General features: G+C 44.1%; 100 protein-coding genes (1 of these 100 only partly in view). 56 read left to right on the top strand and 44 right to left on the bottom strand.

Going from position 1 to position 115,343, the window contains the following annotated elements; genetic code table 11:
* Window positions 1-134: 134 nt before the first annotated feature.
* From MSP8886_RS09605 to MSP8886_RS09595, 3 genes are all read left to right on the top strand, one after another.
* The gene (locus MSP8886_RS09605) at window positions 135-1,088 is read left to right on the top strand and encodes a diguanylate cyclase (RefSeq protein WP_067015597.1); all 954 of its coding nucleotides are present in this window, start codon (window positions 135-137) and stop codon (window positions 1,086-1,088) included.
* A gap of 127 nt (window positions 1,089-1,215) precedes the next feature.
* On the top strand, window positions 1,216-2,553 hold the full coding sequence (locus tag MSP8886_RS09600; RefSeq protein ID WP_245659070.1) for a DUF3422 family protein: 1,338 nt from the start codon (window positions 1,216-1,218) through the stop codon (window positions 2,551-2,553).
* A 71-nt stretch (window positions 2,554-2,624) separates the two neighbouring features.
* The gene (locus MSP8886_RS09595) at window positions 2,625-3,245 is read left to right on the top strand and encodes a MarC family protein (protein ID WP_067015590.1); all 621 of its coding nucleotides are present in this window, start codon (window positions 2,625-2,627) and stop codon (window positions 3,243-3,245) included.
* Window positions 3,246-3,325: 80 nt separating this feature from the next.
* Here the strand turns inward: MSP8886_RS09595 and MSP8886_RS22555 are convergent, their stop codons facing one another.
* Complete coding sequence (locus MSP8886_RS22555; RefSeq protein WP_245659069.1) at window positions 3,326-3,574, bottom strand: UTRA domain-containing protein; 249 nt, start codon at window positions 3,572-3,574, stop codon at window positions 3,326-3,328.
* A gap of 145 nt (window positions 3,575-3,719) precedes the next feature.
* Between MSP8886_RS22555 and MSP8886_RS22550 the strand changes: the two genes are divergently transcribed.
* From MSP8886_RS22550 to MSP8886_RS09565, 5 genes are all read left to right on the top strand, one after another.
* Complete coding sequence (locus MSP8886_RS22550; RefSeq protein ID WP_067015587.1) at window positions 3,720-3,953, top strand: hypothetical protein; 234 nt, start codon at window positions 3,720-3,722, stop codon at window positions 3,951-3,953.
* A 3-nt stretch (window positions 3,954-3,956) separates the two neighbouring features.
* A complete protein-coding gene (locus tag MSP8886_RS21900; RefSeq protein WP_245659068.1) occupies window positions 3,957-4,568 on the top strand; it encodes an N-acetylglucosamine-6-phosphate deacetylase in 612 nt (203 codons plus the stop codon).
* A 474-nt stretch (window positions 4,569-5,042) separates the two neighbouring features.
* Window positions 5,043-5,780 (top strand): glycosyltransferase family 2 protein, encoded by a 738-nt coding sequence (locus MSP8886_RS09575; RefSeq protein WP_067015581.1) that lies wholly within the window; start codon window positions 5,043-5,045, stop codon window positions 5,778-5,780.
* A gap of 3 nt (window positions 5,781-5,783) precedes the next feature.
* Complete coding sequence (locus MSP8886_RS09570; RefSeq protein WP_067015578.1) at window positions 5,784-6,452, top strand: TVP38/TMEM64 family protein; 669 nt, start codon at window positions 5,784-5,786, stop codon at window positions 6,450-6,452.
* Window positions 6,449-8,158 (top strand): ArnT family glycosyltransferase, encoded by a 1,710-nt coding sequence (locus MSP8886_RS09565; protein ID WP_139063123.1) that lies wholly within the window; start codon window positions 6,449-6,451, stop codon window positions 8,156-8,158. Before MSP8886_RS09570 ends, MSP8886_RS09565 begins: the two co-directional genes overlap by 4 nt.
* Window positions 8,159-8,273: 115 nt before the next feature.
* Here MSP8886_RS09565 and MSP8886_RS09560 read toward each other — a convergent pair whose 3' ends face one another.
* Complete coding sequence (locus tag MSP8886_RS09560; protein ID WP_067015575.1) at window positions 8,274-9,212, bottom strand: DMT family transporter; 939 nt, start codon at window positions 9,210-9,212, stop codon at window positions 8,274-8,276.
* Between the two features lie 97 nt (window positions 9,213-9,309).
* Between MSP8886_RS09560 and MSP8886_RS09555 the strand changes: the two genes are divergently transcribed.
* Window positions 9,310-10,236, top strand: a complete 927-nt coding sequence (locus tag MSP8886_RS09555; protein WP_067015572.1) for a LysR family transcriptional regulator — start codon at window positions 9,310-9,312, stop codon at window positions 10,234-10,236.
* Window positions 10,237-10,241: 5 nt separating this feature from the next.
* Here MSP8886_RS09555 and MSP8886_RS09550 read toward each other — a convergent pair whose 3' ends face one another.
* Window positions 10,242-11,153, bottom strand: coding sequence for a homocysteine S-methyltransferase family protein (locus MSP8886_RS09550; protein ID WP_217491131.1), 912 nt, complete (start codon window positions 11,151-11,153; stop codon window positions 10,242-10,244).
* Window positions 11,154-11,393: 240 nt separating this feature from the next.
* Here MSP8886_RS09550 and MSP8886_RS09545 point away from each other — a divergent pair, with 240 nt between their 5' ends.
* Together MSP8886_RS09545 and MSP8886_RS09540 are read left to right on the top strand one after the other, a co-directional pair.
* The gene (locus tag MSP8886_RS09545; RefSeq protein ID WP_067015569.1) at window positions 11,394-12,620 is read left to right on the top strand and encodes a cystathionine gamma-synthase family protein; all 1,227 of its coding nucleotides are present in this window, start codon (window positions 11,394-11,396) and stop codon (window positions 12,618-12,620) included.
* Window positions 12,621-12,845: 225 nt separating this feature from the next.
* Window positions 12,846-13,733 (top strand): LysR substrate-binding domain-containing protein, encoded by an 888-nt coding sequence (locus tag MSP8886_RS09540; protein WP_067015566.1) that lies wholly within the window; start codon window positions 12,846-12,848, stop codon window positions 13,731-13,733.
* A 93-nt stretch (window positions 13,734-13,826) separates the two neighbouring features.
* On the opposite strand, the gene MSP8886_RS09535 is transcribed toward MSP8886_RS09540, so the two are convergent.
* Both MSP8886_RS09535 and MSP8886_RS09530 read right to left on the bottom strand, forming a co-directional pair.
* Window positions 13,827-15,047: a M24 family metallopeptidase gene (locus tag MSP8886_RS09535; protein ID WP_067015563.1), complete on the bottom strand. Its 1,221-nt coding sequence runs from the start codon at window positions 15,045-15,047 to the stop codon at window positions 13,827-13,829.
* Between the two features lie 76 nt (window positions 15,048-15,123).
* On the bottom strand, window positions 15,124-16,008 hold the full coding sequence (locus MSP8886_RS09530) for a HalD/BesD family halogenase (protein ID WP_067015560.1): 885 nt from the start codon (window positions 16,006-16,008) through the stop codon (window positions 15,124-15,126).
* A gap of 714 nt (window positions 16,009-16,722) precedes the next feature.
* Here MSP8886_RS09530 and MSP8886_RS09525 point away from each other — a divergent pair.
* Window positions 16,723-17,601, top strand: a complete 879-nt coding sequence (locus tag MSP8886_RS09525; protein WP_067015557.1) for a LysR family transcriptional regulator — start codon at window positions 16,723-16,725, stop codon at window positions 17,599-17,601.
* A gap of 80 nt (window positions 17,602-17,681) precedes the next feature.
* On the opposite strand, the gene trpA is transcribed toward MSP8886_RS09525, so the two are convergent.
* Together trpA and trpB are read right to left on the bottom strand one after the other, a co-directional pair.
* Complete coding sequence (gene trpA / locus MSP8886_RS09520; RefSeq protein ID WP_067015553.1) at window positions 17,682-18,470, bottom strand: tryptophan synthase subunit alpha; 789 nt, start codon at window positions 18,468-18,470, stop codon at window positions 17,682-17,684.
* Between the two features lie 2 nt (window positions 18,471-18,472).
* Window positions 18,473-19,729 (bottom strand): tryptophan synthase subunit beta, encoded by a 1,257-nt coding sequence (gene trpB / locus MSP8886_RS09515; RefSeq protein WP_067015550.1) that lies wholly within the window; start codon window positions 19,727-19,729, stop codon window positions 18,473-18,475.
* Between the two features lie 175 nt (window positions 19,730-19,904).
* Here trpB and MSP8886_RS09510 point away from each other — a divergent pair, with 175 nt between their 5' ends.
* A complete protein-coding gene (locus MSP8886_RS09510) occupies window positions 19,905-20,456 on the top strand; it encodes a TetR/AcrR family transcriptional regulator (protein ID WP_067015548.1) in 552 nt (183 codons plus the stop codon).
* An 81-nt stretch (window positions 20,457-20,537) separates the two neighbouring features.
* Here the strand turns inward: MSP8886_RS09510 and MSP8886_RS09505 are convergent, their stop codons facing one another.
* Window positions 20,538-21,770, bottom strand: a complete 1,233-nt coding sequence (locus tag MSP8886_RS09505; protein ID WP_067015545.1) for a multidrug effflux MFS transporter — start codon at window positions 21,768-21,770, stop codon at window positions 20,538-20,540.
* A 385-nt stretch (window positions 21,771-22,155) separates the two neighbouring features.
* Here MSP8886_RS09505 and MSP8886_RS09500 point away from each other — a divergent pair, with 385 nt between their 5' ends.
* From MSP8886_RS09500 to MSP8886_RS09445, 12 genes are all read left to right on the top strand, one after another.
* Entirely contained in the window at window positions 22,156-22,677 is a 522-nt protein-coding gene (locus tag MSP8886_RS09500) for a GNAT family N-acetyltransferase (protein ID WP_067015542.1), read from the top strand.
* 85 nt (window positions 22,678-22,762) lie between these two features.
* Window positions 22,763-24,067: an SAM-dependent methyltransferase gene (locus MSP8886_RS09495; protein ID WP_217491338.1), complete on the top strand. Its 1,305-nt coding sequence runs from the start codon at window positions 22,763-22,765 to the stop codon at window positions 24,065-24,067.
* Window positions 24,060-25,007 (top strand): methionyl-tRNA formyltransferase, encoded by a 948-nt coding sequence (locus MSP8886_RS09490; RefSeq protein ID WP_067015539.1) that lies wholly within the window; start codon window positions 24,060-24,062, stop codon window positions 25,005-25,007. The genes MSP8886_RS09495 and MSP8886_RS09490 overlap by 8 nt, the downstream gene beginning before the upstream one ends.
* A gap of 43 nt (window positions 25,008-25,050) precedes the next feature.
* Window positions 25,051-25,632, top strand: coding sequence for a phage tail protein (locus MSP8886_RS09485; RefSeq protein ID WP_067015536.1), 582 nt, complete (start codon window positions 25,051-25,053; stop codon window positions 25,630-25,632).
* A gap of 74 nt (window positions 25,633-25,706) precedes the next feature.
* Window positions 25,707-26,315, top strand: coding sequence for a phage tail protein (locus MSP8886_RS09480; protein ID WP_067015532.1), 609 nt, complete (start codon window positions 25,707-25,709; stop codon window positions 26,313-26,315).
* A gap of 365 nt (window positions 26,316-26,680) precedes the next feature.
* Window positions 26,681-28,255: a TolC family protein gene (locus tag MSP8886_RS09475; protein ID WP_067015529.1), complete on the top strand. Its 1,575-nt coding sequence runs from the start codon at window positions 26,681-26,683 to the stop codon at window positions 28,253-28,255.
* A gap of 12 nt (window positions 28,256-28,267) precedes the next feature.
* Window positions 28,268-28,990: an efflux RND transporter periplasmic adaptor subunit gene (locus MSP8886_RS09470; RefSeq protein ID WP_067015526.1), complete on the top strand. Its 723-nt coding sequence runs from the start codon at window positions 28,268-28,270 to the stop codon at window positions 28,988-28,990.
* A gap of 113 nt (window positions 28,991-29,103) precedes the next feature.
* Complete coding sequence (locus MSP8886_RS09465) at window positions 29,104-37,353, top strand: DUF4347 domain-containing protein (RefSeq protein ID WP_067015523.1); 8,250 nt, start codon at window positions 29,104-29,106, stop codon at window positions 37,351-37,353.
* 7 nt (window positions 37,354-37,360) lie between these two features.
* Window positions 37,361-38,698, top strand: a complete 1,338-nt coding sequence (locus MSP8886_RS09460) for an efflux RND transporter periplasmic adaptor subunit (protein WP_067015520.1) — start codon at window positions 37,361-37,363, stop codon at window positions 38,696-38,698.
* Window positions 38,699-38,737: 39 nt separating this feature from the next.
* On the top strand, window positions 38,738-40,819 hold the full coding sequence (locus MSP8886_RS09455) for a site-2 protease family protein (RefSeq protein WP_175365294.1): 2,082 nt from the start codon (window positions 38,738-38,740) through the stop codon (window positions 40,817-40,819).
* Between the two features lie 15 nt (window positions 40,820-40,834).
* Entirely contained in the window at window positions 40,835-41,638 is an 804-nt protein-coding gene (locus MSP8886_RS09450) for a hypothetical protein (RefSeq protein ID WP_067015517.1), read from the top strand.
* Window positions 41,639-41,744: 106 nt separating this feature from the next.
* Window positions 41,745-42,248, top strand: coding sequence for a hypothetical protein (locus MSP8886_RS09445; RefSeq protein WP_067015514.1), 504 nt, complete (start codon window positions 41,745-41,747; stop codon window positions 42,246-42,248).
* Between the two features lie 76 nt (window positions 42,249-42,324).
* Here MSP8886_RS09445 and MSP8886_RS09440 read toward each other — a convergent pair whose 3' ends face one another.
* From MSP8886_RS09440 to dbpA, 8 genes are all read right to left on the bottom strand, one after another.
* The gene (locus tag MSP8886_RS09440) at window positions 42,325-42,861 is read right to left on the bottom strand and encodes an NADPH-dependent FMN reductase (protein ID WP_067015510.1); all 537 of its coding nucleotides are present in this window, start codon (window positions 42,859-42,861) and stop codon (window positions 42,325-42,327) included.
* Window positions 42,862-43,156: 295 nt separating this feature from the next.
* Window positions 43,157-43,684 (bottom strand): menaquinone-dependent protoporphyrinogen IX dehydrogenase, encoded by a 528-nt coding sequence (gene hemG / locus MSP8886_RS09435; RefSeq protein ID WP_067015838.1) that lies wholly within the window; start codon window positions 43,682-43,684, stop codon window positions 43,157-43,159.
* 109 nt (window positions 43,685-43,793) lie between these two features.
* Entirely contained in the window at window positions 43,794-45,095 is a 1,302-nt protein-coding gene (gene guaD / locus MSP8886_RS09430; protein WP_067015506.1) for a guanine deaminase, read from the bottom strand.
* 10 nt (window positions 45,096-45,105) lie between these two features.
* Window positions 45,106-47,472: a xanthine dehydrogenase molybdopterin binding subunit gene (gene xdhB / locus MSP8886_RS09425; protein WP_067015503.1), complete on the bottom strand. Its 2,367-nt coding sequence runs from the start codon at window positions 47,470-47,472 to the stop codon at window positions 45,106-45,108.
* The gene (xdhA, locus tag MSP8886_RS09420; RefSeq protein WP_067015500.1) at window positions 47,465-48,910 is read right to left on the bottom strand and encodes a xanthine dehydrogenase small subunit; all 1,446 of its coding nucleotides are present in this window, start codon (window positions 48,908-48,910) and stop codon (window positions 47,465-47,467) included. Before xdhA ends, xdhB begins: the two co-directional genes overlap by 8 nt.
* A 166-nt stretch (window positions 48,911-49,076) precedes the next feature.
* Window positions 49,077-50,366: a glycerate kinase type-2 family protein gene (locus tag MSP8886_RS09415; RefSeq protein WP_067015497.1), complete on the bottom strand. Its 1,290-nt coding sequence runs from the start codon at window positions 50,364-50,366 to the stop codon at window positions 49,077-49,079.
* 277 nt (window positions 50,367-50,643) lie between these two features.
* The gene (locus MSP8886_RS09410; protein WP_067015494.1) at window positions 50,644-51,003 is read right to left on the bottom strand and encodes a VanZ family protein; all 360 of its coding nucleotides are present in this window, start codon (window positions 51,001-51,003) and stop codon (window positions 50,644-50,646) included.
* A 45-nt stretch (window positions 51,004-51,048) separates the two neighbouring features.
* Entirely contained in the window at window positions 51,049-52,431 is a 1,383-nt protein-coding gene (dbpA, locus tag MSP8886_RS09405) for an ATP-dependent RNA helicase DbpA (protein ID WP_067015491.1), read from the bottom strand.
* A 443-nt stretch (window positions 52,432-52,874) separates the two neighbouring features.
* Here dbpA and MSP8886_RS09400 point away from each other — a divergent pair, with 443 nt between their 5' ends.
* Window positions 52,875-55,115, top strand: a complete 2,241-nt coding sequence (locus MSP8886_RS09400) for a bifunctional diguanylate cyclase/phosphodiesterase (RefSeq protein ID WP_175365293.1) — start codon at window positions 52,875-52,877, stop codon at window positions 55,113-55,115.
* A 44-nt stretch (window positions 55,116-55,159) separates the two neighbouring features.
* Here the strand turns inward: MSP8886_RS09400 and MSP8886_RS09395 are convergent, their stop codons facing one another.
* The 6 genes from MSP8886_RS09395 to MSP8886_RS09370 form a co-directional block, all read right to left on the bottom strand.
* Window positions 55,160-56,098, bottom strand: a complete 939-nt coding sequence (locus tag MSP8886_RS09395; RefSeq protein WP_067015485.1) for a LysR family transcriptional regulator — start codon at window positions 56,096-56,098, stop codon at window positions 55,160-55,162.
* A gap of 40 nt (window positions 56,099-56,138) precedes the next feature.
* Window positions 56,139-57,155 carry an ABC transporter ATP-binding protein gene (locus MSP8886_RS09390; protein WP_067015482.1) on the bottom strand — a complete coding sequence of 339 codons (1,017 nt, stop codon included), beginning with the start codon at window positions 57,153-57,155 and terminating at the stop codon, window positions 56,139-56,141.
* Window positions 57,152-58,186: an ABC transporter ATP-binding protein gene (locus MSP8886_RS09385; protein ID WP_067015478.1), complete on the bottom strand. Its 1,035-nt coding sequence runs from the start codon at window positions 58,184-58,186 to the stop codon at window positions 57,152-57,154. The genes MSP8886_RS09390 and MSP8886_RS09385 overlap by 4 nt, the downstream gene beginning before the upstream one ends.
* Before the next feature lie 2 nt (window positions 58,187-58,188).
* Window positions 58,189-59,127, bottom strand: a complete 939-nt coding sequence (locus MSP8886_RS09380) for an ABC transporter permease (protein ID WP_067015474.1) — start codon at window positions 59,125-59,127, stop codon at window positions 58,189-58,191.
* Window positions 59,124-60,104, bottom strand: coding sequence for an ABC transporter permease (locus tag MSP8886_RS09375; RefSeq protein WP_067015471.1), 981 nt, complete (start codon window positions 60,102-60,104; stop codon window positions 59,124-59,126). Before MSP8886_RS09375 ends, MSP8886_RS09380 begins: the two co-directional genes overlap by 4 nt.
* A 76-nt stretch (window positions 60,105-60,180) precedes the next feature.
* Window positions 60,181-61,722, bottom strand: a complete 1,542-nt coding sequence (locus MSP8886_RS09370) for an ABC transporter substrate-binding protein (RefSeq protein ID WP_067015468.1) — start codon at window positions 61,720-61,722, stop codon at window positions 60,181-60,183.
* 266 nt (window positions 61,723-61,988) lie between these two features.
* On the opposite strand from MSP8886_RS09370, the gene MSP8886_RS09365 reads away from it, so the two are divergent.
* The 6 genes from MSP8886_RS09365 to MSP8886_RS09335 all read left to right on the top strand — a co-directional run bounded on the left by MSP8886_RS09365 (window position 61,989) and on the right by MSP8886_RS09335 (window position 68,685).
* Window positions 61,989-62,558, top strand: coding sequence for an acyl carrier protein phosphodiesterase (locus MSP8886_RS09365; protein WP_067015465.1), 570 nt, complete (start codon window positions 61,989-61,991; stop codon window positions 62,556-62,558).
* 343 nt (window positions 62,559-62,901) lie between these two features.
* Entirely contained in the window at window positions 62,902-63,897 is a 996-nt protein-coding gene (ylqF, locus tag MSP8886_RS09360) for a ribosome biogenesis GTPase YlqF (protein WP_067015461.1), read from the top strand.
* 11 nt (window positions 63,898-63,908) lie between these two features.
* The gene (locus tag MSP8886_RS09355; protein WP_067015458.1) at window positions 63,909-64,289 is read left to right on the top strand and encodes a YacL family protein; all 381 of its coding nucleotides are present in this window, start codon (window positions 63,909-63,911) and stop codon (window positions 64,287-64,289) included.
* A 68-nt stretch (window positions 64,290-64,357) separates the two neighbouring features.
* Window positions 64,358-64,957, top strand: coding sequence for a hypothetical protein (locus MSP8886_RS09350; protein WP_067015455.1), 600 nt, complete (start codon window positions 64,358-64,360; stop codon window positions 64,955-64,957).
* A gap of 135 nt (window positions 64,958-65,092) precedes the next feature.
* Window positions 65,093-67,444: a fatty acid cis/trans isomerase gene (locus MSP8886_RS09345; protein ID WP_067015452.1), complete on the top strand. Its 2,352-nt coding sequence runs from the start codon at window positions 65,093-65,095 to the stop codon at window positions 67,442-67,444.
* Between the two features lie 236 nt (window positions 67,445-67,680).
* Window positions 67,681-68,685 carry an LLM class flavin-dependent oxidoreductase gene (locus tag MSP8886_RS09335; RefSeq protein WP_067015446.1) on the top strand — a complete coding sequence of 335 codons (1,005 nt, stop codon included), beginning with the start codon at window positions 67,681-67,683 and terminating at the stop codon, window positions 68,683-68,685.
* An 81-nt stretch (window positions 68,686-68,766) separates the two neighbouring features.
* Here MSP8886_RS09335 and MSP8886_RS09330 read toward each other — a convergent pair whose 3' ends face one another.
* A complete protein-coding gene (locus MSP8886_RS09330) occupies window positions 68,767-69,696 on the bottom strand; it encodes a lysophospholipid acyltransferase family protein (protein ID WP_067015443.1) in 930 nt (309 codons plus the stop codon).
* Window positions 69,689-70,399, bottom strand: a complete 711-nt coding sequence (locus MSP8886_RS09325) for a 3-deoxy-D-manno-octulosonic acid kinase (RefSeq protein WP_067015440.1) — start codon at window positions 70,397-70,399, stop codon at window positions 69,689-69,691. Before MSP8886_RS09325 ends, MSP8886_RS09330 begins: the two co-directional genes overlap by 8 nt.
* A 164-nt stretch (window positions 70,400-70,563) precedes the next feature.
* Here MSP8886_RS09325 and MSP8886_RS09320 point away from each other — a divergent pair, with 164 nt between their 5' ends.
* Window positions 70,564-71,589: a glycosyltransferase family 9 protein gene (locus tag MSP8886_RS09320; RefSeq protein ID WP_067015437.1), complete on the top strand. Its 1,026-nt coding sequence runs from the start codon at window positions 70,564-70,566 to the stop codon at window positions 71,587-71,589.
* A gap of 64 nt (window positions 71,590-71,653) precedes the next feature.
* On the opposite strand, the gene MSP8886_RS09315 is transcribed toward MSP8886_RS09320, so the two are convergent.
* Window positions 71,654-72,616, bottom strand: coding sequence for a methylenetetrahydrofolate reductase (locus MSP8886_RS09315; RefSeq protein WP_067015435.1), 963 nt, complete (start codon window positions 72,614-72,616; stop codon window positions 71,654-71,656).
* A 214-nt stretch (window positions 72,617-72,830) separates the two neighbouring features.
* Here MSP8886_RS09315 and MSP8886_RS09310 point away from each other — a divergent pair, with 214 nt between their 5' ends.
* The 4 genes from MSP8886_RS09310 to ppnP all read left to right on the top strand — a co-directional run bounded on the left by MSP8886_RS09310 (window position 72,831) and on the right by ppnP (window position 76,243).
* The gene (locus MSP8886_RS09310) at window positions 72,831-73,445 is read left to right on the top strand and encodes a DUF1285 domain-containing protein (protein WP_139063121.1); all 615 of its coding nucleotides are present in this window, start codon (window positions 72,831-72,833) and stop codon (window positions 73,443-73,445) included.
* Window positions 73,446-73,541: 96 nt separating this feature from the next.
* Complete coding sequence (locus MSP8886_RS09305) at window positions 73,542-74,891, top strand: DEAD/DEAH box helicase (protein WP_067015429.1); 1,350 nt, start codon at window positions 73,542-73,544, stop codon at window positions 74,889-74,891.
* A 128-nt stretch (window positions 74,892-75,019) separates the two neighbouring features.
* Window positions 75,020-75,907, top strand: a complete 888-nt coding sequence (gcvA, locus tag MSP8886_RS09300; protein WP_067015426.1) for a transcriptional regulator GcvA — start codon at window positions 75,020-75,022, stop codon at window positions 75,905-75,907.
* A gap of 45 nt (window positions 75,908-75,952) precedes the next feature.
* Window positions 75,953-76,243 carry a pyrimidine/purine nucleoside phosphorylase gene (gene ppnP / locus MSP8886_RS09295; protein ID WP_067015422.1) on the top strand — a complete coding sequence of 97 codons (291 nt, stop codon included), beginning with the start codon at window positions 75,953-75,955 and terminating at the stop codon, window positions 76,241-76,243.
* Window positions 76,244-76,310: 67 nt separating this feature from the next.
* Here the strand turns inward: ppnP and MSP8886_RS09290 are convergent, their stop codons facing one another.
* Together MSP8886_RS09290 and gloB are read right to left on the bottom strand one after the other, a co-directional pair.
* Window positions 76,311-77,960, bottom strand: coding sequence for a lytic transglycosylase (locus MSP8886_RS09290; protein ID WP_067015419.1), 1,650 nt, complete (start codon window positions 77,958-77,960; stop codon window positions 76,311-76,313).
* 54 nt (window positions 77,961-78,014) lie between these two features.
* On the bottom strand, window positions 78,015-78,788 hold the full coding sequence (gene gloB / locus MSP8886_RS09285) for a hydroxyacylglutathione hydrolase (RefSeq protein ID WP_067015416.1): 774 nt from the start codon (window positions 78,786-78,788) through the stop codon (window positions 78,015-78,017).
* 105 nt (window positions 78,789-78,893) lie between these two features.
* Here gloB and MSP8886_RS09280 point away from each other — a divergent pair, with 105 nt between their 5' ends.
* From MSP8886_RS09280 to dnaQ, 3 genes are read left to right on the top strand one after another with little or no spacing between them, the layout of a single operon-like run.
* Window positions 78,894-79,634: a class I SAM-dependent methyltransferase gene (locus tag MSP8886_RS09280; RefSeq protein ID WP_067015413.1), complete on the top strand. Its 741-nt coding sequence runs from the start codon at window positions 78,894-78,896 to the stop codon at window positions 79,632-79,634.
* Window positions 79,631-80,074: a ribonuclease HI gene (gene rnhA, locus MSP8886_RS09275; RefSeq protein ID WP_067015410.1), complete on the top strand. Its 444-nt coding sequence runs from the start codon at window positions 79,631-79,633 to the stop codon at window positions 80,072-80,074. The genes MSP8886_RS09280 and rnhA overlap by 4 nt, the downstream gene beginning before the upstream one ends.
* On the top strand, window positions 80,071-80,787 hold the full coding sequence (gene dnaQ / locus MSP8886_RS09270) for a DNA polymerase III subunit epsilon (RefSeq protein WP_067015407.1): 717 nt from the start codon (window positions 80,071-80,073) through the stop codon (window positions 80,785-80,787). Before rnhA ends, dnaQ begins: the two co-directional genes overlap by 4 nt.
* Before the next feature lie 84 nt (window positions 80,788-80,871).
* Here dnaQ and nhaB read toward each other — a convergent pair whose 3' ends face one another.
* Complete coding sequence (gene nhaB / locus MSP8886_RS09265; RefSeq protein ID WP_067015404.1) at window positions 80,872-82,371, bottom strand: sodium/proton antiporter NhaB; 1,500 nt, start codon at window positions 82,369-82,371, stop codon at window positions 80,872-80,874.
* Window positions 82,372-82,526: 155 nt separating this feature from the next.
* Here nhaB and sohB point away from each other — a divergent pair, with 155 nt between their 5' ends.
* Window positions 82,527-83,567 (top strand): protease SohB, encoded by a 1,041-nt coding sequence (gene sohB / locus MSP8886_RS09260; RefSeq protein WP_067015401.1) that lies wholly within the window; start codon window positions 82,527-82,529, stop codon window positions 83,565-83,567.
* A 208-nt stretch (window positions 83,568-83,775) separates the two neighbouring features.
* On the opposite strand, the gene MSP8886_RS09255 is transcribed toward sohB, so the two are convergent.
* The 3 genes from MSP8886_RS09255 to MSP8886_RS09245 form a co-directional block, all read right to left on the bottom strand.
* Complete coding sequence (locus tag MSP8886_RS09255; protein ID WP_067015398.1) at window positions 83,776-85,113, bottom strand: TRAP transporter large permease; 1,338 nt, start codon at window positions 85,111-85,113, stop codon at window positions 83,776-83,778.
* Window positions 85,106-85,663 (bottom strand): TRAP transporter small permease subunit, encoded by a 558-nt coding sequence (locus MSP8886_RS09250; protein WP_067015395.1) that lies wholly within the window; start codon window positions 85,661-85,663, stop codon window positions 85,106-85,108. The genes MSP8886_RS09255 and MSP8886_RS09250 overlap by 8 nt, the downstream gene beginning before the upstream one ends.
* 95 nt (window positions 85,664-85,758) lie before the next feature.
* Window positions 85,759-86,793 carry a TRAP transporter substrate-binding protein gene (locus MSP8886_RS09245; RefSeq protein WP_067015392.1) on the bottom strand — a complete coding sequence of 345 codons (1,035 nt, stop codon included), beginning with the start codon at window positions 86,791-86,793 and terminating at the stop codon, window positions 85,759-85,761.
* 821 nt (window positions 86,794-87,614) lie between these two features.
* On the opposite strand from MSP8886_RS09245, the gene MSP8886_RS09240 reads away from it, so the two are divergent.
* Window positions 87,615-87,836, top strand: a complete 222-nt coding sequence (locus MSP8886_RS09240; RefSeq protein WP_067015389.1) for a VF530 family protein — start codon at window positions 87,615-87,617, stop codon at window positions 87,834-87,836.
* Window positions 87,837-88,313: 477 nt separating this feature from the next.
* Here MSP8886_RS09240 and MSP8886_RS09235 read toward each other — a convergent pair whose 3' ends face one another.
* From MSP8886_RS09235 to MSP8886_RS09205, 7 genes are all read right to left on the bottom strand, one after another.
* Window positions 88,314-88,796, bottom strand: coding sequence for a MarR family winged helix-turn-helix transcriptional regulator (locus MSP8886_RS09235; protein ID WP_067015386.1), 483 nt, complete (start codon window positions 88,794-88,796; stop codon window positions 88,314-88,316).
* Between the two features lie 163 nt (window positions 88,797-88,959).
* The gene (locus tag MSP8886_RS09230) at window positions 88,960-89,721 is read right to left on the bottom strand and encodes a class II aldolase/adducin family protein (RefSeq protein ID WP_067015384.1); all 762 of its coding nucleotides are present in this window, start codon (window positions 89,719-89,721) and stop codon (window positions 88,960-88,962) included.
* A gap of 27 nt (window positions 89,722-89,748) precedes the next feature.
* The gene (locus MSP8886_RS09225) at window positions 89,749-90,726 is read right to left on the bottom strand and encodes a ketopantoate reductase family protein (protein WP_067015381.1); all 978 of its coding nucleotides are present in this window, start codon (window positions 90,724-90,726) and stop codon (window positions 89,749-89,751) included.
* Window positions 90,727-90,813: 87 nt separating this feature from the next.
* Entirely contained in the window at window positions 90,814-91,575 is a 762-nt protein-coding gene (locus tag MSP8886_RS09220) for an ABC transporter ATP-binding protein (protein ID WP_067015378.1), read from the bottom strand.
* Window positions 91,575-93,374, bottom strand: a complete 1,800-nt coding sequence (locus MSP8886_RS09215; protein ID WP_067015375.1) for a branched-chain amino acid ABC transporter ATP-binding protein/permease — start codon at window positions 93,372-93,374, stop codon at window positions 91,575-91,577. Before MSP8886_RS09215 ends, MSP8886_RS09220 begins: the two co-directional genes overlap by 1 nt.
* The gene (locus MSP8886_RS09210; RefSeq protein WP_067015372.1) at window positions 93,375-94,412 is read right to left on the bottom strand and encodes a branched-chain amino acid ABC transporter permease; all 1,038 of its coding nucleotides are present in this window, start codon (window positions 94,410-94,412) and stop codon (window positions 93,375-93,377) included.
* A 118-nt stretch (window positions 94,413-94,530) separates the two neighbouring features.
* Window positions 94,531-95,676 (bottom strand): ABC transporter substrate-binding protein, encoded by a 1,146-nt coding sequence (locus tag MSP8886_RS09205; protein ID WP_067015370.1) that lies wholly within the window; start codon window positions 95,674-95,676, stop codon window positions 94,531-94,533.
* 649 nt (window positions 95,677-96,325) lie between these two features.
* Here MSP8886_RS09205 and MSP8886_RS09200 point away from each other — a divergent pair.
* From MSP8886_RS09200 to MSP8886_RS09155, 11 genes are all read left to right on the top strand, one after another.
* Complete coding sequence (locus MSP8886_RS09200) at window positions 96,326-97,525, top strand: acyl-CoA dehydrogenase family protein (RefSeq protein WP_083200888.1); 1,200 nt, start codon at window positions 96,326-96,328, stop codon at window positions 97,523-97,525.
* A 60-nt stretch (window positions 97,526-97,585) separates the two neighbouring features.
* Window positions 97,586-97,948 carry an IacB protein gene (locus tag MSP8886_RS09195; RefSeq protein WP_067015367.1) on the top strand — a complete coding sequence of 121 codons (363 nt, stop codon included), beginning with the start codon at window positions 97,586-97,588 and terminating at the stop codon, window positions 97,946-97,948.
* A 30-nt stretch (window positions 97,949-97,978) separates the two neighbouring features.
* On the top strand, window positions 97,979-98,497 hold the full coding sequence (locus MSP8886_RS09190; RefSeq protein WP_067015364.1) for a nuclear transport factor 2 family protein: 519 nt from the start codon (window positions 97,979-97,981) through the stop codon (window positions 98,495-98,497).
* A 53-nt stretch (window positions 98,498-98,550) separates the two neighbouring features.
* Window positions 98,551-99,840: an aromatic ring-hydroxylating oxygenase subunit alpha gene (locus MSP8886_RS09185; RefSeq protein ID WP_067015361.1), complete on the top strand. Its 1,290-nt coding sequence runs from the start codon at window positions 98,551-98,553 to the stop codon at window positions 99,838-99,840.
* A 1-nt stretch (window position 99,841) separates the two neighbouring features.
* Window positions 99,842-100,324 (top strand): aromatic-ring-hydroxylating dioxygenase subunit beta, encoded by a 483-nt coding sequence (locus tag MSP8886_RS09180; protein WP_067015358.1) that lies wholly within the window; start codon window positions 99,842-99,844, stop codon window positions 100,322-100,324.
* A gap of 33 nt (window positions 100,325-100,357) precedes the next feature.
* Complete coding sequence (locus MSP8886_RS09175) at window positions 100,358-101,113, top strand: SDR family NAD(P)-dependent oxidoreductase (protein WP_067015355.1); 756 nt, start codon at window positions 100,358-100,360, stop codon at window positions 101,111-101,113.
* 86 nt (window positions 101,114-101,199) lie between these two features.
* Entirely contained in the window at window positions 101,200-102,153 is a 954-nt protein-coding gene (locus MSP8886_RS09170; protein ID WP_067015352.1) for a PDR/VanB family oxidoreductase, read from the top strand.
* 28 nt (window positions 102,154-102,181) lie between these two features.
* The gene (locus MSP8886_RS09165) at window positions 102,182-102,685 is read left to right on the top strand and encodes a flavin reductase (RefSeq protein WP_067015349.1); all 504 of its coding nucleotides are present in this window, start codon (window positions 102,182-102,184) and stop codon (window positions 102,683-102,685) included.
* A 45-nt stretch (window positions 102,686-102,730) separates the two neighbouring features.
* Window positions 102,731-102,892 carry an alpha-hydroxy-acid oxidizing protein gene (locus MSP8886_RS22335; RefSeq protein ID WP_175365292.1) on the top strand — a complete coding sequence of 54 codons (162 nt, stop codon included), beginning with the start codon at window positions 102,731-102,733 and terminating at the stop codon, window positions 102,890-102,892.
* Between the two features lie 73 nt (window positions 102,893-102,965).
* On the top strand, window positions 102,966-104,255 hold the full coding sequence (locus MSP8886_RS09160; protein ID WP_067015347.1) for an amidase: 1,290 nt from the start codon (window positions 102,966-102,968) through the stop codon (window positions 104,253-104,255).
* Between the two features lie 262 nt (window positions 104,256-104,517).
* Complete coding sequence (locus tag MSP8886_RS09155; RefSeq protein WP_067015344.1) at window positions 104,518-105,342, top strand: helix-turn-helix domain-containing protein; 825 nt, start codon at window positions 104,518-104,520, stop codon at window positions 105,340-105,342.
* Window positions 105,343-105,387: 45 nt separating this feature from the next.
* Here the strand turns inward: MSP8886_RS09155 and MSP8886_RS09150 are convergent, their stop codons facing one another.
* The 5 genes from MSP8886_RS09150 to MSP8886_RS09130 form a co-directional block, all read right to left on the bottom strand.
* Window positions 105,388-106,797 carry an aldehyde dehydrogenase family protein gene (locus tag MSP8886_RS09150; protein ID WP_067015341.1) on the bottom strand — a complete coding sequence of 470 codons (1,410 nt, stop codon included), beginning with the start codon at window positions 106,795-106,797 and terminating at the stop codon, window positions 105,388-105,390.
* 139 nt (window positions 106,798-106,936) lie between these two features.
* Window positions 106,937-107,770: a helix-turn-helix domain-containing protein gene (locus MSP8886_RS09145; RefSeq protein WP_067015338.1), complete on the bottom strand. Its 834-nt coding sequence runs from the start codon at window positions 107,768-107,770 to the stop codon at window positions 106,937-106,939.
* A 253-nt stretch (window positions 107,771-108,023) separates the two neighbouring features.
* A complete protein-coding gene (feaR, locus tag MSP8886_RS09140) occupies window positions 108,024-108,923 on the bottom strand; it encodes a transcriptional regulator FeaR (RefSeq protein ID WP_067015335.1) in 900 nt (299 codons plus the stop codon).
* Between the two features lie 163 nt (window positions 108,924-109,086).
* Window positions 109,087-110,568 (bottom strand): NAD-dependent phenylacetaldehyde dehydrogenase, encoded by a 1,482-nt coding sequence (locus MSP8886_RS09135; RefSeq protein ID WP_067015332.1) that lies wholly within the window; start codon window positions 110,566-110,568, stop codon window positions 109,087-109,089.
* A 14-nt stretch (window positions 110,569-110,582) separates the two neighbouring features.
* A complete protein-coding gene (locus MSP8886_RS09130; RefSeq protein ID WP_067015329.1) occupies window positions 110,583-112,187 on the bottom strand; it encodes a GMC family oxidoreductase in 1,605 nt (534 codons plus the stop codon).
* Window positions 112,188-113,079: 892 nt separating this feature from the next.
* On the opposite strand from MSP8886_RS09130, the gene MSP8886_RS09125 reads away from it, so the two are divergent.
* Window positions 113,080-113,658, top strand: a complete 579-nt coding sequence (locus tag MSP8886_RS09125; RefSeq protein ID WP_217491160.1) for a DUF4879 domain-containing protein — start codon at window positions 113,080-113,082, stop codon at window positions 113,656-113,658.
* Window positions 113,659-113,906: 248 nt separating this feature from the next.
* On the opposite strand, the gene MSP8886_RS09120 is transcribed toward MSP8886_RS09125, so the two are convergent.
* Window positions 113,907-114,614: an XRE family transcriptional regulator gene (locus tag MSP8886_RS09120; protein ID WP_067015326.1), complete on the bottom strand. Its 708-nt coding sequence runs from the start codon at window positions 114,612-114,614 to the stop codon at window positions 113,907-113,909.
* Window positions 114,615-114,807: 193 nt separating this feature from the next.
* On the opposite strand from MSP8886_RS09120, the gene MSP8886_RS09115 reads away from it, so the two are divergent.
* Window positions 114,808-115,092 (top strand): helix-turn-helix domain-containing protein, encoded by a 285-nt coding sequence (locus tag MSP8886_RS09115; protein WP_067015323.1) that lies wholly within the window; start codon window positions 114,808-114,810, stop codon window positions 115,090-115,092.
* Between the two features lie 250 nt (window positions 115,093-115,342).
* Window position 115,343 carries a 1-nt sliver of a Mu transposase C-terminal domain-containing protein gene (locus MSP8886_RS09110; protein WP_067015320.1) on the top strand. 2,198 nt of this gene lie beyond the right edge of the window, so a 1-nt sliver of its 2,199-nt coding sequence is all that appears in the window; the start codon is cut by the window's right edge — 1 of its three bases falls inside, at window position 115,343; the stop codon falls past the right edge of the window.

Raw genomic sequence — 115,343 nt, 5'->3', positions numbered from 1 at the left:
GCTGTTTTGACAATGATGAAATACGCTATGCTGATACAGTTGTAATGTTATGAAGTTATTGCAATGAAATACAATATGAAAAGGCCGCAGACAGGGCTCGTTAGCTGCTTCAAGAACTTTTAGGTGGCCCTTAAATGACTGAGCAACAACGAGTTTTAGTAATTGATGATGAGATTATTAATTTAAAAGTCATTAGCAGTATATTGCGTGATGACGTAGATGTGATATTGGCGAAAAGTGGCAAACAAGGTATTAGAAAAGCCATTGAGCTGACACCTGACTTAATTTTGCTCGATGTGATGATGCCTGGTATGGATGGCTTTGAGGTCATGATGCAGTTGCGTCATGATGTGCGAACATGTGCTATTCCTATTATTTTCATTACCGCGCTAAGTAATGAAATCCATGAAGAAAAGGGGTTATTGCTAGGTGCTAACGATTACATACAAAAGCCGCTTCATACAAATATTGTTCGGGCTCGTATTCAGTTACACCTGAAGCTCGTTAAGCAGCAAAGGATGCTGGAGCGTTTAGCCAATATTGATCCTTTAACATCGCTTGCCAATCGTCGTAAATACCAAGATGCTATTTCAATGGAATGGGATTTAGCAATTACTAATCAGCATCATATCTCTCTGGCCATTATAGATATTGATAATTTCAAGCAATACAATGATTGCCATGGTCACGCTGCTGGTGATTGTGTGCTCCAACAAGTGGCGAGTGTCTTTTCTAAGCAATTTAACCATGAAACATACCTAGTGGCGCGTTATGGTGGAGAAGAGTTTGTTGTCCTTTTACCTCGTTTGTCGAAAGAAGAGTCTTTGACTATTGTGCGTAATTGTCTTAAAGCAGTAGAACAATTAGATTTACCTTACCATGCTGATGATAAGCGTGTTGGCACTGTCACTATAAGTGTCGGAGGAGCGACTTGCAGTCCATCAAGCTCCCATGACATTGACGAGTTTTTCAGTTCAGCGGATAAAATGTTGTATCTTGCAAAAAAGGAAGGAAAAAATAGAGTGTATTGGGTTAGTGGCGATGACAGCCAGAACCTGTCAGGTCTCTTGGAAGAACAAAAAAGTTAATATCTTGGTTAAGGTAAGTTATTTACTCATTTTTAATCCTATTTTCCTGCTTAAGTAGCAATAACCGTTTATTCATTTAATAATCCTTTGTTACAGTAGGATGTCATTCTCTAACTTGGGGCGTTTTGTGAATTCTTCGAATAATGCTTACGGCTTAACCTTACATCCCTCTCGTGAAACGCTTTATGCTGAAATGCATTCACGACCCTTTCAAGTGTTACCAAGTCCAGCACAGGTAAGTTATCTGGCCATTTTGCTTACTCCTGAACAGAAGCAGAAAGAGTTTGATGTGTTTTGCGCTCTATACGAGGACTTTGGCCAAGTACCTCCTTTAGAGGATGGTGTCTGCTTCGATGTTGATTTCGGTGAATTCCGTATTAGACGTGATAAGCACTTAGAGTTTACCTCTTACATGGTCATCACCAAAAAAGAGGTTCCCGATGGGCATTTTGTTGACAACCCCTTGAGTTTGCTACCAAAAGACTGGCTGGCAGCCATTCCAGGTACGGTTATCGCTGCGTTCCATGTGGAGATTGCCGATGCTCGTACTCAACCTGAGCCAGACCTATTCGAGGTGAAGGGATATTTTGAAGAGATGAGATTAGTGGGAAGCCGTCCACAAAATGGTGACGCGCAAGTCTGGACCACTTTCCGGCTTCATAGTGATGGTTGTGGTCGTTTTTTGATATATAACAAAAATATGAGTGACAGCCAATTGGGCCGGATGGTACAGCGAGTGGTTGAAATAGAAACCTATCGCTTGTTTGCTTTATTGGCTCTACCTATTGCACGCAAATACAATCCCCAATTGGCGCAAATGGACCAACAGTTGGCGATGATGACCGCGCGGCTGGCAGACGCCAAAGAGGAATTAGATGAGCAGGCTTTGTTGACTGAACTCATTAATATGGCAGCTTGGGTGGAAGCAGCCCGAGCACAAACAACGTTTCGTTTCAGTGCGACCAATGCTTACCATGATTTGGTGATTAAAAATTTAAATGAGCTCAAAGAAGATGAAGTGTCGGGACATTTAACCATTACCGAGTTTATGACCCGCCGACTTACGCCCGCTGTGCGAACCTGTAAAGCCACGGGCGAACATTTAGAAAATCTGTCAAGGCGCATTGATCGGGTCTCTGACATGATGCGAACTCAAGTGGAAATGTCGATTCAATCACAAAACCAATCACTATTGGCGTCAATGGATCGTCGCTCAAAAATCCAATTGGCGATGCAGCACACAGTGGAAGGATTATCGGTTGCTGCGATCAGTTATTACAGCATTGGGTTGTTAAAGTTTCTTATGCAAGCGCTATACGATAGAGGCGTCCATTTTGATAAAAGTTTGGCTATGGGGATTGCCGTTCCCGTTGTTGTAGGTGGGGTGTGGTTGGCAACGCACCAAATTCATAAGCGCTTTTTAAAGTTGGCGAAAGAGAAGGTGAATGAAAGTGATGGCAGCTAAGCTTTATGTGATAAAAGGCTGACACATCATGCTGCTGGATAATATGGGTATTTAGTGGGACTTTTTTCTGGATGATAGATTTTATTGCGGTATTTATAACCTTTTTTGCTGTAATTGACCCGATTGGAACCATACCCGTTTTTATCGCTGTGACGGATCAATATGATCAAAAAACGAAGCGGCATATCGCGTTGCTAGCAACGTTGGTCTCTGCTGGTGTCTTGATCTTTTTTGTCGTGATGGGGGAGTTAATACTAAAAGCTTTATCCATTCCTTTGCCCGCGTTTCAGATATCGGGTGGCATTGTGCTTTTCTTGTTTGCGTTAAATATGATTTTTGGGGATAGCAAGCCAGAAGAAGAGATTAAGTTGTTACAAGGGGATCATAAAGAAACGGCTATTTTTCCACTTGCGGTGCCTTCTATTGCTAGTCCAGGGGCAATGCTTGCGGCAGTATTGTTGACAGAGAATAATCTATTTAGTCTCTGGGAACAGACGCAAACCGCTTTAGTGATGTTGGTTGTACTGTTTGTAGCGTATATTTTTATGTTGCTTGCAGGTGTTATTCACCGACTGATCGGTAGCAGTGGTGCGAGCGTGGTGAGTCGCGTGATGGGGTTGATTTTGTCTGCTATCGCGACAACCAATATACTGGCGGGGCTTGGTGAATATTTTAAGTGGTTACCTGCTTAGGGGCTATATCAAGCTAAAGCATCGCGCTGGATCAAGCCCAATATCAGGTTGTCGAACATGACAAGTTAACAACCTGATGGTTAAGCATATTGCTCATCAATACTAATGGCGCGAAGGCGTTGAAAAGCACGAACCGGGCGACAACCTTGTTTTTCCAATAGAGCATAGAGAGACCCTTCCATAGCAAACGGATTCACTATGTAGCGGCTGGGAATGGTCGCCATCTCCAACGCCATGGGGTTGCCATCAGCATAGCGTAAGCGATAAAAACGAACCACCTCTTGTTCAGACGATAGTTGTAAAGCGTTGCGTTCATCTTCATGGGGCATGCCGAGGGATCGGTCAAGCTATTTAGAGGTGATTTCTTTACCTCGAGCCATCATAACTTCAGTACAGCTACGAAGATGGTTGAGTGGTTGTTCAACCCGTTCGTTGACATGTGTCCCTGCACCTTTTTCAGATGATTATGAGAGTATGTCTCAGACACATCAAACGGTTTGCCAAGGTCTTAAAGAAAAAATGAGTGGTGTTCTCGGTTTTCAGTATGAAGGGCCTTATCTTAATCCCATTCGCAAAGGAGTGCATAATGAATCTAAATTGCGTAAACCAACAGAAAACAAGCTGTCGTCATTGTTAGAGGTTAGCCAATTTGGCAAATTAATGAGGATCTTAGCGCCGGAGCAAGTACTTGATGGGGGTGTTGAGTAGGTTGTGTCCGAGAGGGAGGCTGGGTATTCAGCGGCATCGTATGAGCAGGCGAGGCAGGTAGTAAAAAGCGGAGCTCGTGGTTTTACCCATTTTTTTAATGCCATGACGCCGTTAACTAGTTGTGAGTCAGGTGTAGTAGGGGCTGCATTACAAACGGATCTGCTGACTTGGTGTGGGTTGATTGCCGATGGTCATCATGTTCACCCTGCCACTATGCGTGTAGCGATGGCCGCGAAAGGATGTGAGCACATGCTTTTGGTAACCGATGCGATTCAAAGTGTGGGATCTCATGAAAAAGAAATGGCTTTTCTAGGGAAGAAAGTATTACGTAGCGATGGACGGGTAACGACAGAAGATGGCACGTTAGCGGGCTCGGATTTAGATATGGCCACAGCGGTTCGCAATACGATTTCTCTGATTGGTCGTACTCCAACAGAAGCATTACAGATGGCATCTTTAAGACCAGCAGAGTTTTTAGGCATTGACGACCAATTTGGACGTATCAAACCAGGGTATCGTGCCAGTGTGGTGGCATTGGATGACGATTTCTTTGTTCAGGCCACTTGGATTGATGGAGTATACAGGTGTGTTTCCATCAACGATGGTGATATATAAAGTCAGGTATACAAATGCTGGCGGTGAGTCGCAGTTTAGAATCGTCACTGATAATCTATAATAATTTTTTATTATGATTATCTTCTTAGTAATGTATTTTGATCTGCAATGATGATTTATGTTTATTTAGTTATGCTGAAGATAATAAAATTTCATATCTATCCAATATTCTTCCGATTTAATTTGTTTGTAATCTATGCAGGTAGATTATTGTCTGAGATACATGCTGTTATGTAAGTGATTTGTAATCAAAAAGTAAATTTGTGGCTTTTTGGTCGCATTAAAATAGAACGTTATTTTATCTATGAAAAAGTCTTAGATTAAGGAAAATGTTTGATCTTCATCCAAGATTTGTGCTTTTTCATTGTATTCATGGGATCATTGGCCGGTTTTTTATATTACTAGTTTAGCTTGGGATCTTTTGCTATTTTGTACAAGGGAACTGGGCTCATTAATACTGAATTAGAGGTTGGTATGGTACCGTTTTTGTCCGTTGTATTGCCCGCAAAAAATGAGCAGGGGAATATCGGATTATTGATTAGAGAAATATATGCAAGCCTCTCCTCAGAGTATAGATTTGAAATTGTTCTGACGGATGATGGTAGTGACGACAACACAGCACAAGTTGCTATAGATACGGCGAAAGAGATCGGTTGTCAACTGCAAGTGGTTTACCATGCTAGAAGCTGCGGTCAAAGTACGGCCGTGTTATCAGCTGTTAGGCAAGCAAAAGGCGAATGGATTATCACCTCCGATGCGGATGGTCAAAATGACCCAAGTGACTACCCTAGACTTATTCATCAAGCTGCCCAGTTAAACAGTGAGCATTTCTGTGTAGCTGGTTACCGAAAAAAGCGTCTAGATACCGCTTGGGTTCGTTTTCAGTCACGAGTTGCTAATAATATTCGTCAAAAACTACTGAATGATGGTGTGCCAGATTCGGGTTGTGGGCTTAAGTTGTTTCCTAAGAATACCTTTCTAATGTTACCTTATTTTGATCATATGCATCGTTTCCTACCCGCGTTGATTAAACGAATAGATGGTGAGATTGTAGTGTGCCAAGTGAATCATCGGGATCGTAATGCGGGGGTTTCTAACTACAATGCATGGAACCGTGCTTGGGTTGGGATTGTCGATATTATGGGCGTTATTTGGTTGAATAAGCGTGCCAAACACCCTGTTATTGCTAAGACTTTTTCAAATCAGGACTAATCCATGAAGTGGCTAAAGTGGGTACTTGTCGCTCTGTTAGTGGCTTTGTTATTGACTGGAGGCCTCAACCCCATCTTAGAGCATTTGTCTGATAAAAACTGGTTGTCTCAGTATTTGCGCTATCATGGCTGGACTGGTCATGCCCTTGTCGCCATTGCAGCGATGCTGTTTGTTGGTCTAGGTGGTCCAAGGCAAGCTGTCGCTTTTATGTTTGGGTACATTTACGGTGTAACGGTGGGCCTTTTGGTTGCTATTGGTGTTTGTTTGTTAGCCGCTATGGGAAATTATTTGGCTGCTAGGATGGTGTTTGCTCATATGCTTGCACGCCGTTTTCCCATTCGCATGCATAAGTTTAATCAATTTGCGAGCCGAGCTCCTTTCATGAAAATTCTGACACTTCGTTTATTGCCTGTTGGAAGTAATCTGGTTACCAATCTATTATCTGGCAGTGTTGGTGTACCATTGCCTGCATTTTTAGGGGCCAGCGTATTAGGGTATTTTCCACAAACATTGGTATTTACTCTTGTAGGCGGTGGTATTAATGCTGCCGACCACAGCATGATTTATCTTAGTGTTGGATTGTCCCTATTAAGCTTCGTGTTAACAGGCTTAATTTACAGAGATCATTTGAAACATAAACTCTCAAAACTGAATGTGGAAAGTAACATATGATGTCGACTCAATCGATGCATAACACGGATTATGATTATAAACGAACCTTCTGGTTGTTATTTTTAGTGGCTGCTGTGGTCATTTTAGCCGGAATCGGGTTACGTGATCCTTGGCCAGCCGATGAGCCTCGGTTTGTGGAAGTGGCAAAGGAAATGGTCAACTCGGGAAACTGGTTTTTTCCCATGCGTGGTGGTGAGTTGTACCCAGATAAACCGCCCGTTTTTATGTGGTTACTGGCCTCTTTGTATTGGTTGACTGGTAGCTTAAAGGCGACGTTTTTGATTCCAGATGCGTTGGCGAGTTTAGTTTCTTTATTTTGTGTCTTTGATATTGCGGCAAAACTTTGGAATGTTAAGACGGCTCGCAATGCTTGTTTGCTGTTGCTTATTACCCCACAATTCATTATCCAATCAAAGTCTGCTCAGATTGATGCCACCGTTGCTTGTTGGATTATGATTGCCATGTATGGCCTGTTACGGCACTTTTTTTATCAAGCCAGTTTAAAATGGTATCTAACAAGCTGGGCCTTTATGGGGCTGGGAATTATCACCAAAGGCGTTGGATTTTTACCGATATTCTTGCTTGTTCCTGTGTTGTTTTTGCACTTTACCGGGAAGCATCGTTTTGAAAAAACGCAGATAAATTGGTCGCTATTATTTGGGCCATTCATGATGCTATTGGTTGTTGCTGCCTGGTTATTGCCCATGTTGTACATTGCCGAGCACAGTCATAACCCTGATTTTATTGCCTATCGTGATAATATTTTATTTAAACAGACTGGTCAGCGTTATGCAGACTCTTGGGGGCATATTAATCCCTGGTATTATTTTTTAGTCGATGTGATTCCTCTGCTGTGGTTCCCTCTCTATACCTTTTTATTTACCAAATCTTTTTGGCGTGAGGTGAAGGTTTCTCCTGTTGTCTTCAGTATGTTGTTATGGGTTGTACTGGTAATTGTTTTCTTTAGTATCAGTCCCGGTAAGCGTAATTTATATATTTTGCCAGCACTGCCTGTAATGGCGTTGGTGGTGGGAGCTCATTTCACTAAGACAGGATTACAAACTTGGTTTAAGCGTGTCTTGCAAGTAGGTTTTGTACTGTTTGGCTCCCTCTTTATGGTTGCGGCAGTGATGTGCTTTACCAAGTCTCATGCGGTAACCAAGCAAGTGGGAGATCATACTTTTCCTTTTGGTATGCTGTTTTTGGCGGCGTCTTTATGTTGGTTTGCTATATTGTTATGGAAACGCAATAAGGTCAATCTTAGTGCTTATTGGGCGGCCTTTGCGATTACCTGGATACTGTACAGTACGGTAGGATATGTGCTATTTAACCCGATTAGAACACCTGCGAAAGGCATTATGGCTACAGTTGCCCATGATATTGGTCCCAATGGTCAGCTTGGTATGACGCGTTTTAAAGAACAGTTCTTGCTCTTCTCACCGATACCGCTTACTCAATTTAGTTATTTAGCGAGCACCCAAGAGCAAGATAGGAATGCTTGGCTATGGATGAGTGAGAAGGCCGATCGTTATGTGATGACGGCAAGGGACAAAAATATTCAATGCTTTGATTTAAGCAAAGCGAAAGACTTGGGTCGAGCGCACGGTAAGGATTGGGTCTTATTGAGCGAAAAAGCGATGACGCCAACCTGCCCAAAACCTAAGACGATAAAACGCTATTATTTGCCGATGAAAACGCTGTATTAGTTGTCTTTTTGGTGATGTGTTGCCAATGAGTTGAACTGCTTAATAGCAAAATAAAATACAAGAACCCCAGTATGATAAAAGTCTTACTGGGGTTTTTTATTTGCTTAAACGGTGTTTATTTTCTTATAGTTGCCATTATTGTCGCCGCTAAAATACAAATCGCCCCTAGCATTTGTATCCCCCCCAACGACTCACCTAACCAGTAGTAGGCAAATAAAGCACCAAAGGCTGGTTCTGACCCAGTGAGTAAGGCAACGCGTGATGGTGAGGTATGTCTCACGCCAAAATTTTGCGCAAACAAGGCAAAAAAGGTGCAGCACAGCGCGAGATAAAAGGCGGCTAACCAAAAATCCAGATGAGCTGGAAATAGCTGTTCTATCGGATAGTCTTCGCTAACAAAAATCAATAAAGCCCCTAGGGTAACCACATTGGCTTGGATGCTTGTTGTACTGAGGGCGGATAGGTTTTTTCCTTTTAAGAGCGTCTTGGTGGCGACTACCATGCAGGCACGTAAAAACGCGGCAAGTAGAATAAAGCAGTCTCCCTTATTAAGTTCCAAAGAAAGTACATCAAAAGAATGAAAACTAAGTGCTTCTTGGGATGTGTTTGGTGTGGTGAGCAAGAAGACGCCGAATAACGACAGTAGGGCAAATAAGACAATATTAACGCTGGGTAATCTTCGCTCTGTGATGGCTTCTACAAATGGTGTCATGAGCACACACAGGCTGATTAAAAACGCTGCTTTTGAGGCGCTGGTATGAAGCACACCATAGGTTTCCGCTAGAAATATGCACAGTAGAATGCCTCCTGTGGGTAGGGCGAATTGCCAATCTTTTGCTAACCCTGAACGTAACTCCTTGATAAAAATAGGGGCGAGTAAGATCGAGGTGACGCCAAAGCGGATCACAATAAATGCGAGCACGCCAGTATAGACTAAGGCGTCTTTTGTGATGCCATAGCTGGTTCCCCAAAAGAAGGCGGTTAATAGAAGTGATAATTCAGCCATAGGAAGTTTTGAAAAAACGGATGAGTTAGTTAACGTTTGTGATGACATGCTTTTTCTCTATAAAAGGGTGAGTGATTCGATAAAGCATGCTAGCTTGTGTTTATATAAATGATAATTAGCCAAATAATCACAATACTTATGACTCATGAACACAAATAAACTCATTAGCTTACTGCCAGATATGGCAGCGTTTGTTGCGGTTGTGGAAACGGGAAGCTTTACTAAAGCGGCTGAAAAGCTTGGTATTACCCCTTCAGGGGTCAGTCGTCAGGTGTCCCGAATGGAAACAGCGTTGTCATCGGTACTCATTGAACGTACCACGCGGAGGCAAACCACGACCTTGATCGGGCTTGCTGTCTATGAGCAATGTCGAAATATGCTCGACAGTGCCAAAGAAGCCGTGCTGGCTTCGGAGCAGAATGCTAATGAAGCGAAGGGGCGATTACGCATTGCTGCGCCCAAAGCCTTTGCAAGACAAGTATTAGAGCCTTTTTTATTGGCGTTTACCGAATGCTATCCGTATATTTCGTTGCATGTTCAAGTCACTGATTTACGACTTGATCCAGCTTATCATGAGGTGGATATTGTATTTCGAGTCGCAGAACAGCCTTATGAGCATCTTGTCAGTAAGCAAGTTGGCACCATACGTTCTGTATTGTGCGCCAGCCCTGGCTATCTTAGAGTGCGCGGCTTGCCGGAATCTCCAGAACAATTGGTAGAACATGATTGCTTACCGTTAGGGCTTTTTGACGGCGACAATCAATGGGTTTTGAGTCAGGGTGATAGAAAAGTTTCTATTACGGTGGACGGTCGTTATATCAATAATCACTCTGAGATGCGCTTAGCGGGGGTAAAACGTGGTTTAGGCATTGGTATCTTTCCGGAATTTGTTGTGCAATCCGCTCTAAAGAAGGGCGAAGTGATTGAAGTGTTGCCCAATTGGCAAGTACACAGTGAATTTCAGGGGGGCATTTATATGCAATTTAATGCCATGCGCTTTATGCCAAATAAAATGCGTGTATTTCTTGATTTTATTGCCAACCGTTTTGCCACGTCCAATATAGGCAACTAAAGATGCTATGAGAGTTCAGTTAGGGACTCTGCAAGCACCTTAATATGTTCTGTGCCTATGCCACAGCATCCCCCGATTAAATTTGCTCCCAAGTCTTGCCACTCTTTGGCCCATGTTAAGTAACTGTCAGGTGTTAAATCTTTACGAACTTCATCAAGTCCTTCGTTTGCCGTAGCATTTTTAGGCTGAGGGGCAAAGGCGTTAGCGTATGCACCGATTTGAATGGGGTGATCGGCTGATTGAATGAGTTTGCTGGCAATTCGAATGGCTTCTGAAATAACTTCTGGTTGGCAGCAATTAAAGAGAATCGCATCAACCTTTTGTGCCATCATGGTGTTAACCGCTTCAACAACGGTTTCACCGGAGCGTAGGCGAGGTTGCTCGCATGCTTCGGAATCTTCCAGGGTGAAGGATACCCAATATGGCTTATTCTGAAGGTCTATTTTATCTACTAATGCCTTAATGGCCAGAGACTCTGCTAGCAAGCTTTGTGTCTCGTTTAGCCAAATATCAATGTGAGGCGTAAGTGCGCTAATGATGGGGCTTGCTAGCGCTTCAATCTGGTCTGCTTGATAAAGATCGGCGCGGTAGGAGCCAAAAATAGGTGGAATAGACCCCGCTACTTTCGCGTCTTTTTCACTTTCTTTGACTGCCTCTTTCGCCATAAGAGCGCTTCGTGTTACCAACTCGCTACCTTCTTGCTGAAAACGCTCTTCACCAATATGAAAAGGCACCAAGGCGTAGCTGTTGGTTGTGATAACTTGGGATCCAGCTTCAATAAAGGCTTTATGAACTGTTTTAACAATCTCTGGTGTTTCAATCATTGCTAAAGCGGACCACTCGGGTTGCCTAAAAGGGGCACCATGGCGTTCCAATTCGCGGCTCATACCGCCATCTAAAATGGTTGTAGTCTGCATCGTCTTTAATCCAAGTCATATTTTGATGGGGCTATTTTAGCCATATTTCGTGTTTGAGTGAATGCTATTCATTATAAAATCGCTGTCAATTGTATTAAAACACTTTAAATTGAGAAATAAATGACACCATCAATTAAAAAAACAGGGTCTTAGACCGTGATTGCATCGATTCTAGAGTGGTGTTCTTTTGGCTATATTGGGTCTTAATAATAGATGACCCTCTAGCGATAAAGGCAACACATGAAGCAAAGTGGACAAGATAAAACGTTACATCAGGCACAACTTGCAACCCTAACCGTTTGGGGGGGTGAAGAATTGGGTCACCCATATAGAGCAACGCAGACGCCGATTGTGGCCAGTGCTGCTCATGCGTACAGCGACATTGATGAATGGTATGACGTGGCGTTAGGTCAGCAGCCAGGACACATTTATGGCCGCATGAGCAATCCAACGGTGGAAGTGTTGGAAGCGAAATTATGTGCCCTTGAAAAGGCGGAGGCGGCGGTCGCTTTTAGCAGTGGTATGGGGGTGATCAGCAGTGTGCTCTATACCTTCTTATGCCAAGGGCAACGTGTGGTGTCGACAAAAGACAGCTATGGTGGCACCAACAAAATATTTGAGGAGTTTCTACCTCGAATGGGAGTTGAGGTTGTGCTGTGCGATACCCTGGATCATGATGAAATCGAGCGTCAAATTGCCTTAGGGTGTGATCTTTTATATCTAGAAACGCCTACCAATCCCACGCTAAAAATTTTAGATATCCAGCGTTTAGTAAACGCCGCGAAAAAAGCCGGTGCACTGGTCGTTGCCGATAACACCTTCGCTACACCAATCAATCAAAACCCATTATCTATGGGCGTTGATGTGGTGTTGCACAGTGTCACAAAGTATTTGAGCGGTCACGGTGATGTAATGGGTGGGATTGCCTGTGGTACCAAAAGCTTAATGGATCCAGTGCGGCATTATCGTGAGATCAATGGCGCAGCACTCGACCCATTTGCGGCGTATTTGATCATTCGCGGAATAAAGACCTTGGCGCTGCGTTTTCGTCAACAACAATACAGTGCAGGAGTGTTAGCTGAATTTCTACTGACTCAACCATTAGTGGAAAGTGTGAATTATCCCGGGTTGGCAACACACCTGAACCACGCCATTGCCCAGCAGCAAATGCGGGGCTTTGGTGCCATTGTGAGCTTTGTTCTAAAAGGCGGTATGGAGACAGTGAAAGTTTTGTTACCTAAGCTGCAATACGCCCATTGTGCGGGAAATCTTGGGGCGGTTGAGACTATTTACGGCCCCGCTCGCACCACAAGTCATGTAGAAAATACCTTAGAAGAGCGCTTGGCGTTGGGGATATCAGAAGGTTTGGTGCGTATTTCGGTTGGGATAGAAGAGACCGAGGATCTTATTAGTGACCTTAAACAAGCCTTTGAGGCGACTCAAACTAGCTTGACTCAAACGTGGTGACAATAATCTCTGGTCAAAAGTGGGGAGGACAAGTGATAAAGTGTTAGCAGGGATTATTAACTGAGATAGCGCCAGCAGAGATAGCACTAACCAGTATATTATCAAGTCTCGCAGCGATGGCCCTGTTGATCCGTTTTGCCGACTTTTTCTTGCAACCCATTTGGGGTGAGGTAACCTAATAGAAAACGTATTTCGATACGGTCTTGAACCTTAAAGAGTCCTCTTATGAGTCGCAAAACCTTACCACCATTGAATTGGCTACGCACGTTTGAAGTATCGGCACGAAGTTTAAATTTTACTCGTGCCGCCCAAGAATTGAATCTCACTCAAGGAGCGGTTAGTCAGCAAATTCGCCTGCTAGAAAGTCATTTAGGGGTGGACTTGTTTAAACGTTTGCCTAGGGGGTTGAGCTTGACCGAGGAAGGTCAATCATATCTTCCGGTGGTACAGGATTCAGTGTCACGTCTTGCGGCGGCAACCAGTGAATTATTTAGCAAAGAAGATCGATCTTTAGTGAAAATTCGCGGTAGCTTGTCTTTTTTGACACTTTGGCTTGCCCCTAAACTCAATGATTTTAAGGTTATGCATCCTAATATTGATTTGCGATATTTGAGCAATCTTTGGGTGCGTGATATGGGGGATGAAGACGAATTGGAAATCCGTTGGGGAAATGGTCATTGGCCAGGACTCTTGTCTCAGCGCTTAACTTGGGACACCTTGTTTCCTGTGTGCTCCCCAAGCCTGATAGAGAAACAGCCCATTGAGTCCATTGCCGATCTAGCGGAGCACACCTTGCTTCACGTAATGGGCTATGAAGAAGGTTGGGGGTATTGGCTTTCTATGGTGAATGAAGTCTCTGTGGATCCTTCGCAAGGTATGCAACTGGATACACTGCTTGCCGCCATCAAAATGGCTGAGGTTGGGTTAGGTGTTGGTCTAGCGCGTTCCTCTATGGTCGAAGATGCGTTAGCTGATGGTCGTCTAGTTGAGTTGTTTGATCAGCGAGTGCCTGCCAGTGAGTCGTTTTATTTGGTGTGTCGCTCGGGTGTTAAGCTTTCCCATGAAGCTTCAGTTTTCTTTGATTGGTTAGGTAATCAGGCTCGGCCCTATTGATAGGTGTCGCAAAACTAAACTCAAGCGGCCCCAAGCGAGTTATTTCCTTGCTTGGGACATTTTACGAAAGTGATTAATCAAGAAGCTATAGATCTAGCGCAAAAGTTCATCTGAGTACCCATAAGATGACATTCTTCTAACGCCGGTTTCGGTCACCAGAACTTGTTCTTCTAGCTTCACACCTTCTTCACAAGATTCACGGCCAATGTAGGATTCAACACAGAGTGTCATACCAGGTTGAATGATGCCGTCATAACCGACTTCATCCCAATCCATGTTGTGGGAAATGATTGGCCATTCTCCCGTCATTCCACAGCCATGTACCACTGCTAGATAACGGTTTTTTTGATATTCTTCAGGGATTTTCCACGCTTTTTGAGAATATTCTCTAAAGCTCATTCCGGGTTTAATGAGTGCAATATTGGTTTCTATTTCCTCGCTAGATAGCTGATACAAAGCCTTTTGAGTTGGTGTGGCTTCTTTGCCTGGAATGATGAACGTTCGAGAAAAGTCAGTGTAGTAGCCAAAAATACCAACCGTATCGGTATCAAAAGCAACCAGTTCACCCGCGTTCATGACTTTATCGGAGCACTCTTGGAACCATGGGTTGGTGCGATTGCCAGAGGTAAATAAGCGAGTTTCTGCATACTCGCCACCTGTTGCGAGCACTTCTTTGTTAAAAACGGCCCATGCTTCGTTTTCTGTAATGCCGGGTTTAAGGTAGTCTTCGAGAACGGACATCGCTCTCTCGGTTAAAGTGACAGAGCGAGCGATAAGGGTGAGTTCATCTAAGCTTTTAATAGACTTCGCCACGTCAATAGGACGAGAAGCGTCTATTATCTCAAATCCCGCTTTCATTGTATCGGCTAATAATTCCGTTGGTGCTGATTCAATACCAATGCGACCGAAGTGTTGAGTCGATCGGCTAAGAATGTCTTTTAATGAGGCAATGAAGCTTTGCACATGCCGATGAGAGTGATCTCCACTGTGTAGGGGCATGATAGGGCTGGCTGGGTGTACTTCATTCAGCGTCACGATACCTTCTGTTAAATGGGCACATGAGCGATACTCAAAAAGAGCAACGGGCCCTTCCGCAGGGACAATTAAGTAACGAGCAGGGTTGCGTTGAGAGTACACCTGCATGTTACGAACACCACAAGCATAGCGAATATTAACCGGCTCAAATAACACCACAGCATCAAGTTGGAAGTGAGTAATTTGTTCTTTTAGTCGATTGAGTCGATACATGGCAACACGATCTTCTAAGTCTTTATCGATGACTTGATTGAAAAAATCGAAAGTTGAATAGCGCATTTTTAGGCATGCCTTTTGAATTTCAGTAGTTTAAAGTATTAAAAATTGTTTTTAGACTGATCCTAGAAGGCTGAATTTAGCCTGCTAAACCATCTTCTCTTGTTTCTTGTTCAGCCTTGATGTGAGCCTCAGTTACCCGTCCATACACGTCTTTTGTTCGTTTGATTTTTCCGATCATTCCTGGTCTTTCGGCATAGCCAAAAAGCGCACATAGTCTGGTTCCTTTACATGATGCGACACGGTGCATAGAGAAGCGGCCTTTAAACATTTGTAGGTCACCTGTATTCAGCGTAAGTGATTTGACTTTAGTCAGATCACCATCGAGAATGTTTTGCACTTCTTCGTAGTTTTCGTTACCTGGTTGACGCAGCCTAGGAGAATATTGAAATTCGCCACCTTTTTCTGGTCGACGCGTCATCAAACTGACAATGAATTCATTCGTATCATAGTGCCAAGGCAATGACGTATTCTCCGGCATTGTATTAATCACTAAGCCTGCAATGGGGTCTGCATATTCATAAATGTTGTCTTTCCCCAAGCACTCAGCAATGAAAGCTTGGAAAACCGTATTCTTATAAAGTTGTTTAATGATCATGTTTTCTGGCAATAGGTCTTTCGCAACAAAGCCATTGCTAAACTGTTGATATCGATTAACAGGGTGGCTTTCGCCTAATTCAGGGTTGCCTTCGGTGGCATAAGGCGTCACTTTATTTTCGTGAAAGTGGGCCAAGTGGGAGACATTTTCGCTCTGCTCTCTAATTAACTCGATTTTATCTTCGCGAATGAAGTTGGGTAAGTGAGCGCAACCATCATTTTCAAGCTGTTGCTGACAAGTAAGTACTGCTTGTTTATAGGCCGCCGAATCTTTGTCATTTAGAGGGTAGTCAGACATATTAATCATCTGAGCAAGGCTGTCTAATTCAGAGCGTGTATTTTGATCTTGATTGTTTGTAGATCTCATAATGAAAAGTCCTTTAATTTCAAATGGATGCTGTTTGAAAATGGTATATTCTTCATATGCTGTTAGTGGAAACGTTGTGAAGATATTTAACTGTTGTTTTGTTTTTCATCGACTTGGAGAAGCACGAACGTAATAAGAATATTTGAGCGCACACCGCAATAATCATTCCCAAGAAACCACAAAACACGTGATGACTAATGAAAACGCGGAGAGGAGGTACATCCAGCCAAAGTTATCTAACAACCAATGATGTATTAGAGACGTTATTGCTAGAAAGTTTGCATTGTCAAAAAGTGCTAAGTAGCTCAGCATTCCTAAAATAGTAAGTGAGGGGTAAAAGGTATAGGGCCTAATTCTTAGATTTCTATTCATCTCGATCATCTCTTCTATCTTTTGTGTTCTATTACCCTAAAGAATAATTAAAGAGAAAAAAATAAAGTTGTGATCGAGTAAGTCATTATTTTTTTATATATGAAATTATTCTTCTTTGTGGTTTTTAGAAAAAAAACATTTTATTTCATTGGTTTATAATTGTATTAATGTTTTATATGTAAGATTTTCTTATGAATTTTTTTGATTTTTATGTCGTTATTAGATTATATATTGTCTTATAAAGGTTATTTATGGGTGAAAAAGAGTGCTACATGCTAGAAATAAGCTTCATAAAAAGGTCTGGTGCACTGTTTTATTTCCATCATTTTAGTGAGATTTCCTATGCTAGATATGAAACACTATGAGCTGATATGTGCGATTGATGAACACAGCTCGTTAAAAGACGCAGCTTCAGCACTTGGGTTGACTCAGCCAGCAGCGAGCTATCGTTTACAAGAAATAGAAAAGCGATTAACGGTAAATATTTATGATAAAAGAGGGCGTAAGTTAGTGCTTTTGCCCTCAGGTGAGAGGTTGTTAAAAGCAGGTAAGTTGTTACTACCTTTTGTCCGCAAAGTAGAAACAGAAGCGGTAATGTTAGGGCGATCAGATAGCTATATCAGATGGGGCGTTAGTGCCTATGATACCTTCGATACCATTTTACAATACCTTCCTGAGGCCTCTTTTAATAAGTTGGATATTAACAGGTACAACACATCCAATCTTGTGAATGCGCTTTTCGAGAGAGAAGTGGATTTTATTATTGATACGACTCCGGTCAATACGAAGGACTTCCATTGTGAAAAAATCTTTGACGATGAGTTGTTACTGACGCTGAATCATAAGCATCCGCTGAACACCGCCAAACATTTCAGTATCGAAAAAATTGCCCAATACCCATACCTTACCTACAGTCGAACGCATCAACCTGATATGGAATTCGACACAATTTTCAGACCCAATAATTGCAGCCCTAACACCATCAGAGAGGCAGACTCTGTTTCATTAATATTAAAAATTCTATCCATGAATCAACAATATGTCACCTTTCTATCTGCTTGGGCTGCCAAAAATTCACCTTTCGACAATATCACAACCCTAAAAAAAACAGCGTACTCAGCCCCTTGTACTTGGTACATTATTTATCATCAATCAGTAGAGAATCGACCTGAAATTAGAGAGGTTATCAGGGCATTACAAACGATCGCTGAGATTAAATAGACAAGTGGTTGAGAGTACAAAAACGCGCCCCTTCGTAGAAGGTAATAGAGGCACGCTTTTGGTATTTCAAACACTTGCTTCTAATTTTGAAACAAATCTTTTATCAGCTTGATGCCAGCTTCTTGCCCACCTTGGTTGTAGGCGTCTAGAAGAGCGGAGCCTAAAATAGCAATGTCCGCTTTGCCAAGCAAAGCCTCAATGTGACTACGCTCACGAAGACCAAATCCAACGCCCATTGGGGCGCTGGCGTGGGCTTTGATATGGGCTAGATACTCATCCATTGCCGTTTGTTTGCTTTTAGCTTCATGGCTTGAATGTCCGGTTACGCCAGATCGCGCCACACAGTAGAGGAAGCCGGATGCCTGGCTGGCTAACATTTCTAGGCGCGCTTTTGGTGTCACAGGTGTTACTAGCCAAATGGGGTCGACTTGGTTTTCTTTACAAGCGGCAATGTAGTTGGCGGATGCTTCGATCGGCAGATCGGGTAGGATCAAGCCCAGTATATTAATCTCAGCGGCACGCTTAGCCAGTTTTTGCAAACCATAACGATACATAGGGTTTAAATAGCTCATCAGTACGATACGACTGTCTGGAAAGTCCCGGCTGAGTTTGCCCATGTCATTTAAGAAGGAGTCCACGTCTAGGTCTTGCTCTAACGCCACATGGCAGGCTTCGACGATACTGGGGCCGTCTGCCACGGGATCAGAGAAAGGAAACTGTACTTCGATAAAATCAACGCCTTCTTCTAAGAGACGTGTCATCCAAGATAGGCTTTCTTGAACCGTCGGATAGCCATACACCACATGAGTCATGGATAAAATCGGCTTCTGCTGGCGTTTTTGGGCGATATAATTCGCTAACTGACTCATGATTAGGCCTCCTCGTCGTTATTCAAATGTTCTTTGTAATCGGCTAGATAATCTTCCAAAAACTCAGGGAAGGTTTGATCATTCATGGCTTTTGCCACGTTAAAGATATCTTTATCACCACGTCCCGATAGGTTGATCACAATGCGAGACTCTTTTGGTAAGTTCGCCGCGTCTTTGAATGCGCCAGCCAAAGCGTGCGAGGACTCCAGTGCTGGGATGATGCCTTCTTTTTTCAGTAGTAAAGAACAAGCATCGATCACTTCATCGTCCATGGCATAAGTCATTTGAATACGGCCAATTTGTGCTAGATGCGCAATAATGGGTGACACGCCCACATAATCTAAACCTGCGGCAATTGAATGAGTGTCTTGCAACTGACCGCTCTTGTCTTGTAAAAACATGGTGGCAAAGCCTTGCGCAATGCCCTTTTCACCTAATCCGTTAGAAAGGCGAATGGAATGTTGCCCCAACTCTAGCCCTTTACCACCAGCCTCAACGCCAATCATTTCAACATTCTCTTCTTCCAAGAAGGGTAAAAACAAGCCGCAGGCATTGGAACCGCCACCAACACATGCGTAAAGACGATCAGGGTATTGCCCAAACTGCGCTTTGCTTTGTTCTTTTACTTCTTCGCCGATAACAGACTGGAAGAAGGCTACCATCTCAGGGAAAGGGGCACAGCCACAGGTAGTACCAATCAAGTAGTGGCTGTCTTCATGGCTGGAAGACCAGTCGCGAAGAGCTTCGTCTAAAGCATCACGAAGGGTTTGCGAACCTTCCGCGACAGGCACGACGGTGGCGCCAAGTTGTTTCATCCAAAACACGTTAGGGTATTGGCGTTTCACGTCTTTCGCACCCATATAAATGGTGCATTCGAGGCCTAAGCGTGCAGCAATTAGTGCCGTTGCAACACCGTGTTGGCCCGCGCCAGTTTCGGCAATCACACGCTTTTTGCCCATACGTTTAACCAGCAAGGCTTGGCCAATGACGTTGTTCATTTTGTGCGCGCCACTTTGGTTTAAGTCTTCGCGCTTTAAGTAAATCTGGGCACCACCAAAATGCTCCGTTAAGTTTTTGCAAAAGGTTAATGGCGTGGGGCGACCAGAGTAGTTCTGCCAAGTCTCTTTTAGTTCAGCGATAAATTCAGGATCGGTTTTGATCTCTTCAAAAGCATGAAGGATTTGTTGCTGACTGGCGTAGAGAATCTCTGGGATGTAGCTTCCACCAAACTCACCATAGAAACCATTATTACTTTGCATTGTGGTGTGCTCCGAATTAATTATTTAACTATACCGTTTAGTTAATTTAATGGCGATATTGAGTAACGTCAAGTGTCTTTTTAGTGATTATTTGCTGGAAAGGATTGCAATTTTTTGAAAGCATCGTTTAATCAATGCTTTAGACTAATTTGCTGAGTAATTTAGGAGAAATTGAATGGCTCGAGGTAGACCAACAAAAAAGAGCGTAATTGTGGCGGCGGCTTGTCAATTGTTCACTCAGCAAGGCTATCAAGGCACGAGTATCGATCAAGTGGTGGCAGAAGCAAATGTCTCTAAACCAACGGTATACAGTAACTTCCCTACCAAATTAATATTGTGGGAGACGGTGTTAGAAACATTAACAGAACAGACAAAAGCTGAAATGATGTCTGTGCTCTCTTCGATAGAAGAAAGCAGCCAGGATATGATTACAGGCTGGATTGCCCTTTGGCGCCAATGGATAGCGTTGCCAGAGCGTTTAGCTGCTTATCGCATCCTGCTAGGAGAGCAGCATAAAATGGAGGCCTCAACGGTATCCTTGTTTGCTAATTTAGAGTTAGTGTTAGAAATGGTTTTATTGGATTGGTTAGCCAGTTTTTCGGTCTCTAATGAACGCTTGTTTGCGCTGAAAGCCATCACGAAAGAAGCGTTATTAATGCCTGCTTTAATGAGTCAAAAATTGGTGACAGATGATGCACTAAAAGCGCATTTGAGCTGGATTCTATAAAAAACGTGACCAAGTAGGGAGAATTTGGTCACGCTTTTACTCTGTTTTTCGCTTTCTTGATGATCTTTCTAGTGAAGCCTGCTAGGTCGGGGCGACTTCTATCGATGCGTCTTGCCCTTTCTCAGCCCACAATATAATGCCTAATGCTAGCGTTCCTACAATAATAAAGCCAACCGTAATTGGGATTAAGGTATTGTTATAGAGTTGCCCGATCAAAGTGCCTATTAACATTGACATGATCGATGACAAAGAGCCTATCACGGCTGATGCAATCCCTGCTACATGTCCCATTGGCTCCATTGCCAGAGCGTTGATGTTGCCGAACAGTAATCCAAAGCAGAAGAAAAAAACAACAGCATAGGCCATAAACATCCACAGTGTGATGTCGACAAAGGCATGTAGCGCTAGAAAGACTATAGAGGCAAGAACAACCGTCACAATAGCTCGGAAGGCGATAGTCTTAGTACCGTGTTTCTCGACAATACGTGAATTAATCAGAGACGAGAAACCGAGTACCAAAGCTAAGACGCCAAAGTAAACACTAAAGAGTGTACCTGTATGGAACTGTACTTGGAAAATTTGCTGTGAGGAGTTTAGGTAGCCAATAAAGCCACCAAAGAATAATCCCATGCAAATGGTATAGCTCGCCGTCGCTCGATGAGTTAGTACTTCCTTAAAACCATCGTAAAAACTGCGTGCTGTTAACGTGATGCGCTTCTCTCTCGGCAATGTTTCTTTTAAACGCAAGCTAACCCAAGCCAGTAATATTAAGGCGTAACAAAGATACATCTCAAAAATACCGCGCCAGTGGCTGAATAGCATCACCGCTTGCCCTAAAGTAGGCGCAATCGCCGGCACAAGCACAAAAATCATCATAACCAAAGACATGGTGCGTGCCATTTGTGCCCCTTTAAACATATCCCTAACTAGGGACATGGCGGCGATTTGTGGCCCAGCGACCCCTAAACCTTGTAAAAGGCGCCCCAACATCAGCCCTTCAAGTGAAGAGGAGAAGTAGCAAACCAGTGTACCTGTCAAATAAGTGGCAAACCCAACAAAGAGAATAGGCTTACGGCCCAAGGCATCGGAAAAAGGGCCTGCGACGAGTAAACCAATGGCCTCGCCCAAAAATAACATACTTATTAGATATTGAGGTTGGTTAGGATCTGTAATCGCTAGATCTCTGCCAATCATACCGAGTGCAGGCAGGAGAGCATCAATGGAGATGGCAACAATGGACATCAGTGCCGCAACCAAAACAGTAAACTCTTTTGCAGACATGCCGGATTTTGTTGTGTCTTGGGTGTGCTTCATAAGTATCTAACATCGTCTTCTATAAAGTGTTTATCGTGTCACCCGTGGATGATTCGCTGTACGGCCAACCATTGGCTTATTTTCGCCACTAGGATGGAAAAGTCCGAGTATTATAATCAGGTATCATTACAATGGGTTGATCGTTTGTGTATAAAAAAAGGAAGTGGCGGGGTTGTGCTCATGACGACATAAAAAATTGTGTTCTTAACATGAAAAGAATAATGATTATATATAATTATAAAAGTCTACTAGGATATGTGATGGAGTGTCGATGATGTTTTGTGTAATACCGTGTAATTGACTGTTTTAGTTGTTTTTAATAAATTTTAACTTAGTTGTTTTTATACTAATTTTTTATGAAAAGTCTATTAAAGGTTTCTGTTCTATGGGTGATATGGATTTTCAGTTATTAGCTTTGCGTAAGGAGAATAAAGCCGATATGCTTTTTATAAAAAATCTCTACTATATGTCTAGAGAAGCAGAAATGGCCACTGTTCCTTGGTCATTGTCCGATAAGAAGCTTTTTTTAAAAAAGCAATTCACCCTTCAAAAAAAACATTTTGATAAAGTCTACCCTCAAGCCATTAAACAGTTGATACTGTATCAAGGACAACCTATTGGACGTTTATATACAGTTGTTAACGAGAAGAGTAAGGATTGGCATTTGATTGATGTTACTTTGTTACCAGAACGTTGTGGTCTGGGAGTAGGGCGGTATTTAATTACGCAGCTTATAAATAAAGTGTCCTCTAAAAAAGCTAAGCTGACTTTATATGTACACAGTAGAAACCCTGCATATCAACTCTATGTTGATATGGGATTTGAGAAAATAGGAGATAAGGAGGGCTATTATCATATGCAGAATAACTGTCTTGAAAGTAGAGCTTTGCCTTATCTCATATGTTAATTATGTTAGCTTTTTGGATGAGATATGTCTATCTTTAGTTATATAGGCATGATTTTGTTTTTTGTAAAATAAGGAAGGTTTTATTGTGCAAACTAGAAATTCAACCTCAGCGGTTTATGAGGTAGAGCAGGATGGCCGCGAAGCGTTAGACAGTGTGATGCAAGTGGGGGTTTTGAACGAACTGCTTAGGGCGCAACTTAACCCTGCTGCGGTGACAAAAATCAACAAAAGCATAGAACAAGACTCTTCTAATGAGACAGTTTCCTTATTGTCCTCGGTGGTTGATGCTGTAGAGGAAGTTTTATCCCCTGAAGGGCTTAATCGTACTCAATTACACCAGAAATTAAGCCAACTCTATTATCAGCAAAAAGCGATATATGATCAGGCAAATATTCCGGTCCAACTTAGAAAGCGTCAGTATATTTCCCATTGCGGATTGATCATGTCTCCGGACAATTGCATTACCACTCAATTGGATGATTTAAGGGTACGATCGTTTCTTCGAGGCATTGATTTAGCGATCGGTGACTTGTTGAGCAGGCGTCAAGCATCAGTGCATATCGTATATCCTGCCTGTGGTCCATTTGCGCCATTGCTTATGCCCCTGATTGCCTATTACAAGTCTGCTGGCAAGTTGCTATCAACACAGCTTGAAATAACCTTAGTGGATGTTCAGCCTGGTGCAGTGCAATCTTTGCAGGCGTTGATCTATGCAATGGGTATTCAAGATTATATTTACCAAGTTAATTGTATGGATGCACTTGAGTATGATCCTGGTGATAAAAAGATTGACCTGGTTGTGCTTGAAGCGATGCAGCATGGTTTTAGTCGGGAAGGTCATTTTAAATTGGCACGTCATTTTGCAACTATGCTGGAGCCCGATGGGTATCTTATCCCACAACAAATAAAGCTATCTGCTGCCTTGAATATAGCGCAGCGCGAATATGTTGATCAATGGAAGGGCGCTCAAACCGTATCAGAAAAACACATGAGTACGCAGATTTACTCTGAACGTACGATACTAGGGGAAATATTTAGGGTGACAAAAGAGTCTCTATTGAACCTTAAAGAGCATGTGTTAGATGAAAATACCACACTAATTGAATGTGGCAAGGTTGATATTCCGTTGTCATTAAACCGCGATGATGAGCAAACCCTGTTGATTCTTACGCAAATTCAAGTCTTTGCAGATGAATTCATTGGTGAATATGATTCTGGCATTACTCACCCCTTGCCTGACCAGCAAGTTTGTATCAATTTCAAACCCAGAGATGAAAGGCCAGGTGATTTATTGCTGGAAAGTGGAGACGCTATTCGTTTTTACTACCGCCAAAATGGGCTTCCTGGTTTTATGGCGACTTGGGCTCAAGGAGCCATAAATAATGGTTAAGTCAAAGCCTGTTCATAAGGTAACAAAAGTGGTTGTATTGGCAGCAAGCCCTATGGCAGTTCCAACGATTGCTATGTTGTTACAGGAGCATCGTCTTGCAGGTGTACTTTTGCCTGAACGACTAGATGCCTTTAGTGGCCAATTACAGGCGCAGTTGCAACAGAGCGAGATACCTTATTGCAAGATGGGCGATCAGAGCGAAGCAATTGTTGTGGCTCAATTGCTAGATTGGCATGCGGATCTGGCGATTAGTTTTGGCTTTGCTCCTAGTTTGAAAAACAGCTTGAGTCAAGCTACGACCTATGGTTTGTATTATATGTTGGGGGCTGCCCCTGACGATTATTACGGGCCAATGCCAAGTTATTGGCAAATTCGTGATGGCCGTCGTTGTACTCATCTCACATTAGTAAAAGCCATTGCCAGCGAGCAGGGAGATATTGCCTTATCTTTGCCCATCGCCATTGAAGAGTTTGATACCTTGCAGAGTCTTGAAAACAAGTTGGCGCATTATGCACCTAAACTGGTGCAATCCTTTATGAATAAGTTGGTTGAGCATAATGGGCAAATCCCCTTGGTTAAATCGCAACAGCAAGGCCTGCAAGCACCGTTAGTAAAAGAAAAAGATTTGCATGTCGATTGGGCAACAATGACGGCGTCACAGATTGCCGCGTTGGCTCGTGCAGGTAATCCTACTTTAGCGGGTTGTGTGGTAACGCTGGGTAATACATCACTGAATTTGTTGCAAGCGACCGAAGTGAAGCACCCGACTTATGGAGTGAGCCCCGGCACTTTGTGTCATGTGGGTGAGCCTGAGGGGGTTATTGTGGCAACCCTGGATGGAGCGATTCGACTGGATATTTTGTCCAATGTTGATGGAGTATTTGGTGCCATGAGCTTTACAGAACGATTTGGTATATCAGCGGGAATGGTGTTTGTTTGACCATAGGGCATAAACTGGTAATGAGTTGAATGAGGAGAAAAAAATGGAAGAGCCATTTATAGGAGAGGTGGACATTTACGGTTTTAACTTTGTTCCAGACAATTGGACGGCATGCAATGGTGCGTTGTTAGCGGTTGTGGATTTTCAGGCACTATTTGCATTGATTGGAACGTATTATGGAGGAGATGGTCGTTCTACTTTCGGGGTGCCCGATCTGAGGGGGAGAATGGCGATCAGTCAGGGGGAGCATCCAGGCAGCAGGTATGATTGGAAGATGGGGAAATTCTATGGCGAAGAAGTCCATACTATGTCCTCTGCTGAGCTACCAAAGCATAGTCATCTAGCGGCTTTTACTCCATCAGGGATGGAGTTGCAGGTCTCCACGGATATTGCTACATCAGATGTGGCAAGTGATGGTGACTTTCTTGCTCAGGCAGACATTGCCATGTACAGAGCGAATGCAGGGTCAGGTACCGTGCCTTTAGGTGGAGTTTACGGCGGGGGTGGGGCGGCTAGTGTCGCCGTCGACACTGCTGGAGCGGGCAAGCAATTCGGTATTATGCAACCGATGCAAGCCCTGAATTATTGCATGGCAATGGAAGGCTTGTTTCCTTCTCGAAGTTAATTTTTGTACCACATTATTTATCGTTAGTCTTAAAGACTATAACTGATAATATATACTGTTAGGAGAAATGTATCATGGCAGATCCGTTTATTGGTGAGGTTCGATTGTTTGGTTTTGATTTTAATCCAAGGGGTTGGGCGTTTTGCTCAGGAGGGTTGTTGGCGATTGCCACCCATTCGACACTGTTTTCGTTATTGGGAACAAATTATGGTGGTGATGGCCGTACCACCTTCGGGCTGCCTGATTTGCGTGGTCGTACCGCGATAGCACAAGGGCGACATCCAGGTAGTTTATTTGACTGGCGAATAGGGCAAATAGGGGGAGCTGAAACGCATACATTAAGCGTGGCTGAACTCGCTAGTCATGATCATACTGCGACTTTTACGCCAACAAGTGTTTCTTCGCTTGAGGTGGAAGTTTCAACGAGTGAAGCTACTTCTGATACACCCGCAGCGGGGAGTTATTTAGCCAGCACCAAGGTTGGGAGAGGTGCTGGGCCAGCTTTGTTCCGTGCAGATGCTGGTAGTGGAACTGTGGCCCTAGGTGGTGTTGGTGGTGACGGTTCACAAGGTGTTGTGACAGTTCAGGCGACTGGTGGAAGCCAAGCATTTTCACTGATGCAGCCAGTATTAGTGTTGAACTATTGTCTGTCATTGCAAGGAATTTATCCACCACGCTCATGATTTTTGCGAAACAGGTTCGTGTTTCGAAATGAACCTGTTTTTTGGCAGATTTCGGGAAGCCCTTCTTTGTATTATTGAATTGCGTACAAAAATCCCCTCGTTTTTAGATGTAATTATTTTTGACTGCTATCAATGTGTTTGAATGTAAAGTCATTTACGATAAGGATAAATAGTTGGCAAGAAAAAAGAATTTTATGTATATTGTGTGCAGATTACATTCTGTATTCGTCCTTTATTAGGATTCAGAAAAGGATTACTTAGTTTTAACAAGGGAAGGTTAAAATTCCTATGTCCATTACATGTGCTCTTCCTCTTCATAAATGTGCTTTTCAATTTCTGGTTTTATTCTCTTCTAAGGAGTTTTTATGTCCTCTCGATTAACGTTGGGTCGTACCACATTGGCTGTGTTTGTATCTTTGGCTGTAGCAGGGTGTTCGGTGGTACCAACGCAACTTTCTAACCAAGAAGTGATGGCTAATGCAGCGGAAAATGCGGAGATATTAGCGAAAGAGGTGGCGCCTATTACAGGCCCGATTGACTTAAACGAAGCCTTTGCAAGAACGATAAAATACAACCGAGATGCTCAACTAAAAGCCTTTGAAGCGGTAGTGTCCGAGGGACAACTGTCCGTTGATAAATTTGATATGTTGCCTAAGCTGGCGGCGGCTGCAGGTTATAGCTATCGCAATAATTATGCTGCCTCAGCGTCGGTGTCGTTTGTTGGTGACCAGCCAGCAGAGCTTGGCAGTAACCCCAGTTACTCGGTGTCATCGGATAAAAGTACGGTAAATGCGAGCATCGGCGCAACATGGGATATTTTAGACTTTGGGCTGTCTTATTACCGTGCTAAACAGCAAGCGGATCGGTTTCTGATTGCCAAAGAGCGTGAGCGCAAAGTGGTGCATAATATCATGGAGCAAGCGCGTAGTGCCTATTATCGGGCTGTGTCCGCAGAGCGTTTGTTGTCTAAGATTAATCCTTTAATTGTCAAGGCTCGCATGGCTTTAGCGGATTCAAACCGACTGGAAAAACTGCGAGCTCAATCACCAATGGAAGCGTTGACTTATCAGCGATCTTTATTGGAAACCTTGCGAACACTTCAAGATATCCGTAAAGACTTAATGCCAGCAAAAGCGGAATTAGCCACCTTAATGGGACTTAACCCATCGACCGACTTTCAATTAGCGGACGTAAACAATCCGAACTTCACGACGCCTAAGTTTAATATTGATATGAATACTATGGAGCGTACCGCACTTGTGTTACGTCCAGAGCTGCGTGAAGCGCAATACCAAGAGCGTATTACTCAGCAAGAGGTGCACTCCGCTTTCCTTTCGTTGTTTCCTAGCTTGAACCTCAGTACAGCAGTTAATTATAACGATTCGGATTACTTGCGTAACAATAACTGGACGTCTGCAGGGGTAGGGGTGAACTGGAACCTAATGAACGTTTTCCGTTATGGAAAAATTGAGAAGCTAAATAAATTGAAAATAGCAGCGAGTAAGCAGCAAGCCTTAGCGACGTCCATGGCGGTGATCTCGCAAGTTCATATTGCCGATATCCAATACCAAGAAGCGGGTGATAGCTATCAGCTAGCACAGCAGTATTTTGATGTGGCGCAACGTATTAAAAAACAAGTGGAATCTAGCCGATCAGCACAGAGTATTGGCGATTTAACGGTCATTCGTGAAGATTTGAATGCGGTATTGGCGGAGTTACGCCGCGACGTCGCTTACGCAGACCTACAAAATGACTACGGCAAAATTTTAGTCTCCATGGGATTAGATCCGTTGCCAGCAGGATTTGGCAATATGAATTTAGCCGAGCTATCAAACGCTTTTAAAACGTTGCAAGCGAAATGGCAGCAAGGGGATATTCAAGTGGTGAGCAAAGAAGCCATGCAGTCAGCGCTTATGGCAAAGAATAAAGTGGAATCATAAGGCTAGTGCAGGATGAAGAAGTACCTGAGTTTGTTTTTATTGGTTATTTTTTTTATGCCGGGGGCTGTTTGTGCCGCTGTTCAGGAAAACGCCCGAGGCATTTTAGTGGCGGTTCATCAAGCGACCTTATCCAGTGAGCTGGCTGCAAAAGTGATCGCTGTGCCGAAGCAAATGGGCGAAGCTTTTAAAAAAGGTGACACCTTAATTCAACTAGATTGTCGCTTGTTTAATGCTCAGCTGGAAAAAGTCGATGCCGAGGCAAAAGCGGCTCGGGCGAAATTAGATAATGTGCAACAGCTGAACCGATTAAACTCCATTGGTACATTGGACGTCGCTATTGCGGAGGCTGACTTGCAAAAAGTCCAAGCCGAACGACTTATGGCGCAACTTAATGTGGCGCGTTGTGACATTAAAGCGCCCTTTAGCGGCAGTGTAGAACAACTGGATATTCATCCTTTTGAGATAGTGCAACAGCGCCAAGCCTTGATGAAAATAGTGGGGCATGAGCGCCTAGAAGCCGACATTATTGTCCCCGCTCAATGGATGACTTGGTTAGCTATAAATAAGACGATTGTTTTGCAAGTAGAAGAAACCAAGCAGCGTTTACAAGCGGTGATCAGTCATATTGGGCCCAGTGTCGACCCGACCAGCCAGACCATCCAAATTCGTGCCACCATCAAAAAAGTACCGGCCAAGGTGCTACCGGGCATGAGTGTGGTGGCTGAGTTTCGGTGAATGTTTTGGATTAAAAATCGCATTAAATGTGCGGCTGAAAACAATGAATTGACTATATTTAAATAAAGCAGAACGAACCTGCTTATTAAGAATTACCCATCGAGGTGACGAGTATGAAAAAGCACTATTCCAACAAATTAGGCAAAAAAATGTCAGATTATCATTCTGTAGGAAAAAAAAATCATGCGCGTAAGCCGCTGATTACGGCTTTAGAGCCTCGCCTGTTGTTGGATGGTGCGGCCGTTGCCACGGCAGTAGATGTGATCAGTGACGCCCAACTACACCATGATGCGACACAAACGGATTCTAATCATACCGTTACTGCTGATCGTCATAAAGACATCAGTAAATCTGTTGTTATTGCGCCCACCGAAGTCCGAGCCGTTGATCCTGCACAAAATAACGGCCGTAAAGAAGTGGTTTTTATTGAAACCAATGTCGCGGATTACCAAAGCTTGGTGAATGGTACAAAGGCGGGTGTGGAAGTCGTGCTGCTCGATTCTAGCCAAGATGGTTTGTCACAAATGACAGAGTGGGCAAAAACTCATAGTGATTATGATGCCATTCATATTATTAGTCATGGCTCGGAAGGCAGTGTCAATCTTGGCGCACTGAATCTGGATCGTTCTGATATTAACGGTCGTGCTTCAGATCTAGCGCAACTGGGTGCGGCATTGAATGAACAGGGCGATTTGCTGCTCTATGGCTGTGATGTGGCAAGTGGCGAAGGGCAAGCATTTATTGATTCCATCGCACAGCTAACCCAAGCCGATGTGGCCGCGTCTAATGATCTTACCGGAGCGGCTGATTTACATGGAGACTGGGATTTAGAGTACCATCAAGGTCATATAAAAGAGGGGGCTGTTTGGGATAAAGCGATCTTAGATCATTATCACTCTGTTTTAGCAGAAACAATATCAGATTTTAGTGGTGAGAAGGACTCTCCAAACAGTGGAGGGACAGGGTTTAAATCATTAACAGACGTTAATTTAGTGGTGGGTAATGGAGTGACGCTAGATGGTATAGATGGAAATGGAGAGATGTTCCTTACCGATACCTCCGATAATGATGCAACCATCACAATAAAGGCAGATGGTGTAGATGCAGCCTCATTTGATGTCAGTGAGGTGAAGGTATATAACTTTGGTAGTTCTGGTGAAATAGTCTTAGATTCTAGTTCCACAATTGTCTTTAAAGATAAAGGTGGTGCTGTTTTACGCACCATGACGTTAAATGGTGACACATCAATACCTTCAAAGACTACCAGTGGTGCCCCTACGGCGTCTTCACCCTTAAATATTTTTACCTTATTTGATAATAACGCCCCTGTGACAGGGGTTGCGCAAATAGACTTCAATTTTAAATGTAACAATGCGCCTGGAATTAATCTGGCTGACCTAACATTCACCGGCATTACTTATGATAATGTGGTTGCCCCTTCCTCTGGGCCGAGTGTCCCATCAACACCGGATTTGTCAGCGGCATCCGATACCGGTATATCCAGCACGGACAACATCACCAACGATACCACGCCGACCTTTACCGTTACTGGTGTCACTAGCGGAGCGACGGTTACGCTGTTCAACGACGCCAACAATAATGGGGTGGTCGATGCGGGAGAGACTCTTAAGACCGGAGCTGCCAGCGGCACCAGCATCCAGTTGACCACCAGCTCGGCCCTGACCTCTGGCACCTACAACATCAAGGCGATCCAGACCGTCGGTGGGACCGACAGCGCTGCTACTTCCGCCCAGTCGGTAACAATTGATACAACGGCGCCAACAGAGACAATTGCCTCAGCGACATTTTCGGTTGATACAACGGCTAACGGCGGTACTAACAGCGATTTTATCACCAAGACGGCTGAGCAGACGGTCAGTGGCACCTTATCAGAGAACTTGTCATCGGGAGAGAGCGTTTACGTGTCCCTTGATAATGGGGCGAGCTGGACAGTGGCGACGGCGTCCGTGGGATCGAATACTTGGTCTTTAGCAGGACAAACGTTAACGGAATCAAGCACCTTAAAAGTCAAGGTGACTGATAAGGCTGGTAACGACGGAGCAGTTTATAGCCAAGCATATGTGCTGGATACAAGTGCACCAACAAAGACAATTACCTCAGCGGCCTTTTCGGCTGATACAGCGGCTAACGGCGGTACTAACAGTGACTGGATCACCAAGACGGCGAGTCAGATCGTCAGCGGTACTCTGTCGGCCAATCTTGCCTCAGGCGAAACTGTTTACGTGTCACTTGACGGCGGAACCAACTGGAGTGCTGCTACTGCCACAGTTGGGCAGAACACATGGACGCTGGCCGGACAAACGCTAACGGGATCTAACACATTGAAGGTGAAAGTCACCGACACTGCTGGTAACGACGGAGAAGTTTATAACCAAGCGTATGTGCTGGATACAAGTGCACCAACAAAGACAATTGCCTCAGCGGCCTTTTCGGCTGATACAGCGGCTAACGGCGGTACTAACAGTGACTGGATCACCAAGACGGCGAGTCAGACCGTCAGCGGTACTCTGTCGGCCAATCTTGCCTCAGGCGAAACTGTTTACGTGTCACTTGACGGCGGAACCAACTGGAGTGCTGCTACTGCCACAGTTGGGCAGAACACATGGACGCTGGCCGGACAAACGCTAACGGGATCTAACACATTGAAGGTGAAAGTCACCGACACTGCTGGTAACGACGGAGAAGTTTATAACCAAGCGTATGTGCTGGATACAAGTGCACCAACAAAGACAATTGCCTCAGCGGCCTTTTCGGCTGATACAGCGGCTAACGGCGGTACTAACAGTGACTGGATCACCAAGACGGCGAGTCAGACCGTCAGCGGTACTCTGTCGGCCAATCTTGCCTCAGGCGAAACTGTTTACGTGTCACTTGACGGCGGAACCAACTGGAGTGCTGCTACTGCCACAGTTGGGCAGAACACATGGACGCTGGCCGGACAAACGCTAACGGGATCTAACACATTGAAGGTGAAAGTCACCGACACTGCTGGTAACGACGGAGAAGTTTATAACCAAGCGTATGTGCTGGATACAAGTGCACCAACAAAGACAATTGCCTCTGCGGCGTTTTCCGCTGACAGTGCGGTTAACGGTGGCTCCATTATCACCAAGACGGCTGAGCAGACGGTCAGTGGCACCTTATCAGCGAACTTGTCATCGGGAGAGAGCGTTTACGTGTCCCTTGATAATGGGGCGAGCTGGACAGTGGCGACGGCGTCCGTGGGATCGAATACTTGGTCTTTAGCAGGACAAACGTTAACGGAATCAAGCACCTTAAAAGTTAAGGTGACTGACAAGGCTGGTAACGACGGAGAAGTTTATAGCCAAAATTACGTACTTGATACGACAGCACCGACTATTACTTCGATTACTCGCCAAACACCCACTGGTTCTTCTACTAATGCGGACTCGCTGGTTTATCAAGTGGCCTTTTCAGAAGCGGTTTCTAACTTAGATGCTAGTGATTTTTCCGTAGCAGGGACAACAGCAAGTGTGACGAGTGTTTCTCAAGTGGGTAGCAGCAATGTCTATAATATTACGGTATCGGGCGGGGATTTAGCGGATCTCAATGGCACCGTCTCTCTTGGTTTTTCTGGCACTCAAAATATTCAAGATATTGTCGGTAACGCGATAACCAATACCACGCCCACAGGTAGTAATGATGCAAAATATGATGTTATTAATTCTCTGACGGTGACGACAGGCGATAACAAGAATGATAATGCCACTTTTTCTGATTATGCCACTGACCTCACTGATGGCGGTGGGTTGTCGCTGATAGAGGCCATGCATTATGCGTCGGCAAATCAGACTGTGTCGTTTAATCTAGCCTCTGACTTCGTAGATATGAATGGTCAGACGATCGAGCTGGTATCTGGTGTGATACTCGATACTGACTTGATGAATGGTTTGACAATATCCAATGGCACATTGAATCTTCAAGGAAGCGCGATTGTTACTAATGGTGTTGGTGATTCGTTAACTATTGCAAGTACCATAACAGGTAATGGTCAAAGTCTTACCAAAATGGGGGACGGCCGTCTTACCTTATCTAGCGCTATAAATAGTAACTCTTCTTTTAGTACCAATGTGACTGGCGGGAGTTTGTCTATTTCAGATAATGGCAACCTCGGCTCGGGGGGGCTTACCTTAGATGGTGGTTCGTTAATTCTGCAAAATTCGTCCGATATCTCACATGACATCACTCTAGGTGCAAATGGGGGAACCATTACGGTTACTAACAGTGATGTGACTGTCAGTGGTGCTATTTCTGGTTCAGGCGCACTGACTCATACTGGAGGGCGTGCATTAACCCTTTCTGGAAACAATACGTTTTCTGGAGGCTTAACGCTCTCCGGAAGTGGTGGTGTGGTGGTGGCCGATGGTGGCAATCTTGGTGGTGGCGCTGTCACTCTGTCACAAGGATTAACGGTTACAGGCTCATCCATTGCTTTAGCCAATAATTTTGTATTCAACGGCGGTTCGATTACGAATGCGAATAATGTCACGATTTCTGGTGACATTTCTGGTTCTGGTTCGATTGAAAAGGCAGGGGCGGGGACTTTACTCTTGTCTGGCGCTGGCAATTCTTGGTCTGGTGCCGCTACCGTATCGGCGGGGACTCTAAGTGGTACGACAACAAGCCTAACAGGCGATATTGTCAATAATGCGGCTGTCGTATTCAACCAAAACTCATCGGGTACTTACAGTAAGATAATCAGTGGAACCGGAACGTTTACTAAGTCTGGTTCGGGTGCTGTTACATTGACCGGAGAGAACACCTATACCGGTAATACAATCGTTTCTGCGGGGGAATTGGTACTCAATAATAGTAATGGCATGGCGTTGGCAGATACCAGTGCAGTGGCATTAACGGGTACAGGCAAATTAAGCCTTTCCAGCAACGAGACGATTGGTAACTTGAGTGGTGTTAGCGGAACCCGTGTTGATTTAGGTGCCAATACGTTGACCGTTAATCAGACCAATAGTAGTTCGTTTGCAGGGGTAATGAGTGGTACGGGAGGGCTGATTAAGACAGGAGCTGGTACACTAGCCTTGTCGGGAGCGAATACCTATACGGGAGACACGACGATTTCTTCAGGTGAAGTGTTTGCCTCTGGCGGTAGTGCTATTGCCGATAACAGTGCAGTAACGGTTGCTGCAGGTGCAACATTTGAATTATCTACTTCTACCTCTGAAACTATAGGATCGATTGCTGGTGCAGGCAGTATTGCTGCCAATGGAGGGACGTTAACGGTTGGTGGAAATAATACGTCAACGACTTTTAGTGGCGTTTTTAGTGCAGGTTCTGCGGGCGCTGCATTAGCGAAGGTTGGGTCGGGCACTTTAACGTTATCAGGCAATAATACTTATTCAGGGAACACAACTGTTTCTGGTGGTACCTTGTCATTGACTGGGTCACTGACTAATACATCAGAGGTTATTGTCAACTCAGGCGCAACCTTAGCAGGCTCTGGGTCTGTCTTCTCAGCAAACTCAACCAATACACTAACTGTGAACAGTGGTGGCTTTCTTGCGCCGGGTGTCTCTGGTATTAACAGTGGGGCAGGGGGGCTGACTGTTAATGGCAATCTCGTATTAAATGGCACTTTAAAAGCGGATATTACGGGGTCGACAGCTAAAACAGAATATGACCAAGTGACAGTTAAAGGTAATGTTACCTTGGGGGCGAACAGTGCTTTTGATATCGCTTATTCGGTGACCAGTAGTGGTAACACGTTTGAACTGATTGATAATCAAGGTTCGAGTGCGATTACAGGAACGCTAAATGGTGTCGCGGAGGGTGGGTCGTTAACCTCTAATAGCCATAGCTTTCAGACGAGCTATGTGGGTGGGACAGGAAATGATATCACGCTAAAAGATAATGCTGTCCCAGTGATTAGCGCTGTTGATGTAACCGGCAACCTAACAGAGGGTGGAGCGTTAACGAAAAATGGTAGTGTGACGTTTAGCGATGCCGATACGACCAATCGTCCTACGGCGACAAAAGCGGATAAATCCATTACAGCCAAAGCGCAAGATGGGACAACTGCCCTAACTCTAACGGCTGATCAAATTGCTGCTCTAAAAGCTGCTTTCAGCATTAGCTCACCCAGTAGTAATACCAATACTGGTACGGTCAATTGGAGCTTTAATATAGCAGAAAGTAGTATCGACTTTTTGAAACAAGGGGAAACCGTAACAGCGGTCTTTAGTATTATTGTTACAGACGACTTTAACGCAAAAGCCACGCAAGATGTGACAGTGACTATCACAGGAACTAATGATGCTCCCGTCATCACCTCAGGGGCAACAGGAAGTGTCAATGAAAATGCGCCGACCAGCACCGTGATCTACATGGCGACGGCGACGGATGCTGAAAATGATACCTTAACTTACAGTCTAACTGGTGCGGATGCCGCATTATTAAATATCAACCCCAGTACGGGCGCAGTCACTCTGAAAAACTCTGCGGATTATGAGACGAAAAATACCTACAGCTTCAATGTTGTTGTTACCGATAACGGTACTGGCAATCTAACGGACAGCAAAGCGGTGGCCGTTAGTGTGAACGATCTAAACGACAACGCCCCCGTGATTACCTCCAGTGCGACGGGCAGTGTCAATGAAAATGCACCGACCAGTACGGTGATCTATCAGGTCACCGCGACGGATGCTGATGGTACGGCGGCGAATAATACCTTGCAGTACAGTTTGTCCGGTGCGGATGCGAATTTATTAGATATCAACGCCGTGACGGGAGCAGTAACCCTCAAAGCGTCAGCGGACTTCGAAACCAAGTCCAGCTACAGCTTTAATGTGATTGCGACAGATAACGGGGCTGGTAACCTAATGGGCACAAAAGTGGTGACCGTTAGTGTGAACGATCTAAATGACAACGCCCCAACGGTCAGCGCAAGCACCGCGACAGCAACTCTAGTGGAAGCCGGAGGTATCAATAACGCGACGCTAGGAACAAGTAAGGCTTCCATTACCTTAACTAAAGCAGATGTTGATACTGTTGGGACAGTCCATTACGACGCCGCTTATCTGCTTAGTAATGGGTGGAGTACCACGAATGGGGGCTTGAGTTACTCAAAAGTAGGTACCTACGGTACGGCAACCTTAACACTGGCAACGGATACTGTCAGTTATGAATTGTCTAATAGTAATAGTGATACACAAGCCTTGACTGCCGGGCAGTCAGTGAATGATAGCTTTACTATTGAAGTGACCGATGGCAATGCGACGCAAACGACCAAGGCTGTATTTAACATTGTTGGTTCGAATGATGCCCCTATTGATTCTGGTGTGGTTGCTTCTTTAACTGCGATAAGCGGTCAGGCTTTTTCTCCAGTCACCTTGCCCGCCAATTTATTTAAAGATTTGGACAGCGGCGAAACGAGTAAATTGGTCTGGCGTGTTGAGAATTTGCCGACAGGGATGCTGTTTAACGCAGAAACACATACCATTTCAGGTAAGCCTGTAGGTGGATTTGAGGGTGTAAACACATTACAAATTATTGCAACGGACCCTCATGGCGCTGAAGTAAAAGTTCCCATTACTCTAACGATTTCCCCTGCGCCAGTCATTGCACCTGTTGTGCCGACAATTATTCCCACGCCGCAAGCTGAACCACAGGGTACGACGGTTCAGCTTGATGCACCAACAACGACTACCACACCGTTACCTACAGGAACGATTGCATCAGAGCAAGGGGTGAGTGGTTTTGCGGGAGCGCCAGCCATTAATGCCAATATAAATACGATAGACAATGGTAATATAAATGTGGGTAACAGCGTGCCAAATGCTATTGGTACTGGTCAGCCAGCGACTGTTATATCGACATCCCGAGTTGCTGTGGATGTGGGGGCGGATGGACAGGTTCAGGTAACACCCACATCTGGTGTGGCGGCTAATACGACAGGTTTAAGCATTGCCAATTTGTCCACTCAACCAGACCGAGTATCCATTGCTATAGCGGATACAGGGTTGGCGAGTAACTATAGTGCCACATTATCAGATGGCTCGACTTTACCAAGTTGGGTACAAGTCGATCCTGTTACGGGGGAAGTCTCTATGACGCCTCCACCAGGGCAAGGAAAGATATCCCTGAAAATTAATGCGGTGGATGCAAATGGTAATACTCGTGTACTTGAAGTGGATCTGGATCTGGATAAATTGCCAACTTCTCCGCAAGGTCAGCAATCGACCGAGCCAGCACCAGCCAGTGCAGCAGGTAATGGGGTGACTTTTATGTCATTGGATGAGCAGTTAAACAAAGCGGCTAGTCAACTTGATGATTATGGTCGTGATTTAATGAAACTATTGGTGTCTTAAATAGATTATGTCAGATCACGTTGTAGCGCAGCTGTTGCAAATAGAGCAGCAGGTTAGGCGTTGTGAAACATTAACGGAATTGAGTTTTGTGATGGTCAATATGACCAAAACTCTTGTCCCTTATGAGCAAGCGGCCTATTTAATAGGCAGCGAGATTGAACGTCTAACGGTCAACGCTTTGAGTGATCTGTCTTTGGTGGATCGAACGACGCCGTTTTGTGCTTGGTTGGAGCAAATTGCTAAGCGGGAGGATAGTTTTGAGTCAGCGGCCAATACGCATACGATAGATAGTGCGTCTTGGCCTGCTGAGTTAGCAAATGACCTGAGTGAGTTCTCACCCAATTATATGCTTTGGTTGCCGCTTTTTATCCCCTCTAAACCCAATCAACGAGTGGGTGTGCTCTGGTTGGCAAAATCTCAACCATGGACGGAGAAAGAAATAGGTTTGCTGCAGCATTTAGCATCCAGTTATGCCCATGCATTGCAATTTTTTGTTTCTCGTACTGGTTGGCGTTATTGGGCTAAACGTTTTTTTTCTAAACGTGTGCAATGGATACTCTTGATGGCACTGGTTGTCTTGAGTTTTGTGCCTGTTCGTTTAACTGTATTAGCACCTGCTGAAATTGCGGCTAAGGATCCTCTTTTAATTACCTCTCCTTTGGCGGGCGCTGTCAGTCAGGTTTTAGTGAAACCAGGGGAGCATGTGACCAAAGGGCAATTAGTTGTAGAGATGGATAAAACGGAATTTAAGGGGCGCTTTGATGTGGCTCAGCGGGAGTTGGAGCGAGCTCAAGCGGAGTTAAGAACCGCTGAGCAAGCGGGCTATGTTGATCGTAAGAAAAAGTCTGAACTGGCGCAACTGGAATCACAAGTTGAATTAAAAACTATTGAGCGTAATTATCTGAAAACGAAACTTACGCAAACGGATATTCTGGCAGATAAAGCAGGGGTGGCGGTGTTAGATGACCCAGATAAGTGGAAAGGTCGTCCAGTAGTAGTCGGTGAGCGCATTTTATCCATTGCTGACCCAAATCATGTGCAATTAAATATTATGTTGCCAGTGAAAGATGCCATTTCACTGAGTCATGGTAATAAAGTAACCTTTTATTTGGATACGGACCCACTCAATCCGATCCCATTTAGTGTGGATTATTCGTCTTTTGAGCCAAGTTTAACACCTGATCAAGTGGTGGCGTATCGGATCGTAGCGAATATTGAGGATCATCATCTTCCCCCAAGAATTGGTTTACGGGGCACTGCCAAGTTGTACGGTAAGCAGGTATCGTTGGCTTACTACTTGTTACGCCGTCCCATCACCTTTGTCCGACAACGTTTGGGTTTGTAGATGCTAGCCGATACGACGCATGGAGCTAAAGAGCTTCCATTGCTACGTCAAAATTTACGCTTAATGACGGCGTCTCCTGATGAAGATGGTGAGCCTCGTTGGCAAATTTTTGACCCTCTTTCTAATAAGTTTTTTTTCTTATCTCGGACTGGTTTTTATTTGTTTCGGGAATGGCGTCACGCAAAGACGGATGAAGAACTATTAGCGTCAGTGGAAGGTCGCGGGCTTGATATTGACCCGCATGAGCTGGACTTTTTTATTCGCTTTTTAGAAATTAACCATCTTATCGAGGCTCATACTAAAAACGAGTTAGCACGCCTTCAGCAAGAGGTGGTTAAGCGTCAACAGCATGCTTTAATGTGGCTGTTGCATAACTATTTGTTTATCAAGATCCCCTTAGTAAGACCGGACTTGATTTTGAGTCGGTGTTTTTCAAGAATAAAATTTCTATTTCGGCTGCGCTTGCATTGGGTCGCTTTTCTATTAGGTGTATTAGGTCTCGTGATGGTGCTACGCCAATGGGATACCTATACCCATACTTTGCAAAACTTCTTTGATGTTTCTTCGATCATTTATTATGTGGGTGCCTTGGTTGTTGTCAAAACGGCCCATGAATTGGGACATGCATTTGTCGCTAAACGCTATGGTTGTCGTGTGAGCTCCATGGGGCTGGCATTTTTACTGATGACGCCGATTTTATATACAGATACGACGGACGCTTGGCGCTTGCGTTCGAGATTTCAGCGGCTAAGTATTGTTACCGCTGGTGTACGAGTGGAGATCTATATCGCCTGCGTGGCGACCTTTCTATGGGGCATCGTACCGGATAGTGGTTTTCGAAGTGTGTTGTTTTTTGTGGCGACGACCAGTTGGATTTCATCATTGCTGATTAATACCAGTCCCTTTATGCGCTTTGATGGTTACTATGCCTTGTCAGATTTTTTGGGCATGGAAAACCTACAGCCTCGCTCTTTTTTGGTGGGTAAATGGTTTTTGAGAGAGCACTTATTTGGTTTTGGTTTTGCTCCACCTGAGCCTTTAAATCGAAAGAAATGTTTGTTAATGGTCTCCTATGCTTGGGCGACTTGGGTGTATCGTTTTTTCCTCTTTATTGGTATTGCCGTTCTCGTTTATTACTTCGCGTTTAAACTGTTGGGGATTGTGCTGTTTTTAGTGGAGATATTGTGGTTTTTGGTGCTGCCCATTATCAAAGAAATAGGGGTTTGGTTCAAATTGAGAAAAGACATGACGATAAATAGAACCAGTATAGTGACCTTAGGTTTCGGTATACTTATTGTAGGGGCTTTGTTGATACCTTGGCAGGGTCAGATAAGTGCGCCAGCGGTGGCTACTTTTGAACGCCATCAAACCTTTTACCCCAGTGAGCCTGCGAAAGTAGTGAACTGGCAGGTAGTGCCTGATCAAAAAGTGAAGCAAGGGCAATTGCTTATTTTGTTAGAATCTGCCGAAGTTGAGCAAGATATTCATTTAACGCAAGTTAAATTAGATGCTTTGCAAACCCAATGGCAGCGCGCAAGTTCAGGTGCCTCATCCAGTGATGAGCAATTAACCTTACAAACACAACTATCTCGGGAACAATCCCGTCTACAGTCGCTATTAGAGCGCCGAGAACGGTTAGTGATCCAGGCCCCTTTTAATGGTGACATTGGGGAAAACCTATCGCTCAAAAAAGGCGACTATGTTAATGAAAAAATGCCCTTAGCGACCTTGTACGATGCACAAAGTGGTATCGTGAAAGCCTATATTGATAGTCGTTCAGTGAGTCGCTTGAAAATAGGCAGTGAGGCGAGTTTTATTGGTAATGATGGCACGCCGTTACACACTCAATTAGTGGTGGAAAAAGTGCTTCCTACTGCCATTACGCATCTTAATTATCCAGGTCTATCCTCGGTTTACGGTGGTCCTATTGCGGCGCAGAAAATGCAGGACCAAATCATTCCAGATACCTCCATTTATGAAGTTATTTTATCCTTCAAAGGTAAGTCACCCATAACTCGACAACAATATGGTCGAGTGGATTTATCTGTTGAGCCAACCAGTTTCTTAGTGAATGGGTTGCGCTATATTTATGGAATTTTTATAAGAGAGTCAGGTTTTTAGCGGATGATAAAAAAGATGAGTGACTTCATTCAATGGGATGAAAAACAGGTCGATATCATTGCGAGAGATTTGGCTTATTTACGCTTGCAGGTGGATTTAGAATTAGTACCTCGTTATCCGATGTTCTTAGATAAAGCTTATCCTTTAGGGCGTTGTAAAGAAATCCGTGATGAAGTGTTTGCTCTTTTGCAGGAAGCATTACCGAAGGCGACTGAGCCTGGACTGGTGTTAATGCGCGAGGCGTTAGCAAAGGGCGCAACATTGAAGAAAGTTTGGGGCTCCCTTCGTGATGAGTATTTTCAGAATGCGATGGTGTTAGGTGATTGGTATATTGATGTCTCGAACGATACCGTTAATCCGAATAAACCTAGGGTGGAAATTCTTCCATTAGCCCAGTCTCGCTTCTTTAGGATTACTAGCTTTGAACAGTTTATTAAGATCGCACGCTCTTATTGGGAGGTTGAGGTCTATCGTAATGATACTTGTCCAGCCTTAGCGCCTTTTTTGCCGCTGATTTATGTCGATGCAAAGGGTGGATGCTGGATGGGAGAGGCGAATGATGACATGCTCTGTCTGGCAATGGATAGCCAGTTTCTTCTCTCTGAACGTATTTTGACGGAGTTACCCACCTTGCCAACTGTTTTTAGAAACAAATGGAAAAATAGCTTGGACTCAATAAAAAATAATGAGTTTATCCATGGAGAAGGCCAGCCATTGGATTTTTGCCGAGCGTATCGCCAGCAGCAAAAGTATCTTGATATGCCTTTTCGAGACAGCGCCGTGATGGCGTATTTGTCTTTGCCTAAGCGTATTAGTTAGCTCTTTGGGACTAAGCTCTCCGATAAAGCGCATGTGATGAATTAGCGTTCTTGTGATAAGTTGATGTTATAGTGAGGCCAGTGAGGAAGCGTTGGTAGGAAGGCTTATGCATCAAAGTGAAGAAGAAAAAATCGAGCTTGAGCATCAAGCAGCCAAGATTTTCATGCGCTGGTATGAGAAAAATACCGGTAAGCCTATTCGTCATATCTGGCACAATGAACCGATTCGACCAGATGTGTCCTGCATGCTGGAAGGCGAGCGCTTAGATCTTGAAATTGCCCATTTATATGGCTCTGAAGAAGAAGCAATGGCGATTCTTGGGCGGGAACTCACTAATAAAACTCGGCAGGCTATCAGAGATCTAGCTCACGATGAGGTCAATTCTCGATTATTAAAAGCGTTAAACCGTATATTAGAAAACAAATCCGGTAAGCGTTATGACTCAAAAAGAGTGTGGCTGGTGATTCGTAATGCGCATCCAGCATGGAGTAAAAGTGAGATTAAAGCGCTTGAGCACCTCATTACTATTCCGGAACCTCATGCGTTTGAGAAAGTCTGGATTGTCGGGGATATGGAAGGCAAGACGGGGATTGTCAGGCTATACCCTTAAATCTCTTTGTGAAAAGAAGCGTTGTTAAGAGAAGACGCTTGGAAAGTGAAGCGTCTTCTCTATGTTTCACCATGACCTAGCGGCGCTTTTCAATAAAGCGTAAAAAGTCCGACGTGTGTCTTTCTAGACGGGCAAGTGTTTTTTCATCTGTTACCACGCCATCTGTAACGACCTGACTCACAGGTGAGATCATCATCTCATGGGATACGTGGATGTCAGACAAAATCGCATCCATAATCAATTTTACGTGAGCCTGAGCGCGAGCGCCGCCCACAGGGCTATCTGCTTGCGTAATGATGGTGACAGGCTTGTCTTTTAAACAGGAATTAAACGCGGGACGAGAGGCCCAATCTAAGGCATTTTTCAATACCGCTGGAATACTGTGATTGTACTCTGGCGTACAAATGATAATGCCATCGGCATGTTCAATACTGTCCATTAATCCCACGATGCTAGCTGGTTTATTTCTGTTTAGATCTTCATTAAAGAAAGGCAAGGTATCGAGTTTGGGGGTTTCGGTTGTATGGCCAGACAGTAAATTTTCAATGGATTTGAGTATGGCTAGGCTTTTGCTTTGGGAGTGAAAGCTCCCAGATAGTAATAGTAAATTCATGTTTTTCCTACAAGGTGTTTGCTAAAGAAGGCAATCGTAGTGTCCAAGTATCTTCTTACTTAGGTATAGCTACCATACCCTGAGGCATAAGGAAAAATTCATGAGGAAAGGGAAAGAAGTATGGAAGTTTTGTCTGCTATTTCTTTTCTCTGTGCTTTTTGAACAAAAACAAAGCAATGATTAATGCAAAAAAGACAAATATAATAGCAAAGGCACCCAGTGCCATCACAGCTAAGTTCATAGTAGCTTCCTTAAACGAATTTCTTACTAGTCTAGCAGACTTCTTTTCTGTCTTTTAGTGTTCCGCTATTTGCTGGCTAAATGTACCAACTGCTTGCCAATCGGTGTAATCGATTACACTGTTGATATCGGTTGGGCCTTTTGTCATCCACATAATCAGTTGAATCATGATTCGATCAAAAAAGGCGTACTTTTGGTAATCCACTTTCCCTGCAAAAACGCTTAATAAGCTAGGCTGCCAGTCTAATTTTTGTAGTAATTTTTGCAAATAGGGGTTGGTTTCAGGTGTGTTTTTATCGGCTTTACGTGCCACGAGATTGACGCTAAAAAAACAGCAGGTTTTATCGTCTAAGATGGCTTTGTTCGAACGGATAAACTCAATAAGATTCTTACGATGTTTGCCATAACGAATACTGGCACCAATAACGATTTTCCCGTATTGAATGAGCATTTCGGTTGTTGCTTGTTCGATAGCAATCAAGTGTGCTCGATGGCCTTGTTGTTCTAGATGACGAGCAATGGTGTCGCAAATCTTAAGTGTATGACCGTCGACACTGGAATAAAGGATAAGAGTATTTTTCATGATGATTGAGACCACAACAATGGCAAAATGTTCCATTCTTTTCATATGTGAGTGTGAAAAGAATAAAGAAAAACCACTTCAAGGGAGCGGTTTTTCTTTGCTAAACTCCTTAACGCAGGTGAACACATTGCCCAGCGGAATAGGTGGCTTGAATCGCTCTATCATCACCAAGGGTCATAAAGACAAACAAGCTTTCTTCAATGGATTGAGCAAGAGCAAGGCGTGATGTTAGTAATGGCGTGGCTTTCTTATCTAGGATCACAAAGTCGGCTTCGCTACCAGCAACAAGGTTACCAATTTTATTTTCTAGGCGAAGGGCTTTGGCACCACCAAGGGTCGCAAGATAAAGCGATTTAATGGGGTTGAGGTTTTCATTCTGCAGTTGAACCACCTTATAGGCTTCATTTAGGGTTTGCAGAATGGAGAAGCTGGTTCCACCGCCCACATCGGTGCCCATGCCCACATTGACATTATATTCCTCTGCTTTGCTCAATTTGAACAAGCCACTACCAATAAATAGGTTGGAGGTTGGGCAGAAAGCAATCGCTGAGCCAGTCTCGTGTAGGCGATGGTATTCACTGTCACACAAGTGGATACCATGGGCAAACACAGAACGCTCGCTTAACAGCTGGTTTTGGTCATAGACATCCAAGTAGTTTTTACTATTTGGAAATAAGTCTTGAACCCAAGCGCATTCGTCCACGTTTTCAGAGAGGTGAGTGTGCATATAGACATCATCGTATTCCCCTAGTAATTGACCCGCCAGTTGTAGCTGTTCATCTGAACTGGTTGGCGCAAAGCGAGGCGTAATAGCGTAATGTAATCGGCCTTTATTATGCCAAGTGTCTATCAGTTCTTTGCTTTCTTGATAGCTGCTTTCCGGCGTGTCAGTCAGGTAATCTGGTGCGTTACGATCCATCATTACCTTACCACAAATCATACGCAAGTTTTGTTCTTCACAAGCTTCAAAAAAGGCTTCTACAGACACTTTGTGAACCGTACCAAAGACTAACGCGGTCGTTGTTCCGTTGCGCAGTAATTCTTTTAGGAAGCGTTCTGCAACGTCACGAGCATGAGTTTTATCTGCAAACTTACCTTCTTCAGGGAAGGTGTAAGTGTTTAGCCAAGTTAGCAACTGCTCGCCATAAGAGCCTATCATATCCGTTTGCGGATAATGGATATGGGTATCAATAAATCCAGGAGTGATCAAACCATCGGGATGATGTTCAGTCAACATATCGTGTGGCAGAGTGGGTAATAGTGTTTCTGCATCACCAACGGCGCGGATGGTATCGCCATCAACCACTAATAAACCGTCTGCAAAGTATTCGTAAGCGTTTTCAGTGCCTACTTCTTTTGGATCAGCAATACAGTGTACGATGGCGGCGCGCCATGCTTTCAATTGGCTCATTGTGTCTCTCTTAGGCGTTTTTCATTTGTTTGCGAATGGCCTCTATGCCCATTAGCACTCTTTCTGGTGTCGCAGGGGCGTCAATATCAGGATGGTATTGATAGTTTCCCACTGAGGCCACGGCATCTTTGATAGCACACCACGCGGCAATGCCAAGCATAAAAGGTGGCTCGCCCACGGCTTTAGAATGGTACACCGTATCTTCTGGATTTTTGCGACTTTCCACAAGGGCGACTCGTAAATCATTTGGCATATCCGCAATGGCAGGGATTTTATAGCTCGCTGGGCCACTTGTCATAAGACGACCTTGCTCATTCCAAACCAACTCTTCACTGGTGAGCCAGCCCATACCTTGAATAAAGCCGCCCTCAATCTGGCCGATATCGATGGCAGGATTTAATGTGGCACCTACATCATGAAGAATGTCGGTACGAGTAAAGTGATATTCGCCAGTGAAACTGTCTACTAAGACTTCGCAGCAGGCTAAACCATAAGCAAAGTAGTAGAAGGGGCGACCACGGGCTTTATCCCGGTCGTAATAGATCTTCGGCGTTTTGTAATAACCTGTGCTCGATAGGGAAATCTGATTGACGTAAGCCATTTCTATTAAGCTTTCGAACGACAAGTAGGTTTCACGCACTCTGACTTGTCCGTTACGGAACTCGATTTCCTCTGGATGGACTCGGTAGTAACCCGCTAAGAAATCAATCAAGCGCTGCTTAATGGTTAGTGCCGCATTTTGTGCCGCTTTACCGTTTAGATCGGTACCAGACGAGGCAGCTGTAGGTGAGGTGTTCGGTACTTTCTCTGTATTGGTTGCGGTGATTTGGATTTTATCCGTTTCAACTTGAAACACTTCGGCTACGATTTGTTGAACCTTAGTGTTCAAGCCTTGACCCATTTCGGTTCCACCATGGTTTAGATGAATGGTACCGTCCGTATAAATATGGATCAGCGCTCCCGCTTGGTTGAGGAAGGAGTTAGTGAAAGAAATGCCAAATTTCACTGGTGTCAGTGCCAAGCCTTTTTTCAAAATAGGGCTAGTTGCATTAAAGGCTTTAATGGCTTCGCGACGTTCGTAGTAATCGCTGCTGGCCAACAGCTCGTCGGTGATTTCCGGCAGAATATTGTGCTCGACGATTTGGTGATAAGGCGTGATGTTTCGGTCTTCTTTACCGTAATAATTTAATCGACGCACATCTAAAGGGTCTTTACCCAATTTACGAGCAATGGCGTCCATGATGTCTTCCGTTGGTACCATGCCCTGTGGGCCACCAAAACCACGGTAAGCCGTATTGGATGCGGTGTTGGTTTTACAGCGATAGCCGGTAATGGTTGCGTGCTCAATAAAATAGGCATTATCCGCATGGAACATGGCGCGGTCGACAATGGAGCCAGATAAGTCGGGCGAATAACCACAGTTCCCGGCAAGGTCCATATCAAGCGCCAAAATACGGCCATCATCGTCATAACCCACATCGTAGCGCGCATAGAAGGGGTGGCGTTTGCCTGTGATGGTCATATCTTCCATACGTGGCAGGCGCATTTTGGTTGGGCGTCCGGTGAGATGAGCCACCAGCGCGCACAAGCACGCAATCGGCGCGGCTTGGGTTTCTTTGCCGCCAAAACCGCCGCCCATACGGCGCATGTCCACCAGCACCTTATTCATGGATATGCCCAATACGCTCGCCACCAGCTTTTGCACTTCGGTTGGGTTTTGCGTACTAGAGTAGACAATCATGCCACCGTCTTCGGTTGGCATAACGGAGGCGATCTGAGTTTCCAAATAAAAGTGCTCTTGGCCACCGATGTGCAGTTCGCCTTGAAAGCGATGCTTGGCGTGTGCAAGCGCTGTGGCGCTATCACCCAGTTTAAGCTGGTGACTTTCTTGAACAAAATGCTCTTTTTCTAGTGCCTCTTTCACATCCAAAATGGGAGCTAGTGGTTGATAATCAATCTTAATGGTTTTCGCGGCTTTTAGAGCGGCTTCGTGGCTGGTCGCCGCAACGGCGACAATGGGCTGACCGTAGTATTCCACAAGTTCCTCTACCAGCAGAGGGTCGCCTTTTAAGACTGGTCCAACGTCCAAGTCACCGGGAACATCTTTTGCGGTGACGACTTTCACCACACCTGGCATGGTAAGGCATTCTGAGATGTCGATATTAGTCACTTTGGCGTGGGCGTAATCGCTGGTGCGAACATACACATGCAGTTGATTCGGAAATTCTAATTTATCATCTATGTATTGGGCTTCGCCACTGACGTGTTTGTCGCCACTTTCGTGTTTGATGCCTTTACCAACACCCGTTTTAAGATGGGTCTTAAACAAGGTTTCCAATTCGGCTTGGCTAAGTTGAGGGGCTGAATGATTAGACATGGGCCGTTACTCGCGTTGTCAGGTAATCTTGGGACGCCGTGGTGGTTTCAACAAAGTATTTGCGCAGCAGGTTTTGCGCGACCAGCTGTCGATATGCTTTGCTGGCACGAAAATCCGTCAGTGGGGTGAAATCTTTTACGAGGGCGCTGCAAGCTTGCTCAATCGTCTCTTGTGTCCATGCTTGACCAACTAGGGCTTGTTCGCAATGGGAGGCGCGCTTTGGCGTCGGTGCCATGCCCCCAAAGGCTAAACGAGCGTCCACCACTTTTCCGTCTGCCACCTGAATATTGATTGCCGCGCAAACGGCGGAAATATCATCATCAATGCGTTTAGAGACCTTGTAGGCTTTAAATACCGCAGCGTTTGGTTTAGGAATGATAATTTTCTCGATAAATTCACTGGATTGGTGAGCTGTCTTTTTGTAATCCAAAAAGTAGCTTTCCAGTGGAATCCGGCGGGTTTTGTCTCCTTGCCTTAGCTGGATGTGCGCGTCCAAGGCAATTAATAATGGCGGCGAATCACCAATGGGTGAGGCATTGGCGATATTGCCGCCAAGAGTACCTTGGTTGCGAATTTGTAATGAGGCAAAGCGATGTAGCAGTTCGCCAAAATCTGGATAATGTTTTGCTAAGACTTGGTAGCAGTCAGTTAACGGGGCCGCTGAGCCAATTTCAATATAGCTGTCAGTTTCGACAATTTGCTGCATGTCAGACACATTGCCTAAATAGATAAGTGTGCCGAGTTCACGATGAAATTGAGTGACTTCAAGGGCAAGGTCGGTACCGCCAGCCAGGAGGTGTGCATCAGGATGGTTGAGATAAAGCTCGGCAAGTTCGGCGGTGCTCGTTGGTAAATAGGCTTGATGTCCTTTGCCTGCGAATTGAGTGCCACTTTGGGGGGCAATGGCTTGCAGTCTTGCAATGGTTTGCGCTTCAACAGCATCAAAGTGGTCTGACGGCTTGTTTGAGCAGCTTTGCTGGGCGGCGTCATAAATAGGGCGGTAGCCCGTACAACGGCATAAATTGCCCGCTAAGGCTTCACTGGTTTGGGCAACATCGTAACTGTCGGCGTTTTTCTGCAGGGCAAACAGAGACATGACAAAACCAGGGGTACAAAAACCACACTGAGAGCCATGACAGTCCGCCATGGCTTGTTGTGTGCTATGAAGTGTCTGCTGATGCTTTAAGTCTTCAACGGTAATGAGCTGTTTACCATGTAGAGCAGAGACAAAGGTTAGGCAGGAATTCACACTTCGATAGCGTAGTTTGCCATTAATAACCTCGGCTAAGACAACACTGCATGCGCCGCAGTCGCCAGAGGCACAGCCTTCTTTGGTACCTGTTTTTCCTAACGTGTTACGTAGATAACTCAACACCGTGGTGTTTGGATCCAGATTGTCTTCTTGGCGAAGCTCTTGATTTAATAAAAATTGGATCACGGTGTTTCTCCTGAAAATGGTGGCCATATCAGGTAAACTTTGACCGATAGGTTAATGTTTGTCAAACCTTTGTTGCTCATCATGTTTTTGCCCCAAAATGAAAAGGTTTGACACTATTTTGGGGCAGGTTTTTGGGACAGAGAGTAGGGCACTCACTAATCGTGTTTCAGCGAATAAAAATAGCGCGAAAATCATTTACATTGGTCAGTGTTGGGCCTGTTACTAATGAATCGTTAAGGTCTCGAAAAAAACGATGAGCATCATTGTTTTTTAAGTAAGCGACGGGATCGAGTTGCGCCTGAAAGGCTCGTTCTAGTGTGGTGTCATCGATGATGGCGCCCGCGATGTCGGCAGCACCATCTACACCGTCTGTGTCGGCAGCAAGTGCGGCAATCCCCGATCGGCTTTGCAAGCTGATGGCGAGTGATAAAAGGTATTCCACATTGCGCCCACCAATACCATTGCCTTTCATTGTTACCGTCGTTTCACCACCAGAGAGTAGCACGCACGGTGGCTTAATAGGCTGGCCAAAGGTGGCGACTTGTCGTGCAATGCCTGCCATCACCAGACCCACTTCGCGAGACTCTCCTTCAATGCTGTCTCCTAAAATAAGACTTTGAATGCCCCATTCTTGTGCGCGTTGGGCGGCGGCTTCTAAGGCCATTTGAGGCGTGGCAATCATGGTTGTCGTGCAATTCGTGAGGCGTTTATCGTCTGGTTTTATGCTTTCGTAAGCGCCATTCGATAGGTTATCTAGAATGGTTTGAGAAACAGGGATTTGATATTTCTCGATAATATTCAGAGCATCATGGCAGGTAGTCACATCGCCTACTGTCGGACCGGATGCAATGGACGGTAGGTCGTCTCCTGGCACATCGGAGATTAATAAGGTGGTGACTTTAGCAGGGGAACAGGCAGCGGCTAGTCGTCCGCCTTTTAAAGCCGACAGGTGACGGCGAACCGTGTTCATTTCGATAATATTAGCACCGCTTTTTAGCAGGGCTTGATTGATGGCTTGTTTTTCTTCAAGACTAATGCCTTCGGCAGGGAGAGGCATCAACGCAGAACCACCGCCAGAGATCAACACAATGACCTGATCTTCAGGGGTTAACTCCGAAACCGTTTCTAAAATGCGTTTTGACGCAGCTAATCCCGCAGCATCGGGAACAGGGTGTGCGGCCTCTAAAATCTCAATTTGCTTGCAAGGAACAGCATAACCATACCGTGTGACAACCACACCCGATAATGCATCCTCTGGATAGTTTTCTTGCCATACACCCTCTAAGGCTTGTGCCATCGCGGCAGACGCTTTGCCAGCACCAATGACAATGGTTCGACCTTCGGTTTTTTCTGGAAGGTAGCGAGGAACACATTTATTGGGTTGAGCAATGTCTAGGGCGGCTTGGAAAAGCGAGGTTAAGAATTCTTTCGATGAGAAGGTGTCCGATAGCGTCATAGTATAATCCCTTCTTGCAATAAAATTGATTATCTGATGTGTTGTACATAGGCAATTGCAAAAGACTAGCAATAAAAAGCCACCATCAGAAGGTTGTTTTTATATGCAGATTCTATACCAATGGTTTTGAGAGGATGTCGCAACACTACTGCGCTTGATCATTCTGTGTTAAAAAAACGTCTCAAAATGCTCATTTATAGGCATAAAGTCCGCTTTTTCGGCGATTTTTTCCTTGTCTTATCTTCGTTTCTACCTTTTGTGAATCCTCTTTAAGGGGTTAGGAGCGTTGTCGAGTAATTAGAATGGCAGGGAGTAAGACGCATAGAACGCCAACCCCATCGGCAACAAAGTCGGCAAATTCACGATGACGGTTAACATAGGGCTGAATCATTTCAATGGCACCGCCCCAGAAGAAGATAAATAAAGCCATTACAAAAAAACGCTTTCGAGAACCAAACATGCAGAGAAAGGACCATCCCGCAAATCCCAGAATATGATGAAGTTTATCCGTACCGGGCACTGGCGGGAGTTCATCCATGGGCGTAAGTGTGGCAATGCTAATCATTACCCAGCCTAGAAGGAAGCCTATCCATTGTACTTTAGTCGATTGCCAAATAGGCTGGTTGCGAGTTTCCACGATGCCTTTCCTAGGAGATGCTGCTTGCCACTTTAATCAGTAAAATTAGCGAAGAATGCGTGCACGAATATTACGACCTTTGATTTTCTTATTTCCCAATTCTTTCACAACACGTTTGGCTTCACGACCATCCACAGAAACATAGGCGTGAAAATCAAAAATATCGATCTTGCCTACCTGGGACTTATCTAGACCAAGGCCCGCCGTTAGTGCGCCAAGGATGTCACCAGGGCGAAGCTTATTCTTACGACCAGCATCAAACGCGATGGTGGCTTTTTCAGGGACAAGACGATAACTCGGATCCGCTGCGTCTAGGTTTAAGAAGTTTGCTGTGATGCCAAAACGTTCCTCGATATCTTTTACTTTGTAATCTTCTTTATTGGTCACAAGATTAACGGCTATGCCGGATGCCCCAGCACGACCTGTACGGCCAATACGGTGGGTGTGCACATCGATATCACGAGTGGTGTCGTAGTTCACTATAAGGTCGATTTCTTTCACATCAATACCGCGTGCTGCCACATCGGTTGCGACCAATACACAGCTGCTTTGGTTACTGAATTTGACGAGAACTTGATCACGTTGCTTTTGTTCCAAGTCGCCATGAATGGCCTGTGATGCGACTTTATGGTCATCCAACCAATCCGCGACCGCTTGAGATTCCGCCTTGGTATTACAAAAGACAATCACTTGGCGTGGGGTGAAATGTTGTAGTGTCGCTAGTAGAGTCTCGCACTTGTCTGCATTTTCACTGCGTACGAAGAACTGCTCGATATTTGGCTTTAGACTTTCTTGCTCTTCAATTTTGATGGAGACAGGGTTCTTCTGAAATTCATGACTTAACTCCGTAATGGTGTCACCGTAAGTGGCGGAGAAGAGAAGCGTTTGGCGATTAGTTGGTGTCAGTTCGACCACTTCGCGAATGCTGTCCACAAAGCCCATATCCAACATGCGATCGGCTTCATCTAATACTAACGTGTTGAGCGCATTGAGCTTTAAGGTGCCTTTACGAAGGTGTTCTAGTAAGCGTCCGGGCGTACCGACAACAATGTGCGCGCCATGTTCTAATGAACCAATTTGTGGCCCAAATGGCATACCGCCACAGAGGCTCAATACTTTGATGTTATCTAAATAGCGTGCGATTTTGCGAATTTCTTTGGAAACCTGATCGGCAAGTTCGCGTGTTGGGCACATAACTAGGGCTTGAACCCCAAAAAAGCGAGGGTTAATTTTTAATAACAGGCCAATCGCGAAAGCTAAGGTTTTTCCGCTGCCTGTTTGGGCTTGCGCCAGAATGTCTTTGCCATCGATCATAGGTGGCAGACTTTGCTCTTGAATCGGCGTGAATGCGGTAAACCCCATGTCAGAAAGCAGGGCGGTTAATGGACTAGGAAGGGATAGATTGGAAGAATGAGAAAATTGGGTCACAAAAGGCCTGTCTACATCAGAATAATGAATCTGCGAACAATAGCAGAAATTGTTTTAAATTGCTGGCTTTTGCAAATAATTACGTGTCTCAATATGCTCTTTTATGTAAAGTACTAAGGCGTTGTATCTATAAGTTTTTAAATTGCAGCCTATTAATATGAAACGTCATGTATGTTGGGAGCGATGGGGAATGTACTGTCTAGGCATGTAGATAAAAACTTGCTATTCAGATCCTACCTAGTTTGCTTATTCTGGTTGGCTTAGTTGTATAGAAGAGGGATTTATTTGAACTTAATATTAGCTTGCTATACTCAAAATGGTGAAGAATGTTCTATTCGAAGCGTCATTTAAAGAGTTCATATTGGGTAGTCTCCTGCTTGATTGTTTTGTGCGGTCTGGTGGTGTCTTGTACAAACTATTTTTATGAATTAGAACAATCTAAAGTGAGTCAATTTAAAGCAGGCCAGGTATTTGTCCAAAAAATCTATACTGCTTTGGAAAAGAAAGGCATACAAGTCTCTGCCATGGTGTCGTTTATCCAGTCCTTGAATGGGCCTATGAACCCTGAACAGTTTGATCGTATGACGGCCAGCTTACGCAGTGAGTTCCATAGCCCAAAAACCGTGTATTTTTTCTCTAAATATGTCGGGCAAAAGAATAAGCAGCAATATGAACAACAACAAAGAAAGTTCATGAAGGACCCTTATTTTGCTATTACTCCACCAGGCAATCGCCATGAATACTTGCCTCTAACATATACTTCACCAAACGATTTTCCTCTTGGGTATGATCTTTTTTCGCCTTATTTTACAGATCGCGAGCAGAATATATTAGCACGTAATAATCACAGTTTGTTGCTGTCTAAGCCTACCTATATTGGTTTTAATAAAGGCCCAAAGGAACAAATATTAGCGCCGAATGCCCTGTTGATACACCATTCCATTTATCTACCGATCGATTTGAGAGGGGATAATTTCACTGATGAGAATGGATTCTATGGGGTTGTAGGTTTGCATGTGAAGATTAAGCCCTTTTTAGGAGGGCTGGGTGCTGGCTCGAATGGGTTAGCTTTTCGCATTACGGATACGACGGATAAAGAGGCGCCAGGTATCCTTGTCTATGACAGTGAGAGTGGAAACGATTCTTCGCTCTGGCAGAAAGATCGATTCAATCGCTACTCTTTTTCCTATGGTGGTCGTCAATGGCAGATCGATACCTGCCCATACCGACTTAATCATGCCATTAATTGGTTTCGGGTATTTTTGCCTCTATTGGTGTCTTTGTTATTGGCTTTTTTGATGGGGTCTTATATTCGCATGTTTTATTTTGCCTACAAAAAAAGCTTGCGTTCCATTAGTTATCGCATTGAGAGGGACGAATTGACAGGGCTATCGAGCCGTTATCATGTGCAAAAGCAATTCGACCATTTACTGGTCGAGTGTAAAGAGAGCTCGTCCAAATTGGCCGCATTATTTCTGGACCTGGACCATTTTAAAACCATTAATGATGCGTTTGGACACGAGACAGGGGATAAACTCTTACTTAAGGTATCACAACGTTTGACCTCTGTTTTGCCTGATAATGCATTGGTGGGGCGTCTAGGTGGTGATGAGTTTTTGGTGCTGATTAAATTCAAGGAGGAGCAAGATGACTTTTCTGTCGATAACATGTTGAAAGAAATGATTCTTCAGCTTAGCCAGAGCTACTTCATTGATAATCGTAACTTAAATATTGGTTGTTCCATTGGAGTGGCGTTTTATCCAGAAGATGGGCATGACTCGGAAACCTTAGTGAAGAAGGCGGATATGGCCATGTACCAGGCCAAGCTGGCAGGTCGTTCTTCGTTTCGTTTTTATGATAAAGAGATGGGGGCGCAGTTTGTCCGAAACGTGCGCATTGAAAATCGGTTAAGACGTGCTTTACGGCATGAATTTTTAGAGTTGCACTTTCAGCCTAAGGTAGATCTTAAAACTGAGCGCTGTGTTGGCATGGAAGCATTAATGCGTTGGAATGATGAAGAGTTAGGGGTGGTATCACCAGCTGAGTTTATTCCAGTAGCGGAGCAGACTGGGGTCATTCTGGCTTTGGGGGATTGGGCATTTGAACAAGCCTGTCGTCATATTGTGGAATGGCAACAAGAAGGTCTCCAGGTTCCTCCTATCGCGGTTAATGTTTCTGCTGTTCAGCTAAAACGTCCTGAATTTTTAACGAATCTTTTGGGGCTGTTAGATAAATACAATGTCTCACCATGCTCCCTAGAGCTTGAAGTCACAGAATCGATTTTAATTGAAGACGCTAAAGGCTGTGCGGAATTATTGAGGCAGTTAAGCCGCTTGGGGATCAAGTTGTCGATTGATGATTTTGGCACAGGGTACTCAAGCTTGAGCTATCTAAAAGATTTGCCATTTGATTGTGTTAAAATTGATCAAGTCTTTATCCGAGACATAATTGAAGATCAAAGTCACGCGGCTTTGACAAGGGCAATTATTCGTTTGAGCCATGATTTGAATTTGCAAGTCATTGCCGAGGGGATAACGAATCAAGCGCAATTGGACTTATTGCGCGAATATGGCTGTGATATCGGGCAAGGTTACCTATTCAGTAAAGCGTTGGGGGCCAACTCCATGGCAAGTGATCCGATCATTATGGCTTTGAATCAACATCAGGGTGATAGCGACCATTGAGTCGTTGTCATCCCTATGTAGACAAGATGTTAGGCGTTGCGATTTTATAGGAGCTGATTAGTACGGCTAATGTGCTCTTTTAATAGCTGCCAAAACTGGTTCAGGTTGGGGTTCGTGTTAAAGCGTGAACGGTACAGGCGTATTTCTAATGGAATATGCCAGTTTTCTTCTCCCGCGAGCGCGACTCTCCCATAATTAAGCGTGTCAGACATCAACCTTTTCGGAATCCAGCCTACACCATAACCTTCTTTCACCATGGCTTTAACACTAATGGCATGATAGTTCTCATTGAGCGTTTGTAGCTGTGGAACATCCCTTTGGCGTTGTAGATGGTGAGTAATAATCGGCTGTAAAAAGGAATTTTCATAATAACCAATATAAGGGAGCGGTTTGCGTCTCATGCCTGGTAATTGGAATTTAGGTTCGCCGTTCGAGTCGGTGGCACTGCATGGAATCAGTGTTTCTTGCCCAATAACCAAGTGCTCATATTGCTCTTCATCTAGTGCGCGAATAAAGTTGATGGCAGGATGCCAATAACATAGCATCAAGTCACATTGCTTATTCACTAATGAGTTAACGAAGTCAATGCCGAGCCAAGAGCTAGATTTCATATTAACGTCCATGTCCATATTGATGCTGTTGCAAAAGGGTTCAATGGCGTCTTTATAAAAGCTCAAAAAGAGCGTTTGTGTTGAAATAAAGCGAATTTGTGATTCTTCTTGCTTGCGAATCTCTTGGCAGCGCTCTTTCGTATCACGCAGTTGACGGGTAATCAGCTCCGCGCTTTGTAAAAAGACTTCCCCCGCTGGTGTGAGCGAGAGTGGAAGAGTGTTGCGGTCGATCAAGGTAACACGCATCTCCTCTTCAAGTAGCTTAATACGGCGACTGAAGGTTGGTTGAGTCACGTTTTGCTCATCAGCTGCGCGGGAGAAATGTCGTGTTTTTGCCAAGGCAATAAAATCTTCAAGCCATCTTATTTCCATGAGAGACCCCCATGGGATGTTTGCTGTAGGTCGGGTGTCATCACGATAAACGACCCTCCTCGATAGCATGACAGGCCACACTGCTGCCGTCTGTTTGGCGCAGCATTTTGGGTGATGTCTCATAGCAACGTTGGTTAGCGTAAGGGCAGCGGGCTTGGAATACGCAACCAATGGGCTTTTCAATTTGTGTAGGCACTTCGCCGATCAATCTTATCGGTTGCGTCATATTGCTGTCTAATCTCGGAATAGCAGACAATAACGCCTGAGTGTAGGGGTGTTTGGGGGAACTAAATAGTGCTTTAGTGCTGGCGAGCTCACAGACTCTGCCAAGGTACATAACGGCAACGCGTGTAGCAAAATGTTCTACCACGGCAAGATCATGGGTAATAAATAGATAAGTAAGATTACGTTCCTCTTGTTTGTCCATCATTAAATTGAGCACTTGTGCTTGTACTGAGACATCAAGGGCCGATAGTGGCTCATCTGCCACAATGAAATCAGGTTCGACAGAGAGTGCCCGTGCCAAGCTAATTCGCTGACGCTGGCCGCCAGAAAACTCATGTGGATAACGATCTGCGCTGGAAGGACTAATCCCAACGGATTCTAATAAGTCTTCTATTTGAAGATTTATTTCCGCACGGTTGAGCTGTTGATTGTGGAAAGCGATGGGTTCGCTTAATGTTTGGTAGACAGTCATTCTTGGGTTTAACGACGCATAAGGGTTTTGGAAGACCATTTGCATGCGACGACGAAACATCATGCGTTTATGGTCGTTTAGGTGGTCGATACGTTGATCTTGGTAATGTATTTCACCGCTGGTGGCGGGTGTTAGCCCCATGAGAACCCGAGCAAGGGTGGATTTGCCGCAACCCGTTTCCCCCACAATGCAAAGTGTTTCCCCTTGGTTAATTGTTAGGTTAACACCGTTCAGCGCGTGTACACTTTCTTTGCTGCGGCGTATTTTTCCTCTACGGAGTCGCCATTGTCCGATCCAACTGCTTTTGGTTATAAACGATTTTTCAAGGTGGCTGATTTGGATGAGAGGTGTGGTGTTCATAGTTGTCCCTCATCATGAAATGTCGCGTATTCTATGTCCAAGCTGTCTTCTTCTGAGTTTTCTTCTTCCAGCATGTCTTCTACGAGAAAACAGGAGACGCTTGAGATGCCATTGTAGATAAAGTTAGGCTGTTCTGAACGGCACTTTTGCGTGGCATAAGGACATCGAGGGTGGAAAGCACAACCACTAGGGCGATCATTCAATGCGGGCATGTTGCCTTGTATTTGATTGAGCCTTTGTCCTGGTAATGACATTTGCGGAAGAGCGTTGAGCAAACCTTGGGTGTAGGGGTGTTGTGGGTCATTTATCAGCTCCAGAGTGGGGGCTTCCTCTACGATTCGTCCTGCGTACATGACTAATGTGCGTTCCGCAACGCGCGACACTACACCAAGGTCATGGCTGATGAGAATCAAAGCCATACTGTTGTCGTGACAAACATCTAATAATAGTTGAATAATTTCTGCTTGAATGGTCACATCCAGTGCGGTGGTTGGCTCGTCTGCGATAATGATATCTGGATTTAGTAATAGCACACTGGCAATAATCACGCGTTGGCGCATACCGCCAGAAAGTTCATGGGGGTATTGATCAAAACGGCGTTCTGGAGAGGCAATTTGTACACTATGAAGTTTTTCTATGGCAATATTTCTGGCATCTTTAAAAGAAATGCGTGTATGGCTACGAATGGCTTCGACCAATTGAGCGCCAATGGTGAGCACTGGGTTTAGCGTCATCATGGGGTCTTGAAAGATCATGGCAATACGTTTGCCACGTATCTCTTGCAGTTGACGCGTATTCATTTTACTAAGTTCTTTGTTTTCTAGTTTGACAGAACCCGATTTGATGTAGCCTGGCTTATCTAAAAGATTAACGATAGAGAGCCCAAGGATAGATTTGCCTGCCCCCGATTCACCAACAATAGCAATGCGCTCTCCTCGATTCAGAGTAAAGCTCACATCGATTAAGGCAGCCAGTTCAATGCCCTTGATGTGAAAACTGACGTTCAGATTATTGACGGTTAGTAAGTTCATAGTTAATCCCTGTACGTCCTTGGATTGAGATAGCCACGTAGCCAATCACCTAATAGATTCATCACTAAAATTAAGACAATTAAGGCAATACTGGGAAGTATGCAAATCCACCAAGAGCCAGAAAACATGTAACTAAACCCTGCCGATATGAGAGAGCCCAAAGAAGGGTCAGAGGAAGGCATGCCTAATCCTAAAAAGGATAAGGCGGCTTCTGTTGCAATCGCGCTGGCTATTTGCACGGTGAAAATAATCAATACTGGCGATAGGGTGTTAGGTAAAATATGCTTGAACATAATACGTTTTGTGCTAATGCCCATAATACGCGCTGCGTCAACGTATTCCTTTTGCTTTTCAGCTAATACCGAAGCACGTACGGTTCGAGCGAATATCGGCCACTCTGCTAACCCAATAACTAAGATCAACATCAGCATGGCCAATTGCTGATAAAGCTCTATACCAAATAGAGCTTGGAAAATAGCCAAAAAAACAATGGCTACCATCATAGTGGGGAAGGATAGTTGAACATCGGCACAGCGCATCAAAAAATTATCGACACGCCCACCTAGGTAGCCAGCGGTTAAACCAATGCATATGCCTAATGTGGCTTGGATGAGAACCGCGCAGATCCCAATGGTTAGCGAGAGTCGAGTGCCGTACAAAATAACGGATAATAAGTCACGTCCCTGAGCGTCTGTCCCAAGTAAAAAACGCGGGTCGCCACTGATCCAGCTTGGTGCGATTTCCGCGTTATTCAAGTCCATAAAGTTAAGACTGTTAATATTATAAGGTGCAAGTAACGGCGCGAATAATGCAATGATGCAATAAAAAATAAACACTGCTAGGGCTAAGGTTGCCAGTTTGTCACCTAGAAAACCGCACCAGATACGCTGCCGTCGACTACCAGCAGAAGGGGGGATAATGTCCTTTTTTAAGTAGCTCATAATCCATGATTCTCTAATTTAACGGTTGGGTTCACCAAGCCATAGATGAGGTCAACGACAGTGTTGGTTGTTACAAAGATACCGCCTACTACCATTAAATAGGCAGAGATGAGTGGTGTATCGACTCTGCTCACCGCATCTATGAATAAAAATCCCATACCGGGCCATTGAAAAATGGTTTCCGTTAGAATGGTATAGGCAATCAGTGTGCCTGCCTGAATTCCTCCAATGGTGATAACGGGTAGCATGGTGTTTTTTAGCGCGTGGACGAAGTAAATACGATTGGTTGATAGGCCTTTGGACCAAGCAAAGCGAATGTATTCTGAATGCAGTACTTCCATCATTTCTGAGCGTATTAAACGAATAAAAATAGGCATTAGGGCAAAAGCGAGAGTGATACTAGGAAGCATGAGATGGTGCAGGCCGCTTTTCGTAAAAAGGCCACTTTTCCATATGCCAAATACATCAATCGTATGTCCACGGCCAAAGCTTGGTGCAATATGCAGTTGGATAGAAAATACATAGACTAAAAATATGGCAACAATAAAAATGGGTACAGACAGTCCAAGGGTACTAAATGCCATGATCAAACGAGACAATATGCTACGTGGCCGGATAGCGGCATATATCCCAAATGGGGTGGCAAAAAGGGCGACCAATATAATGGCACAAAAAGCCAGCTCTAGTGTCGCGGGCATTCTCTCAAATATAAGATCCAGTACTGGCTTTTTATAGTAATAAGAGATACCAAAGTTACCATGGGCGGCATTTTTTAAAAAATGCCAATATTGCACCGTAAAACTCTCATTGAGGCCCAGTTCTTGCCTGAGGTGCGCGCGTTCAGCGGGTGACACAGTCGTACCAACCATTTGTTGGACAGGATCGCCCAGCTTTCCTTGTATGGCAAAGCTGATCACGCTGATGGTGATCATAACAAAGAAGGCTTGTATTAAGCGACGAAAAAGGAATGTGAGCATCAGTCCTTTGGAACTCCATGTTGTGCGGGCATATTAATGAAACTCATAAAGTATTATGTCATCTGTATCATGTCGACTAATTTGACTTAAGGGGCGTTATGACCAAGTCCCCTAGATGTGGGTAATTCTGCTCATTAACGATGCTTTTTATTCCCACGTTGTCTTTCGCAGCCCATGTCAGATCTTGCCAATAAAGTGGAACGACCGCAGCAGAATCTGCGACTTTGGTTTCAATGTTTTGCAAGATTTTTGTGCGTTTTTTGAGATTCATTTCCCGGTTAGCTTGAGTGATTTCACTGTTGATACCAGGCACACAATATTCGCTGGCATTATAAGCACCTAAACCGGATTTAGCATCAGGGCAGGCGGTTAAAAACTCAAATAAATTATCTGAATCCATCGTATCTGATTGCCAACCAAGCATCATAATATCCGCGGCACGAGCATCATATTGTTGGAAGTATTGTGCTTTTGGTAGTGTTTTTAAATCGACTGTAATATGCAGTCTGCCCAGCATAGCGGCTACGGCTTGAGCCACTTTTTCATCATCCATATAGCGGTTGTTTGGTGCCATCATGCTGACTCGGAACCCATGTGGGTAACCTGCTTCTTTCATCAGCTGCAATGCTTTTTTTAGATTATATTCGGGCTTAATCGTATCTACATAGCCTAAAAGGGAGCGAGCACTTAGTTGTCCTGCAGGTCTGGCATACCCTCTCAAGATTTTCTTCACTATGAGGGGTTGGTTGATCGCTAAGTTGATGGCCTCTCGAACTCGAATATCACGGAATTCTTTGCGGCGTTTTTGATTTAGTTGAAGCAGTAACAATCGACTGGTCGGTAAAGTGATGACTTGTATGTTATCGGCTTCTTTTGCGCGGGCAATGTCTACGGGGGAGACGGGAAAGATAAAATCCACATCACCAGACAGCAGGGCGGCTAAACGGGTCGAGTCATTTCTGATTGGTGTCAATATTAGCTTATCGACATTGCCTTTTGATTTTGTATCCCAATAATCTTTATTACGGACTAACACCATGCGCACGCCTGGATCACGCTCTTTGATGATAAAAGGGCCTGTTCCAGACGTATGTTGCGAAGCAAAAGTGCGGCCAAATTTTACAATTTGGTCACGTCCTTCGTAGAACTTTTTATCCATGGGGAAGACATAGGTCAGGATATTAAGTAGTAAAGGGGTTGGGTGATTACAATGAATATCAACCGTGTATTCATTGACCTTGGTGACTGAATTGATGGAAGTGAACAAGGCGCGGAAGTCTGGTGAGCGTTTTAAACGATCAATGGTGTAGACCACATCTTTTGCTGAAAAGAGATTGCCATTATGGAAATGAACATTCTTGCGTAAATAGATTCGAGTGGTGCTTGGCGATATTTGTTTCCAGCTTGTTGCAAGCCGTGGTTCAATTTTTCCATCTTGTGTCCAACGCACCAGCGGATCAAAGACCATGTGTGAAAACTGTAAGGTGCTTTCGGAAAGTTGTTCTTGCGGATCCAGGGAAATAGGCTCAGAGTCGAAAGCCATGCGTAAGGTAGCAGCAGGCAGAGTTTGACTAATAAGAAGCGCCAAGAAAGACACCAAAAAGGCAAAGTATCTCATTATTCAGTACTCCTATTTATGCGCTATCTACTGCGCGTGGGTGTATCGGTTCTAATCATGGGGTGCTGGCTGTGTTGTCCATTTTTCAACATTGAGTCATCGAGACGGATTAGCGAGATGATGTTGAGAAACTGTGAGAAGTTTGTCCAAGCAGTTAACTCACTATAATGTCAAAAAATGAGCGCGAAATATAGCAAATAAGAAGAGAATGCGCACTTTGATTGTATAGCCCTTAGTCATGATAGGTTGCTCGAAAGGAATTTAGCTTGAATTACTTTGCACATTTACACATAGCAGAACGAACTCAAACCTCATTTGCGGGGAATTTATTAGGGGATTTCTCTGTCCAGGTCGATACTCTGCCAGACGATTTGTTGGAAGGTTGGCGTCTGCATCAAAAAGTGGATGTGATGGTGGACGAGCATGAGCAGAGTATCTTGTTTCGATCTACGGCACGAGCGGGTAGACGTCGTTTTGCTGGTATTGTTCAAGATATCGTGATGGATTACTGGCTGATTCGTTACTGGTCACAATTTAGTGATATGTCTTTGGCTCTTTTTTGTCAGCATGCGGTTACGGAGCTGGTGGCGGATGCTCATCGTTGTCCAGAGCGATTGCAAAAGATGATTCGATCCTTAGAGCAGCGTAATTGGCTGGCTGATTTAGGAACGCAGCAAGGAGTAGAAAATGCCATTCGGTCTATTATGAGGCGTTGGCGGCATGGCCAACATTTACAGCCTTTTATCGAGGAATTACCAGAGGTATTGGCCCAGGGAGAAGCGCCTTTTTTGTATCTGTATCCTGACTTGTTGGCATTTGTTGATCAACAGGCATAAAAAAAGCCAAGGCCACACACAGCCTTGGCTAATCGGGGCACAAAGGCCCAATCGAGAGAATATCCTCATGGCGTTGTGGCATTTGTTTGACTAAAAATGCGTCAGACCAATCGGATAAGGTCTATCTTAAAGAGACGAGTATTTTTTGTTTTGATGTAGATCACAAAAAGATTCAGCAAAAAGATAAAGGTTCTATTGGAGGCGATTATTCGCAATGCCTTTAACGATTTGTTTTTAAAAAAAGTGGAACCATATATATAGAGGACTTATTCACACCTTCTTGAAGAAGTTATGATAGACTGCGCAACCGCAAAATAGATGCAATACAGAGAGGTAAATAGGGGTGAGCGTTCAGTGGTATCCAGGACACATGAACAAAGCGCGTCGAGAAATCGAACAGGTGATGACGCAAGTCGATGTAGTCATCGAGGTGTTGGATGCGCGCATTCCAGATTCAAGTCAAAATCCTATGCTAACAACCTTGCGAGCAGGTGTGCCTGTGCTGCGTTTGTTGAACAAAAAAGATTTGGCCGATAAAGCACGTCTTGCGTTGTGGCTAGAGCACTGGCAGGGGAATGATACGATTTTAGCTCACCCTTTCTCAACTCAAGATAAAGCGGATGTAGCGAAGATCTCTCAATGGGTGAGTCAGTTAGTTCCACATCGTGGCACAGCAGAAAAACCGATTCGCGCTATGATTGCTGGCATTCCAAATGTCGGTAAGTCCAGTTTAATGAATGCCTTATTAGGCCGTCGTGTTGCGAAAGTAGGCGATGAGCCTGCTGTTACAAAAGCACAGCAAAAGCTAAAAGTGACGAATGGTTTCGTCTTACTTGATACGCCAGGCATTCTTTGGCCTAAAATAGAAAACCCAGACGCCAGTTATCGTTTAGCTGTTACGGGGGCGGTACGTGATACGGCGATTGATTATGAAGATGTGGCCTTGGTTGGTCTGCGTTTTTTCATTAAAGATTATCAAGATGCATTAGTAACGCGTTATAAGCTTAAAGATCTGAGTAGCGACCCTTTTGAAGTATTAAAAGTGATTGGCTCTAAGCGTGGTGCGTTACGAGCAGGTGGAAAAATAGACATGCATAAAGCGGCTGAAGTGTTCTTGAATGATGTAAGAACTGGAGCCATTGGCCCCTATGTGATGGAAACGCCAGAGATGATTGCTCATGAAGAGCTGCTGGTTGAAGAGGCGAAAGCCAAAAAAGAAGCAGAAAAACAGGCTCGATTGGCTGCCGCCGTACCACAGCGTCAGCAGGAAAAAAACCGAGAATACCGAAATCAACAAGCCCAACAGCAGGATGCTAAAGCAGGTGATAAGACTGAGTGAGGTTTAAGGCTATGGATTATAATATTGCCTTTGATCAGGATGAAAATTCCTATCGTATTTATACAGATTATGAATTTGCTGCCATTGCTGAGTGGGTGGCATTGTATTTAACGGGCAAAGAAGACATTCAACGTGTGTTAATGGCCACTACATTGGCGGAATCTGAAAAAGAAACTACCAAAATGAAGTATGGCCCTTTTGATGTGTTGATCAACGAAGAGGGAGTATCTGTCTCTCGTCAAGTTGATTGGGACTCAGCCGCTGAAGAAATTAAAGCTATGTTTGATACGCAAGAGAGTTTTTACCAAACGTCTTCCGATGGTGTTCAATCGGAATGCGGACTAGAAGATTTTATGGATTTATTAGAAAATTGGTATGATGTGCTGCAGTAGTTGTTCGATACACTGGCTGGGTTTACACTAGCGCCTGTTTATTCTTTTTACGCATTAAGGGAGCCGATATGCTCATCGAATTGGAAAAAGCCCGTGCCCGAAATAATGTTGTCCGCATTTTTCGTGAGGATTTGGACGGTCCTGATAATTGGACGGACGGCTTTGTTGTGGATGCCAATGAGGAGATGGTGCTACTCCAATTAGTGGATGATGGTGTTCATCTAAATGGCTATCAAATTTTATTCTTAGAAGACATTAGTGATTTTGTTCATCCAGCTCCTTTTAATGATTTTCAAAAGCGGGTTTTGGCACTTCGTGAGGAAGAGGTTGAAGATCCAGAAGTCGATTTAGATGATTTAGCCGTTCTATTAATTGATATCAGCGAAGAATATGGCCTTGTGACCTTGCACCGTGAAGAGGTCGAGCCTGACAGTTGTGAAATTGGTCGTGTTGTCAAAGCGGATGCCGTGACCTATGAGCTTGAAGAAATAGGATCGGATGCCCGTTGGTTTGACGACACTTTTGAATACGATCTTTACGACATTACGCGTATTGAGTTCGGAGGCGCTTACGAAGAGGCTCTTATCATGGCCAATGATGATATGGGTGATGATGCTTATGAGCTTGCTGATGAATACGAAGATGATGGTTTGCTTGTAGAAGAATAAGGGTTACAAATTGTAAGAAAACGCCCATTTTATGGGCGTTTTTTTTGTCTTCATGCTATTTTCTTTTTTTTATATTTGAGTCCGTATTTAGCGATACAAATTTTCTGACTCATTAACTTTATTAGGACTGTGTTTATGCCAAGGGCGTTGGTCGTTGTTCTTTGTGTTTTGCTTTTTTCCGGTTGTGCGTTATTTGCCAGCCAACAATTAGATAGTAGCTTTGGTGTGGAAAAAGTCGCAAATCGTGAAGATCAGTCGGTCTCAGAAGCGGATGCAGAATTTTATAATGATCAGGTTCGTCCCATTTTGGATCATCGCTGCGTCACTTGTCATGCCTGTTATGATGCTCCTTGCCAATTAAAATTTACTGCCCCTGAGGGGATTGAGCGAGGCGGTTCAAAAGAGTTAGTGTACGATGGAACGCGTCTGCTGGCCGCAACACCCACACGACTTTTTATTGATGCACAAACGACTCAGCAGTGGCGTGACAAAGGTTTTTACCCCGTTTTAAATGAGCGTAGACAGTCGCCTGCGGCCAATTTAGAAGGTAGTTTAGTGTATCGTGCCATTGCTTTACGAAAAAAACAGGGGAATTTTACCCAAGCGGTTTTATCCGATGACTATGACTTTTCCATTTATCGTAATCAACAATGCCCTACCATAGAGAAGTACTCCTCCTTCGAACATGACTTTCCAAAGTGGGGGATGCCATATGGCCTTCCTGCTTTAACAGATAACGAGTTTAATATTTTGGTGCGTTGGCTTGCGTCAGGTGCAAAAATGCCAGCGGCCAAGCCCCTTCCTAAGGAGATTGAACAGCGTGTGACCTTGTGGGAAAGTCGACTAAATGGCAATACGCTAAAAGAACGTTTGGTAGATCGCTATATTTACGAACATATATTTTTGTACAGCTTGTACTTAGATAAAAAGAGTGATATTCGCTTTAGGCTAGTGCGATCAAAAACGCCGCCAGGTGAGCCTATTGATCGTATTGCGACGCGTCGCCCTTATGATGATCCTGGTGTAAAGCGTGTGTATTATCGTCTATGGCGAGATCCAGAAGTGAAGGTTCAAAAAAATCATATCCCTTTTGAGCTGAGCGAAACGGTCTATAAACGCTGGCAGTCTGATTTTTATTCGCAGGATTATAAGGTGACAAAAGATCCAGGCTATTCACCTGAAGTCGCGACGAATCCTTTCAGAGCCTTCGCACAGTTACCAGTTGGCGGGCGTTATCGCTTTATGCTTGACCACGCTCAAGACACTATTATGTCGTTTATCAAAGGGCCTGTTTGCCATGGGCAGGTTGCTGTGAATGTGATTAATGATCATTTTTGGGTATTTTTTGTGAATCCTGAAAAAGGTATTAATCAAGAAATAGCGAAGTTTCTAGAGACGCAAGTGCAGCATTTGGATCTGCCTGCAGAAAGCAGTAGCAATGCGTTACCTTTATCTTCATGGGTGCGTTTTTCCCAGCAACAAAAAGAGTATTTGTCTGCCAAAGCGAAGCTGATTGATAACAATTTAGGTAATAAAATTCCACTCAATCTGAGCTTAATCTGGAATGGTGAGGGCCACAATGAGAATGCGGCTTTAACGATTTTCCGACATTTTGACAATGCTAGTGTGGTTAAGGGTCTAGTTGGGCAAGACCCTAAAACGGCTTGGGTGATTGATTACCCCTTATTAGAACGTATTCATTACTTACTGGTGGCTGGTTTTGATGTTTACGGAAATGTTGGTCATCAATTAAATACTCGCTTATACATGGATTTCTTGCGTATAGAAGGTGAGATGAATTTTTTGATGTTCTTGCCAAGAGATGAGCGTTCGACTCTACGCCATTATTGGTATCGTGGTGCGAACCAGACAATTAAGGATTATATTTTTAGTGATTACTTTAAGATCAGTGCTCAGTCACAAGTTCATTATACGACGTCTCATCACGAGGCGGAATTGTTTAATAAATTGAAAGGGCGTCTGTCTAAGGTGCTTAATCATGCTTACGATTTGGATCAAACCCATTTGTCTGCGCATGACATTGCGTTACTGAAAGGACTGCAAACATTACAAGGCAAAGGCTTGCAGTATTTGCCGAACACCGCATTAGTGCTGGTGACGCAGCATGGTAAGCCTAAAGAATTGCTAACCTTGATTTTAAACCAAGCACATAGCAATATTTCAAGTCTGTTAAATGAATCGGCAACGCGTTTACCTTCTGAAGATACAGTCACAGTGACGAAAGGCGTCATTGGTGATTACCCAAACCTTCTGATGCAGGTAGAAGAGAGTGATATACCGGACTGGGTCCATAGAATTTCAGCCTTGCAAACGCGAGAGGATTTCACCCAGTTAGTGAATCAATATGGGATTCGTCGTACTAATCCCGCCTTCTGGACGGTGAGCGATGAAATTGCCGAGCTGAATAAAGAAGAGCGGCCTCGGGCCAGTGGTATTCTGGATTACAATCGACTAGAAAACCGCTAATGTTTCGATAGATCAAAACTGATATCGCTAGCGTGTAGATATGGGCTCATGGCTTAACGGCTTTGGGCCCATTTACTTTGTTGGAAACGCCTTCTTGGATATAAGTGGTTCTTTGTTTGATATTATTCTTACATATCGAAATATTTCGAACTTACACTTTTTCTGCAAACTCGTAGACTTGTCTATTGGTAATCGTCCCCAATTTAATATGTATAAAGATTAAACGGATATATATTATGATACCTTTTTCTATACTTGATTTGTCACCGATAGGGCAAGGCAAATCCATTTCAGAATCCTTCTCTTTGAGCTTAGCAATGGCCCAAAGGGCAGAAACTCACGGTTATCAGCGTTACTGGCTGGCAGAACATCATGGGATGTCTGGTGTTGGAAGCTCTTCCCCTGCTGTTTTGCTATCTCATATCGGCGCGGGTACCTCCACCATTCGGTTGGGAGCTGGTGGCATTATGTTGCCGAATCACGCGCCATTGGTTGTGGCCGAGCAGTTTGGTACCTTGGCGGAGCTGTATCCAAATCGAATTGATTTGGGGTTAGGTCGAGCCCCTGGAACAGATATGCTCACTGCGCGAGCATTACGTCGTAATATGCAGGCCTCTGTTGATGACTACCCGCAGGATGTGCAAGAGTTAGAGCGTTTGTTAGGGGACGGGCCTTTTGATAAAGGTATTGTTGCCGTGCCGGGGCGGCACACGAATGTGCCACTTTGGCTACTAGGGTCAAGTTTGTATAGTGCGCAAGTGGCTGCCGAGTTTGGTTTGCCGTATTCCTTTGCTTCTCATTTTGCTCCGGATCAATTGATGCAAGCTTTGACGGTGTATCGACGTCACTTTAAAGCCAAAAAAGAGGGGGATAAGCCCTATACAATGGCAGGCATTATGGCGGTGTTGGCCGATACACAAGAAGAAGCGAATTACCTGTTCACTTCTGCTCAGCAACAATTTGTTAATTTACGCCGTGGTGGAAACCGTGCTTTTCCTGCTCCGGTTGAATCGATGGATACGATTTGGTCTCCCAGCGAAAGTCATATGGTGTCTCATGCGTTGCAATTTGCTGTGGTGGGGACGAAAGCCTCAGTCGCGCATCAACTCAGTAGTTTTATTGAAAAAACGGAGATTGATGAGTTGATTATCTCGTTTCCTATTTATGATGGTGAGAAACGATTAGCCTCTCTTGGCTTGATGGCCGAGCTGCGTCATGAAATGGCGAATTATGTGGCTTAACGGCTAGTGTGTTCCCTTCATAAATAAACGCCTTATGGGCTTCCCTGTAAGGCGTTTGTTGTTTTAAATAGATAAATTTGACTACATGGTATCGTATGGTGATGGGTCACCTTGATTAACCGGTGTTTTAAAGCGGCGGTGAGACCATAAGTATTGCTCTTTTTTGTTCTCAATGGCTTTTTCCATCAGTTGGTTAATGATGGTGGCGTTGATAACATCGTCATCCGTTGGATAATCCGGTACTTCGCTAAATCGATAAGTATAACCCGTCTTAGTACGCCCATAATCCAACAACAACACTGGGGCTTTAGTCATTTTCGCAATGCGTCCAATATGGGAAATGGTCGCGCATTTACGCCCAAAGAAGGGAGCAAATACCGAATGTTTGCGGCCATAGTCTTGGTCAACCGCGTACCAGACGGGTTTATTTTGTTTAAGTGATTTGAGAACTTCGCGCATATCTGAGCGCTCTATGGTTTTGCTATAGACCTTTTTACGTTGATGTTCCATTACCCAGTTAAAAACAGGGCTATTTTGGCGCTTATAAATGGGGTGAAGATCTAAGTGGCTGGCGATTAAGGTGCCACATAAATCCAATGGCGAAAAATGGCCACTGATTAAAATACATCCCCTGCCAGCTTCTAGGGCTTTATCCACTACATCTTGAGAGTCAAACTCGACTCTTGGTAATAATTTTGAAGCAGGTTGATACCAGGCGTCGAAGGTTTCTAATAAGCCTTTACCAGCACTAATAAAGTGCGCTTTGGTAAGGCTCTCACGTTCTTGCGCGTTCATTTCTGGGTAGCAAATTTTAAAGTTTACATCGCAGATATGACGACGCTTTTTTGCTAGTTTGTATACTAGTAAGCCAAGATATTTTCCAAGGGTCTGTTTGGCTTGCCAGGGTAAAAAGCTGATTAAATAGGTGACGCCCATGACGATCCAAGTGAACCAATATTTGGGTGCTAATAATTGCTTCAATGTTAAGTCTTTCGTGCTTTTATCAGCCACGATATCCCTCCAGTAAGTCGTGCCACTGTTCGTCAGAGACGGTAAAGTGGGTATGTTTTTTTGATTCTTTGTTGATAGAGCGCTTGAGGCGATCTAGATTCTTTTGTGGCCACTCTTCATTAATAGGTCGTTGATCGCATTTATCAAAATCGATCAGCCATACTTTTTTGTTATCGTCGATCATAATGTTATGGCAATTGAGATCGGAATGATGAATGCCATGGTCGTGAAATTGCCTGATTACCCGGCCAATGTCATGCCAATCTATTTCACTGCTAAACCCATCTTTCAGTATGTCAAAAAGATCCCGTGCGCAATTTATGGTTTCCGTAATTAGGGTGGCTTTGTAGTAACCCTTTTTAACACTATAGATACCACCGATGGGTCTTGGTATAGGCAATCCCATGTCTTGCATGGTTTCTAATAAGCTGAGCTCTAACCAAGGACGTGTATTTTTGAGACCTGAAAAGAGAAAATAAGACTTGTTAAATTTTGCGACTAAGCCACCACGACGGTAGCGCCGCATAACAAAGTGGCCGTAGTTGCTTAGAATAAACCAGACGGCACCGCGCCCTTGGGCTGTGCCAGCGAGTGCACCTTGTTTTTTCCAATAGTCTGGTGTGAACCAGTTGGTGTCTATTGGTAAGGACGTATCGCTGGTTAACAATACGGTATGAGCATCAATAATGTGTGTATCAGGCATAACTCTCGCTTGAAAATGATACGGATTAAGACGTTTATTGTTCGCATTAATGGTGCTGGTGCGAGACAGTAGTGTGTCGTTTTCTTTTTACGGATTATTTTCGACACATTCAAAGCAGGCTATTCTATAATACTCGCCGATTTTAAACAGCCTTTGAGGACAAGATGACACAAGAAAGCATTCAACGTATCGCTATCGTTCGATTATCCGCTTTGGGGGATGTGTGTCATGCGATGTCGGTGGTCAGCGCGATTCAAAAACGTTATCCCCAAGCCTCCATTACTTGGATAACAGGGCCTGCCGAAGCTCAGCTGGCTCGTCTTATTCCTAATATCGATGTCCGTGTCTATGACAAAAAATCTGGTTTCAAGGGGATGTTTGCGTTAGGAAGGGCGTTAAAGGTGCAAGAGTTTGATGTCTTACTTCATATGCAATGGTCATTGCGTGCCAGTCTGTTAACACGTGTATTAAAAGCAAAGCGTCGTATTGGTTTCGCTCGATCTCATTCAAGAGAAAAGCAGCATTGGTTTGTGAATGAGTTAGCCCCTGAGCCAAGTGGCAAGCATGTGTTGGATGCTTTGATGTCTCTTGCCCGCGCTATTGATGTGCCTGAGCAAGCGCCTGCATGGCATGTGGACATCCCGCCCAGTGGTCTTGATTTACCTAAGCGTTATGTGGTGGTGAATCCATGTGGTTCAAAAGTGACAAAAGATTGGATGTTGGAAGGTTATCGAACCTTAATCGCTTCGTTGTTAGAAAACCACATCGATGTGGTGGTGACAGGTGGGCCGAGTGAGCGTGAAATGCAGGTTTGTCGGGCGGTAAGCGAAGGGCTTGATGTGTTGAATCTCGTGGGACAGACGAGTATTACCTCGTTGTTTGATGTGATTCAGCGTGCCGAATTGGTGATTAGTCCCGATACTGGTCCTGCGCATATGGCCACTGTGGTGAATACACCTGTTATTGCCTTGTTTGCTTTATCAAACCCAATGCGAACAGGACCTTATAATGATCAAGAGAACGTTGTGAGCGTTTATCGTGAATTGGTCGAAGAGGAAAAGGGCAAGCCTGTGGAAATGCTACCTTGGGCAACGACGGTTCATCGTGAGGATGCGATGGCACAATTACCGATAGATCGTGTCATGAGCAAGGTTAACAAGGTAATTCGTCAATTGGATTTGGTTGGTTAATGTGTCATAAGCGTTGCAATGACATCCGCTCAATAGGACAGGTAGCCCATTGAGCGGATGTGTTTTATTCATCGGCAAACTCTTTTTCTGCCAATTTCAAATCGAGAGTCGCTTTGAGTAGCTTGTAAAGATGAATAGAGGCATCAATCTCTTCCTTACGATTGGTTAAGCTTTCAATGTTGAGCCCCAGTGGGACGCCATCTGGTAAAGCTGTTTCGATAATTTGCTCTAAAGCGCTGCGGCAAATCTTGATGGATTCTGCCAAGGGAGCGTCTGAATTCAGTATTCGGTTTTTCGTTGCCACAGGCACGGAAATGCCTAGCCATTCCATAAATTCCAAGGTCTTTGCGCTGCCACATGGGGTAAAAGTAAGAATAATGCGCTTTGGGGCGACCCCTTGTTCCTTACAGATTTGGGCATATTGGCTGATAAGATCTGCTGTGGCTTGCGGGTTATATACGGCTTGAGAAATAAAGAACTCACAGCCTGCTTTAGATTTGTTCATCAAGCGGATGTGTTCGTCTTTCTTTTTTGCGTGGCGCTCAGCAATGGTCACGCCGCCAAGGTTAAAGGCTTGGGGAGCGTGTTGTAAGGCCAAGTAGGCTTCAGAAAGTGGTAGTTTGATGTTGCTTTCAGACGATGGTGAGCCAACTAAGACGATGTCTCTAATATCAAATTCATCCCATGCTTCTTGTAGCCAATCAGAAAACTCTTCACAAGAGCGTGATGAGACCGATTTGTAAGTGATAACAGGTGAGCCGGAGGCCTCTTTTAAGCGTTTTGACCATGCCCGTGGATCATGGGTTTCCAAATAGGGGAAAGGACGAGGTTTATCAATCCGGCTGCTTTCATCTTGAATATCGTAGACAATCAATCCATCGATATCGATACCGTTGAGACGTTCTAGTAACTTTTGGCTGATTTGTGCAAGCTGTTCATTATTAACAGAAGATTTAGGTGGCGTGGTACCAATAAAATAAACACCTCGGCTAGGGTCTGCAAATTTGGTTGCTAATTGTGTTTTCATAGTGCCACACTCTTCTCTTATTCTATATTAAGTTTTTAAAGTGCATTTTGTTGGGCACTTTTTTGTAGGGTTGCATCGATAGAGGTATCCTAACAGTGAACCACTTTCAAGATAACAGCTTGTAGATGAATAAAATTAAAGACTAGTTGAGGTGGATTAATCTACTCAATAAATGTGGAAGATGCATATTGTTTTTGCCGAAAAAGGAGTCGCTATGCTGGATGTGTCGAAAATTTCGGAATGGCAGACATCTGCCTTGCCACCAGTGCATTTATGGTCACCACCATTTTGTGGCGATATGGATCTGATCATTAAGGCCAATGGCGATTGGATTCATGAAGGTAGTAAAATCAAGCGGGAAAAGATGGTAACCCTTTTTTCTCGTATCTTGTGGTTTGAAAATAACGAGTACTTTTTGGTGACCCCCAGTGAGAAAGTGCGAATACAGGTGGAAGATGCCCCATTTCTTATTACCCAGTGGCGCTTTCTTGAAAGTGAGTGGTGTGAGAGTGAACAGGGGCATATTATAGAGTTTACGTCTCTTACCCATGATGTGGTGCAGTTAGGTGTTGATTGTGACATCTGGATGGCCCCGGCCCCATCAAATACGGCTCAAAAGAAAGGCGCTAGTCAAAATACAAGTTCAGAAGAAAGGCCTTATCTATCTATGCGTTACGGAATGAAAGCGATGCTGCATCGTAATGTATTTTATGATCTGACAAAGTATCTGGAGCCTGTCTCGAACGAGCAAGGTGAAGGGCTAGGGTTGGTGAGTGCAGGTAAATCTTACTTATTAATAGATGAAGCCTCATTAAACTGTGATGAGTAAAGAATCTCCGTGTGTGCTGGTACTTGGCTGAGGTATAATGCGCAAAACTAACGTGTGTCAAACACATGTATGTCATGTCTTAAAGAGGAAGGTTACTTGTTATTTAAAGAATTTGGTTTTGATAATCGTATTATGAAGTCCATTGCGCATATGGGCTTTGAAGAAGCAACGGAAATACAGGCTCGTGCCATGCCTGAGGCGATGGTCGGGCGGGATTTGCTGGCTTCCTCGAAAACCGGTTCAGGAAAAACGCTGGCCTACTTGTTGCCAGCGTTGCATCGTGTTTATAAAACACGGGCGCTATCAAAGAGGGATCCGCGAGTGGTCGTGTTAGTGCCAACGCGGGAGCTTGCAAAACAGGTCTATAGTCAGTTGCGCTTGTTGTTAGCGGGAACGAGTTTTTCGTCCATCTTGATTCAGGGCGGTGAAAATTTTAACGATCAGCACAAATCGCTGCAAAAAGATCCGCATTTTGTGGTTGCGACTCCAGGTCGTTTAGCGGATCACATTAAGCATCGCCATGTATTTTTAGAAGGGCTGGAGCTGCTAATATTGGACGAAGCGGATCGTATGTTGGATCTGGGGTTCGCGGACGCGATGCGCGCGATTAACGCTGCAGCGAATCATAGATTAAGACAAACCTTGTTTTTTTCGGCCACACTGGATAATACTGACGTTAATACTATTGCTGCGGAGCTATTGAAAGAGCCTTCACGAGTGGCCATCGGTCAGGGTTATGATGAACATAAAGACATTGAACAGCATGTTTATTTGTGTGATCACCTCGATCATAAACAAGATATGTTAAAGCACCTATTAACCACCCAGACAATTAAGCAGGCTATTGTCTTTACTGCAACAAAAAGTGATACCGTTCGTTTGGCAGAAATGATCGAAGGGTGGGGGTTAACTACGCGTGCTTTAAATGGCAATTTATCACAAAGTGCTCGAAATAAGGTGATGGAAAGCTTTTCAAAAGGGAAGTTTAGCGTGCTGGTTAGTACGGATTTGGCGTCTCGTGGTTTGGATATTGCCAGTGTCTCCCATGTGTTTAATTTTGATTTGCCAAAGCAAGCGGAAGAGTTTGTCCATCGTACGGGACGGACAGGGCGAGCGGGTTTTAAGGGAGATGCTTACTCTTTAGTAGGGCCCAAGGATTGGCTTAACTTCAAAGCAATTGAACGCTTTTTGCAGCGCCAGTTTAATGTGGATGTTATAGAGGGCTTAGAAGCCAAATTTAAAGGTCTTAAGCCAGAAAAGCCCATTAAAAAAGAGGCGAAAAAAGCCCCAGCGAAGAAACTAAAAGCGGTGAAGAAGGCTCCTCGTAAGGCGGCTCCAACCAAGGGTAAGTTTCATGATAATACCCAAGATGGCTTTGAGGCATTCAAATTGCCTCCCAAGCGTTTTTCAACGCAACAAACGACCTCAGATGACGAAGAGTCTTAAAAATGGCCTTCTGTTGGCGTTATTATGATCGGCTTTTGTTGCCAAACGGCTGTCTGGTGGGTTGATTTGTTGACAGATTAACCTAATACCAGCTATTTGTTAACTAAGAAACTATTGGAGATTAGCCTATTAATCGTTTACCGCCACTAAACTCATTGAAGTGTTTTGAATCAGCTGCGCGCCATGGCAGTTTCAATAAAGCGGCTAAAGAATTATCCGTTACGCCTTCTGCGATTAGCCATCAAATTAAAGGATTAGAAGGGTTTCTTGGGGTTGAATTGTTTCGTCGAACAAAGCGAAAAGTGATTTTAACCGACGCCGGTGAAGCGTATCTTAAGCCGATTAAACGCATATTTGAGCAATTAGAAAGTGCCACGGCAGAGCTTAAAAGCTCGCAGCGGGTTGGCTCGCTTCGTTTAGCGGTGGCGCCTGCGTTTTTAACCCGATGGTTGATGCCACGGATGGAACGTTTCCAATCACAGTACCCAGATATAGAGATTGAAATTAGTTCATCGACGGGGTTGATTGATTTCTCAGCTGGCGATATCGATATGGCGGTGTATTTTGGTTATGGTGATTGGGATGATGTGGAATCTCACTTCCTAACCCCTGCTAAATTATCGCCAGTCTGTAACCCTAAACTGATTCGTGCTGATAAACCGATCAACACTCCTGAGGATATGCGCTTTTACCCTTTATTACATGTGACGAAGCGTAAAGATGAATGGCATGATTGGCTTAAGCAAAATGGCTTAGACCCGAAAGTATTTCGTCGTGGTTTGATGTTTTCGAGTGGATCTTTGACGGCTGGTGCAGCGGCTCAGGGATTGGGTATCTCTTTATCAAATGTGGAGTTGGTCATGCCTGAGATTGAAGCTGGTACGCTTAAGGTATTATTTGATCAGCCTTTGGTGACCGCGCGCTCTTTCTATTTAGTGTATGAAAAGCGGCGTAGTGTGACACCCGCTATGTTGGCTTTTAAAGAATGGATCATTGAAGAGATGGTTGGTAATTAGTGAGTTTTTCATTGTTGTTATTCGTTGAATGGAGTGGTTGTAAGCATGAGTAAAGGTCTAACCGTAAATAGTTACTTCGAGGATCAGGTGAAGTCCATTGCCTTGGAAAACCAAGAGGGGGTGTCCACTGTCGGTGCTATGATGGTGGGAGACTATGAGTTTGCTACCAGTAAAAAAGAGTATATGACTGTAGTATCAGGTGAGCTGACGGTAAAATTGCCAAGAGAAAACGATTGGAAGACTTTTTCGAAAGGCGAGAGTTTTATTGTAGAAGCGAATCAGGCTTTTTCTGTTCAGGTGAAGCAAACTACGGCTTACCTTTGTCGATATGAATAAATATATGTACATAGTTATCATAAAAAAAGGCTGATTAAATCAGCCTTTTTTATGATAAAAGAGTGGCTTAGCCACCAACAACATTGACCAGCAATGTCACTTTGTCGCCAGGCTGAACATATTTTTGTTTGCCGACTTCTGGGTTCCACTTTCTGATTTCATTTAAGGTAACTCTAAATTTATTGGCGACCATCGCTAAAGAATCGCCTGAACGAATCGTATAGACGACCTTCTTAATGATGCTGCGATTGCTACTGTTGGCTTGTCGTTTTGGTTCAAGCCAGATGACTAGTTTTTTCCCTGGACGTAATGGATCCGCTAATCCCATATTGTTCCAACGAGCCAGAGTTGTTGAGTTGGTATCGTATTTATTGGATATCGCCCACAAACTATCGCCTGGTTGAACGGTATAGTTGATTTTGATGCGATTACGACCTGGTGCTCTGTCTTGTTTTGCTAGTAACCGCTGATGTGAGCTGAGTGTGTAACTGCTGATCTTATTGCCCGCCACAGGAATCATCAGCTCTTGGCCGACACGAATCAATGTGGAGGACATTTTATTGACGTCTTCTATGACATTGACTGTTGTGTTGTGACTCTTAGCAATGGCCCGCAAATTATCGCCTGCTTCCACGCGATAGCGAACCCATGTCACTCGATCTTTCTGCGGAATCTTAGCTAGATTGGCGCGAAATAGGGCCGCTTTTTTAACGGGTATCAACAGTCTATGAGGGCCATCTGGTGCGGTCGCCCACTGATTGAACGCAGGGTTTAGCAAATATACCTCGTCAATACTGATATCAGCCATTTTAGCGGCTTGTGCAAGGTCAAGCTGCCCACCAATATTGACGCTTTCAAAATAGGGTTTGTTTGGAATAAAAACTGGCTTGTAATGGTACTTGGCTGGATCTTTGATAATTTTGGCCAGAGCAAGTAGCTTAGGCACATAAGCACGGGTTTCTTTTGGTAAATCCAAGGCCCAGAAATCGGTTGGTTTGCCTTCCCTTCTGTTTTTATGTATTGCGTTTAAGACCGTCCCTTCACCTGAGTTATAGGCCGCTAATGCCAATAACCAATTGCCATTAAACATTTTTTCTAGACGAGTGAGATAGGCAATGGCAGCATGGGTAGAGTCGATGATGTCGCGTCGTCCATCATACCACCAGTCTTGGTCTAAACCGTACATACGTCCAGTTGAAGGGATAAATTGCCAAGGTCCAGAGGCTTGGCCATGGCTGTAGCCAAAGGGATCAAAGCCACTTTCAACAATCGGTAAAAGCGCGATTTCTGTTGGGATGTGAGCTTTTTGTAGTTGAGTCACAATATAGTATAAGTAGCGCTCACCACGTTTGGAAACACGATTAAGATAGCCAGGGTGAGAGCTAAACCAGCGTAATTGAGAGGAAAGCCTAGGTTTATTAACATTTAGGTTAAGCTCAAAGCCGTTACGAATTCTGGTCCAAAGATTTTTTGGGGGTTGAGGTTTGCTTGGCTTATGTTTTGGGGTGTTGGCTGTTTGATCTGATGACGAGTCGTTGTCATCAGGCGAAACAGGTGGAACCGTATCGATAAAGCCGATTTTGTTGACGTCGGCTGGTGTGGCATCTGCGTCAGCTTCAAGATCTGTTTTGCTGTTGCCATTCTGGAGATTTGAGGCTGTTTGGCAACCTGTTAGTACTAGGCTTATCAACAAAACCCAAAAAAAATTTTTACTCATAGCTATCACAAATTGATTAAAAGTCGCAACATTTTAAAGATGTGGTATTTTAAATCAACCATAAGTGTCCTTTGCCCGCCTCACTTGACCAAATGCAGACGCTGGATCTTGTGCTATTGCTTCACCAAGTTGTAGTGCTGCACGCTCAATAATGTGAGTAGAATCAGTCCTTAGAAACGGATTGGTCGCTTTTTCGAGGCCCATTTCACTGGGTAAAGTGACTTGGTTATTTCCTCTTTTTTCTTCACAATTTTTTTTTGTTTTTTGCAGTATAAGGTTGTTTGGATCAAGGTGTTCCGCAAAACGGTAGTTTGCTAGGGTATATTCGTGGGTACAATAGACGAGTGTATTGTCTGGTAATTTGGCCAATTTATTCATCGCGGCAAGCATTTGCTCTGGTGTGCCTTCCATGATTCGTCCACAACCTCCTCGAAAAAGGGTGTCGCCGCACAAAAGGATAGGGGTATCAGAGCTGGAAAAATAGCACAGATGATCCAAAGTATGTCCAGGCGTCTCTATAACAGTAAACTGGCGAGAGAAAATGGAAACACTATCGCCTTCATAAACAGGATGGGTAACAAGCTGTTTGAGGTGTTCTGGGCCGAATACGTCGCACTCGAAATGAGATTTTAATTCAGCAACTCCGCCAGTGTGATCGTGATGGTGATGGGTAATGAGAATGCCACATAGGGTTAAGGCTTCTTGTTGACAGTATCGTAAGACAACATTGGCATCACCTGGATCGACAGCCCAAACTTGTGAACTATCTTTCTCTTTGATTATCCAGATATAATTGTCACTAAAAGCGTGAAGTGGAATCAGTGTCATTGTCACCCTATCCTTATTTCGTGTTATGGGCATTGGCACATGGATGCTTATGTGTCTCCATGTTTTGCTGAATATAACGCCAAAATTAATTAGAGATTTCATTGTATGTTGGATGAGCAATCAAGACAATTGTTTCAAGCTTGGTATGAAAGCGATCTTGGGCAGCATCTTCGTCATATTGAAGTAACCGAGGTAGAAAAAGAAATCGACCATGCAGTTGGTTATTATTTGGTGATTCAATCTCCAGTTCAAAAGATCACCCTTGAAAGTCATCGTTTGCGTGAAACGATGCTGATTGCACCGGAGCTTGAGCTCGGAGCACCTAAAAATACTGTTGTCGCTAAATCGAATGAACTACCTTTTGAATCGGATGGAATTGATGTGCATGTGATGCATCATACGCTCGATTTGTCTGTAATGCCTCATGATGATCTTCGTGAAGCGGCAAGAACCTTATTGCCAAGCGGTAAATTAATCATAGTGGGTTTTAATCCATGGAGTTTGTGGGGGCTGCGGCGTTTTTTCTCAAAGCGTGCGGGCGCACCTTGGAATGCTCAGTTTATTAATCATCGGCGTTTAGAGGATTGGCTAAAAGTCGCAGGGTTGTCATTAGACAATAAGCGCTTTGTGTCTTTTGAGCCGCCATTTCATAACAGCCGTTGGCGTCGGCGCTTTGCTTGGATCCGGTCTTTGCTAAAGCCGTTAAAGCTTCCATTTGGTGGGGTTTACATTATGACGGCTACCAAGCTGTCGCCGCGCTATATACCATTAAAGCCTCGTTGGAAAACGGCAAGGGTGCATGTGCCACCCTTTACTAAGCCGACAACAAAAGGAATGAAAGAGTGAAAAACGTTATTTTATATACTGATGGAGCTTGTAAAGGCAACCCAGGTATTGGTGGTTGGGGCGCTTGGCTCACCTTTGGTCAGCATGAAAAACGTCTTTGTGGCGGAGAGCGTGATACGACCAATAATCGTATGGAGTTAATGGGGGCCATTGAAGGGCTAAAAGCGCTTAAAGAAAAATGCCAAGTCACGCTTTATACTGACTCATCATATGTACAAAAGGGCATTACTGAGTGGTTGGCTGGTTGGAAACGTAAAGGCTGGAAAACGGCCTCAAAACAGCCAGTGAAAAATAAAGATCTATGGCAAGCCTTAGATGAGCAGTGTCAGTTTCATGACGTAACTTGGAAATGGGTAAAAGGTCACGCTGGCATTGAAGGTAACGAAATTGCGGACCAATTAGCAAATCAGGGTATTGAAGAGTTGAGAGCGAAATCATGAGACAAGTCATTCTGGATACAGAAACAACAGGCATTGACCCTAAGCAGGGGCATCGCATTATTGAAATCGGTTGCGTCGAAATGGTAGATCGCAAACTGACCAATAATCACTTTCATGTTTACATCAACCCAGATCGCGAAGTAGAAGAAGAGGCGTTTAAAGTTCACGGTATCAGTAATGAGTTTTTGGCTGATAAACCGAGATTTCGTGATATTGCGCAAGCGTTTTTTGATTTTATCAAAGGGGCAGAATTAATCATTCACAACGCGCCGTTTGATATTGGTTTTATCGATCATGAGTTCTCTCTGCTCGGTGGTTATTCTAAAATTGCAGACGTTTGTGATGTTTTTGATAGCTTAGTATACGCACGTAAAAAACACCCAGGCCAGAAAAATAGCCTTGATGCTTTGTGTAAGCGTTATGGTATTGATAACTCGCATCGTGAATTACACGGGGCTTTGTTAGACTCTGAGATCTTAGGGGATGTCTACCTATTAATGACGGGTGGGCAAACCAGTTTGGGATTAAGCAGCAGTTCGGAGCAGGATTCTAAAAGAAACGATGATACGGGTGGCACCATCTATCGACTCAGTTCTGATCGTCCAGTGTTAAAAGTCATTCGAGCGAATGAAAACGAGTTGAAAATGCATGAGGAGCGTTTGGATTTGATAGAGAAAAAGTCCGGTCAAGCCTTGTGGCGTATAGAGCATTAGCCGTTCTATTCTATTTTATTCCCCTAATCCCTCTGTTGTAGTAACAGAGGGATTTTTGGTTAAATCAGTTGTTCTCGTGTTCTTTTACAGTAAGTAAGTTACGCATAGCCCTCCTGTCACACTTAAAACAACCGTGTAAGGCAAGGCCATCCATACCATTTTTCCATAAGAAAGGCGTAGCAGTGGAGCAATAGCAGAAGTTAGCAAGAATAGAAAAGCGGCTTGACCATTTGGCGTAGCCACACTGGGTAAGTTTGTGCCTGTATTAATGGCGACAGCAAGAGTATTAAAGTGCTCAAGACTGATCATGCCAGACTGCAAAGCGGCTTTGACTTCTGTGATGTAAACCGTTGCAACGAAAACGTTATCACTGATCGCTGATAAAAGGCCATTCGCGATAAAAAACATGAGTGGTTGAGAGTGGGTTGGCATATGCAAAACCACATCGATGATTGGCTGAAAAAGATGTTGGGAGTGAATAACAGAAACAATGGTAAAAAACACAACCAATAGCGCCGTGAAGGGCAGGGCTTCTTCAAAGGCATGGCCAATACGGTGCTCTTCTGTGATGCCATTAAATGCTGTTAGTAAGACGATGACCATTAAGCCGACCAACCCTACTTCTGCAACGTGAAAAGCAAGAGAGAAGATTAATAGCACGGCAACGATCCCTTGTATGGCGATCTGGGCTTTGTGTTTTGGGGTGCTTTTTTTGGACTCTTCCTCTTCGAAGTTTTGCAAAATATTGCGCACGTTCTCAGGTAACGTAGCACCATAGCCGAACCAAGACATCTTTTCTAATACGACGACAGTAAGTAGCCCCATGATCAATACAGGGATAGAAACAGGGGCAATGCGCAGGAAGAATTCAATAAAATCCCAACCAGCGACTTTGGCGATCAATAAGTTTTGTGGCTCCCCCACTAACGTAGCAACGCCACCTAAAGCGGTACCGATGGCGCCATGCATCAATAAGCTTCGTAAAAAAGAACGAAATTGTTCTAGATCATTAGCATTGACTGGCAAGATAGTATCGTCATTAGTGTGGTCGTATTTGTCGCTGGGTTGTCCTGAGGCCACTTTATGGTAAACCGAATAGAACCCAATGCTGACGCTAATCAGTACGGCGGTCACCGTTAACGCATCTAAAAAAGCGGACAGCAAGGCCGCAGCAAGGCTAAAAAACAACGAAATGGCAATTTTAGAGCGAACTTTCACTAGGAGCTTATTGAAAATAAACAGCAGCATATCTTTCATAAAGTAGATGCCTGCTACCATGAACATCAATAACAGTATGACTTCAATGTTGCTTGTTACTTCATGATAGACCCCTTCAGAGCTGGTCAGATTTAGTATGACCGCCTCAATGGCAATCAGCCCTCCTGGTTGAAGTGGGTAACACTTTAGCGCCATAGCAAGGGTAAAGATAAATTCGACAATCAATAGCCAGCCTGTGACAAACGGGCCAAGCAGGGCTAGTGACAATGGGTTTAGGATAAGAAAGGCAATAATGACTTGTTTATACCAAAGTGGTGACCCCCCAAGAAAGTTATGACCAAATGCTTGTGAAAGAGTGCCTTTCATTCTTTGCTCCTTGATGTGCTAGTTGCGGTTGTCGCATATATGATTCTTAGTCAGTGGATAATAGCTTATTCGCTCATAATCTTACGCTAGATATTGCTATTTTTTCCATTTGCCCCAATATCATCAAGAACTTACCACGTTAGAGGAAGAGAATATTGGAAATTTTGACAGATTATGCCGGTTTTTTATTAAAACTCGCTAGTATCGTGATTGCGATTGGTGTGGTGCTGGCCATGATAAGCAACAGTAAAGGTAAATCTCGTTCTGGAAGCCTTTCTGTCACTAAGCTAAATGACAGCTATGATCAGATGAAATCCGAGCTGGATCAGCAATTATTAGATAAAAAAGCACTGAAAGAGAAAGCTAAAACACGTAAAAAACAGAAAAAAGAGGAGAAAAAAACGCATAAAAAAATGCATTCACTTGATGCAGAGAACATAAAAAAACGTCTTTATGTATTCGATTTTGATGGGGATATAAAGGCCTCTGCTGTGACGACCATGCGTGAAGAGATTACGGCTATCTTGAGTGTGGCTCGCCCAGAAGATGAGGTGGTGGTTCGCTTGGAAAGTGGTGGTGGTGTAGTGCATGGATACGGTTTAGCGGCCTCTCAATTGCAACGTATCCGTGAAGCCAATATCCCGTTGACGGTATGTGTGGATAAAGTCGCGGCCAGTGGTGGTTATATGATGGCTTGTGTGGCCGATAAGATTATAGCGGCTCCCTTTGCTATCTTAGGCTCCATTGGTGTTGTGGCGCAAATTCCTAACGTCCATCGCTTGTTAGATAAAAATATGATCGATGTTGAGTTACATACCGCAGGTCGTTACAAGCGTACACTGACCATGCTAGGTAAAAATACAGATGAAGGTCGTGAAAAGTTCAAACAAGATTTAGAAGATACCCATGATTTGTTTAAACGTTTTGTGTCGACACAGCGCCCTGCGTTGGATATTGACGCAATTGCTACTGGCGACACTTGGTATGGTTCAGAAGCGGTTGATAATAGGCTGGTGGACCAAGTGATGACCAGTGATGCTTACCTCGTCTCTCATTATGAGCAAGCAGATGTTATTCACATCGCTTATAAACAGCGTAAGGCCATGAGTGAACGTTTAGGGCTGTCTTTGTTTTCTGCTTTTGAGCAAAAAGCCGTCGCTTGGATCAGTAAAGTCATTCAGTCTCGTGGTTATTAAGGTTGACTGAGCAGTCTTACTGTCATTTAGCCTTTGTATAGAGTCATCGGGTACGCTGAGGTTCGTACCCGATGACTCATTTATTTATAATCATTAGGATGGTGGACTTTACTGAGTTTGCATCATCATGAAGTTATCTAAATCTTTCAAGAATTTCTTCTTATCAGAAGGGCGAATCATCAAAGATGTATTCGCCCATATCAATCTCTTAGTTCGGCAGCCAAGTAACCAATGATGGGTAAAGGGCGACGATGGTTAGCGTTAATAGTTGCAGCATGACAAAAGGGATTGCGCCTTTGTATATTTCAGCCATACTGATGTTGCTCGCTGCACTTCGTATGTAGAACAGTGCCATACCAACGGGAGGTGTCAGGAAGGATGTTTGCAGACACAAGGCCATTAGAATCGCGACCCATACCGGATTAAAGCCAAAATTTACTAAAATTGGCATAACCAGAGGGGCCACGATCAAGACGATTTCCATCCAATCTAAGAAAAAGCCTAATAGAAATATGATGAAAATAACGCAGAACAACACACCTTCCGGACTCAATGGTAAGGCGTGAAGCGCGTTTTCAATTACTTCATCGCCACCGTAACCACGTAAGACGACAGAGAAGCAGGACGCACCAAAAATAAGTGCGTATAAGAAGGCGACAGATCGACCTGTTTGATAGCAGACGATACGTAAATCCAGCCATTTTAATCGGCCAGAGCTCCAAGCCAAAAAGGTGGCTCCAGCGGCACCAATCCCAGACGCTTCTGTAGGTGAAGCAACACCTGCAATGATGGACCCTAATACGGTTAACACTAATAGGAGTGGTGCAAATAATGCTTTAGATATGTCTAAAATAATGTCGAATTTACTTATGTTGCTCTCTTCATCTAAAACAAGTTTAGGCATATTAGCGGGTTTAAGCAGGGCATAAATAAAGATAAAAACTACGAAACTGGTTGCGAGTAACAGCCCTGGAATGATGGCCCCCATAAACAGGTCACCAACAGGGATTCGTAACTGATCTCCCATCACAACCAGCATGATAGAAGGTGGAACAAGAATACCCAGACAGCCTGTTGCCCCGACGGTCCCAGCGCTGATCCATTTGGCGTAGCCAGCTTTAAACATAGTGGGTAAAGCTATGGTGGAAAGCAAAACCACAGATGCCCCAATAATACCAGTAGAAGCGGCCAGTACGACGCCAATCAAGACCACGGCGATAGCCAATCCGCCGGGGGTTTTGCCTAAGACACGACGCATTGCTCCAATTAAGCGCTCAGCAATTCCGGAGCGATCAAGCATGAATCCCATAAAAATAAACATTGACATGGGAATGAGAGAATAGCTTGAAATAGTGGAAAATGTTCGGTTAGCGACAAACCCTATGGTACGCAATTCTGCTACGTCGTAGATGTTAAATGAGACAAGGATGCTGCCTAAAGTGGCAAATAATACCCCGACACCACCTAAAATAAAGGCAACTGGAAAGCCTGAAAAGAGGATGAGCATAAAGATGGAAAACAGTAGAAAAACGAATAACTCACTCATGATGCGTCCCTTTATTCACTGGAGTTGATGGTGTGGATGTGCTGTTGGGTTGAATCAAAAAAGCCACATTGTGTAGCAGAATAGCCACACCTTGGAGTGCTAAAAGGCTTAATCCAAGGGCCATAAAGCCTTTGATAAGGTAGCGAGCGGGTAAGCCAGAAGGCATTGGGGAACCTTCACGTAATGACCAAGAATAGCTGGCCATTTCCCATGCATGCCATGAGACGAGAATAATATAGGGGAAAAACAAAAATAAAATGCCAAGAATCTCGACCCAAGCTCGGCGCTTAGGGCTGAACCTACAATGAAAAATATCAACGCGAATGTGTTCATCAACTTGATAGGTGTAAGCCAAGCAGGACATGACTACTATAGCATTTAGGTGCCATTGTACTTCTTCTAATTCCACCAAGCCGATATTGAACACATAGCGTAATATCACATTAATCAAGATGGTAATGATGAGAATAGGCAAAATGAGAGAGCCCGTTTTTCCGATAGCAACAGATAAGGCTTCAATTTTTTTAACAATGGAGTTTACGCAGCGCATCAAGAAATACTCCGATTATGTATGATGAGGATGGGGAGCAGGCGTTAAAGATAAAACCGAGCATTACTGAGGGCGATGCTCGGTTTTATTAGGCTTTAATTGCCTTTATATTCAGTCCATAAAGACACTTTTTTACGATAGCTATTGAGTGAGTCTAAGGTGCGTTTGAAATCTGCATCCTTGCTTGCTTCTTCACTCATGACTTCGTCTGTGCTTTTTTTGAAGGCGGCTAGAACGGCAGGAGGGAATGATTTAATTTTGGTACCTGCGGCTTTGAACTTCTTAATGGCTTCGGCGTTGGCGATAGTGGTAGAAGAGATTGTCCATAGTTGAGTTTCACGACAAGTATCTTCAATTAGGTCTTGTTGGGCTGCACTCATAGAGTCCCATTTGCGCTTATTAATAATGAGCTCATTGATTGCAGCAGGTTGATGCCAGCCGGGTAAATAGTAATATTTGGCAACTTTTTCAAAGCCCATTGCAGCATCAATCGCAGGCATGGAAAATTCCGTTCCATCTATGACGCCACGTTCTAAATTAGGGTAGATATCGCCACTACCAAGTAGTACAACTGACGCGCCAGCTTTTTTCATTACTTCACCAGCCAGTCCTGCGAATCGAATTTTTTTGCCTTTTAGATCACTCGGAGTGTTGATCTCGAAGTTATACCAGCCACCAGCTTCAGAATCCATTAAGCCACATGGGACGGTCATAACGCCTTGTTTAGCATATATATCACGCCATATTTTTAAGCCGCCGCCGTTATAAATCCAATCCAAATACTCTAAAGCTGATGGACCAAATGGTACGCCGCCAAAAAGTTGTAGAGCAGGGAATCGTCCGGCAACGTAGAGTGGTGATGTGTAGCCAGCATCCAGAGTTCCTTGTTGAACTGCGTCAAAGATTTCTAGTGGTGAAACCAGTTTTCCCGCTGAATAAAGTTTTACTCTTATGTCTTTTGAGGTGGCTTTGAGTCTGTCAGCTAAATGCTGAGCACTTTGTCCACTGGCTGGTAGTGTAAGTGGCCAGGCGCTTTGAATATCTAGACGGACTGTGGAAGCACTTGCTTCGATGGCTCCCATTAGGGCAATGGATGAAAGAAATGCAGTTACTAATGGCTTGTAAGGCATTGGGTGTCTCCTTGACGGTGCTCACTATCTAGAGATAGTTTGAGCTGCATTTGGCGGTTTGATCCGCAATAATTTTTATTTGAACTTTAATTCGACTCGCCTGAGAGGGAGCCATAATGCATTTTTATAAAAGCATATTTTTAATTGAATGTTCAAGTAAATATTCATGCATTCAAGTATTGTGCCAAGCTATATTGTGTTGATTATTTTATTTGGAAGGGTAAGAAATAGCGTGCTCTGAATATTTTTTGATTGCGTTTTTTGGTTTTAAGTTTTTGATTTTTATTCTTTTATTCATTCTTTATTGGTTTCTGAAGAGGGGTGAGGAAGTTATTGTCGCTTGTTTGATGTGAAAAATTTATATTTAAAAAAATATGTTTCTGATTGCAAAAAAATGTAAGCGCACCGTGGTTGAGCGATAATCTCGCAGGAAATAACTTTGGGGCGTTAGGGGTGCTGGTTGGGGGGAGAAGATAAAGTATTCCGGTTCACTCTGTGAAACTTTGTCTCCGCCAGTGCTCTTGATACGCAGGGTGGTGTCGCCTGATTGCCTTTTCTTTCTGCATCACTTAGAGCGTAATTGCGATAATCGACTTCATCTTCTAGGAAGTACCAATTCATTCACAGGTTCGGCATACTTCATTCCATCACGGCAGAAAAAAGGAATCATAATCCCCGATTGTTTGAGTGTCTCCAATAAGCTGGCTTTACTAGGAACTCGCTAGGTGGAGCTTTTTAGTCGCATTATCTTTAAGCGGCTTTTTTTTGCTTGCTGTATACTCTCTATTAAATAGCCAATTGATCGATAGGAATAAAGAGATATGGTCGGAACACAAGTTAATAACCCTTTACACGGTATAAAACTGGAAAAAATTGTCACAGATCTGGTTGAGTATTATGGCTGGGACGAGTTAGCGACTCGTATCAATATTAATTGCTTTAAAAGTGACCCATCGGTGAAGTCCAGTTTAAAGTTTCTGCGTAAAACTGAATGGGCTCGAAATAAGGTTGAAGCTCTTTATATAAAGACATTTACCTCTTAACGGGTCAAAGATTGATGTTTTCTTTGAGGATTAAGATTTAGCGTCATATCCCCCGATTCTTATCATAAGACATGCCGTATTTGTTGAAGCGGTTTGGAGTGGAAATGCTTGATGGCTAGAGTACTTGAATAAGTTGGATGATAAAAAGGTGCGTCACTTAGGTGGCGCGTTTTTTTATTTTTATGGTGTGTCCGTTATCGCTAGCTGTTAGTTGTCTTTGCCTTTCCGGTTGGTGATGTCTAGAACGTTGGCCTCATTGGGTTCGATCATCTGCTCTTGGTAGTCATCGTTAATAAGCCTTTGTGCGTGTTTGACGATGAGGAGCAATCTCCGGAGGGTAAGATAAGGGCGTGTACTTGACGCTGGGTAAATTCGTAACTGTTTCATCTAATACGTGTTTTTGATATTTACTAATAAGACGAAGGGGCTTTAAAAGAGTTATATCGTAGTATAGGTAAAATGTTCAAGCCTTTCGTTTTAGTGTTCTGGTAAATTGTGGAACAGCTCTTCAAGTAATTTATTGAGTCTTTGTATTTTTGCTTCTGTCATGCCTTTAAAACTTTGTTTGAATAAATCTTTGGTGGCAAAGCGGATATCTTCAACAGCAGCGATGCCTTTTTCAGTGATCAATACTTCTGTGACTCGGCCATCATCACTTCTTGCTCTTGTATCTACAAGGCCATCTTGTTTCATGCGTTGAATGATTTTTGTTACGGTGGGCAGCTTTGCTATCGCGTGAACTGCTATCTGCGAGATACTACAGGTACCTTCTTCTTTTAAGGTGAATAGAATTCGCCATCTAGGGATGTCAAGGTTCACTTTTTTTAATGCTTTTTCAATGGCAGCACTGTAACGACCATGAACTTGATTTAACCAGTAAAATGGAAAATCTTCTTTATGGAAGTCATCACTTGCAGGGTTAAATCGTTGGCTTCGCGGTGTTCTAGGTTTGCTGCTCATTAAGAGTCCTTGCTTTTAAGAAGGGTGAAAATGTACAAAAAATGACGTTTTTAGTCAATTGAATTATCAAGTGTTTATATCAATAATGATTCTCATTTGCAATTAATTTTTAAGATATGCCATGTAAAAGAGCCAGCCATAGGCTGGCTCTTTTAAGGTTGTATTACCAACAAGGGCCTTTTTCAGATTCCATTTTGCGAACCATTGCACTGTAAAACTTATCAGCAAAGCCACTATCTTTAATGAGCATTTGTGTTAGATCAGCACACTTTTTGCGTATGCTTTGTTCTAGTAATACATCTTCACCACCTAGCGCTCCAGACGTTACCTGAATTTCTGCAGCACGTTGTACTGTCCAGAGAAGGAAGAAGGTGCGCTCTATATCAAATTCTCCCACTGCGATACCATGATTTCGTAAGACAAGAATGTGCTTTTGTCCTAGGCTCTCCAGCATGCGGCTTTTTTCATCATCAAATAAAGTAATGCCTTCAAACTCATGATAACCAACACGCCCATAAAGTTGCGCGCCGTAAAAACTGTCGTGGCTGAAACCTTGTTTTTTCATTGCGATGGCTGAGACTTCATTGGTGTGAGTGTGGATGACACAATGTATGTCTTGTCGTGCAGCGTGAATGGCGCCGTGAAGCGCAAAACCTGCCGGATTACCATCGTATGGAGAGTCGTCTAATTTATGGCCGTTAACATCCACCTTGATGAGATTTTCCGGGGTGATTTCAGTGTAATTTAACCCGAATGGATTCACTAAATATTCGCCTTCAATGTGGGGCAGGCGGGCTGAGATATGATTAAAAATCGTCTCAGTCCAGCCAAAAAAATCTATTAGGTGGTAGCAATGGGCTAATTTTATGCGAAGCGCCCATTCTTCTTCGCTAATGTGGGTGGGGCGTTTTGTTGAATTGCTCATGAGTGTGTTCTCTCCATTTCGTCAGTGTTAAGAATTTGCTTGGGGTTGTGAAGCAATAAAGTGGGTGAGATCCAGCAACTGCTGTGTGGCGATCATTGGGATGCTTACCTTGCTTGCCAGTTCTAAGACGGCATAGCCGATCGCGTCAAGTTCTAAGGGCTGATTCGCTTCGTAGTCTTGTAACATGGAGGTTTTAACTGCACCCATGCCTGCTCCAAGTTCCATAAAGGTGTGAGGATCAAAACGAATTCGTGCGCCGTAAGCGGCGGCAACCAGTAAAACTTCATCGAGTACTTTGCGCACGAGAGGTTTTAAGCGAGTGTCGCTATAGAGTTGCTCAAGAGTGCCTTTGGTTACAACGGAAAGTGGGTTGGAAGTGATATTGGCAGCGACTTTGGTCCATATCTGGTCGCGAATATTGTCTGTGGCTCGCGCTTCGATACCAGCGTCTTCCATTACCTTTCGCACTTGCTCAAGTCGTTCACTCATTTGGTGATTTATTTCACCAAATACGATGAGGTGAGGATTGGTTGAGGTGACGACACCTGGTGAGTTTCTAAATGCGGTAATAAATACCACGCAACCAATGAGGTGATTGTAAGATAGCAATTTGCTAACACTGCCTTCAGGGTCGATGGCTTGAATGCAATCACCAGAAAAGCGTCCCTCAATGCCTTGGAAATACCACCATGGAATGCCGTTTACCACAGGAATAACCACGGTTTTTTCCTGTAGCATAGGAGCGATCAGCTTTAACATTGTTGGCAAGGCAGGGGCTTTGCTACAAATAAAAATAAGATCTTGTGAGCCTAATTCTTCTGCTGAGTCTGAGGCAATGACGTTGACTCTGTGTTCGCCATCTATATCTGTAAGATGGATACCTTTCTTTTGAAGCGTTTCAAGCGTTGCACCTCTGGCAAGTACTTTAACATTTTGACCTGATTTGGTTAGGCGGGCAGCGAGTGTACATCCAATAGCGCCAGCGCCTGCAATACAAATGTTCATAATTCATTTTTCCATTAAAAAATGAGAGATCCTCAAAGATGAGGGCTCTCTCCGGCTGTTGGTAAACTTTGTTTTTTGGGAATCTCCTTAGCTGGAAAGCAGTTCTTGGTGCTTGCTTGCTAACCCTAAATAGGCTTCGATCACCTTGGGGTCATTGGCAAGCTCTGATGCTGGGCCTTGCATGGCAACTTGCCCACCTTCTAGAACATAGGCGTAATCCGCTACTTTTAGTGCCGCGCGAGCGTTTTGTTCCACCAGAAGTATTGAGACACCTTGGCTACGTAAATCGGTAAAAATACGAAAAATTTCACGTGTAATTAACGGCGCTAACCCGAGGCTAGGTTCATCTAGCATTAAGAGTTTTGGTTTGCTCATCATGGCGCGACCAATCGCCAGCATTTGTCGTTCGCCACCGGATAAAGTGCCGGCCTGCTGTTGGCGACGTTCCCATAGGCGAGGGAAGAGCTCATAAATTTCGTTCAAGGTTTGGTTGTAACTTTTATCCCCTCGACGGTAACGCTGGAACGCACCCAGTAATAGATTGTCCTGAACGGTCATGGTGGAGAAAAGCTCGCGCTTTTCTGGAACCAGACCAAGGCCATGACCAACCAAGGTTTCAACATTTGGGCAGATAAAATCTTGGCCATTAAAGTGAATTGTGCCTTTGGAGGGTAATATTCCCATGATGGCTGATAATAGCGTGGTTTTACCTGCGCCGTTCGGGCCGATAACGGTGACCAGTTTCCCCTCTTTTAAGGTTAGATCGATACCAGTAAGGGCTTCTACTTTGCCATAGGCAACGTGAAGATCGCTGACGTCGAGTAGGTTTTTTTCTGTGGCTTGAGTCATTATTCTGCGCCTCCCAAGTAGGCTTCTAAAACAGCAGGGTTGGATTGGACCTCTTCGGGTAAACCTTCCGCAATCTTTTCACCAAATTCCATTACCACAATTCGATCGGCAAGATTCATCACAAAGTCCATGTCATGTTCAACTAATAAAATGGCTAAGCCTTCTTGTCGTAGTTTCTTGAGTAGTTCTGCAAGGGCTTGTTTTTCCTTGTGGCGAAGCCCCGCTGCCGGCTCGTCCAGTAGCAACACGCATGGATCGGCACAAAGCGCACGAGCAATTTCAAGGATGCGTTGTTGCCCAAGAGATAGGCTGCCTGCTTCTGTGTAGAGATGTTCGCCTAGACCAACTCGCTCAAGTTGGTATTGCGCTTCTTGTAGAAGGCGTTGCTCTTCTTCACGTTCAATGTGAAGTGCTGAGCTGATAATACCTTTGTTGCCGCGCAGGTGAGCACCCAGTGCGACGTTTTCTAACACTGTCATTGTGGCGAGCAGCTTTACGTGTTGGAAGGTACGGCTCATGCCCATATGGGCCACTTGGCGAGAGCTTTTGCCTTTTAAGCTTTGGTTCAAAAACAGTATTTCACCATCGCTTGGTGTATCGACCGCAGAAAGTTGGTTAAACATGGTGCTTTTGCCTGCGCCATTTGGACCGATTAGCGCGAGTACTTCGCCAGCATGCAGTTTTAGATTCATTTGGTTGTTGGCAACCAAACCACCAAAGCGGCGAGTAACGTTACAGGCTTCTAGTATCAATTTGCCTTTTTGTGGCAAATCTCGACGTGGTAGTTCGGCGGCGGAAGAAGTGATCTTTATATGGTTTTGATTGCGCCATGAGGCAGGTGCAAGCTTCACTAATAAAGGCCAAATGCCACCAGGTGAGCGTTGCATCATGAAAATAATTAACAACCCCAAAACAATGGCTTCGTATTGGCCATTGCCGCCCATGACAAGGGGCAACCAATCCTGAAGCCATTGCTTGAGCATGGTTAAAATGCCTGCACCAAGCAGTGCCCCCCAGACGCTGCCAACACCGCCAACCAATGCCATAAACAGGTAATCAATCCCCATACTAAGGCCAAAAGGGGTTGGATTGACAAAGCGTTGAGTGTGCGCGTAAAGCCAACCTGAAATAGCGGCGAAAAGAGCGGAAATTAAGAAAATCACCATTTTTGAGCGAAAAGTGTTTACGCCCATGGATTCCGCCATTAATTGACCGCCTTTTAGGGCTCGAATGGCACGGCCTTCACGGGAATTAAGTAGGTTGCTGGTAATCCAGACAGCTACCATCAAAATGGCCCAAATCAAGTAATAAATCTTTTCGCCTTTATCGAGAAGAACGCCAAACAGGCTCAAAGACGGTAATCCACTGATGCCTGTGTAACCACCCATGGAACTCATGGTGCCAAACAAGTAATACAGTGAAATGCCCCAAGCAATGGTGCCTAATGGTAAATAGTGTCCTGATAATTTAAGAGTAAGGGCGCCAAGGAACAAGGCAACGGCAGCGGTTAATAGTAAGCCGATAAGTAGCCCCACCCAAGGTGATCCTGCCGACCAAGCGAGCCAGCTTGGTAGTTGTTCTGTGGTGGTTAGGTAGGCGGAGGAGTAGGCGCCAAGTCCAACAAAAGCCGCTTGACCAAAGCTGGTCATACCACCTACGCCAGTGAGTAATACCAAGCCCAATACAACCAGTGCATATAGACCAATATAGTTAAGTAGAGTGATCTGAAATGTGGGTAATACTTGGGGGGCAATGGCAAGTATGACTAAGACAATAATAATTAAATTACGCGATTTCATTTATTCGTCATCCTCTACATTGTGGCTATTCATCGAGCGCCAGATTAAGAATGGAATAATCAGGGTGAAAACGATGATTTCTTTGTAATTACTTGCCCAAAAAATGGAGAAAGCTTCGATCATGCCCACCGCGACGGCACCAATGGCGGCAATGGGGTAGCTGACAAGGCCACCAATAATGGCCCCGACGAAACCTTTTAGGCTGATGATGAAACCGGAGTCGTAATAAAGGGTGGTGATGGGGGCGATCAAAATCCCCGATGCGCTGCCGATAAAGGCGGCTAGGGCAAAAGTGGCCTTGCCAGCAAAAATCGGTGAGATGCCCTGTAAACGAGCCCCCATTCTATTTACCGCTGTGGCGCGAAGTGCCTTGCCATATAGCGTGCGCTCAAAAGCGATGAATAAAGCCACAATGAGGAAAATAGAAACCAGAATCACCCACAGGGTTTGGCTTTTTAACATGACGGCACCTAAGCGGAAGCCCGTGTCTGAAAAAGGTTGTGTGCGAGCCCCTTCAGGCCCAAACAATAATAAACCCACGCCTACCATGGTGACATGAAGGGCAATGGAGACAATCAGTAAAACCAGTGCGGGAGCATCTGCTAATGGCTGGAAAAATAAACGATATATAATGGGGCCAATGGGCACGATTAAGCAAAGTGTTAATGCTATTTGGGCGATCATTGGGATTTCTGATAATGACAAATTATTTAGCAAGGCGATTATGATCACGGCATAGCCAAGTTTAAGAGCGATCATTTTCATTTTGTTTCGATCAATGTGGCGTTTGATTTGTTGGTAAACATCAAGTGCGCAATCGATTAAAACTAGACCTAATAATAGCCATTCCAATTTTGGTGTTTTGCCCATCTGCATGGCGGCCATTGTTAACGCGCCAAATGTCACGAATTCTCCTAATGGGATGAGAAGTATTCGCGTGACCGTAAAAACCAGCAAAATTGATAGGGCCAATAAGGCGTAAATGGCCCCATTGGTTAGGCCATCCTGTCCAAGCAGTGTGGCAATCTGAAAGTTCATTTAGTGTGATTCCTTTTGTTCTCATTGATTTTTGTGGCTTCGTGGCGACAAATTTTTTTTAGTTTTTCTTATGGAGGTGGGCTGGCTGGTGTGCGCCCACCTCTTTATGGGGCGGGTGTTATTTTAATAGTGTCCATTTGCCATCTTTGACAGTAATTAAAACGCGGCCGCGTTCGTCAAAGCCGCTGTGGTTTTCTGCTGTCATGTTATAAACGCCCTGTGTAGCAGGCATTTCTTTGGTTTTTTCCAGTGCATCACGGAGTGCGCTACGGAATTCCGCTGAACCTGGTTTGCCTGACTTTAGTGCGCTTGGAATGGCGTTCTCAAGGAGTAGGCCTGCATCTAACACATTGCCGCCGAAGGTGGCGGGTGTTTCGCCATAAAGTTTTTTGTAATCTGCGATGTATTTTGTGGCGATTTCTTTAGAGGGGCTGTCTGGTACTTCATCTAAAACCAGCATGGAGCTTGCGGCTAGAATGGTACCTTCAACGGCTTTGCCGCCAAGACGGAGGAAGGGGTCGAGTGCTGCACCGTGTGTTTGGTAAATTTTACCGCTATAACCTTGGTCTTTAAGTGTGGTTTGTGGCATTACCGATGAGCTTCCAGGTGCGGCAATCAGAACGGCATCTGGATTGGCCATTAGGATTTTTAAGCCTTGACCTGTCATGGAAGTGTCTTGGCGCTGAAATTGTTCGTTCGCGACAATTTGAATGTCGGCTTTTTGGGTTAGGTCTTTCATTACTTTGGCCCAGTTTTCACCATAGGGATCTGCTGTGCCGATAAGTCCAATGGTTTTGATGCCGGTTGCTTTCATTTGTTCGACCAATGCTTTGGCAATTAGGTCGTCATTCTGTGTGGTTTTGAAAACCCATTTCTTTTGCTTTGTCATTGGCAATACAACGGCAGCGGTCCCAACTGGCGCTAACATTGGGGTACCTGACTCTGCCGCGAATTGAATAACGCCCATTGCGTTGCCTGAACCACTTGGGCCTATGATTGCGTCCACGTGTTCTTCGTCAATTAACTTCTTGAATGCTTTAACCGTCGCGGTTGGATCGCTTCCGTCATCTAGCGATATGTAGGTGATTTTTTCACCACCGGCAGAGGTGGGAAGGAGGGGAATGGTGTTTTTTTGAGGGATACCTACTAGTGCGATAGGTCCAGTAGTAGAACTGACTACGCCAATTTTTATGTCAGCGTTTGCTAACGGTGTGAGTAGCGAAGAGCTTAGAAGTAAAGCAGATATTACTTTTTTAGATGTCATGAGGTGTTCCTTTTATGTCGTTAACACTATTTGATGTTTACAGCGTTTTTTATCCCTTAGAGATCCTTATTCGCCTCTTTAACGGGTAACTATTTTTCTAGCTATTTTTATTGAACTTATACACTTTCATACCTTGATAAGAAGTTAGCCTGCCACTGTTTTTTGTAAAAAACAACACAAAAAAACAAATAAAAAAATGCACGAAAAAGCACTTTTTTCTCATGTTTTTATTTTTCAAGGAGGAGTAGGTGGAGTTTTTATTTTGCCTTATTTTTGCTGTTTAAAATCGATTTTTTTGCTTTATTTTTGTTTTAAATCAGCTATTTAGTGCTTTTTTTCGCGATTTCATTGACATAAATTTTGTTTGATGTCTGGTTTTTAGTCTGTTATTTTGTTGATAATTAACTTGAAAAATTAGTTGACAAGTAAAGTAATTGGTACGACCTTATTAATATTCTTTATACGTTAACTTAACGTTTTTGAGTGGTGCAAAACGGGATGTTGGATGACGGTGGTTTCTGTTGTTCGACGGTGAAAGAGAGAAGTTCTTAGTCTTTTTATCAATGCAGTAAAAACAATAAGAACCTTCATTTGAACAGTGTATTCGTCCTATAGGGTCGTAACTAAATCTGCATTAGAGGAGCTAATTATGAGTCTGAATAACATAGATACGCCTTACCAAGAAGAAAAATCCTCAGGATCTGTATTTGATGCTTTGGGAACTGAGGCGTTTGAGCAAGTGATGAGCGACATTAGAACTCGTGCACGCAATAACGAGTTCGATAGTCAGCAATTTATTAGCCAAGACGTTATTGAAAAATTTCGCAGTTTGGGCATTTACCGTGCCTTGGTTTCTAAAAAATTTGGTGGTGATGAAATAACAGCGGCTCAATTCTGTGAAGTTGTAGAAGAAATTTCGAAGGCTGACGGTTCGGCTGGTTGGGTGGCAAGTTTTGGTATTGGTGCCATCTACCTATCCGCATTGCCTATGGCTACTTTAGAGAAAATTTATGCAGATTCACCAGACATTATTTTTGCTGGGGGGATTTTTCCGCCTCAGCCCGCAGAGCTTAGTGCAGGAAATTACAATGTGAAAGGTCGATGGAGCTGGTCTAGTGGCTCTAAAGGCGCTGATATGATTGGTGTGGGTATTTTGCCTAAAGACGGCGCGGGCGAAACAATCGGGGCGCCTCGCATGGCAGTGATGCCTTCAAGTAAATTAACAATCGAACATAACTGGGATGTGACCGGGATGGCCGGAACGGGCAGTCATGATTTGGTTGTCAATAATGTCGATGTTCCTGAAGACTGGACTTGTATTCGTGGTGGTGCGTCTAGTTCAGAAGGCACTATATTCCGTTATCCATCGCTTTCTCTAGCGACTCAAGTGTTGGCAGTCGTTAGTTTGGGTGTCGCACGAGCGGCATTGGATGAACTTAAAGCCATGGCGGCCGGCCGTGCTTCTGTGACTGGTGCACCAAATATTGGCGAGCGCCCTCTGACTCAAGCGGAAGTGGCTAAGGCCGATGCAGATCTGCGTGCAGCACGCTGTTTCTTCTACGATGCAATCAATGATGCTTGGCAGACATTAGAGAAGCACGAAGACTTGTCTGCTCAGCAAATTAGTTTATTACGTCTTTCTTCGACCCATGCTTCTCGTGTTGGCGCTGACGTTGCGCGTAGAGTGCAAATGGTCTCCGGTATGACGGGCGTTTATAAGAGCAGTCCATTGTCGCGTTTTGTTAACGATGCGCAAGTGGTTACTCAGCACGCTTTTATGGGTGACATTACTTGGCAAAATGCCGGTGCCATCTTCTTCGGGCAAAAGCCATTACCAGGTTATTTATAAGAAATTAGCCTAATTTTATCTATTTTTAGACGAACTTTTTGACTATTGGAGAAATGTATTATGAGCGATAAAAAACCATTACGCGTACTGTTTTGCATGGGGATTAACCAAAACTTTATGGATGCAGCACGCGATGAGCAATTAGATGTTTGGGCTGCATTTGGCGAAATGTGGAATGGCATTCACGATATGGATGGTGTTGACGTCATCGGTAATATGGACGATGACCAAAGTATGGTTGGTCCGTCTGCTGGCTACCCTTGGACAACCTATTTGTTGGCTGATGTTAAAGACTACGACACTGTGGTTGCCTGCTGTAACTTGCTACGTACGACAGCGGTCGGCGATACACCATACAAGCTTTGGCGTTATGTGAAAATCGAATCTCGTATCGGTCGTGAACTGATTGTACAACGCGCCTAAGGCCTAACGATAAATAAGAAGGGTACAAGTATGAAGGACACGAATGAGCTAGAAGCGATATTGGCACGAGTTGACGCTTTAGAAAGCGACCGCGCGATTCGTGCTTGTATCAATCGTTATATGGATCTATGTGATCATTTAAACCCAGCAACTCCATTGGGTGAATTAGGTGACTTGTTCACCGAAGACGCTAAGTGGGAAGGTAAGGGGGCGCGCTATTCGAAAAGCTTCGGTGGTTATGAAGGTCGTGATGCCATTGTTGCTATGTTGTCGAAATACACCGTTGAACCTGCGCATTTTTCGTTAAACGTGCATTACCTATCATCCGAAGTGATTCGCGTGGACGGCGATAAGGCTTTTGGTAGTTGGAACATGATCCAAGTGTCTAGCTTTAGTGCAGGGGGTTCTCATCTCAACAGTGCGCGCTTGAGCGTGTCGTTTCGACGTGATAACGGCGTATGGCGAATGGCACATTTTCAAACAGAGAATCTGTTTAGCCGTCCGGTATCGGATTGGAATGATGATGCCACATTGCCTGTACCTAAATAAGCTGATGCGAAAGCGATCGGGTCGATGTCTAAAAGATTAAAGAGAGAAAAAAGATGAGTGAATTAATTGCGTTGAAAAATATCAGTCAAAAAGCGGCAGATATGGTCGAAGAGGGTCGTGTTCACAAAGCGTTGTATTCAGACCCAGAAATCTTTGAAGAGGAATTGGATAAAGTCTTCCAAAACACGTGGGTGTTCATCGGTCACGAAAGTGAAGTGCCAGAAGCCGGTAGTTTTAAAACCGCCTTTGTTGGTCGTCATCCTGTTATCTTGAGTCGTGACCGTAAAATGAACTTACATGTTTTGTTGAACCGCTGTCGTCACCGTGGTGCAACCGTGTGTGAAGGTCGTAAAGGTAAAACGAAAGCTTTCACTTGCCCATATCACGGTTGGGGGTATGGTTTGGACGGTGGTTTGCGTGCGATCCCGAAAGTAGAGGAATATGAAGGGGTTCTTGATAAAAGCGATCTGCCACTAGAAAGTTTGCGTCATGAGTCGTACCAGGGTTTAGTTTTTGCCACCTTTAAAGACGACATCGAACCACTAGAAGATTTCTTGGGTGGCGCGAAAAAATGGATCGATCTGTTTGTGAAACAAGGTGGCGGTTACCCATTGAAAGTGTTGGGTGAGCATCGCTTTAATTTCCCAGGTAACTGGAAAATTCAGCTTGAAAACACGACGGATGCTTATCATTTTCCAATCATCCATAAGTCATTTATTAGCTCATTGGATAATGCCACTGCGGACATTTTTGATTTCCTAGATGGCGACGGCTTTGTTGAAGATTTGGGGCATGGCCACAGCGTCATGGTAATGATTCCTGACTTAGTAGATTTAGAGGCAGATTTGGATCAACCGATTCCTGAGCGCTTTGAAGATCTTGCTCAAGCCTTGCGTGATGAAGGTCAGGACGAAGAGCAAGTGAAACGCCTTGTGCGTGCTGCTCATGGCACAGGCTTTAACTTGAACTTATTCCCGAACGTGTCATGTTCAATGGCGTTTTTCCGCGTTTTGCGTCCAGTGAGCGCTGAGGTAACAGAGATTCAGCATGTCGCTATTGGCGGTGACGGTGCTCCTGCACCCTTTAACCGTAAGCGTATGCGTCTACATGAGCACTTCCAAGGGCCAATGGGTTTCGGTACACCAGATGATGGTGAAGCGTGGGAACGTGTTCAAAAAGGATCAATGGCCGGTAAAGATGGCTGGATTTTGGTTAACCGCGGTATGGGGAATTTACACACATCTGCGGATGGTAATGTCGCGGGTGCTGTGTGTTCTGAAACAGGCATGCGTGGTGCGTATCAAAAATATAAGCAAATGATGGCCGCCGAAGGGGAGAAATAAGATGACAATTAATACAGACCTGCTTAATAAGGCAACGGCGTTTATTTGGCACGAAGCTGATCTGTTAGATCACAAAGAATATCAAGAATGGTTGTCTCTTTGGGATAAAAACGGTTTATACATTGTGCCGACCGACAACAATGAAACGGATTATGAAAACACCTTAAATCTAGCGTTAGATGATGCTGATATGCGTCGTATGCGTGTGGCTCGTTTGGATAGTGGTGAGTCTGTGTCGGCTAGCTCTGTCAGCGGCACGGTTCGTATGGTATCCCGTGTGCGTATCTTAGAAGAAACGGCAGACTATGTGGTTGTGCGCTGTGCTATGACATTGAATGAATTGCGTCACGGCAATCTTGTGTCATACCCTGCTGACTTAGAGTATCGCTTAAAGCCAACAGATGACGGTTTTGTAATTGATCGTAAAGTGGTCAAACTGATGCATGCTGACGGTTTCTTACGTACAGTAAGTTTCATCTTTTAACGGTCTTTGATGACCCAAAAAGAGGGCGAAATAATGTCTCAATCTACACAATCAAACGTGGCACTGGTAACCGGTGCCGCGCAAGGGCTTGGGTTTCATATCGCATCACGTTTGTGTGCGGCGGGTTTTCGTGTGGTATTGACCGATGCTAATGGAGAGGCGGCTAAATCAGCCGCGCTTTCCCTTGATCCAGAAGGGAAAAGCGCCATTGCTTGCGAGTTAAATATCGCCAAGAAGTCCGATTTCGAAAATGCACTGAAGTTTGCTCTGGCTGAGTTTGGTGCATTGCATGTGTTGGTCAATAACGCGGCGGTAACGAAAGCCACACCGGTTATGGATATTTCCCCTGAAGAGTTTAATGAGGTGGTGAATATCAATCTTGGTGGTGTGTTTGTTGGTTGTCAAGTGATGGGTAAACACATGGCTGAACAAGGCTATGGCCGTATCATCAATATGTCGTCTTTGGCTGGACAAAATGGAGGCACTTCAACAGGCGCTCATTATGCCGCTTCCAAAGGTGGCATCTTGACGGTAACCAAAGTCTTTGCCAAAGAGCTTGCTACCAAGGGTGTGACTGTTAATGCCATTGCGCCTGGACCGATTGATTCACCAATGGTGACCGCTTTGGTGCCAGAAGAGCGTTTGCCAACCTTGTTGGGCGCGATTCCTGTTGGTCAACTAGGTGATGCGGACTTTATTGGTGATATGGTCGTGCAATTTGCTCGTCCAGAAGCCTATTTCACCACCGGAACAACATGGGATGTCAATGGCGGTTTGTTTATGCGTTAAGCAGAGTTGCCTGCTTAGCGAGTTCTATTTGAGTTATGTTTGTGAACCAGGGTCCCGACTTCGGCCTGGGTCGGGAGGAGAGTTGCATGTCTGAAACATTATTGAAAGTCGTTGTTCGTAAACGAGAAAACCACACTGACGGTGTGATGGCTTTAGAGCTTGCGAGCCTCAATGGTGAGGCATTGCCAGCTTTTGAGGCCGGTGCACACGTTGATGTGCATTTAGGTGATGATCTGATTCGTCAGTATTCGCTGTGTAGTGACCCTGCAGACACCAGTGCATATCGTTTAGGTATTTTAAAAGATCCGAACTCGCGTGGCGGGTCGGTGGCAGCTCATCTCAATTTGCAAGAGGGCTCCGAACTAACCATTGGTATTCCGCGTAACCACTTTCCATTAGAGAAAAGTGCTAAGCGTTCTATCTTGATTGGTGGCGGTATCGGAATCACGCCGATGATTGCGATGGCGTATTCCTTGAAGGCAGAAGGCAAGGCATTTGAGTTGCATTATTGCAGTCGTTCGCCTGAAACAAGTGGTTTCCTTGATGAGTTAGCGTCTTGTTCATTCTCCAATCATGTTGATTTACATTTTGATTCTGAAGATCAGCGTTTGGATTTGGAAGCGGTTTTGAAAGACGCTGATGCAGATACTCATCTTTATGTTTGTGGTCCGAACGGTTTTATGGATTGGGTGATTAGCACCGCGAAAAATCTCGGGATGGCTGATAGCAACGTACACAAAGAGTTTTTTAATGTGGAAGTTGAAACAGGCGGTGCAAGCTTTGAAGTCGTTGCTGAGCAAAGTGGCGTTACGGTACAGGTTGGTGAAAACGAAAGTATCGCTGATGCACTAAAAGCGGCTGGCGTGAAAGTGAAAGTTTCCTGTGAGCAGGGGACATGTGGCACTTGTCTTTGTGATGTGATTGAAGGCACGCCGGAGCACCGTGATGTTTACCTGACGGAAGAAGAGAAAGAAGACAATGATCAAATTACTTTGTGTTGTTCTCGTTCACTTTCTCCTCGACTTGTTCTCGATATTTAATACCCCCTGATAAGGGAAGGAGAATACTATGATTGATACAAAACTATTCCGCGATGGCATGTCTATGCTGGGTGGTGCCGTGTCCGTGATCACTACCGATGGTGAAGCTGGACGTTTTGGTTTTACAGCAACCGCTGTAACCAGTGTGACAGATGAGCCACCGACTTTGTTGGTGTGTATGAATCGTAACTCATTCGCTAATCCTCACTTTAAAAAGAACGCGGTATTGTGTGTGAACGTATTGCAAAGTCATCATCAAGATGTTTCTTGGGATTTTGCCAACCGTGATTTAACCAGTGAAGAGCGCTTTGCTAAGCATCAATGGACAACGCTTACAACGGGCGCGCCTGCATTGGATGAAGCCTTAGTTAGTTTTGATTGCGAAATCCATGAAAGCCATGAAATTGGCTCTCATAACGTCTTTTATTGTCGTGTGAAAGACGCAAAAGTTGGCACGGATGGTCAAGGCTTAGTGTATTTCAACCGAGCTTACCACTGTTTGAATGAGCAATCCGTCGCTCAAACAAAGTAATCCATAGAGAGGCTGTGATTGCTCACTATCAATTGACCGCTTTAAGTGAGCAATCATAAGGATCGTCAGCTTGATGGCGTCTTGTCTTCCTTCAGCGCTCCACCTGCCATTATCTATGCGATGGATGGTGAAATAGGCATATTGCAAGACAGAGGCTTTCGTTGTAGTAGCAACGCAGTGAAAGTCATCTTGGCACGCAGGGCGTGATGTTAGGTCGAGCGTCTTTATTTACTCTAATGAGATTTAAAATTTTTTTACAACACGAGTAGGCAGTTTATTTATGAATAAGAGCATTGATGTAAATGAAATGGGCTTGTGCCAAATGCTACGCGCCATAGAAGAAGGGGATTGCACTACCGAAGCGCTCATTCACGCTTGTTTTGATCGCATAGAAGCCCGCGAGCCTGAGGTAGGTGCTTGGCAAAAGAAGCGTACTCGTGATGAATATCTTGCTTATTATCAAGCTGATAAAGCCTTCTTTGATGCCAGTTTGTTAAAAGGACTGCCATTGGGTGTGAAGGATATTATTGACACCGAGGAAATGCCTACGGAAATGGGTTCATCGATTCATGCTGGACGACAGCCAGTTGAAGATGCAACCTGTGTCGCCTTAATTCGTGCTGCGGGTGGCATAGTGTTAGGGAAAACCGTTACGACAGAATTTGCTTATTTCAAACCGGGAAAAACCAAAAATCCTGCCGATTTAGAACGTACACCTGGGGGATCGTCTAGTGGTTCTGCTGCTGCCATTGCCGACAACATGGTGCCAATGGCGTTGGGTTCTCAAACTGCAGCGTCGGTGATTCGTCCTGCTGCTTATTGTGGTGCCATTGGTTACGTAGGAAGTCGTGGCGAATTTTCATTACGTGGTGGCCAGCCATTGGCCCAGTCGCTTGATTCACTGGGGCTGTTTGCGCGTAATGTTGAAGATATTCAGCTACTGCGCGCGATCTTGTTGCGTCAGCCTGCTTCTATTAAAGCGAGTGAATCAATAGCGCCAAAATGCGTATTGGTCTGTCATGGAGAATCGGTTGGTGAGACGTCACCAGCGATGGAAAGTGCTACACAAAAGGCTGTAGATAAGCTCAAGGCGCAAGGCGTCAAAGTGGTTGAGTTGGATGCTGGTAATCGCATAAAAGACATGGTGAACCACCATATTAATATCATGGCCTGGGAAGTGTGTCGTAACTTGGTGATAGAATCCTTTCAGCCAAACCAACTAAGCGACCCATTAGCCACTTTGATGGAACAAGGTCTTACTATGGATCGTTCAAGTTATGTCGCGTCATTGGAGGCGGTGCAAGCGTGTCGAGATTGGTTATGGCGTTATGTGCCAAAGGCTGATGCCATCTTAGCGCCTGCTGCACCAGATATCGCACCGCTAGGTCATGCTGCCACTGGTGCACCACACATGAGTCGTCCTTGGCAGGCTATGGGGCTTCCTGTCATTAACGTATCGGGTATGAAAGATGAAAATGGCATCCCTTTAGGATTGCAGCTTATCGGAAGAGTGCGCGAAGACGATGGCTTATTGAGTCTTGCTAGCTGGCTCAAAGAATTGTTAAATTGAGCTGCTTTGTTCTGATAATAAGAGTGGTTTATCTGATTCTGTGCTATCGAATGAATAGGGACGCTAAACTTATGGCTACTTTTCATCATTGCAGATGCTTATTTTAGTGTCCTTGTTGAGATCAATATTGCGATAAGGTCTTAATCTTATTCATACTGGTAGTTAAGGGGAATAGTAGGAGAAGTGCTCGGATAGCTAACTTTGCTCTAATTTTTTATGTCAGTTGGATGTGGCTGAAAAAGTTATAAAAAAAGATTTTTTTATGAACTACCGTTCTATACCTATTCAGTATTGTTTTTCTTCTGATTTTGAAGATTATAAAGAATGCATTGTGAACTACAAAAATATATCTGTATTGTACTATCAGTTTCATGCGTCTTCTGATCACACTATGGTGGTTGCAGATGGTTGTGCGGATATTCAGTTTTGTTGCGATCAAGACAATGTTTCGTCTACGATCTGGGGATCTGTTCTTACTCCTCAGCATATCAAGTTTAACGCGGGAAAAACCTATTACGGTATTAGGTTATCTACCTCGGTAAGTAGGAGGTTGTCCTTTTTTCATTATTCTGAGCTTATCAATACAGGCGTTTCATTATCCGGGTTGAATTGTTTTGGAAAAGAGTTATCCGAGAAGATAGCTTTGGCCCAAAACTTTAAAAAACGTATCTTACTAACTCAACAATGGTTGACCGCTTTTGGCTTTTTTGAACCCCAAAAAATGGACTTCATTGATCACAGTATTAATAAAATATTGGAAGATAGAGGGAATATGAAGATATCCGCGTTGGCCGAGTATATTGGATCAAGTGAGCGCCTAATTAGGGATAAGTTTACTAACGCAGTTGGCATGTCGCCTAAGCAATATAGCAGGATTGTTCGCTTTCAAAGTTTGATTGAGCTCATTTTGTTTGATGGGCGACATAAACTACTTTCATTGAATGATCTGATTTCGTCTTCTTATTATGATGAATCTCATCTATCAAAAGAAGTGAAGTTTTTTGCTGATATGACACCAAAGCAATTCATTAAAGAAACTTCAAATGTTGTTATTAGAAGAAACACTATTGCCAGTTCACTTTATTGAGTGGAAGGCTGGTCGCCTAACGGTGTTAGACGACCAGCTCATTGCTTAAGAGAGTATGCACTGAATGTTGGTGTTGGCTAGTAATCCTTCTTCACCAAATTCAACGCCAAGCCCAGATGACTTAGTGCCACCAAAAGGTGAGTTAGGTTGAACTGCACCGTGTTTATTAATCCAAACACTGCCACATTCCATCCTTGCTGCAACACTTGATGCCTTGGCTTTGTCTGTTGACCACACGGATCCACCTAGGCCTGCATCGTTGTCATTCGCCATGGCAATCGCTTCCTCGACGGTGTCGTAAGGAATGATCGGTAAAGCTGGGCCAAATTGCTCGTTTTGAACCAATGGGTTTTGATTGTCTTCGATGGCAACCAAGGTGATTGGGAAGAACAGGTCTTTTGGATTGTCTAATGGGCCACCAAGTAGCACTTTGCCTCCTTGCTCGACAGACTGCGTAACAAGGCGGTTAACGATATCAAACTGCATCTTGTTCTGAACTGGTCCAAGTTCCGCACCTTCTTCAAATCCGTCGCCAACTTTAATGTTTTTTGCAAAGTTAGTTAATGACTCGCAGACTTGGTCATAGATAGATCTATGAACATATAGACGCTTCATTGCGGCACAAGTTTGGCCATTGTTGATGAATGCCCCCCAGAACAAGCCTGGGGCAATGGCTTCTGGGTCGCAATCTGGTAATACAATACCAGCATCATTGCCACCTAGTTCAAGTGTTAGGTGTTTTAGAGTATCAGCAGCAGAGGACATGACTTTTTTGCCCGTTGCCGTAGATCCAGTGAAAACAATTTTATTAATGTCTGAGTGATTGGATAATGCAGCGCCTAGCTCATCACCACCGGTAACACTGTTGATTACACCTTTTGGTAATACGGAGTTCATCAGCTCGATCATACGAAGAGTCGAGAGAGGTGTATAAGGCGATGGTTTACAAACAACCGTGTTGCCTGATAGTAGCGCAGGAATAATGTGCCAAATAGCAATTAGCACAGGCCAATTCCATGGGGTTATTGAAGCCACCACACCCAATGGACGACGATGCAGTTCTACGCGACCGTTTTCGTCTTCTTGTAGTATTTTAACAGGCATCTCTAGAGTTGCTGTGTAGCGCGTCCAGGCAACTGCTCCACCTATCTCAAACATAGAGCCAAGCGTTGCACCGATTGGCTTGCCTTGTTCTTTGGTGATAATTGTGGCGATTTCTTCACTGTTTTGCTCTAGCACATCAGCAATTTTATTGATGTAGTTCTGACGTTCAGAGTAGGCCAGAGAGGACCACTGTGGGAAAGCATCGCGTGCACTTTGAATGATGGTGTTTAGTTCGTCTAAAGTCGCTTTTGGAGCTTCTGCAATAAGCTCTGATGTCGATGGGTTAAATACCTTGAATGAATCAAGAGTGGACATTGCTTTACCATTATTGATCAAATGATAGTTCTTCATTTTAAACTCCATTGCGTAGCTTTTATTCTTATTGAAATTACATTCATCTCGATAATAGTTTCATTTAAATTGATTGTCATGTTTAAGTATTGCAAAAATCAGACATTGATAATTATTTATTTCCTCCTATGGACGAACCTTAGTGGAAACGGATTTTTTCTAAGTAAGTGTTGTTTTTTAGGTGGTTGATATAGCTGTTTGGTGTGGTGTTAAGTAGTGATTTGAACTCACGTGAAAAGTGAGACTGGTCATTAAAACCTAGATTATAGGCTATATCAGATTGCTTTATTTCAGTATTTAGGTTGATGTTGTAAAGGGCGAATTGGCAACGAACGATACGACAGAAAGCTTTAGGGGTTATCCCGGTATCGTTGATAAATTGTCGTTGAATGGTTCGGCTCGTATAGCCTGTAAGCGACTCAAGATTCTGTATTTGCACATTTCCTTTTGAATGGAAAATATGAGCGATGACTTGTTGGGTGAGGGAAGAGTGATTTCTTATGCCAAACTTAATGAGGAAGTCTGAAAAAATGTTGACTTGATTGGTAAAAGAAGTCTCGCTGACTATCTTTTCAAATAAATCACTTATTTTATGGGTGGTCTCATTAAAGTTAGGTCTTTGATTGACTAGCTCTGAAGCAGAAATATCAAGAAAACTAGGAATAGAGGCTGGAGACATTCTGACGCCAAAGTAGCGATGCTGATTAATAAAGTCAACACTTTGTGCTTCTAGTGTTGTTCCACAAACAATTGCAGTGGGCTTTGAGCTATCACAATCAAATAAAATATCAATACAGCCATCGGGAATGGCATTGATTACGTCCACAGAGGCTTGTGCTTCAAAGCTGTAGAAGTGAGAAATAAATGGCACGCTGGAAACCTTGACCGAGTACTCTCCAGCTGAGCAAAATACAAACCAAGGTTGTTTAGACCGAATATTTGCAATGCTAAATTCTTTATGAATGCTGTTCATAGCAGCTCCTTATTATTTTTTTCCCCATTGAAATACACGGAGCTGGCTTTGTATTGTAAGAATCGGCGGATTTACATAACCCTGTCAAAAAGGTAGATTTTGATAGAATCCACCTAGCGTTTAATGCTTGCTATTTCCTTAGTTACATCTTGATTTATCATATGCGAAAAGTCTCTTTGGAGCATGAGGCAGGATTCATTGTTTTGGCTGATAGGCTAATCTGGCTGGCGATAACGTGGTTGAACGAGCCCAGTCAAAATTGGCTTTGTCGCCACTGACTTGGAGAGACCCCTTTTACCCGCTTAAAGGCGCGAGATAGTTGCGATGCGTCTGAAAAACCCCAACGATAGGCAACTTCCGTTATTGATAATGGTTGTTTCATTGCGTCCGCAGTACGCATGTCTTCACAGCATTTTTCGATGCGCATCTGTAAAATAAATTGAGCGACGCTGATGTTCTCTTTTGAGAAAAGTCGATAAAGGGACCTTTTCGACATATTCATTGCTTTTGCTATACGTTCTGGACCTAGGCTTTCTTCTGTTAAAAGGCGCAATATATGCTGTTTAGCACGCTCTTTCATAGAAGAAGCTGAATCATTATTGGTAATCTCAAGGGAAGGTTTGATTAATGCACTGATAGCGCATTGCAGTGCGTCACCATCTTCTTGAAGAGATGGGGCTTGGTGATCGGTATTTGCCAATTGACGTAAGATAGCGGACAGCATTTGGCTACTGGATCGATTTTGAGCAATTTTGGTGATTCGATTTTTTGCATGTGTAGAGCATAAGTGGTCAACGTAAGACTTTGGCAAGTGTACTGACATTTGCTCTATTAGGCCTTGTGGGTGCATGTCGTAAGGCAGTGACGAATCAATAAGGGCGATTTCCCCTGGTAGTAATAGATCATTGTTGTTTGACCAAGAAAACCCCATAGAGCCTTTCTTTTGTAGGATGACAAAATAGTTTTTGTCGTCTTGGCTAGTCGACTTGGAACGGACTATCTTTTCTGCATTGGTTTCGATGTGAACAACGCCTAAACCATTATGATTGTCTAATCTCATCTTGCCGATAAAAGGGATGTTGCGATGTGGTTGAGTGTCAAAATTGCCGCAAATAGAATGAACAGAATGTTCCCAGAGGTCTAAGTCGAGCATTTCTTTCTCCCATTATGCAGGGCTCTCTGGTTCTCGACTTGTTGATGATAAGAGCCTAAGAGTCATGCGAATTTAGTTGAAATGTAAACTATTTTAGCAAGTATTGTTCCAACTAAATTCACATGATGTCAAGATCTAATCTTTTGTAGGTTTCTCCCTGTTTTTAGTAGCACATGATGACGGATTTGACTTCTGTGTAGTCATTTATGAACTCACGACCAAACTCTCGGCCGACACCAGATTGTTTCGTGCCCCCAAATGGCACAGAAGGATCAAGAATAGAGTGCATGTTGACCCAAACTGTACCAGACTCAATTTGCGGTATCATTCGCATGGCTTGAGATAAGTTATTAGTCCAGATACTGCTGCTTAAGCCAAATGGTGTGTTATTGATTAAATCGATTAACTCTTCTTCGTCTTCATAAGGCATAAAGCTGATAATTGGGCCAAATGTCTCTTCTTGCATGAGTGTTTCATCCACACTGGATGCTTGCACTATCGTGGGCTCAACAAAAAAACCTTCGCCCTTAATGGCTTTACCGCCGTGTAACACTCGGCTTTCTTGGTGAGCAACCTCTAAGTATTCGCAAACTTTGTTGAATTGCGGTTCGTTAGAGAGCGGACCGAAATAAACGCTTTCATCAAGTGGAGAGCCAATTTTGGCCTCACTCAATTTTTGTGCGAGTTTAGTGGTCAATTCGTCAATGCGAGAGGAGTGTACATAAACACGTTCTGGTGCGGCACAGACTTGGCCTTGATGGATGTAACCTAACTGAAAAAGCCCGCCAACAACACGATCAATATCCGCATCTTTTAAAACCGCAGCGGTGTTTTTACCACCTAATTCTAAGGTGCAGCGAGTTAAGTCAGCGGAGGCTGTTGCGCTAATTTTCTTGCCGGTCGCGACAGAGCCGGTAAATGAGACTTTACGGACTTTAGAATGCTGAATAAGCTGACCACCCACATCGCCTTTGCCATTGACTATGTTAAGAACACCGTCTGGTACGCCAGCTTCTTTGGCTAATGCCGCAATACGCAGAATCGTCAGCGGTGTGAACTCACTTGGTTTAAGAACAATGGTACAACCTGTACATAATGCCGCACCGATTTTCCAGCAGGCAATCATCACGGAAAAATTCCAAGGTAAAATACCTGCAACAACGCCAATGGCTTCTCTGCGAGTAAAGGCACTGTATTCTTCACCTTGCATAGAAGGGAAAGATGGCGTCATGGTTTCACCATTTATTTTGGTGCTCCAGCCAGCGAAGTAACGTAAAAACATCGCACTTTGTTGCACTTCAAACATGCGTGAAAGGTGGATAGATTTGCCACTGCACAAGGTTTCTAGTTGAGCAATTTCTTCCCCATATTGTTCAATTAAATCGGCCAATTTATTGAGGACAACACCGCGAGTATAAGGTGACGTTTTCCCCCAAGCACCTTTAAAGGCTTGATAAGAGGACTCAATGGCGGCATCGACCTCTTGAGTGGTTGCACTGTGGATTTTAGCAATAACGGCTTCCGTAGAAGGGTTAATAACATCGAAGGTGCTATCGCCAGATGCTTTTGTTTTACCGTTAATGAATTGGCCATGGTCTTGTTTCAAAAAAGCTTGTGTGGCGTCTAATAATGGAATGTCGGACATAATCTTATCGCTCCTTAATTTGAAGAGTTTAGTGTGAAGTGCGCGCCACGCTCACCAATCATCATGGCAACGGCGTTGGTGTTACCACTCGGTATTTGTGGGCAAATAGAGAGATCCACCACGCGAAGGTTTTTGGTGCCGTGAACCTTAAGTTCTAAATCAATGACGGAGTCACTGCGAGACGAACCTAGTTTGCAGGTTCCGCCTGGGTGATAGACGGTTTTGATGTTTTGACGCACAAAGGTCTCCAGCGCGTCTGTGTCATCGATGGCAATGTTATTTGGCTCGACCACTTTCTTAATAATGCTTTTTAAAGCGGGCTGTTCCATGGCTTTTAGCCCCATTTGAACGGCGCGAATTTGACTTTTTACATCATCAGGGTGAGACAAAATTTGAGCGTCAATCTCAACTAAATCACTCGGATTATTCGATTTTAGGCGAATTTCTCCACGGGATTTCGAGCGCAGATGACCTACTTTGATTGAAACACCATGGCCTTCTGCTTCGGGCTTTTCGCCAGGCGTGTTATCAAAATTATCGAGAAGAGGAAGGAAGTGAAATTGAATGTCTGGGCGGCCCACATTTTCGCTGTCGATAAAGGCTCCGCCTTCCAGAATATTACTGGTTAGTAAGCCTGAGCGAGTCGTCATCCACTGCATCATATGTTTTATGGCCGATAAGCCTTTATCTTCATTGAAAATACTGATGTCTTCTTTGGTGGTGGCATTGATCGACATATGTTGGTGATCGTGAAAATTCTTGCCGACGGGAAGGTCTATCTTAGGAGCAATACCCACCGCACTAAGATGCTCGGCAGGGCCAATACCAGACAGCATAAGAATTTTCGGGCTGCCAAATGCACCTGAGCTGATGATGACTTCTTTGCGCGCTTTTGCCGTTATCGCTTCACCCTCTTTTATTGAATAGACAACACCCGTGGCGACATCGCCTTCAATATTCACTTTATGAACAAGGGCATCTGTCTGAACGGTTAGGTTTGGATTATTGATAACGGATTTGAGGTAGGTTTGCGATGTACTGGCACGCTCACCATTTTTTGTGGTGGTTTGGTAAAACCCCGTACCTTCTTGTGAGGCGCCATTAAAATCATTGGTGTAAGGTAAGCCCATTTGCTGGCAGGCACGAATACAGGTTTGTGTTAAAGGGTGACGGTATCTATTTTCACTGACAGGAACGGCACCCGCTTCACCATGATACGTGTCGCCAAGACTTTCGTTGGCTTCGGCACGCTTGAAAAAGGGTAATACATTCTCATAGCCCCAACCTTCACATCCCCAGATAGTCTTCCAATCATCGTAATCTTGTTTTTGCCCGCGAATATAGATCATGCCATTCACTGAACTGCCGCCACCTAACACTTTACCTTGTGCGATTAACATTTCGCGGTTGTCGCACTCAGGTTGTGGAAGCGTCATATAGGGCCAAGATTTTTGTTGGAAAACCTTAACAACGGTGGCAGGAATTTTATGAAATAAACTGCTGTCTTTTTCGCCAGCTTCGAGCAGAAGGACGGATCCGGCGTTGGCTTCGATCAGACGCGCTGCGACCACACAGCCAGCTGAACCTGCTCCTGCAATAATGTAGTCAAACTCTTTCATTGCATGTTCCTCTTTATAATCTTTTATTATGATTCCCCATTAAACGCATTTGCCTTGATTTGTTGCATGGCAATCAGTGCCAAAAAAATGGCATTTTTTGACAACTTTTAAAGTCTCACAAGAAAGTCTGTTCGATAGTGAAAAGGAAAGAGGAATATTCTGACAAGCGCTAGATCATTTTATAATGGAATTGAGGGTAGAGGCTTTTACTATAGTGCTTCTGTCGACTGGACGAGTCTAGTTTTGTGTGAGGTTGACCATGATTAGGTCTGTAGAAGCTATGACTAAAGGATGAACTGCTTATCGAAAAAGGTGTTGTGCTTAATGGTATGAAGACTACAGAGACAACCTGATCGACAACAGCTCCGCTCATGCTTAATTTTTAGTGATAAAATTGCCTTATTGATACCAATTGGTGTGCAACTTACAAACTATATTTATTATCACGCCCTTATCTAACTCTTATATTAAAAAGCATGTTAGCGTATGTTTAAATTGACTCCACTAAGGTGAGTTTTTATTTATTGTATCGATTTATATTATGTCCAAAAAAACTGCGTTTAGCATGTGTATCAGACCTTTTTTTTGCAGGCTTTAAAAACACGATGATTGAAGACTTATCTCAGTTTCCTTAATGTTAACCAGATATAAAAATCAAAGACAGTTCATTTTTAATGTCTTCATTTTTTGTTTTAAATCTATGTTTTTTAAATGATTGATCTAGTGTCTTTATTATTTTTCAATAGGTTGTTTAAAGTGATTCCTGTTTTTGTTAGCTTTTGTATCCTGTAAGCGTAATGAGAGTTATTGTTGCTATAGTATTTCTTGTAGTATCTCTTTGGATAAGGGGTATTGCTTATTAATATTATTGTTATATAAAAAGGAATTTATTATGAAGATCAAGAAAACCTTGTTGGTTAGTATGATGATGAGCGGTGCATGTTCAATGAGTGCAATAGCGGCCGATGTGGAGGGTGGTATTGTGAAAAAGGCTCCAAGCCAAACGATAAGCCTTCCGTCTAATCTTTTGTCAATTGACCCTTCTGCATTATCTGCTGTGCGACCTGAATTAGCTCCACTTGGTAATGCAACGCCTAAAGCAGCAGCTGAGGGTATTAGTTATTTCGAAATTGCAGGCATTGAATCTTCTAAATACCCTTTTGAGGGAGTTTCACCTAACCAGACTTCGACAATACAGGATCATGGCGGTGCTAAGTTAGTCGTTTATGTTTGGCAGCGTGGGTATGGAAATGTATATGATGCAACAATGAATGGAGTGTCTAAGAGAGCCTCCTCCGAGTATCGCTGCGGTTATGACTTACATAGATGTTCCTCAGGTGAGATAGTAACCGGGTGGTTGCATTCGTTTGATTTTAGTGGGCAGGGGCTGGAGTCCGGTCAGTTTAAAGCAAGTTCATACTCTACGTCATATCCAACCGGATTATGGAGTGACTCAATTACCATAAGATAAGAAAACTATGTACTAACTAAATCTAATACGTACTTATTTTAAATATCATATCTTTCTTTTCTCTGTGTCACTTCCTGCTTTATTTGTCATTGTCGAGAAATAGGGTTGAGGGGGGGATTTGGCTGAGTTGTGTTTAAAGCCTGTTTTACTAGGCGTTGGCATATTTTTAGGTCAGTTGAATAGAAAAAAGCGCGTCACTTAGGTGATGCGCTTTTTTTATGTTTATGGCGTGTCTTTTGTCACTGGCGTTAGACGTCTTTACCGATCCAGACAACGCGGCCGATGACTTCTAGGTCGTTGGCTTCGTTGGGTTCGATCATTTGCTCTTTGTAGTCTTTATTGTCGCTAAGCAAGAGTAAGCCTTTATTGATGAGTTTTTGCACACGTTTGACGACGAGGTGGTTGTCGGTGCGTATTACGTAGATGCTGCCGTCGATCATGTCGCGCTGGCTGGTGTCGATCATCAAGGTGTTGTTATCACTGATGGTCGGCTCCATGCTGTCACCACGGGTGAAGACAAGGACGAGATCTTTCTCGTTGAGGCCACGATATTTCAGCCATTTGTGGCGAAAAGCGAGAAAACGTGTAGGTTCTTCTTCCATGGGCGCGGTGCCAGGTCCTGCGGATACTTGGATTTTGTAGCCTGGGATCATGGCGAATTCTTTGGTGATGTCGTCTTTCGGTTGCGCTTCTGTCTGTGGAGCATTGTCCGTTTTTCCTGTAACGAGCCAGTTGACAGACACTCCGCCGGCTTCGGCGAGGGCCAGCAAACGCGTTAGGGTGGGCTCTGAGTCGCCTTGCTTCCATTTACGAACCACAGATTCAGACACGCCTGACAAACGTGCGAGCGCGCTGGTGCCGCCCACTTTCTCTGACAGCATGTTTATACGATCCTGAAACGAGTCATACCCTAATTCGTCCAAGTGTGACCCATTATTTGGTATTTTTTCTTTCATTTAGATCGCTCTTAAGTCTCTGATTTATATAAACTTATTTTCATAAACGCACAAAAAGGCGAATTATTGTCTCGTGTGACCGCACAAATGTGTTGATTGGTCGTATGATTGTGCTATCTTATTAAAGGCAAATCATGAACAGAGCAACTCAATAGGGTTGTTCTATAAAACTGCATAGAAGGAAGCCAAAAAAATGAGCAAGCAATGTACTCACTCAACAACACTCTCTGACTGGCATCGCCAAGACATTATGGCGGCGATTCGCAAAAAAGGAACCACACTCGCCGAGTTAGGTCGCCAGCATGGCTATGAAAGCCCAGCGGCGCTCTACAATGTCTTTAACATGTCCTATCCAAAAGTGGAGCGTATTATCGCTGCCTTTTTGGAATCACATCCCAGTGAGATATGGCCATCCCGATACCAAAAGTCGGATATTGATTTTAAAACATCCATCAGTTTAACGCACTTAAAGAAGTAAAAACCAATTAACTTTAGTAAACCAATAGATAAATAACAAAGCAACGAAAACCGCGTCAATAAATCGTCACTAGGACGATTAACTATAGCAAAGGATGCCGTTATGCACAGCAAGCACCATATTGAATCCGTTAAGACATACGCTCTATAGCGTCTTGTAACAAGCCAACCCCATAAAAATCAAATAGATAGGCGATTCCAAGGCATCGTTCTAGGAAAGTTGCGCCCAAAATTTAGGGTCGGAGACACACA

Origin of the sequence: Marinomonas spartinae (genome assembly GCF_900089775.1) — a bacterium.
Taxonomy (GTDB): domain Bacteria; phylum Pseudomonadota; class Gammaproteobacteria; order Pseudomonadales; family Marinomonadaceae; genus Marinomonas; species Marinomonas spartinae.
The sequence above is the reverse complement of the archived record's forward strand: the minus strand, read 5'-3'. Positions and strand labels throughout refer to the sequence as shown.

What these genes read in the sequence shown, in the direction of transcription:
- MSP8886_RS09605 (WP_067015597.1), top strand. Translation starts at nt 135, where the DNA reads ATGACTGAGCAACAACGAGTTTTAGTAATTGATGATGAGATTATTAAT.
- MSP8886_RS09595 (WP_067015590.1), top strand. Translation starts at nt 2,625, where the DNA reads ATGATAGATTTTATTGCGGTATTTATAACCTTTTTTGCTGTAATTGAC.
- MSP8886_RS22555 (WP_245659069.1), bottom strand. Translation starts at nt 3,574, where the DNA reads ATGCCCCATGAAGATGAACGCAACGCTTTACAACTATCGTCTGAACAA.
- MSP8886_RS22550 (WP_067015587.1), top strand. Translation starts at nt 3,720, where the DNA reads ATGTCTCAGACACATCAAACGGTTTGCCAAGGTCTTAAAGAAAAAATG.
- MSP8886_RS09575 (WP_067015581.1), top strand. Translation starts at nt 5,043, where the DNA reads ATGGTACCGTTTTTGTCCGTTGTATTGCCCGCAAAAAATGAGCAGGGG.
- MSP8886_RS09570 (WP_067015578.1), top strand. Translation starts at nt 5,784, where the DNA reads ATGAAGTGGCTAAAGTGGGTACTTGTCGCTCTGTTAGTGGCTTTGTTA.
- MSP8886_RS09565 (WP_139063123.1), top strand. Translation starts at nt 6,449, where the DNA reads ATGATGTCGACTCAATCGATGCATAACACGGATTATGATTATAAACGA.
- MSP8886_RS09560 (WP_067015575.1), bottom strand. Translation starts at nt 9,212, where the DNA reads ATGTCATCACAAACGTTAACTAACTCATCCGTTTTTTCAAAACTTCCT.
- MSP8886_RS09555 (WP_067015572.1), top strand. Translation starts at nt 9,310, where the DNA reads ATGAACACAAATAAACTCATTAGCTTACTGCCAGATATGGCAGCGTTT.
- MSP8886_RS09550 (WP_217491131.1), bottom strand. Translation starts at nt 11,153, where the DNA reads ATGCAGACTACAACCATTTTAGATGGCGGTATGAGCCGCGAATTGGAA.
- MSP8886_RS09545 (WP_067015569.1), top strand. Translation starts at nt 11,394, where the DNA reads ATGAAGCAAAGTGGACAAGATAAAACGTTACATCAGGCACAACTTGCA.
- MSP8886_RS09540 (WP_067015566.1), top strand. Translation starts at nt 12,846, where the DNA reads ATGAGTCGCAAAACCTTACCACCATTGAATTGGCTACGCACGTTTGAA.
- MSP8886_RS09535 (WP_067015563.1), bottom strand. Translation starts at nt 15,047, where the DNA reads ATGCGCTATTCAACTTTCGATTTTTTCAATCAAGTCATCGATAAAGAC.
- MSP8886_RS09530 (WP_067015560.1), bottom strand. Translation starts at nt 16,008, where the DNA reads ATGAGATCTACAAACAATCAAGATCAAAATACACGCTCTGAATTAGAC.
- MSP8886_RS09525 (WP_067015557.1), top strand. Translation starts at nt 16,723, where the DNA reads ATGCTAGATATGAAACACTATGAGCTGATATGTGCGATTGATGAACAC.
- trpA (WP_067015553.1), bottom strand. Translation starts at nt 18,470, where the DNA reads ATGAGTCAGTTAGCGAATTATATCGCCCAAAAACGCCAGCAGAAGCCG.
- trpB (WP_067015550.1), bottom strand. Translation starts at nt 19,729, where the DNA reads ATGCAAAGTAATAATGGTTTCTATGGTGAGTTTGGTGGAAGCTACATC.
- MSP8886_RS09510 (WP_067015548.1), top strand. Translation starts at nt 19,905, where the DNA reads ATGGCTCGAGGTAGACCAACAAAAAAGAGCGTAATTGTGGCGGCGGCT.
- MSP8886_RS09505 (WP_067015545.1), bottom strand. Translation starts at nt 21,770, where the DNA reads ATGAAGCACACCCAAGACACAACAAAATCCGGCATGTCTGCAAAAGAG.
- MSP8886_RS09500 (WP_067015542.1), top strand. Translation starts at nt 22,156, where the DNA reads ATGGGTGATATGGATTTTCAGTTATTAGCTTTGCGTAAGGAGAATAAA.
- MSP8886_RS09490 (WP_067015539.1), top strand. Translation starts at nt 24,060, where the DNA reads ATGGTTAAGTCAAAGCCTGTTCATAAGGTAACAAAAGTGGTTGTATTG.
- MSP8886_RS09485 (WP_067015536.1), top strand. Translation starts at nt 25,051, where the DNA reads ATGGAAGAGCCATTTATAGGAGAGGTGGACATTTACGGTTTTAACTTT.
- MSP8886_RS09480 (WP_067015532.1), top strand. Translation starts at nt 25,707, where the DNA reads ATGGCAGATCCGTTTATTGGTGAGGTTCGATTGTTTGGTTTTGATTTT.
- MSP8886_RS09475 (WP_067015529.1), top strand. Translation starts at nt 26,681, where the DNA reads ATGTCCTCTCGATTAACGTTGGGTCGTACCACATTGGCTGTGTTTGTA.
- MSP8886_RS09470 (WP_067015526.1), top strand. Translation starts at nt 28,268, where the DNA reads ATGAAGAAGTACCTGAGTTTGTTTTTATTGGTTATTTTTTTTATGCCG.
- MSP8886_RS09465 (WP_067015523.1), top strand. Translation starts at nt 29,104, where the DNA reads ATGAAAAAGCACTATTCCAACAAATTAGGCAAAAAAATGTCAGATTAT.
- MSP8886_RS09460 (WP_067015520.1), top strand. Translation starts at nt 37,361, where the DNA reads ATGTCAGATCACGTTGTAGCGCAGCTGTTGCAAATAGAGCAGCAGGTT.
- MSP8886_RS09450 (WP_067015517.1), top strand. Translation starts at nt 40,835, where the DNA reads ATGAGTGACTTCATTCAATGGGATGAAAAACAGGTCGATATCATTGCG.
- MSP8886_RS09445 (WP_067015514.1), top strand. Translation starts at nt 41,745, where the DNA reads ATGCATCAAAGTGAAGAAGAAAAAATCGAGCTTGAGCATCAAGCAGCC.
- MSP8886_RS09440 (WP_067015510.1), bottom strand. Translation starts at nt 42,861, where the DNA reads ATGAATTTACTATTACTATCTGGGAGCTTTCACTCCCAAAGCAAAAGC.
- hemG (WP_067015838.1), bottom strand. Translation starts at nt 43,684, where the DNA reads ATGAAAAATACTCTTATCCTTTATTCCAGTGTCGACGGTCATACACTT.
- guaD (WP_067015506.1), bottom strand. Translation starts at nt 45,095, where the DNA reads ATGAGCCAATTGAAAGCATGGCGCGCCGCCATCGTACACTGTATTGCT.
- xdhB (WP_067015503.1), bottom strand. Translation starts at nt 47,472, where the DNA reads ATGTCTAATCATTCAGCCCCTCAACTTAGCCAAGCCGAATTGGAAACC.
- MSP8886_RS09415 (WP_067015497.1), bottom strand. Translation starts at nt 50,366, where the DNA reads ATGACGCTATCGGACACCTTCTCATCGAAAGAATTCTTAACCTCGCTT.
- MSP8886_RS09395 (WP_067015485.1), bottom strand. Translation starts at nt 56,098, where the DNA reads ATGGAAATAAGATGGCTTGAAGATTTTATTGCCTTGGCAAAAACACGA.
- MSP8886_RS09390 (WP_067015482.1), bottom strand. Translation starts at nt 57,155, where the DNA reads ATGAACACCACACCTCTCATCCAAATCAGCCACCTTGAAAAATCGTTT.
- MSP8886_RS09385 (WP_067015478.1), bottom strand. Translation starts at nt 58,186, where the DNA reads ATGAACTTACTAACCGTCAATAATCTGAACGTCAGTTTTCACATCAAG.
- MSP8886_RS09380 (WP_067015474.1), bottom strand. Translation starts at nt 59,127, where the DNA reads ATGAGCTACTTAAAAAAGGACATTATCCCCCCTTCTGCTGGTAGTCGA.
- MSP8886_RS09375 (WP_067015471.1), bottom strand. Translation starts at nt 60,104, where the DNA reads ATGCTCACATTCCTTTTTCGTCGCTTAATACAAGCCTTCTTTGTTATG.
- MSP8886_RS09370 (WP_067015468.1), bottom strand. Translation starts at nt 61,722, where the DNA reads ATGAGATACTTTGCCTTTTTGGTGTCTTTCTTGGCGCTTCTTATTAGT.
- MSP8886_RS09355 (WP_067015458.1), top strand. Translation starts at nt 63,909, where the DNA reads ATGGATTATAATATTGCCTTTGATCAGGATGAAAATTCCTATCGTATT.
- MSP8886_RS09350 (WP_067015455.1), top strand. Translation starts at nt 64,358, where the DNA reads ATGCTCATCGAATTGGAAAAAGCCCGTGCCCGAAATAATGTTGTCCGC.
- MSP8886_RS09345 (WP_067015452.1), top strand. Translation starts at nt 65,093, where the DNA reads ATGCCAAGGGCGTTGGTCGTTGTTCTTTGTGTTTTGCTTTTTTCCGGT.
- MSP8886_RS09335 (WP_067015446.1), top strand. Translation starts at nt 67,681, where the DNA reads ATGATACCTTTTTCTATACTTGATTTGTCACCGATAGGGCAAGGCAAA.
- MSP8886_RS09325 (WP_067015440.1), bottom strand. Translation starts at nt 70,399, where the DNA reads ATGCCTGATACACACATTATTGATGCTCATACCGTATTGTTAACCAGC.
- MSP8886_RS09320 (WP_067015437.1), top strand. Translation starts at nt 70,564, where the DNA reads ATGACACAAGAAAGCATTCAACGTATCGCTATCGTTCGATTATCCGCT.
- MSP8886_RS09315 (WP_067015435.1), bottom strand. Translation starts at nt 72,616, where the DNA reads ATGAAAACACAATTAGCAACCAAATTTGCAGACCCTAGCCGAGGTGTT.
- MSP8886_RS09310 (WP_139063121.1), top strand. Translation starts at nt 72,831, where the DNA reads ATGCTGGATGTGTCGAAAATTTCGGAATGGCAGACATCTGCCTTGCCA.
- ppnP (WP_067015422.1), top strand. Translation starts at nt 75,953, where the DNA reads ATGAGTAAAGGTCTAACCGTAAATAGTTACTTCGAGGATCAGGTGAAG.
- MSP8886_RS09290 (WP_067015419.1), bottom strand. Translation starts at nt 77,960, where the DNA reads ATGAGTAAAAATTTTTTTTGGGTTTTGTTGATAAGCCTAGTACTAACA.
- gloB (WP_067015416.1), bottom strand. Translation starts at nt 78,788, where the DNA reads ATGACACTGATTCCACTTCACGCTTTTAGTGACAATTATATCTGGATA.
- MSP8886_RS09280 (WP_067015413.1), top strand. Translation starts at nt 78,894, where the DNA reads ATGTTGGATGAGCAATCAAGACAATTGTTTCAAGCTTGGTATGAAAGC.
- dnaQ (WP_067015407.1), top strand. Translation starts at nt 80,071, where the DNA reads ATGAGACAAGTCATTCTGGATACAGAAACAACAGGCATTGACCCTAAG.
- nhaB (WP_067015404.1), bottom strand. Translation starts at nt 82,371, where the DNA reads ATGAAAGGCACTCTTTCACAAGCATTTGGTCATAACTTTCTTGGGGGG.
- MSP8886_RS09255 (WP_067015398.1), bottom strand. Translation starts at nt 85,113, where the DNA reads ATGAGTGAGTTATTCGTTTTTCTACTGTTTTCCATCTTTATGCTCATC.
- MSP8886_RS09250 (WP_067015395.1), bottom strand. Translation starts at nt 85,663, where the DNA reads ATGCGCTGCGTAAACTCCATTGTTAAAAAAATTGAAGCCTTATCTGTT.
- MSP8886_RS09245 (WP_067015392.1), bottom strand. Translation starts at nt 86,793, where the DNA reads ATGCCTTACAAGCCATTAGTAACTGCATTTCTTTCATCCATTGCCCTA.
- MSP8886_RS09240 (WP_067015389.1), top strand. Translation starts at nt 87,615, where the DNA reads ATGGTCGGAACACAAGTTAATAACCCTTTACACGGTATAAAACTGGAA.
- MSP8886_RS09235 (WP_067015386.1), bottom strand. Translation starts at nt 88,796, where the DNA reads ATGAGCAGCAAACCTAGAACACCGCGAAGCCAACGATTTAACCCTGCA.
- MSP8886_RS09230 (WP_067015384.1), bottom strand. Translation starts at nt 89,721, where the DNA reads ATGAGCAATTCAACAAAACGCCCCACCCACATTAGCGAAGAAGAATGG.
- MSP8886_RS09225 (WP_067015381.1), bottom strand. Translation starts at nt 90,726, where the DNA reads ATGAACATTTGTATTGCAGGCGCTGGCGCTATTGGATGTACACTCGCT.
- MSP8886_RS09220 (WP_067015378.1), bottom strand. Translation starts at nt 91,575, where the DNA reads ATGACTCAAGCCACAGAAAAAAACCTACTCGACGTCAGCGATCTTCAC.
- MSP8886_RS09215 (WP_067015375.1), bottom strand. Translation starts at nt 93,374, where the DNA reads ATGAAATCGCGTAATTTAATTATTATTGTCTTAGTCATACTTGCCATT.
- MSP8886_RS09210 (WP_067015372.1), bottom strand. Translation starts at nt 94,412, where the DNA reads ATGAACTTTCAGATTGCCACACTGCTTGGACAGGATGGCCTAACCAAT.
- MSP8886_RS09205 (WP_067015370.1), bottom strand. Translation starts at nt 95,676, where the DNA reads ATGACATCTAAAAAAGTAATATCTGCTTTACTTCTAAGCTCTTCGCTA.
- MSP8886_RS09200 (WP_083200888.1), top strand. Translation starts at nt 96,326, where the DNA reads ATGAGTCTGAATAACATAGATACGCCTTACCAAGAAGAAAAATCCTCA.
- MSP8886_RS09195 (WP_067015367.1), top strand. Translation starts at nt 97,586, where the DNA reads ATGAGCGATAAAAAACCATTACGCGTACTGTTTTGCATGGGGATTAAC.
- MSP8886_RS09190 (WP_067015364.1), top strand. Translation starts at nt 97,979, where the DNA reads ATGAAGGACACGAATGAGCTAGAAGCGATATTGGCACGAGTTGACGCT.
- MSP8886_RS09185 (WP_067015361.1), top strand. Translation starts at nt 98,551, where the DNA reads ATGAGTGAATTAATTGCGTTGAAAAATATCAGTCAAAAAGCGGCAGAT.
- MSP8886_RS09180 (WP_067015358.1), top strand. Translation starts at nt 99,842, where the DNA reads ATGACAATTAATACAGACCTGCTTAATAAGGCAACGGCGTTTATTTGG.
- MSP8886_RS09175 (WP_067015355.1), top strand. Translation starts at nt 100,358, where the DNA reads ATGTCTCAATCTACACAATCAAACGTGGCACTGGTAACCGGTGCCGCG.
- MSP8886_RS09170 (WP_067015352.1), top strand. Translation starts at nt 101,200, where the DNA reads ATGTCTGAAACATTATTGAAAGTCGTTGTTCGTAAACGAGAAAACCAC.
- MSP8886_RS09165 (WP_067015349.1), top strand. Translation starts at nt 102,182, where the DNA reads ATGATTGATACAAAACTATTCCGCGATGGCATGTCTATGCTGGGTGGT.
- MSP8886_RS09160 (WP_067015347.1), top strand. Translation starts at nt 102,966, where the DNA reads ATGAATAAGAGCATTGATGTAAATGAAATGGGCTTGTGCCAAATGCTA.
- MSP8886_RS09155 (WP_067015344.1), top strand. Translation starts at nt 104,518, where the DNA reads ATGAACTACCGTTCTATACCTATTCAGTATTGTTTTTCTTCTGATTTT.
- MSP8886_RS09150 (WP_067015341.1), bottom strand. Translation starts at nt 106,797, where the DNA reads ATGAAGAACTATCATTTGATCAATAATGGTAAAGCAATGTCCACTCTT.
- MSP8886_RS09145 (WP_067015338.1), bottom strand. Translation starts at nt 107,770, where the DNA reads ATGAACAGCATTCATAAAGAATTTAGCATTGCAAATATTCGGTCTAAA.
- feaR (WP_067015335.1), bottom strand. Translation starts at nt 108,923, where the DNA reads ATGCTCGACTTAGACCTCTGGGAACATTCTGTTCATTCTATTTGCGGC.
- MSP8886_RS09135 (WP_067015332.1), bottom strand. Translation starts at nt 110,568, where the DNA reads ATGTCCGACATTCCATTATTAGACGCCACACAAGCTTTTTTGAAACAA.
- MSP8886_RS09130 (WP_067015329.1), bottom strand. Translation starts at nt 112,187, where the DNA reads ATGAAAGAGTTTGACTACATTATTGCAGGAGCAGGTTCAGCTGGCTGT.
- MSP8886_RS09125 (WP_217491160.1), top strand. Translation starts at nt 113,080, where the DNA reads ATGAAGATCAAGAAAACCTTGTTGGTTAGTATGATGATGAGCGGTGCA.
- MSP8886_RS09120 (WP_067015326.1), bottom strand. Translation starts at nt 114,614, where the DNA reads ATGAAAGAAAAAATACCAAATAATGGGTCACACTTGGACGAATTAGGG.
- MSP8886_RS09115 (WP_067015323.1), top strand. Translation starts at nt 114,808, where the DNA reads ATGAGCAAGCAATGTACTCACTCAACAACACTCTCTGACTGGCATCGC.